Origin of the sequence: Cronobacter sp. EKM101R, from assembly GCF_963888145.1 — a bacterium.
Lineage (GTDB): Bacteria > Pseudomonadota > Gammaproteobacteria > Enterobacterales > Enterobacteriaceae > Cronobacter > Cronobacter turicensis.
On sequence record NZ_CAWPHW010000012.1, the window covers coordinates 1 to 112551 of the forward strand.

Genomic DNA, 112551 nt, shown 5'->3' on the forward strand with positions numbered 1-112551 from the left:
ACCCGCCTCCATCTGGGTGAAAAGCTTCGTTACGCCAAATGAACTTGTTGTACTCAGCTTCGGAAATTAAAGCTTCGTTAGCACGGTAGTGACCCCAGCGGGCGGTGGGGTAAATAACACCCGCAGCATAATAACCGATTTGCTCCGCGCTTCATCCCTCCGGTGGATTATGCGGACAGCCGGAAAGACGGCGCTCAAAATTAACGATATGAGGAAAAAATAATGAATGAAGAACTGCTTGAAGCCGCAAAACCATTAATGCGCTGGCTGGCAGAAAATGAGCATCCGCACAAACAGGTGGTCGTGACAAGTACTCGCGCTGAACTGCTGGAAAGCCAGGCAGTAACGGAGACGGAAGAGTTTCTGAAAGACTGAAGCATTACAGAGCCTGTTCGCGGAGTGGGCTCGATAATGCTGAAGGAATAAACAAAACCGGTATCGGCTTCCCGCCGCGCACCCTGCGCATGGTCGATATCGGTTTTTATCACTGGAGTAATTGCGGACATAACCAATGAGCAAACCGGAAGACAGCGGCCTCGAGCGCGATTACTGTGCCGGGCTGCTTTCCCTCCGGGAAATGGCTGAAAGATACGGCATCAGTGAAGGGGCGATAAGAAAGCGCGCTAAAAAGAACAACTGGGTACGCGGTAAGAAACCGGGTACGCAAAAAGGTGCGCAGGTACGCAAATCAGGTACGCAAAAACAGGAAATGCGTACCGCGCTGGAACCGGAAATTTTGGAATGCGAGAGTCAGCCGGATACGGAAGATAACGTGCCGGGTGAAGATGAGGAAAACATCACGCTTCCTCCTGAATTATCGTGTATTTCTCCGCAGCAGTTAATTTTTGCCGAGCATATTGCGAGAGGAAAAACTCGGGTCGAAGCTTATCGCCTGGCGGGGTATACCTGTGACGGTGCCACCGCGTATGCAGCCGCGAGTCGGTTGTATAGAAATGTTAAGGTTTCCCGAGCGATTCGATATTTTCGGGATAAATACCAGCGCCGTTACACCGCAGAGATTGATGAGATAGTTCATCAACTGGTTTCAATCGCCCGCGCCGATCCCAATGACTTGTCACAGCACCGCAGGGTTAACTGCCGCTACTGCTGGGGCGAGCATCATCTTTATCAGTGGCGAGATATTGCCGAGTTTGACAAGGCATCAGCCGCTGCCGCAAAGGATGGCAGAAAAGAGCCTGAATACGGCGGTCTCGGATTTGTAGACACGGCAGACCCCAACCCGGATTGTCCTAAGTGCTGCGGCGAGGGTATCGGGCAAGTTTTTATTCCTGACACACGGGATCTGGATAACGATGCCCGCTGGTTATATGCCGGGGTGAAAGAAACGAAATTCGGTATTGAGGTGCAATCCTCAAGCCAGGAATCCGCTCGTCGCGAGCTGGCGAGGCTGCTGGCGTCCTTTAATACTTCATCCCGGAAAAATGAACTCGCTGAGAAGTTGATAGAGCTGGAGATCCGCAAACGCACTGCCGAGGCTGAACGGCTTGAACAGGAGAACGCTGAGAAGCGGGCGCCCGGGAAAGCAGGGGAGGCTCCGACGATTGTTATTAACCTGGTAAATTCTCCCGATGCCGAATGAATACACAATAGAGTTTCTTCCGTTCCATGCCGGGCAGAAGAAAATTTATCGGTCAAAGGCAAAGAGGAAAGTTATCCGTGCTGGTCGCCGATTTGGCAAAACTACGATGCTGGAGCAGGCTGGTGGTAACTGGGCGGCGAAGCAAATGCGGGTTGGCTGGTTTGCGCCGTCATACAAAATCCTCCTTCCTTCATTTAAAGCCATCCGTGATCTGTTAAAGCCAATAACAACCAGTTCAAGCAAAACAGACGCGATTATCGAAACCGTAGGTGGTGGTCTGGTTGAGTTCTGGACCCTGGATAACCCCGATGCTGGTCGTTCCCGTAAATATCACAAAGTCATCATTGATGAGGGCAGCCTGGTTAAAAAGGGGATGCGTGATATATGGGAGCAAGCCATAGAGCCTACTCTGCTGGACTTTGATGGCGATGCCGTGATGGCCGGCACACCAAAGGGGGTAGACGACGAGAATTTTTTCTACCTTGCCTGCAACGATAAATCTATGGGGTGGGAGGAACACCACGCGCCTACGGCAGCTAACCCCACCATTAACCCTGCGGCACTGGCGAGGATTATTGATGGCCGCCCGCCGCTGGTGGTTCAGCAGGAATACAACGCAGAATTCGTTGACTGGCGCGGCCAGAACTTCTTCAAGCTGGACTGGCTGCTGGAGAATGGCGAGGCGGTTGATTATCCGTTTGCGTGTGACACGGTTTATGGCGTGGTTGACTGTGCCCAGAAGGGGGATCTGCATAATGATGGTTCGGCCTGCGTCTGGTTTGCGCTGGACACGCTGCCATCGCCGCACCTGGTGATTCTGGATTGGGAAATCATTCAGATCGACGGTTATTTCCTGAAAGATATTGTGCCGCAGTGGGTGGGGCGAGCTAAGCATTTGAGCGAAATATGTCGTGCGCGTATGGGTACTACAGGCCTTTTTATTGAAGACAAGGCCACCGGTATCACGCTGTTACAGCAGGGCGCTAATGAGGGCTGGAACGTTCACCCCATTGACAGTGAGTTAACCGCGCTACCGAAGGAATCCCGCGCCATCAACATCTCTGGTTATGTAGCCTCGGGGAAAGTTCGTATTTCTAAATATGCTTTTGACAAGATCGTCGAATACAAGCAATCGAAGAAAAACCATTTTTTGACGCAGGTTTTGCAATTCATCATTGGTGAAGAAAACCAGGACGACGATTTGTTTGACTGTTTCAACTACGGCGTTGCGCTTGGTCTCGGCAACGGAGAGGGGTTCTGATGCAGGACGAAAACATATGCTTTGGTAGCGATACTGGTGAACTGAGTAAGATTCTTGAAGGTGGAAGCATTGAGCCAGGCGCACAGGCGGGTTATGAGCTCTGTAAGCTGATTTACTTATTTCATCCTCTGGGCGGAAAGATGGTTGATCGGCCGATAAAGCTGGCGATGTCTGAACCTCGGGTTGTACATGTCACGCGGGGGCCGGAAAAGCGTTTGCGTGAAGCGTTTGAGCGTGAATGGGCTGCCATAAAAGCGGATCGGATTATTGCCAATGTCGCGCGTCTGGCGCGAATTTACGGCACCGGCGCTGTAGTAATGCTGATTGATGGCGAGCCGACAAATGAAGCCGCTGAATTCGACACGCTGTATAAAAAATCCATCACGTTTAACGTGCTTGATCCTCTGAATACCGCTGGCTCAATCGTGCTTAACCAGGACCCGAATGCCGAGAATTTCCAGAAGGTGGATAGCGTCACGGCAGCCGGGAAACCATACCATCACAGCCGCTGTTGCGTGCTGATGAACGAGGAGCCTATTTATCTAGCCTATACGCCATCGGCGTTTGGTTTCGGTGGCCGTAGCGTTTATCAGCGTGCGCTGTATCCCCTGAAGTCATTCATTCAGTCGATGCGGGCTGATGACATGGTGACGATTAAAGCGGGGCTGCTGGTGGCTTTCATCAAGCAGGCAAGCTCTATCGTCAATAACATGATGCAGAAAATGTCCGGCATTAAACGATGGATGCTGAAACGTGGTGGAAACGGTGATGTGTTGCAGGTAGGTGAGAGCGATAAAATCGAGTCGCTGGATATGCAGAACCTCGAAAAGCCGCTCGATACGGCCCGCAATCATATTCTGGCAAACATCGCCACAGCCGCGGATATGCCCGCGATTCTGCTTAACAGTGAGACGTTTACACGGGGGTTTGGCGAGGGTACAGAAGACGCCAAAGCCGTTGCACAGTACATCGACGATGTTCGCAAGGATTTACAGCCGCTTTATGACTTCTTTGTGCGTATCGTTCAGTATCGGGCGTGGTCACCAGAATTTTATGATGCCCTTAAAAATGATATTCCCGAGTATCAAAGCATCTCATGGGGGGCGGCGTTCAGTGCCTGGGTGAACAATTTCGATTATGTCTGGCCTTCATCTCTGAAAGAGCCCGAAAGCGAAAAAGTCAAAGTCGATGAAATCCGGTTTAAGGCTATCACTGAGATGCTAAACGTGCTGTTGCCGCAACTGGCCAAAGATACGGAGAACAGAGCGACGCTGATCAAGTGGGGCTGCGAGAATGCCAACATGAACGAACACCTGTTCGCCAACCGCCTGGAACTGGATTACGACTTGCTTGAAAAAAATCCTCCAGATATTACGACGCCGGGAGAGGGAGATATTAATGAATTCCTTCCTGAAAGAGCTGCGTGATGCGATTAAATTTTTTCTGGAGTACGGATACAGCAGTGAAGAAAGCCTCATTATGTGGACTGAGCGTCTGCGTAATGCCACGGAAGAAAAAATTGGTGGTGACGATTTCTATAAATATGTGAGCCGTCGATTAACGGCTGCGTACGATCTGGAAGTCGGTCGTGAGCGGGCGCTAAAGCGGCATCCAGGCATCAGTCGTTTTACACTGAATTATGTTGAACCGAAACTTCGCGCTGAGCTGGACCGACGCATTATGGCGTCTGCTGACCTGATAAAACTGAATCGTACCCGTGCAGTTGAAAAGACTATTCAACGTTTCACTGGCTGGGCAACCAGCATCCCTCCCATCACATCAATCACTCCTGGCTTATCCGATTCATCGCGCTCCGGGGTGGTCGCTACAAGCCAGCAGATTGCTAAATCGGCGCGTCAGATTGATTTTGAGCAGCGGCGGGTGATGGTGGATCAGACTCATAAGCTGATTGCCAACATTGATAACATCATTGCGACTGACGGCGGGGCAATTGCTGCTGTATGGCACAGCCACTGGCGACAGCCTCATTACGATTATCGCGAACCGCATAAGAAACGTGACCAGAAAACGTATGCCATCCGTGGTAACTGGGCGTTAAAAAAAGGGTTCATGAAGTCAGGGGCGGCGGGTTATCTGGATGAAATAACGCAGCCTGGCGAAGAGGTCTTCTGTCGTTGTTATCTGACATATATCTACAACGTTCGCAGCCTTCCCGAGGACATGAAAACTGATAAATGGCGGAAATTTGTCGCAGAAAATAACGCGGTCGGTCGTCGTTCAGAAAATTTTGAGGGCATCAAAAACGGAGGATAAGTGGAAACCTACGCTGCCGGGATCCTGTTCAAATCTGACGGGAAAATATTTCTGGTTAAGCGTGGGGATGATGGTTCATGGGCGGTGCCTGGCGGAAAACTCGAAGCAGGGGAAACCCCGGAAGCCGCAGCAAGGCGGGAAGTGCTGGAAGAGTGTGGCTTTGATTACGGTAAACCGTTAACGCCTTACAGCCTGATTAACGGTTATGTGACCTATATTGCCGATGATGTGGAACAGTTTGAGGCTGTGCTGAATGATGAAAATCAGGCCTGTGGCTGGTTTTCCATGGATGCGCTGCCCGAACCTTTGCATGAGGGAATGACGGCCGCACTTGATGCAGCACCGCTTAACGAAACGGAGGTCGCCGGTCTGATCTCAGGCGGGCAACTCACATCCCCGCAGTTTTTCAGAAATATGTATCTATGGGCGCTGCGTATCACCGGAACCGGTGTTACCTGGCGATCTAAATTCAGGCAATTCGCCTATCGTTCCCCCGAAAATTATCTCACGGATGAATTTCTCACCCGGTGCTCTGGTCTGCCTGTTATCTGGTGGCATCCGGAAAAAAATATGCTGGATAGTGAGGAATATGCCGCGAGAACAATCGGTGCGATAGCCTTCGCCTGGATTCAGGACGATGAGGTTTGGGGCATAGCCCGCATCTACGACGCTGATGCCGCTGAGAACTTGTTAACGCGGCAACTGAGTACATCCCCCACGGTGAAGGGCGGCGATGACATGTTGATCAACGTCGATGGTGAGCCGTTGCTGCTGGAGGGAGCGCCGGAGTTACTGGATCACCTGGCTATTTGTGAGCAGGGGGTTTGGGACAAGCTGGAAGCCCCGACAGGGGTTAAATCAGACACACTTTTGAACGAGGTCCAGAAAATGGATGAAGAAAAAGTATTAGCACTCATTAACCAGGCGCTGGACGCTCGCGAAGCCCGCGCAAAAGAAGAGGCTGAGGCAAAAGAGCTCGCTGATGATGAAGCAAAAGCGCCAGCAGAAAAAGAGAAAGCTGATGCCGAGCTTCGCAGGGAAGAGGAAGAAAAAGCCGAGATGGAGGCAACAGAACTCGTTGATGCTGAAGCGGATGAAAAGGCGAAAGCGGATGCTGAACTGGAAAAAATTCGCGCAGACATGGAGGACATGAAAAGTCGTATTCCCCAGGAAATCAGCGATGAGGAGCGTAATGAAATTGCCGATACGCAATGTAAAGCCGACAGCGTTTTCGCGTCCTTCGGTGAACGAGCGCCACAACCAATGGCCGGGGAGCGAGCACTTCCGTACCGTCGCCGTATTATGACGCGCCTCCAGAAATACTCACCGGATTACAAAGAGGTTGATCTGCACTCCATTTCGGACAGTCAACTTCTGAGTATTGCGGAAAAACAGATATATGCCGATGCGCAGGCATCAGCGGCATCCAGCCTTGAGCCAGGCGCCGGATTACGAGAAGTCATTCGTACTGATGCGACCGGACGCCGTATCAGTACGTTTATTGGCGACCCATCAGCAGCGTGGGCACCTTTCCAGGGTGTCAGTCGCAAAGTCGCTGGCATTAAACAGTAATCAACCGGAGAAGTATAAACATGACGAGTGCATTGTCAGTTAATCCAATGCAGACCACTAATGCGCGTGGTTCTTTTTACGCGAAATCTGATGGTCTTATCCAGGGCGTGGCGCTGGACGATCCGGCCGCACGTTATGCACTGGCATCCGGTACGCTTGCCAGTGACGAAGTTAAACCTCTGTGGGGCGGTCTGGCGATTAATGAACTGGTTCCGGGGGCGTCTTCTGCGCCGCGTGGCTCCATTATTAAGCGTGCCAATACGCTATCCCAACTGGTGGGGTTCTCTGTGTTCAACCAGGCGCATAACGGCCTGACGACGCCGCAGTCACCCGTTCCTATTTTTCTGAGCAACATGAGCGTGTCTTTTTATCGACTTGGCTCAGGTATGCGTATCCCGGTGAAAGCATCCGATGCCGTGATCGCGCTCGCCAGCGCAGGAATTTCCGTCAATCAGCCGTTGGTATGGAATTTCGCGGACGATTGCCTGGATGTGTTCAGCACGGTAGCTACAGAGATTTCAACGACTGCTGTGACCTGGACTGCACCAACGGCTAATGCTGATGGGTTCGCCACCGCGACGATGGCCAGCGCTCATGGGTTGAAAGCAGGCGCTTATGTGGTGATTTCTGGTGTGGCTCCGGCTGCTTATAACGGCATTGTGCAGGTGTTGAGCGTGCCATCGGCCACATCCTTCACGTTCTTCCCGGTTTCGGTGCCGACCGGCGATGCGACCACTCAGGGAACGGTGGGTGTGGCAAATGTGAAAGATGTCGCGCTTCCGGTAAAAATCATCGAAATGCAGATGGGGAACAGTAAAACCGTGTCTTATGACAGTGATACGGGGTTTGCTACCTGGAACGACAGCGGAAACGCTGCGGTAATTCTGCTGTAATCAGGAGAAGCTAAGAGATGCCAGCTATTACACCCGCATATCAAATCGTAAATCCTTCATACATCATGCCGGAAATGATCCTGTCATATCAGCAGGCCTCCGGCGCGTTTTCAGTAATGGCGAGTGGTAATCCTCTGGTTCGCCTGTCTGATGGCGATCAGTACGTTTACATGAAGCGCCTGGATATCCGTACTCAGGTCACGTCGAGCCAGTCTGGTAACGCCAACCAGTTACCGTCAGTGGCGCTTGAAGCGCGAATGGTCAGCACGCCGACATATATGTTTCGAGCTCGCGCCATTTACGATCATCACGACCTGGCAGCGGCAGGTAACTGGGGTATTGCATTGCCTGAAGCACAGCGACTGGGTACACGACAGGCAATTTTCCAGCAACTGCGAAACGCGCTGCTTTACGGCATGAATCCGGCTGGTGGTGAAGGGGTACTAAACACTAACGGCGCAACAACCATTAGCCTGCCGGCAGACAGTCACGGTAACACCACCGTGCTTTCCTACGATCATGGCGAAATGGCGGTGTTCCTGCTCGCGCAGATTCAGGCTATTCGCACCCGCACAATGCAGATGGGGCGAGCATCACGCATGGTGATTCTCGGTCCTCAGCGCACGCTGGGCACCATGGAAATGCAGCAGATTGTTCAGCTCACCAGTTATCAGCGTCCGGGTGGGGGTTCTGCATCAGTTACCGGCACCGTTGATGGCGTTGCAGGTGATGCTGATTGCGCGATTGAGTGGGGTTATGACGATACCCTTATCGGCGCTGGTGCCAACGGTACAGACGCGATCATCATTGCTATGCCGGAAGTTGAACGCCCCGAGGTGAATGCGAAAATCAATACCAACGAATTCGCCAAACTGAGTCCGTCGCTTGAAGCCACTTCGCTGATGCTTTGCGATATGGCCGCGCCGCGAGAAATCCCGACGCCAATTGCGGGCGGGGCGATTGATGTGCTTTCTGAACTGCGATCCACGTCTGGATGGGTGCTTCGCCCGGAAGCGCTGACCATCATTTCGATGAAATACAGCGATTAATTTTTTCTCGCTGCACTCCCTGCGTGCCGGAAGGTATGCGGGGATTTTTTTACCCAGGAGTAAACATGAAACTGTTCATCGCGAATACCACCAAACAGCGTCACGATTTTGCATATCGCCAGCCGGAAACGGGGCGACTTATCTATCACCCGATTAATGCTGGCTCTCAGGTCGTTGTTATGGACGGAAGCCGTGCAGAGATTGATCTCATTATTCAGCAGCACAGTAATTACGGCCTGATTGATTCGGCAAAAATTGACCAGAACCGCGTTTATATCGGCCTGTGTTACAGCATTGATAAGCCTGTCGCGTCGAAAGTCATCGAAAAAGCCATGCGGGATAACGATGAACATCTTAATCGTGCTGCGCATGATCGCCGTCAGGCTTCTGCACTTGCAACCAGCAATGCCCTGGCAGAGCAGGAAAGCGGTTATCTCGGTGATCTGGAAGTCAGTGCCGAACAGCGTCTGAATGCCACGGATGACCGTGACGAAACGCAGTTTATTGATGAAACACTGGCTGTAAAGTCCGGGACCAAAAAGAAAAAGTAAGCGAGGTGCGTCATGCCTGATCTGGCCGGATTCATCCTTTTTATCCGCAATATAGTGAAGGTGGATGCGTATACGCTACCTGATGACGACCCGGCCATAAATCTTGCCTGGACAATGTCGCAGGACTGGGTAAACAGGCAAATTGCCTGTATCAGTCCGGCGCTCTATTCCCAGGCTGTTTATAACCTGGGGGCATCTTTCCTTCTTAATTTTGGCCCAGAAAATGTATTTGGCCCGCTGCGTGAAAAAATGGGCATCAATAACTTCACCGCTGGTGTTATCAGCGCTTCCTCTGATGAAACAACCAGTCAGACTAGGGTGGTCAGTGATGCGCTGAAAAACCTTTCGCTGGCTGATCTGCAACAACTCAAAGACCCCTGGGGTCGCTGGTATCTGGCAATTGCACAGCAATACGGTGATCTGTGGGGGCTGACAACGTGAAACTGCACCTTGGGGTTATTGATATCCCATATGAAAGCGAAAGCACCACCACGGGTGATGTGGCTGAATTTCTGGAGCAGAAATACCGGATTATGCAGACATTCTTTGATCGCCACGGAGAAGAGATTGCCCGGATGATGAGTGATGACATTGCGGCATCACTCGAAAATATGCTGGCGGGAGCACCGCCAGCCTCTGATCCGTTTGCTGAGTCCATGTCTCGGGTACATGACCTGTTTATGGCTTTCCTTGATAACTCTGAAATGAACGGTATGCCAGGCGTACCAACGCGCAGAGCGCTGGAAGGTATTTCGAAACGCTTCAGGGACGGGAAAGGGCCGCGACCGCGGCCTTCATTCGTGGATACAGGAACCTATCAGGCCGCAATGCGATCCTGGGTAAGCGGGGTGTTAAATGCCTTCCATCAATGAGCTGGCTCGGGCCAAAACAGAGCTGAATGCATCATTAACGCAGGGGCTGGATGATATCAGCCGTTCTGCGTCGGTAAAATTCACGAAATATGTTCGTAAGGTGCTTCCGCTGGATGGTTTCGTGTTCTGGGTAAAGGCCTCCATTGTGACAGATGACCCATGCCTGAAGCCTGAACCCGATACAAAACGAGTTAAGGGCTATCTGCATCTGACCACGGAATCTATTCAGGATGAGGAACAGCTTTACGATAAAAACGTAGTGACCTTTACGGCGCAGTCAGATATCGACCCGTTTAATGATATTGGCTCGGAGGTGCTTTATATCGGTGAGTTTTACGGGATTCGTTTTGCTTTTTCCCGGCGATCAGGGTTGAACGAGCCGGCCAATATCTACCATTACACCGGGAACGCGATTTACCCACACATGCTGTCTCAAATTATAGATTCGCCTGATGAGATAGATCTTGATGATGTGGTGGTGTCCAACTCTCTACCGATCTGGCTTTCCCTGAGTCAGTTCATGCCGATGTACCCTGCAAAGCTTTCATTACAGAATCTCTCGCCACCTTATGCCACGGTGAAATGCGGGGATCCTGAACCTGTCTCCGGGGCTTTTTATCTCGATGAAAACCAGAACCAGTATCAGCTGGTGGCAGAGGAAGTGACGATATACGTCACCGGCCTGCGAAATGCGGCCGCAGAGGATTTCCTGCGTTATGTCCAGGAATACACGCTGAGCGATACAGCAGAGATGGGGGTAATGAATGTTCCTGTGATTAAGGATGACCGCGTTACGCAAAATGAACTCAATGTTATGGCGATGCGGAAAATCATCAGGTTCAAGGTGAATTATTACCAGCAGCGGATGAGGAACGTTGCTCGCAAGCTGATCACGTCTGCAATTCCGTCCATTCACGTGGAGAATTAATATAATGGCAATTGTTAATATTAATGTTTCGGTGACTACGCCGCCGAAACCATCCCAGTTATTGAAATCGGGCGCACTGGTATCAACAGGCGCAACCACACTAGCGGCAGGCAGTTATCAGTTACTGACATCAAAAAATGACCTGCAGGACATTCTGGCAGCGGATAAGCAAATCGCATCTGCCTCATGGGCAAGTAATACCGTAACAGTGACGCTGGCAGAAGCGCATGGCTGGAATAACGGCGATCAAATCCCTGTGGTGATTTCTGGTGTAACACCAGAGGCTTATAACGGGGCATATGTTGCCACTATAACGAGCGATACGGCTTTTACCTATGTGTTAAACAGTGATCCGGGTACGGCCACGGTAATGGGTTCTGTTACTGCTGTTTCCTCAATCGAGCTTCAGCAGATGAACACTACCTATTGGGCCCAGGGGAGCAACCGGGCGGTTTACGTGCTGGAGCTTGGTGAGCTGGGGGCTAAGTCTGCCGTCGCGGCACTCAGCGCATTCATTGACAGTGATGTGGCGCTTGGGAATACCTACCAGAAGTTTTTCTCGTATCTGGTCCCGCGCGAATGGGATACCGAGCCGACTTTTAAAACCCTCGCAAGCAACTACACATCGCCGGGGGCGCTGGTTAAATTTTTTGTGACAACCACGATTACGTCCTATCAGGGGTGGGCCTCTGGTGCATACCCGAACGTTTTTGCAGGTGTAGAGGCACCCTCCATTGGCGCGACGGAGTTTTCTATGGCTGCGCCGTTTCAGTCGTCACTCGCTAATGATCCGGGCTCATCAAACATGGTTCCGCCGATGGCGTATCGTTTCATGTATGGCGTCACGGAATACCCGCCAGCGGGTAACGGCACGTTGCTGAAAACGCTCCAGGATAACAACATCAACTATATCGGGACGGCGGCAGAGGGTGGACTGAGCAACAAAATGTTGGTGGCTGGCCACATGCTGGATGGGATGCCATTTAACTACTGGTATTCCGTTGCGTGGTGCGCGATCAACCTTGAGTTGGATCTGGCGAATGAAATCATTAACGGCTCTAACACCAATATCAGCCCACTTTATTACGACCAGCAAGGTATCGGTCGCCTCCAGCGTCGCGCGCTGAAAACCCTTCGTTCGGGGATCAGCTACGGGTTGATACTCGGTCAGGTGGTTGATACGCAACTGCCACAGGAAGCGTTTAATGAAGCCTTTGATAAAGGTACATACGCCGGGAATGCCGTGATTAATGCGGTTCCATTTACCAGCTATACCAGCCTGAATCAGTCTGATTATGCGGATGGTAAATATAACGGTCTGAGTGCAGTTGTAACCCCGCGCCGTGGTTTTGAGTCCATCACCTTTAATCTCAACGTAACTAACTTTGTAGGGGCGTAATCAATGCCAAATCCACTAGTGCCTCAGGGCTTTCTTAACCGCGTGAGGGGCGCGGTAACAGTAACGGATATTCCTGAATTGAATGTCACTGCATCATTTCTGGGCAAGGATGCCATCAGCATGCGGCCAGATACGGCGGCAACGGACATTATCCCGACGTTAACAGGCACGGTAGGAAGCCAGGCGCCATATCAGCAGGTTACTGTCACCGTTCATTTATTGCGAACGCAAGCGCTGGCAGCCAGTTATCAAAACCGTTTCGCCACCGATACCTCGCTGGGCGAAGTTGTGATCACGCCTGATGCGAACACATTCGGGAATTACACCATTCTGAATGCCTATCTGGTGAATTTTAATGAACTGCCGATCACTGGCATGGATGCGGGATATGTCGTGACGATTTCCGGCTATCTGACGACTAATGACAAAATGTGGGATTAATTACCGTGAAAATTGACCGAAAACTTAACTTTGTCAGTACCGTTACACGGGAAGATGGTTCGATGGTTTATATTCACGTTGTGCCATTCCCTTACGAAGTTGTTGAAGAAAACTGCGTGATGCTCGGCAACTTATTTAATAACTTTTTTTCCCTGGTGGGATCGGTCGGTGCGCCGCGTGTTGCGGCCATGATGCTTCGTAAAACCATCAAAGCGCGACAGGACGCTGGCGATATTCAGATGGGTTCCCCCACTATTGTTGATGAGATACAGCGGCTTACGACCGTTATCTGGAATGATAACGGAGTATGGAAAACGACCACGCTCAATGATGCATTCAGGCAGGGCATTCTCACCGAAGATGAATACAGGGAAGTGGAAGGTGAAGTCGTTTTTTTTATGGTGAGCTCTGCCATTCAGAAAGCCAATCTGATTGCTCCGACAGTGGGGCGTGCTCTCGATATGTACAGTGGGCAACTCGTGTCATTGAGTGCTATGGCGTATCGCGATTCTTTACTGACGTCGAAAACGGCTATCAATACCCCGAGCCAGGAAGCCCCGCAGGAACAATCACACATACCCTCCTGACCTGGGCCTCATGTGAAGGGTTCAGCCACCTCTGCCGGGAACTGGATTGTGGTGATTACAAAAGCCCGCTTCATTTCCGGCAGCGGTTTATTCTTGAGGAAATAAGGCGCAGGGGATATTTCAATGGCAGCTAAATCCATTGTTGAAATTGATGTTCAGGACGAAAAGTTTCAGTCGTTTCTTGAGAAATTCAATGAATATCAGAAAGCGCTTGGCGAGCTACCCGAACAGTGGCGAGGTGCCGTTCACGGCCTTGGTGAAACCGTAAAGGAGACTGAGCGGGTTCGTGATGGCACCGAAGCCATTACAGAAGCCTTTCATAACGGTGTTGCTGCCATAGCGTCGGTAAATGACGGGCTGGACAGGTTAAACACTAACCTGGAAAAAGCCACGAAGATCCAGTCTGAATTTAATAAAAAATCCAGTGGTGCACGTGGTTTTCTCAGCAAGGCGAGCAAGGATGCGAAAACGCTGGCCGGGCATATTAAAAGCGCCACCGCGAGCTTACTGTCGTGGGGGACAGTATTAGGAGTTTTTTCCGGGCTGGCGGGTGCTGGAGGCTTGTGGGGGCTTAACCGCTTAGCCGGAAATGCTTCTGCGCAACGGTTTTCTGCGCTTGGTCTGGGGACGACTGCCGGAGGCCTGAATGCCAGTGCCGTTAATTTTCAGAAAGCACTGGGTAACCCCATCAGTACGCTTGGAGCGATTCGGGATGCGCAACTGGATCTCAGTAAGCGCTGGCAATTTCAGGCGATGGGTATTGCTAACCCTGATCAGGATCCGGCTGAATTGCTGCCGCAGATGATACGCAGTGCCAGAGATATCTTTGTGCGCAACGGAAGCACACAGCAGGGCGCTGAGGCTTACGGCCTAACGAATTACTTCACTCTGGATGATTTGAATCGCTTTAAGAATATGAGCGATGCTGAAATCGATGCCATGGCAAAGCAAGCGCAGAAAGACACGCAGCGCTTACAATTGACGGATCAGCAGTTGCGTCAGTGGCAGGATTTCAATATTCAACTGGACCGCAGTAAAGCGAGTATAGGTAATACCTTTATCCGTGGCCTGGCGCCGCTGGCACCAGGGCTGAATAAATTGTCTGATGCTTTTTCCAGCGCTATTGATACGATTCTCAAATCGCCGGAGTTAGGTAAATGGATTGACAGGGTTTCTGAAGGAATACAGCGTTTTGGTAACTATCTCGCTTCGCCTGAATTCAGCAAAGACGTTGAGGCGTTTATGTCGGGCGTGGGAAGGCTGGCTCGCATTATTGGTAAGGTTATTGGCTGGATAGCGGGAAAAACCAGCCTGTCGGTTGATGATGTTAAATCAGGCTCATCAATCCTCAGTAATGAGCCTGTCGTTGATAAATCGTCGGGACAAAGTTACATCCCTGGAAGTGAAAGTGATCCGCGAGTGTGGGGATGGCTGAAATCAGCCAAGCGCGTTTCAGGCGTAACACCATCGGCTTACGATGAATATTTTGAGGAGGCTGCAAGAAAATATAACCTTGATCCGAAACTACTGAAGTCGGTAGCTGGCGCAGAATCCTCATGGAATCCCAACGCGGTTGGCCCTAAAACGCCGCAAGGCCGGGCACAGGGATTGATGCAGGTAATGCCAATGAATTTCCTTCCCGGCGAAAATCCTTTCGATCCCCGTGACAACATTATGGCCGGTGCCAGGGTGATGGCGTGGGCGAAAAGCAAAGCAGGTGATGATGTCGAAGAAATGCTGCGCTGGTACAACGGCGGTAAAAACCGGGGCAGCCGGGAAAACCGCGAATATCCCGGCCGCGTTCGGGAAAAATACATTGCCATGTACGGTGCAGAAATGCCGGGAATCAGCAGAACGCCAATGGCTTTGCCATCAGTACAGCAGAACACCGGAAAAACTGATCAGTTATTGCAGCAGATTCTCGACAATCAGAAGCGGTCGAGTACACAAGGCGTGGTCGTTTATAACAACACGGGAGGCAATGCAGTGGTATCCAGTACGCAGCTTGGGGGATTCGGCTAATGGCATTTACTCGCGAGCTCTACAAACTCGGCTTTGAGATATCGCCCGTTATTCTCTGTGGTGGCGTCGCTCAGAGCATTCCAGGTGGTATGTTACCCGTTGTCGCACTGACTCAGAGCGCCAGCTTTGTTACCGGGTTACTCGGTGGCGCAATGGAGCTTACCGACCTGGATAAATATTTTTGCCACTGGAGGGTCGCTCAGGGGGCAACACTGGTTGAATATGATATCGGTCGCTATCCCTTTGCCAACCAGGCTGTTGCCGCTAATGCGCTGCTTGCGCAGCCGCTGCGCGTACCGATGCTGATGGACGCTCCGGTAAATGATAATACCGGGGCGATGACAAAACTGGTTACGCTCAGCGCCTTACAGGCCGTGACTCAGGCTCATGCAAATTTAGGTGGAACGTATATCGTTGCCACGCCTGCGGTTATCTACAACAACTGCATTCTGAAGTCTGTTCGTGATGTGACTGGTTCGAATGAGCCTCTACCGCAGAGGCAGTGGTTGTGGGATTTTGAGCAACCATTGATTGCTGAAACCGGAGCGCAGCAGGCAATTAATAGCTACCTGAGCAAAATTGATAACGGCGACAAAGCGGTGGACACGTCATGGACGAATACCCTGTCTGCGCTGGGTAATGCGTCGATCGGCAGTAGTGTATCCGGTGCCATCATTGGCCTTATCGGGAAACTGAGCGGGGATTTTGGGCTATGAGCAAAACACTGTATCCCTTTTCCGGCAATGAACAAAAAAGCATGATCTTTACCCCGGTGCTGGATGGTGAAGTGTATAACTGCCAGATTAAGTGGAATATTGCATCACAACGCTGGTATCTGAATGTTATGGATAATTCCGGGAGTAGAATACTGACGGTTCCATTAATAGCATCACCTGTCGGCGTTGATTTCAATATGCTTATTGGTGTTTTTACATCGAAAATGATATGGCGTCAGTCATCAGGACAAATAGAGGTGATAACCTGATGAGATATTATGATATTCAGATTTTCTCCCCCCCTGATGAAATTGGAACCCCCGGAAAGTTATTTAAACAATATACCAGCCTGAAAAATGGTGTCTTTAATCCTGGCAATTTGATGATCGAGTTCGATATACAGCGGTTCGGTGAATCAACGCCAAAAGGTCAAAGCACTATAACTATCTGGGGGATTAGCCAGCAGGAAATGCAGCAGGCCAGACAAAACATGTTTGGTATGTCAATCCGCATGTGGGCAGGCATGTCGAAAGGCTTACCACTGGCAAAACCCGAACAGGCAGGGCTGGTGCTGGAAGGGACCATCTGGCAGGTGTTAGGCAACTGGCAGGGAACAGAACTACGACTGGATCTTATCGTTACTGCTGGCCCCGTTCCTGCAATACAGCCTGCACCTCTTGCTCCTGTTAATTTAACACTGCCCTGGAATAAAGGCGTAAAACTTTCTGTTGCGCTGACGCAGTGTTTTCAGAATATGGGAGGGTATGATTTTTCTATAAGCATCAGCGACAGGTTGGTTAATAATTATGACAGCGGAATGTTTTGTGGAAGTCTTACCGAACTGGCGCAGCGATTAAAAACGTTGAGTAAAAATATCATCAAAGATAAAAATTACTCTGGCGTGGAAATGACGATGGTTAATGGAAAAGTTATTCGTGTGTTTGATAATGATTTTTCCTGTCATTCAGACAAAGATTCACATAAAAGCGCTGCACACAGAAGTCAAAACCCAAAACAGATTGCATTTACGGATTTAATCGGACAACCAACCTGGATACAGTTTGGAACGATCTCTGTTCCCTGTGTCATGCGCAGTGATATCCAGGTGGGTGATTACATTCGTATGCCGCCAAAACTACGCCCAATGATCCAGGCCTCATCTTATTCTCAGTTTCGGGATGATACAGCGTTTAATGGTGATTTTCTGGTTTCCTCTGTGCGTTTGATTGGGAACAGCCGACAACCGGACGCTAACAGTTGGGTAACGGTTATTGAAGCACATCCAGCCTCGGGTATCGGGATATGAGCTTAAACAAAAAGTTGAATTTTGGCGGCAACATGAACAACTTTGCTGACCAAAAAATTTCATGTGCCATGCAGATGGCCGGCAAGGTGCTTCCTGCTTCGGTAGTTGAACGTTCCGGCCATATGATCACGGTGTCATTTTTGTTGAGGGATATTCCCTACACGTTGCCCCAGGTGACAATTCCACTCTTTGGCCCTGAGTATATCCGTTACCCCATGAAGAAGGGGGATAAGGGCATCGTTATCCCGGCTGATGCATACCTTGGTGGGGTAAGTGGTTTGGGCGGAGGGATAGCCGATCTGACTTCTCCGGCAAATTTAAGCGCTCTGGTATTTCTTCCCACAAGCAATACGGAGTGGGAGAACGTTGATTACAACGTGCTAACGCTATATGGCCCTGAAGGGGTCACGTTACGTGATGCCGGCAGCAATACAACCTTTCTTCTTACGCCAGAGAGCATCACCATCGCCACACCAACGCAATTCAGGGTGACGGTCGGAGGAACGGTGCTGACGCTTACAGAGGGTATGTGGTCTCTCACCGGACAGAGTGGAAAAATCCAAGATAATACCGCCAGCACCAGCCCGCAGATAATGCACCAGGGATGGCAGAAACTCGTTCAGTGGCTGAATTCGCATCAGCACTCGAATGGCAATAACGGAAATAACACCGGGGGGCCAACGACACAATTTGACGGGAGCATTACTGAATGAGGACTTATGGTCGAGATAAAGACGGGAAATGGGTTACCGTTACCACTGACGAAAATGGCTTCAATGATTCGGTATACCTCACCACTCTGATACAAAACCTGAAGCTTGCGCCTCAGGAATCTCCTTTTTTTGCAAATCACGGTATACCAGCTAACGGATCGGTAATTCAGCAGATTCTGCCGACTTTCTATGTGAACCAGCTACAGCAGCAGTTCAGCCAATATTTTTCATCACTCCAGATAGCGCTCATTGATGTTGAACCACCGGTTTATAACATTTCTGTGATCACGAACTCAGGCTCAAAAATAGTCACACAGGTATATGTATGAGTGATTTACCCGTTTATTACACAATTTCTGGCCCCGTTCCACAAACGACAGACTCACTCCGGCAGCAGGTCATTGATACCGCAACTGCGCTGACTCCAGGCATTACCACCGATCTGCCTGGATCATTGATAGAAGATATGGTGAGCACCAGCGTCGGGGCGCTGGTTGTGTGTGACCAGGCCAGAGTTGATCTGATTAATTCCTGTAGCCCATATACGGCGAACGTACATCTGCTGACACAACTTGGTGAGATGTATGGTATTCCCAGGGGAACGGGTACAAACACCTCTGTCTATACGGTATTTATCGGGCCGCCCGGTTTCAGTATCCCGAAAGGTTTCATTGTGGGAGACGGGACATATCAGTATACCGTTCAGCGTGATACCGTTATCCCGGAATCAGGACAGACGGAGCCCGTTTATTGTCTTGCCACTACGGAAGGCACATGGGCTGTTCCTGCAGGGAGTGTTACACAGATAAAAACCTCTGTTCCTGCGCAATTTGATGTTACATGCACCAATTTGACAGCGGGGTTACCCGGTGCTCAGGAGCAGAGCCTGGCATCGTACCGGGCCCAGGTGTGGCAGGCGGGGATGTTCGGCGTACAGGGAACGCCGGATTGTGTACAGGCCACGCTTCAAAAAGTAGATGGTGTTCAAAAAAATCTTATTTCGTTTCGGCAAGCATCGCTCGGGAAATGGGTTGTCGTAGTGGGTGGTGGCGATCCTTATGAAGTAGCGTATGCGATTTATAAATCAGTGCCAGATATTTCCATTTTGACAAATGACGTTCAGAACCCATCAAGTGCGCCAGTTGAAAAAAAGACGGTTCCAGTGACGGTATACCCTGACACTTATCAGATACCATTTGTTGTACCATCTTCACAGAATGTTACTGTTATCATCACATGGAATTCGGCATCAACAAGCTATGTTGATCCCAGCGCCATACAAAATGCCTCGCAACAAAATGTTGCTGATTATATCAATGGACTTTCTGTTGGCGAGCCGATTAATATTTTTCAGGTGCAGGATATTTTTATGAACTCGGTTTCAAGCCTGCTTCCTGCATCTCTTATTTCAATGATTCAGGTAGTGGTCGGTATAAATGGTGTAATTGTTACTCCAGAAACTAACTCAACTTTAATTTATGGTGATACATACGCCTATTTCTCAACATCTGCATCTCAAATTCAGGTGAAGCAATATGGCAGCGCTAGTTGATAAAATAATACCATCATATCCCTATACTCAGTATAACGCCGACCCCAATATAACAGCATTCTTTGATGGATTTAATCAGTTGGCACAGGAACAGCTTGATTATCTTAATTCGTTAAATCTTCCTTGCTGGACATCTCCAGCCATAGTGGGGGATTTACTTGACTGGATTGCGTTGGGGATTTATGGCGTTGTGAGGCCTGAACTTCAGATTTCAGAGGAGGCGTTTGCTCGCGGGGTGTATAACACCATTGAGTACAATGCAATTACATATGCAGGTATGAAAAGTTATACTCCAGGCTCAGCTTCATATGTGCCGGATGATTATTTTAAAAGAATATTGACATGGGATTTTTACAAGGGTGATGGTTCTCATTTTTGCATTGACTGGTTAAAACGGCGACTTGCAAGATTTATACATGGCGCAAATGGAATAGATCCACCCTTGGAAAACACATTTGATGTAAGCGTGATTCCAGTAAATGGTATTTTTAATATCACTATTCCTGATTATGGTAATGGTGTGGGGCATTTCCTGAAAGATGCTATTGACCAATCTCTTGTCAAACTTCCATTTATATATACTTATTCTGTAACGGTGGTTGAGCGATGATACTCGGATTTGGAAACAACGTCATATCTTCCCTTGCTGCTGATATTACCGCGCAGCAGACAACCATTCAGGTTATGCCAGGCGCGGGAACCCAGTTTGCAAAGCTGCTAACTTATGATTATGCCAATGCGTCAAATGTCCAGAAAGTTTATTCAAAAATCACATTAACTGACGCCAAAGAAACTGTATTCGAAATTTGCCATTTAACTGCCGTGAGTGGGGATATGCTTACGGTTATCAGGGGGCAGGAGGGAACAACGGCAAGGGGATGGTCCCTGAACGATGTGGTCGCGAACTTCGCTACACGTGGCTCTGAAAATCAGTTTGTGCAGATTGAACAACTCCAGAGCGGCCATTACACCTCATGCGTGGTCGGCGGAACGGCGAATGCGCTGACTGTTGAGCTGCCAGCCACATTTTTTGTTAATGGGGCAACGGACTGGCAATTACGCGCTCCGCTGGTATTATTCCCCGTGGCGAATAATACCGGACCTGCCACGATTCAACTTACGCTTGGTGGCAGGGTTGTGGGTACATTCCCTCTACGCAAAGGTAATAATGGCGAGCTGTCCGCAGGTGATATTATTCAGGGATGTCCATTACTCTGTTTGCTCGACAACTCTAAATCATGTTTTTATGTGTTTAACCCTCGTGATATTTACATGGGGGATAAGTATTTACAGAAAGACATGAATGGCTCTGATATTCCCGATAAGAAAATTTTCATAAAGAATATTGGTTTAGATGAAACGGTTGATAAAGTTACCAGAGCTATCCTTAATCTCGGAATGATCGGTGATGTAAACCTTAACACCCTTACAGGAGCAAAATACGGTCGTTATTATCAGAATTATTCGGCTAAGGCTACGGCGTCAAATAACTATCCGGTTGCAGCGGCCGGAGCGCTGGATGTTATTCAGAATGGCGCGGAAAACGAAGAGGGTTGTACACAGGAATACTTCCCTTACAACTCTAATGTATGTTATCGACGCTACTACATACCAAGCCGCAGGACATGGTCTTCATGGGAATATGACCTGACGAGCGCGGGCGGCGTCATCAAAGGGGCCGTAGAAATTACCGGAGATGCGCGATCAGTGACGATTAAGCCTAAAACGGCTAACGGCGGTTACTATTTCTTTGGTCGTAAGGCAGACAATACCAACCATTTTTATCTCGGGCAGGGATCCGCCAATTCGGACAACGTTACATGGGGTAACTATCTCACCAATTCCTCTATTTCCCTGGTTTCTGGTGGTGTTGCGGTCTCGGGAGCAATAACCCCCTCTGACTATAGAAACTTTGATGCCCGCTATATTCAGAATTTACGTGTCGGGGCTGTCGGCAGCTTTGTAGTTGCTAAAAATACATGGCGTGAAGCGCCTGTCGGGGCATTCATGACGGGGTGGTATACTGAAGGGAGTGAGCCCGGTGGTGACACCGTTCGTTATCGGCCTTTGCAAGTTTATATCAATGGCGCATGGAGAACCATTTCATCATGAAATTCACGAATTTTAAATTATATCATCCAGAAAACATTGATGCCCCTGAGCTGAATATTGCATACCTTGTCAGCGACGAAGGGAACGACTGGTACGAAAGCCAGAGCTTATTTTCAGGGGAAACGTTGAAGATTGCTTTTGACGAAAAAGGAATTATAAGGAGTTGTAGTGAAGATGTTTCGTTGCTATGGCCAGTTGGCCTCTCTGTAACAGAAATTGATAAAAACACGGTGCCTGATGGTTTTGATATAAGTGGCAAATGGATTTTTAATGGCACAAAAATTGCGCCCTACGAACTCAGTGCCGATGAATTAATTGTAGAAGCTAAAAATAAAAAAGAACGCCTTTTGCGTGAGGCCCTGGAAATCATCACTCCGCTTCAGGACGCGGTTGAACTCGATATGGCGACCGAAACCGAAATTGCTGACCTGGCGGCCTGGCGAAGATATCGCGTGTTGCTCAACCGCGTAAATCCTTCTGATGCGCCGGATATTGACTGGCCAGCCAGACCCATCGTTTAACCTCTTTATTTCATGCCTGCCTGTGGCGGGAATTTTGTCCGGGATTAACTCATGTCAGTACTCATTTCAGGAAAGCTCGTTAACGGGGCTGGCGAGGCTATGGCTGGCTGCCATATCATCCTTAAAGCTCGCGTGAACACCTCAGAAGTCATTATGCGTACTACCGCTGATGTTATTGCGGGAGAGAATGGGGAATATGCATTTAATGCACAAATTGGAAGATATTGTGTGTATCTCCGCCGATGCTGGTGCGAGGACGAATATTGCGTCGGTGATATTCTTGTTGATGAGGATTCAAAACCCGGCACGCTGAACGATTTTCTTATCGCGCCGGGTGAGAGCGATTTAAAACCCGATGTTGTAAAGCGGTTTGAAGAACTACTCGCGGCCACGCAGGCCAGTGCCGCAGAGGCGGCAGGAAGTGCCAGCAGCGCCGGGCAGAGTGCGAATGCGGCCACGTCGGCGCGAAACGACGCAGAGCAATCTGCTGCCGCTGCGCAGCAGAGCGCCCGGTCATCAGCCGGTAACGCTACTGAGGCGGCAAACAGCGCCGCCAGCGCCGCAGGTAGCGCAACTGCGGCGGCAGCCTCGGCGACAGCCGCAGCGCAGGCAAAAAGCGATATCGATGCGGAGATGGCAGACGCGCTGAAGGCGGTGACGTCCTCCCGCTCCGACGCGTTACAGGCCGCAGAAGAGGCTCGCCGCTCCTCAGGCTCAGCTTTAGTGGCGGCAGGCAACGCTCAGCAATCTGCGGAGGATGCCCTGCGTTCCGGCAATCAGGCAGCGGCTCAGGCCAGTCGGGCAAAACAGAGCGCTGACAATGCGGCTGTGAGTGAGGCATCGGCGCTGGCCAGCCAGAATGCAGCAGAACAAAGCGCACAGGCCTCACGGGGATACCGTGACAGTGCCCAACAAATTGTTAACGGCCTGAATGACACAAATGCTTCCCTGACAGAAAAGGGACTGGTGCAGTTAAGCAGTGCCACAGACAGCGAAAGCGAATCACTGGCGGCCACCCCCAAAGCTGTCAGGGCTGTGATGGATGCGGTTCAGACAAAAGCCCCACTGGAAAGTCCTGCACTGAGCGGCACGCCCACCACTCCAACTCCACCTGACGGCGCTACAGGGAATGAGATAGCAAACGCTGCGTTTGTACGAACTCTTATTTCGGCACTGGTTGGCTCTTCACCGGAGGCGCTGGACACGCTGAATGAACTGGCGGCAGCGCTGGGTAATGACCCGAACTTTGCAACGACAGTGACGAAGGCGCTCGCGGGTAAGCAGCCGTTAAGTGATGTGCTGTCGTCCTTATCCGGACTGGCATCCTCGCCGGACAAACTGCCCTATTTCAGTGACAGAAACGTGATGGCGCTGGCTAATTTAACTGCGACGGGCCGCGAACTCATCATGCAAAACTCGCGCAGCGACGTACTGTCATACCTCGGTGTAAAAAGTGCGGGCACAAAAGATGTGCAGCAGGATATTTACGACCGTACAGAAGGGCGGGTGGCGCTTCCCGGCGCATTTGGTTATGGACATGCGTTTTCAGCAGCGGAAAAAGTGCTTTTAAGCATGGACCAGGAAGTTTTTATCCAGTGGGTTAAAAATTCTGGCCCTGGTCGCTACGCCGTGGAAGCCCCCGCGTTCTTCATTACCACAGAGGCAGTATCCGGAGAAATTGAAATAATATCTCCTTCTCCTACGGAGTGGATTCTGTATTTCCGGAACGGGGTCTATTTTAAAAAATGTCACATAACAGACAACGGCAATGCGCTCATCCCCCTCTGGGAAGATGTTGCAGACAAGATAAGTGCCCTGTATTCAACAACCGGAAACAGTTACGGTAGCCCGGGAGTCGGCGGCCTGATGCTGGCAGCTTATTGCGGGGAGAGCGATGAGGATACCCAACGGAAACTGTGGCGCGGCCGGATGGTCAGTGGGTCCAGACTGTCTCCTGTCACCCTTACCGGCGGGTACAACAGCGCAGGCCCGTGGGTATCCACTCCTCAGATTACTGTTATGTCACCAGTTAAAAACCCGCAGGTCGGGGCATTCATTGCATTATCAGGCTCAGATTCAAGCACGGTAAGCAAAGCCAGCAGTCTGATAGGTCTGTTTATGCGAGTGGCATGAGGCGCAGAATGAAAATACGTTTGATTAAAAATCCGCGTTATCTGGAGAACGGGAATATCGACTGTGAGGTCTTTTTTGACGGTCTGGCGCAGCCGGTACCCTTTACAGCCGGTGCTGATGATACTGAGGCAACCGGACAGCAAATCTGGAGGGAGTTACAAAGCGGAAAATGGGGAGAGCCAGCACCGTTTAGCGTTACGTCGGAAATGACAGAAGCCGCACGTGATGAAAAACGCCGCGAAATTGAGGCATGGCGCGCAAAACAGGAAGCGCAGCCATTCACGTTTGAATGGGGCGGACGCGTGTGGAACGGCGGGCCGGATTCACTGGCGCGCATCGTACCCGCGGCGATGGCGGCGAAAGAGGGGGCGTCAGGGGAAACACTGGGTTGGGGCGATGCTTCCAACCGCGTGGTGAGTCTGACGATTGTACAATTGCAGGATCTGGCCACAGCAATGGCGCAGGTACAGATGGAGCGTAACGCCGATATTTATCGGCGACAGCGCGACATGAAAGACCATCTTGCAGGGCTGGAGGATTTGAACGCGATAAGAGCATTTAGCGTTGAGTAACAGGCCGCCATGAGCGGTTTTTTTGTGCCTGGAAAACGAAGCCCCAGCTGCTGTAACAGCTGGGGCTTCTTGTTTGCGGCAGATTTAAAATAGTAGGGCGTATGACGCCGAGAGCAGCAAATATTGCAGGGAGCATACTGGCGGTTGCAGCGCTGATTGGGGCTGCGGGTTTCGCGGTGGCGCGATAGTCTATACCTGCAAATGAAAAATTTCCTGGCTATGGCTTCGGTCAGGACTTTTTGACTTTAAAATCCTTCCCCAAAACTACTGATAACTCTATGTAATGTAGAGATAATTATAAGGCCTGTTTATGCTGAATTTTGTATGTTTTATGAGTGTTTTTACCATACATATCAGTGGATTAACACGTTTTAGATTATATACTGTTACGTCATATGGAATGGTTCGAAGCGGCTGACCTTATCGTGAAAGGTATGGAAGGCGCTATCAACAACAAGACCGTGACCTATGACTTCGAACGCCTGATGGAAGGCGCTAAGCTGCTGAAATGCTCAGAGTTTGGCGACGCTATCATCGCGAACATGTAATCTATTTTATGGGTTACATAAGGACGGGAGCCGAAGGGCTCCCGTTTTTTTTGCCTGAAAACGCTCTCTCACCACCTTGCCTGTGAATCGTTTTTCTGGGAAGCGGGCAGCGCATCGCCAGGATGCTTGAGACGGCAGGAACCAAAAACGCGCCGTGAGTAAACAGCGAGGCGCTGATGCCACTGATGGACGAATTCAACCGGCAGGGCCGGGAAGCGCTTTATTTGTAGGGCAGGGCATTCAGTCGTTGTACAAATGAAGCGGGAGATGCTTTTGCCGTGTTACACATCACGGCTGGATAATGTGCCGCTCACGCAGGCATGTTAAAAGCGATCTCTTCAGGATGTAATGCGATTTACGTCCGCTTTGAGCAAGAAGCGGACGTTTTAATCATGGCAAACTGAAGAAAGTTTGACTCAGCATTCGCGCTGGGCCCGGTTTTGGGTAATCCAACGCTCTATTTTCATCCTGCTTTCATCGGTTGCTGGATTGAAGAGCATCATTGTCAGATCCGGCCTCCCTTCGACAGAAAAGGTGCAAAACTCCAGCGCAATTGTCCCGATTTGCGGGTGATGTAGCATTTTTAACCCTTCCCCATGCCCGGCAACATCGTTGTTACGCCACAGGCGGGCGAAGTCAGAGCTTTGAGCGGATAGCTCCTCAACCAGCTGAGCGATTTCCTCTGACGCACCAAGGCGCGCGGCATCCGCCCGAAAGGCATTGACGATGAGCCGGGCCAGGCCCTCCCAGTCGTGCTGCATCTCCAGGGCCTCCGGGTCGGTAAACAGCAGGCGCAGAATATTTCGCCGCGCGGGCGGCAACAGTGCGTAGTCCTTCAGCACAACCGCCGCCGGGTGATTCCAGGCCACTACATCCCAGATGGCGGTTTTGATAATCGCCGGAATCGTCAGGCTTTCCAGCACGCGTTGCAGCCGTGGGGTTATGCTGCCGGACGGACTTACCCGGCTTTCCGGCGGATGGCCAAACGCAAGAATAAACAGATGATCGCGTTCGGGAGATGTAAGCCGCAGCCCGTCAGCAATGCGGTTCAGCACCTCGCGCGAGGGGGCTCCCCCGCGGCCCTGCTCAAGCCAGGTATACCAGGTCGGGCTGATATTGGCGAGCTGAGCCACCTCTTCGCGGCGCAGGCCCGGCGTACGGCGGCGGCCGGGCAAAAAACCAAACGAAGCCGGGTCAAGTCCCAGACGGCGAGCCCTTAAAAAATCACCCAGAGGATTTTCAGAAAGCAGAGTCATAAATTAGCCTGTTAGTGTTTATACACTGATAACGTCACTACTTTAATAGTAAAAGATCCGTGCTTACGCTGTTGCAGTAAATTACTCAGGAGACAGACTATGCGTATTTTTGTAACGGGTGCGACGGGTTTTATCGGCTCACGTGTAGTATCAGCCCTTCTGGCACGCGGCCATCAGGTGACTGGGCTTGTGCGTTCAGAAGAAGCAGCCCGGCAGTTAGCCGATAAGGGCGTTACTGCCCAGCGCGGAACTCTGGAAGATCCCCGGGCGTGGGTTGCAGGCATCGACCTGTGCGATGCCGTGATCCACACCGCCTTCGATCATGATTTCACCCGTTTTGTGGAAAATTGCGAAAAAGATCGCCGAGTGATTGGCACTATTGGCTCTGTGTTGCAGGGCAGCCAGCGCCCGCTGCTTATCACCTCCGGCACCGGGATGGGTGATGACGGCAGCGGCCAGCCCGCTCTGGAGCAGAATTTCAACCCGGCACATCCTAACCCACGTGTAGCCTCTGAGCTGGAGGGTTCTCAGCTACTGGAATCCGGGATTGATGTACGCGTTGTGCGTTTGCCCCAGGTTCACAACACCGAACGCCAGGGGTTAATCAGCTATTACATCTCTCTTGCCAGAGAAAAAGGTGCGGCAGCTTACATTGGCGAAGGTAAAAACGCCTGGTGTGCGGCACACGTGGATGACGTGGCCGGGCTGTATGTAAAAGTGCTTGAGCAAGGCGAACGTGGCGAACGGTATCATGCGGTAGCGGAGGAAAGCATTGCCTCATGGCTGATTGCGCAAACCGTGGCGACAGGCCTGGATATCCCTGCTGTTTCGCTGACATCAGAACAGGCCGCAGAGCATTTCGGCTGGTTCGCCGCTTTCACAATGATGGATATGCGTGCCAGCGGTGCATGGACACGCCAGCAGCTCGACTGGCAGCCCAAAGGACCGGGGCTTATTGATGATCTGAGCAGAATGAGTTTCTCAGGCCAGCCTTAGACCCAGCGCCGGGTAGCGGCTTTCGCCTTACGCGTCCCTGACGATTGCGCATCGCTGCATGGACAGGCAAGTGAGTGAATGATGGCCGGTTAAAACCGACATCTATAGGCAAAGCCTGTTATTACGGCGGCGCCGACACGCCCGTTTCTGGCACAGAACAGATATTATCAACACCATACAAGTGTCTCTGATTTCCGCACAGTCAGGAACAATGTGATATCTGGATGCCGTATGGCGTGACGGCCACCGATACCAGATGGCGGGCGTTATGATGGGTGACTTATTCAGACAGGGCGTGGCGCGGTTTGACGAGAACGCGCCGCGCGTGAACAGCGAGGCGCTGATGTCACTGATGGACAAACTCAACCAGCAGGGGCGGGGAACTCTGTATTTTGCAGGGCAGGGCATCCAACAGGCATGGCAAATGAAGCGTGAGATGCTGTCGCCGTGTTATACGACGCTACTGGCTGATGTACCGACCGTGCGGTCATGGTAAAAGTGATCTGCTAAAGAATTAATACGACCAAACGTCCGCTTTGAGCGAAAAGCGGTCCTTTAATCCATTGTGTATCAGATGCAGGACTAACACTGGCATGTGATAATCAACCGGGGATAGGTGATAGGTCATCGCATCCGCTCAGGTAATGGCGATGTGATTCTACGTTGTGAGAAATGTACAAAGATATTTGGTGTTAAAAAATGACGGAAATGGACGATGACTTTTTAGAATATGATCTGGACTGGTTTTTATCCAGCCAGGAAGGGTACTTGGCGCATTTTGCAACAGCAGGCCTGGGGCCGGTTCCTGAAAGGATCAAAGCATCTGTCGAGGACTATAATTTTATTCTTGATTATATTTACTCACTGGAACCTTTGTCAGAGGTCTATGTGATAGAAGGCAATCTGCCTGCATTTTCTGATGAAAATCAACGATCTTGCTATCTGCGCTCATTTGTTGAGATGTCAAGTAAAGGGTTGTTCAGCTACGACTATGAACAAGGTGGATATAAATTAATTTCGAAACCCAAAACGCCATTGAAATATGAAACATTGCCAAATGAAGTGAAAGGCGTGATTTATATTGCAGATGGAGAAATAGACTTATAGATATGATGTGCTGATGCGACCTGTGCTCAATTTTTTGACACACAATAGCCCTAGAAAGATCCGCTTCTGGCACGTAGCGGAAGGTATCGACATTCTACAGATCTCTCGGCATCCCGCGCTGTCTGGAAAGAGGGCTACCATCAAGGTTAACGTATTTGTTATCCAGCTCGTTTGACTGACGCACTGAGCACAGGGGCGAAGCCGCGCGAAGCTTGTGTCACTCCCCCATGGTTCGCAAAACAAGCTTAACGAGATTTTTCAGACACAGTAGTAGCCGAAATATCCATGTATTTTTTGAATGCAGCGTCACGTTTTACCCCTCTCGGATCTGATAAGAAAGGGAGCCTTAACCGTGGTGTATCGGATACTGTGACAGTCCAGAGATAATCACCCATAAATCTGAAGTTGATACGATTTGCTGTAATAGATAACGCCTCAAAAATTCCTGTGGAGTACTCATTGCCCACAGAAACAATCTCTTTGATACCCTCATAAAGATCAATGAGAGCGATAGTTAGCGATTCTTCGAAGATAACGTCGTCAGTCAGAAAAAGAACATAACGCTGTTCATTGATCTGAACAGATGCTTCAAGTATCTCCCCATGTACAATAATACCTGTGATATTTCCATTGAGTAATAGTACAGAATGAGCCTGTGATAAATCGGTCGCTTCCCGAACTTTCATTAGCGATACTGAATTAACCTGTTGCATAATCAATTCCATAAACGATCCATTTCCCAGGCAGCAAGTGCACCACCAACGAAGGCGCCTGTAAGTACACATGCAGGAGCGCCAGGCCCACACATCAATCCCGCCATCGCTCCACCTGCGGCTGCACCAGCAATACCCGCACTGTTTATGGCCAGTTGCCTTCCTGACTCCGAAATTTTATCGTCTGCGTTATAGATCTCGTAAACAGAAATAGCAATTGAAAGCACGATGAGGCCATTTCCTAAACGCGAAAGTTGCATCGGTTCAAGCAGCATTGCGTTTATACAAGATTCCCTTTCAAGCACGTGGGACGCTTTACTTAGCGTAGTCACATATTAAGCACTTTATATCGTTGCTTTTGTGACGGAACACAGCTGAATTCCTGCCCCGACTTGCCTGGCAGGTTGCGTCCTGTGCAGAGCACGCCAGTGGTGACGCATCGGGTCATTTAATATAAGAAAATCCTGTGCCAGTAAAACACAGGATTTCTGCTTTAAATAAGGGTAGTCGGGGAGGGCGTCCCGGCAAAAATACAGAGATAATCAGGTGCGTCGGGAGTATGGTTAAACGCAGACGGCGTCAATAAAAGAAGGCATTATGTTTGCGCCAGTACAGCGCCGCCGGGCGTAAACGTTCTGTACGGGACAGAGCGAAGAATACTCTCAGAAGGAACTTATTATGAAGCTCGCGGCTATTTCGGATATTCACGGTAACCTACTGGCGCTGGAGGCGGTGCTGGAGGATATTGAAAAACATAATGTCGACGTTATTGTCAACCTTGGCGATATCCTCTCCGGCGGGTTATTCCCCGCAGAAACGGCTGACAGACTTTTACCGCTCAATTTTCCCACTATCAGAGGGAACCATGAACGGCAGCTGCTTGAAACTACGCCTGAGAAAATGGGGTTATCGGACCGCCACGCGTACCGCCATCTCTCGCCAGAACACCTGGAATGGCTGCGCAAAATGCCAGCCGGGCTGACCCTGCATAACGACATTCTGTTGGTCCATGGAACGCCAGGTAATGACAAGGAATATCTCCTTGAAGAAGTGACGGCGTCAGGCGTTCGGGAATCTTCTCATGCAAGGATTTATGAACATATTAAGCATCATAACGCCTCTCTTATTCTCTGTGGCCACACGCATATTCCCCGCAGTGTTGAGATTTCTTCAACGTGCCTGATTGTAAATCCGGGGAGCGTTGGTTTACAGGCGTATGATGACGAGCATCCTTTCTTTCATAAAATGGAAGCGGGTTCACCGCATGCCCGCTATGCGATCCTGGAAAAGCGGGCTAATCAATGGACGGTGAATTTCCGCAAGGTCGTTTACGACTGGGAAAAGGCTGCCCGACACGCGCTGGAAAACGATCGCCCGGACTGGGTGAATGCGTTAAGAATCGGAAAAATGTGAGTATAGAGATTATTCGCATGCCCTGATGGGGGCAGTAAGAGCGGCGCTAAGGTGCTGGACTATTTAGCGGTGGGTGAGACCCGCGAATTGCTGCAATAACAGTCCGCTTTGTGCGCAAAAGGGGCGTGAACGCATAAAGGCGGGACGATAATTATCATCAGGCGGGCAAAATGATAATCATCGTCCATGACGTTTCTCGTTCAGCCTGACGGTTAGCGAACCAAAACGACATTACCATCGATAATGGAAAAATAAGGGTTGTACACGAAGACCACTTCCCCTTCGCTATTTTTAAACATCAGCGGAGAATTCTGGAAGAATCCGGCAGCCAGTCGGAAAAGACGCCCACCGCGATAACGCATCAGGCGATAGTCTTGCCATTCAATGTCCACCGGGGTCAGCTGTGGGTCACTCACATGTTGTGGAAAATCAGTGGAAAGGAAAATCATATCCGGCGTGGTGCCTTCCGCCTGAGCCATCTCTTCATTCGAAATTTTCGCTGTGCGTTTCAGGCCTTTCACATCGCGGCGTTTTATCTGCATCCAGATATCTTCATAAGCCTTACGAATTTTCGGCAGATCGTTCTCCGTTACCGGCGTCGCATTCACCCATGACCACTCAGGCAGACGGTCAAGTGTAATGACACCCTTCATTTTATATAACCCGTAATCATCATCTGATGGGGTGTAACCTTCAAACGTCTTCGTACCGGTCGCATAAATAACCGTATTGGCCGCGCTTATCTCTTTTTTATCATTCACCGTCAGGCTGTAGTCGGCCAGTTTAATGCTGTTGTCAGTGGTGTCACCGGTGATGGTCACCTGGCATGCGGAGTCAGCCCACAGCGTCTGCGGTTGTTTCACATCCTGCGGCCCCATTAATAACTCAATATCGTTATTACCGTTTTCCAGAAAGGCGGTCATATTAAAGCCCGCGGCGATCGTGCCGTCATCGTCCGTGGTATTGTCAAACGCGGGCAGATCATTAGCCCGCAAAAGGCAGGTGCTTTTACTGGATTTGAACGAGAAAAGATATTTCACATGAGGCACGTCTTGCGCCTTAGCGGAAAACGTTGTCAGAAAAATCGCACTGACAATAAGACTACGGAGCAGGTCTCCGCCAGGTTTATTTTTCTTGCTCAGCTCTGCCATGAATAATACATTCCTTTTCAGCCTTGTTGCTTATATCCACGTTGCAACATGGTGGGTTCGTTTACCGGTGCCTTCACGTTGCGCATCAACCCCGTCAACGCGCTTCGGTTTCAGGCAGCGATTCTAACGTAATTCGTCTTAATGAAACATGCTGTTGCGGATGCGACAGACCACCAGATCTCAATGTCAGCAAAGGGCAGCCTTTCGCGGGTGGAGAGTGAAAGCGATGCAGGCGGATACGTAATCACTCACACCATAATGACCGTTTCTTCTAACCAGCCCGGCAGATTTTCACGGTACCATTCTCGATAAATCATCAGACATGCGATCTTCCTTAATCATGGGCCGGTAAATATTTCCTGTTGCGGATGAATATAGCCCCAACAGGATGCGATGCTGCTGATGACATTCATCTTAAGTGACGATGAAGCGGCTGTTAATCCCTGGAGGAATGCGCCGCTCAGCTGAAAGAATAAACCAGCCGGGTACATCCCGTTACCCGGCTGTGGCGGGAGGAACATGCTAACGGCGATGCCGCGGCACTGTATGTTCCAGTCCCCTAAACCCATTTCTCTCTGTCAGTTAACTTTAAAGATGTCCACCGTTTGCTTAAGCAAATGAGACTGCTCTTTTAGCGACAGCGCGGCGGTGGAGGCCTCCTCAACGAGCGCGGCGTTCTGCTGCGTTACCGCATCCATCTGCGTCACCGCAATATTAATCTGTTCAATGCCGCGGCTCTGCTCGCCGGTGGAGAGCGCCAGTTCAGACATTAACACCGACACCTGATTAATAGAGTTGATGATGGCTTTCATGCTTTCACCCGCCCGGGTCACTTTTTCGCTGCCGGACGAAATATGGGTGCCGGACTGCTCAATCAGCTCTTTGATCTCCTTCGCCGCAGCGGAGGAACGCTGCGCCAGATTGCGTACTTCGCTCGCCACCACCGCAAATCCGCGGCCCTGTTCGCCTGCGCGCGCCGCCTCTACAGCCGCATTGAGCGCCAGAATATTGGTCTGGAAGGCAATGCCCTCGATGATCCCGGTAATGGAATCGATACGTCTGGCGCTCGATTCAATCTCCATCATGGATTCCACGGCTTCTGCTACTATCTGATTCCCTTCCTGCGCTGAATCACGCATGGAGCCGGCGAGCTGATCCGCATTGTGGGTATTCTCAGACGTATGCTTCACGGTGGACGTCAGCTGCTCCATGCTGGCCGCAGTTTCGCCCAGTGAGGCGGCCTGTTCTTCGGTGCGGGCGGAGAGATCGATGTTGCCAGCGGCGATTTCGTCGGCCGCGAGGGCGACGCTGTCGCTGGAATCGCGAACCTGAATGATGATTTCGCGCAGCGACTGGCGCATTTGCTCAAGCGCGGTGAGCATCTTGCCGATTTCATCCCCGGAATGAGAAATAATCGGATCCTGTAAATCCCCTTCCGCCATTTTCTGACAGTGCGTATGGGCGATGTCTAACGGCTTGAGAATACGGCGTTGGATCAGAATGAACGTTGCAATGAGGATCAAAACAAAGATAAGGGTAAAGCCGCCCAGCAGGGTCACGCTAAAGGTAAATTGATCCTGTGCGTCCAGATTAAGCTTATGGGCGTAATCTTCACGGAACGCGAGTAATTTCAGTAATTCGTTTTCAAACTGATAATCCAGCGCAGGCACGGTAAAGCTGGCAAGCTGATTAAATCGCTCAACGTCATTATTCATTGCGGCATCCATCATCGGACGTAAACCGTTGTTGAGATAATTCTGCCAGGTTTGCTGATACGGGATTAAAATCTCTTCTTCGCCCGGCGCGCGTGGTGACGCCATGTAGGTGTCGAAGGTCTTCACCGCATGCTGCATAAATTCGTTAGCGCCTTCCAGCGAAGTTTGCGCCTGTGAGTTTTTGCCTAATGAATGATTAATCATGGCTTCCATCAGGCGCACACGGACCGTGCGGCTGTGGTTAATCGGGTCCACCACTGACAGCACGACGCGGATTTCTTTATCCACGCCATCCAGCGCCTGGTTACTGCGCATTAAAGACCACAGATTAGATAATGAACTGGCAAGAAAAATTAATATTAACGCGCCCAGTGTTATAAATGAAAAAAGCCTAACTGTCATAGTCATTTCTTTTACATCCATTTTCATACTCAACGATGCCTCTCCATCATGCGATATAAATAATTCAAGGCGTATATCGGCGGCATGAAATCGGCTTTTAGACGCCAGAAAAGTAAATAAAAGCAAAGAAATGCAGAGTGACGTTTGGGGTTGTTAATAAACCAGGCGGTGTGGCTATGATTATATTAAGAGAGTGGCGATTTTTTTAAGAAAATGTTTTCTGGTTTGCTTATCGTTAAGGGTTTTTTATGGGCTTGTGAAGCGATGTTTGGTCCTCAAGAGGGGAGGAATGTCCGGCCCTGTTTACTGAGGGGGCGTAGTGTTAGTCAGCTAATGAAATATCACGAACACCAGTATTAAAAGCACCAGATAACCGGCGCTTTTAACCGGATATGAAAAGAGAGCTTAGTATTGATTCGCTGGGGTTTGAGCGGATACAAATAAATGGTTGCAGGCGGGGCAGATGAGCGTTTTTTTCTTGTTGACGCGGGCGGAGCTGTGTTCAGATTTTTCGTTGCATTTCGGGCAGGTAACGCGGCTTAAGTAACTGTCTTGCGATTTTCTTTTATGAATAGCCATAAGTATCTTCTTTGATGTGAGGAGAGAGCACCTTACACACATCCACGGCCAATTGCCCGACATTTATTTTTTAATTGGGTATTGGCGTGTTTTTTATACAGGCTAAATCAGGCGGCTAACAGCAAGCCATCCCGATGAAGGGGCGCCGTGTTGCGTATATCACCGCGTTATGACGATTCTGGTAGTTTTACAGCGTCGGGCGGCGCGGTAATCTGAGCGCAGAAAAACAGGAGATCAGGGATGCAAAACCGCTACTTTACGCACTGGCGAAACACCTTACGCTGGGGTTACCGGTTGAGTATAAAACAACTGGTCGTCTTTATCGGGCGCAGCGTCATCGCGTACATTTTCCTGCTGGGGCTATGGCTGGCGGTGTTTCAGGCGATCGCGTTCACGCCGCTCATTGATTACCTCACGGCGGATATCATCACCACCGCCGGGGTGTGGGTAACGCGGGCCGCACAGGCGCTGGTGGGTATTCCCGTTATCCTGCACGCCATAAAATCTGTTATCTGGCTGTTTACTACCGCGCCGCACGGGCACAGCGGCGACACCAGTTATTATACCGACACCTCGCACCACCCCGGCACAAACCACTCATCGTATGACTCGACGGTAACGCATTCGCACGCGTCCCACCATAGCAGCTATTCCGACAGCTGTAGTTCAGACAGCGGCTCGGGCGGCGATTCCGGCAGTTGCAGTAGCGATTAAAAAAAGCCCGGTGCGTAGCCGGGCTTTTTTGGGCGTGATGCGAAGCGTCTTAAGGTTTTTATTACCGTTATGACTCATCACCATAATAGAGTGTGCCTATCTTAATGAGCGGTCGGCCCTGAGATTTTCGGTGCAGGTTAGAATCGCGCAGCGAATACACACAGCCGCAATATTCCTGCTGATAAAACCGCTCACGCTTGCTGATTTCAATCATCCGCGCCGAGCCGCCCTGTTTACGCCAGTTATAATCCCAGTACACCATGCCTTCATAGGGTGCGGCGGCACGCTGCCCGCAGTCGTTAATTTGCTGCATGTTTTTCCAGCGCGAAATACCGAGCGAACTGCTGATCACCTTAAAGCCATTTTCATGCGCATAGAGCGCGGTACGCTCAAAGCGCATATCGAAGCACATGGTGCAGCGCACGCCGCGCTCCGGCTCCCACTCCATCCCTCTGGCGCGCTCGAACCAGTTATCGGTGTCGTAATCGGCGTCGACAAAAGGAATGCCGTGCTGTTCTGCAAAGCGGATATTTTCCTCTTTGCGCAGCAGATATTCCTTCTGGGGATGAATATTGGGATTATAGAAAAAGATGGTGTAGTCGATACCGGAAGCCTGGAGCGCTTCCATCACTTCACCCGAACAGGGGGCGCAGCAGGAGTGCAGTAGCAGTTTTTGTTCCTGATTCGGCAGCGTAAGCGTGGGCCTGACAAACGCGTTCATTATTACCTCGTCCAGTGTTGTCATCAGATAAACCTTAACAATATTTCGCGCAGGACGCACGTCGTCGCGCCGTTTATAGCGCGGGCGTCCGTTACGAAAGCGCCAGCGGTGGCCGGGAGTAATGAAATTACGCAGCGTAAAAAATAGCGTCGCGCTTTAAAGGGCAGTGGAAAATATATTTTTTTAAAACGAATAAACGACACGGTTATCTTTTTAAACGCGCCCGGGAATTTATTTTGAGATGAGGCTGGCAATAAACGCGCGCATGAACTAGCGGTTACCATTTCATTTTACTAAATATATAGTTTTGTAAAAGGCGCAGTATTGCTTGCTTAAAAAATCAGGGCGTGCGTTAATGAACTCCTCGGTTTGATACGCAGAACCCGTGTGCAGTGGTTGGTACGAGTCCTCCACTTCAGTAGTGCTCATCTCCAGACGTTATCCTTCGATATCTCTTCTTTTGAGTTTCCTCTTAAGCACTGAATATTTCTGTCATGCAAACCATTTTTCGCCGCAAGGCTCAAGTATAAAGGTATTACAATATGGCTAACAGAATGAATGGTTCAGTGAAATGGTTTAACGCGGATAAAGGTTTTGGTTTTATCGCACCAACGGACGGCAGCAAAGATGTTTTCGTCCACTTTTCCGCAATCCAGAGCGATAATTTTCGCACGCTGACCGAAGGCCAGCAGGTTGAATTCTCGGTTGAAAACGGCGCTAAAGGCCCGTCAGCCGTGAATGTGGTGGCGCTTTAAAGACAACATGATCGCTGCAGGTTTGCATTTCAAGTGTCCTGCGTGTCATGGCTCGCAGTATCGTACTTCGCGTTTCGACGTGACCGACAAAAATCCGCACGGCGCAAAATGTATATTTTGTAAATCTGCCATGCTGGTTGGGATCGCGGCGGCCGAACGTTACGACAGTTATGCGATGATGCATTCGGAAACGAATACGCACCGCTAAAAAACACCCCCATTCAGTAAAAAAAGCCCGCTTGCGGGCTTTTTCTTTTTCTCTTTCCGGCATAAAAGCAAGACAGCGCAGGGCAGGCGTAAATAAAAACGCGACGCCTCAGCGCCGCGTTACCCTTTTTCTGAACTCAGTGCTTACGGGCCAGCAGTTGTTCCACCACGGCGCGGGCTGCCGTGATTTTTTGCGCCCGCTCCGGGTCGCTGTTGACGCCCGCTTCAAGGCCTGCGAAATGGTGGCGGGCATTATCAACCACCCGTTCTTTCAGCACGGCGGGCACTTCTTCCAGTAATGACTGGAACAGAATTTCATACGCCAGGATGCGCGTCTGGAGTTTTTCAATAATTTCGTCAATCGAGCCCGTCATTTGTACCTCTTCTGGTGAGTGCGTCGGCGCTACGTTTCACTTTAGCCGCTTGACCGGTCGTTGGCGAGGGGGGAGGCGAGAAAAGCGTCCCGCGCTCGCAGGCCAGGCTACACTTTTTCTTTGTCCCATGGAAATGAGGAAAGCTTAATGCCTGACAATCGCCATCCCGACAGACCGCTTGCAGACGATAACGAGCATCACGGCTTGCCCGAAGATGCGCCGAATACGATAAACCCGTGGGAAGAAGACGACCTGCCTGAAAAAGAGGAGCCGCACGGGCGGGAATCGCTGCACGACGCGTGGCGCAAGGCGCCCTGACTTTTACGCACGCTATTAGCCGCCTGCGGGCGGCTTCATTTTTTGCGCTCGCTCTCCTTTTTGTTACCTGCCGAAATTTTGTTGTCGCATCCCCCCTCTACTTTTTCCAAAACCTGCCGATAACGATTTAAACCAAATTCAGGCACAAGGAGTGCCTGAAACCAGGCACCAGCGCGTTATCCCTTCGCCGCATGAGCCATCACACATAAGCGTACCTTTGAGGTAAATATGGATAACTTCCAGAAAGATATCGATGAGAGGGCGAATCTCGCTTTATCGAACAAATTCGAACTGCTTCTCTTCCGGCTGGGATCTGCGAGTGAAGAGGAGAAACCTGAGCTGTATGGTATTAACGTTTTCAAACTGCGCGAAATCGTGCCCATGCCGACCATTACTAAAGCCGCAGGCATGCAGGCGCCGCTGCTCGGCATGGCCAACATCCGCGGACAGATCATTCCTGTCGTCGATCTGCCGGCGGTCGCAGGCTGTAAACCGACGACCGGGCTGAATCTGCTGCTGGTGACGGAATATGCGCGCAGCACCCAGGCGTTTGCCGTGGAATCGGTCGAAAACATTATCCGTCTCGACTGGAGCCAGGTGCATACGGCGGAGTCGGGCGTCAGCTCACGCAACATCACCAGCATCGCGCGCCTCGACAGCGACAACCAGAGCAATGAGCTGGCGCTGGTGCTGGACGTTGAACAGATCCTTTATGACATCATCCCGTCGGTGCGCGACGGTCAGCCGAATACCGTGATGCAGGAGCGCAGCTTCAAACTGAAGCCCGGCGCGGTTGCTATCGTGGCGGAAGATTCCAAAGTGGCGCGCTCGATGCTGGAGCACGGTCTTAAAAGCATGGGCATCCCGGCGCTTATGCATACCACGGGCCTTGAGGCCTGGGAAAAGATCAAGCTGATGGCGAAAGAAGCGCAGGCGGAAGGCCAGTCAATTACCGATAAAATCGCAATGGTGCTGACCGACCTCGAAATGCCTGAGATGGACGGTTTTACGCTGACGCGTAACATTAAAATGGATGCCAACCTGAAGAAAATTCCGGTGGTGATCCACTCGTCGCTCTCCGGCAGCGCCAACGAAGATCACGTGCGTAAAGTCGGTGCGGATGGTTACGTGGCGAAGTTTGAAATCAACGAACTTTCCGCCGCTATCCAGCGCGTGCTCGACAAAGCGGCGAGCTGACGGCCAGGCTCCGGCTATGGCGGGGCCTGCGCTTTTCAGACAGACGGTAAGCGTACCGCGCCTGCGAAGGCTTTCTGGTCAGCTACACTTAATGTGTTAACTCTGATGGATACAGGAGGTCATCATGTTTTTTGGTTTCGGATACTTCGGTGAATCGCAAAAAGAGCAGGCTTTTCGCTTACAGGCTGAAGAGCAGGGGGGCGGTACGCCGGGCCCGGAAGGGGAAGTGACGCGCAAGCGTGACGACAGCGATGACGACGAGAAAGGGCCGTATCGCTCGGAAGACGACGCAAAATAAAAAAACCGCCGACAGGCGGTTTTTTAATGGGCGCAAGGGGTCAGCGAAGCTTATCTTCCGCCTCTTCCAGCACCGCCTGCGCATGGTTGCGAATCAGCGCAAAACGTGAGGCGAGCCCGGCGCGGGCGGCAGGTACTTCATCAGGCGTAACCCGACAATATCCGCGCCCAGGCTGAAGCTCATGCGCCACGGCGGCCTCAAGCTGCGGATGCGCTTCCAGTGCCGCTTCGAGAGGGCGGTAGTCGAGCGGCAGAAAACGCCCGTCATCCCGAAAGCTGCGATACGGGGCTGATAGCCCGCAGGCGGCAATATCCATTACCAGTCCCGGAACCCGCGCGACGATAGCGTCCATCCTGCCAAGTCTCGCCAGCGCGCAGGCGGCCCAGCTGCGGTCGCTGTTGTCCGCGTTCTTGTCATCCAGCAGCCCGCAGAGCGCGGTGATGGCCTCATCCGTGGCGTCGTTAATTTCGGCGATAAGTTTGCAGGCGTTCCAGCGCTCGCCTGGCGCATCGCCGCGCACTACCGCCGCCAGCGGCGCCACGGCAGGGTGCCCGATAGCTTTCAGCAGTTCGTCATACTCTTCATACAGCGTGCCCCGGACGACGCCGAGCGCCAGTGGCACCAGCTCGCGAAGCTGCGCTTCGAGGGGCAGGGCGGTCAGACGGCGGCGCTCTTTTTCGTCGGCGTCATACTGCGGAAAATGACGCAGCAGCTGCGCGCGGGTGAGGCTCAGCGGGACCAGCTCACCGGCGTCGTCTTCGGCGATAATAATAAAATGCTTATCCACCACGCCTTCACGGATGAGTTGCTGACGCGCCTTTTTAGCGGCCTTCGGGAAGCGGCGCATAAAGTGGTCGTAAGTTTTCTCCCACACCGTAAAGGTGCCGTCGCGCGCTGCGAAATCTCCGCACTTCTGCGCCAGACTTTCAGCGAGCTCATCTGGTTCGATGTTGTAAGGCAGATCTGCCGAAGACCAGCGCAGGCTCTCGGTTAGCGATTCTGACGATGAAGTCTCGCCCTGCGCCTGATATTCCGCCACGCGCCGCGCGAGACTTTCCTCAGTCCCCACCGCGATGCAGGGCCAGTACAGGACGGACCCGTCGCCATAAAAAGCATGGAAGGTGGCGCCGTAAAGACGCTCGTGCGGGTGCTGTTGATGCACGGTGCGAACCGCAGCGACCATCATCGTGACGGCAGCCTCTTCAAGGGCCTGCCAGTCGAAAGCCTGTTGTGCCATGCGTTTTCCTTGTGGGCGATGCAAAACCTGACGCAGTCTACCAGGATGACGGCGGGCGGGTAAGCTGCGCAAACCTGGGGGAACGCCATAAAAAAAGCGGCCAGAAGGCCGCCTGAGCATTACTGCGCGTTCAGCGCGCGCCACTGCTCCGCCAGAGAATCCAGCAGCTCGTAGCGTTTGCGGTACTCTGAGCGTTTTTTGCTGGCGACCTCTTCCAGCGGCTTGCGGGCTGCCGTGAGCGGCAACGTGAAGCAGCGTGCGCCACGCCGTTCGCCGCCAATCGATTCCCAGAACTCATCGTAACTGGCAAAAAAATGCCGCCCTTTGCTGAAGCGATAGCGCAGCCCGCGAAAGACATGGCCGTTATTGCTTACTGCGTCGAAATGCGTCATGTCATGCTGCTGAATCATCAGCCAGAGCACTTCCATCAGCAGACGTTTCGGGAAAACGCCGTAACTGGCTTTCGTTGCATCACGAATAGCTTCATGCGGTACGCTTCTGCGCGGGCCCTGCAGGCCGCCAATAGCGATGCCATAGCCGGCGGCGTCGCGCACCACGCTGAACGTCAGGCTGGCGAGCAGGACGTCGTCGCAGTGCAGCCACAGAGTGCTTTCGCCTTCGCGTTCTGCTTTGTGTGCGGATGAAGCGCTTATCACGACGGTTTTATCTTTCGCCGCAAGGGTAAACAGCGGCTGCGGGCTGGTGGCGCAAAGCGCATCGGCAAGACGCGGTGCCGCCTCATCGCGAATAAACGCATAGTTATTAATGATAGCGCTGGCGCGTGCGCCCGCGCTTAACCCCAGACGCAGATAGTGGCGATGAATTTTGCCCGGCAGCGTTTTCTGTACACTCAGCAGTTGCTCAAAGCGCGGGTTGGTGGCAAGCGCATCCATAAAGCGCAGCGTGGCGGGCAGATAGATACAGCTTCGCAACGCGAATTTCAGACGATAGCTTTTTTTCTGCCATAATCCGCCGGGCATCAGCTCGCCGGTGGTAAGGGCTTTAATAAGATCCATGCCGCTGCGCGAGGCGGGCGCAGCGTGAGAAGTGATGACCGACATAAGAAAAACCTTAGATACCGCGAATCACCGAAGTATATCGGGCAAGCGCAACGGCTTTTTAAACGGCAGCTCAATGCAAAGTAATCAGGCAAATCTTAGGAGGGGGAAGGGCTGTGGTGAAAAAAACACCCCGCAGAAACTGAGGAGAGCATCAAGGGCTGTCGTTATACGCCGCACGGACAGGGCAATTGCCCGTACTGCGCTTTCATGGTGCCGCAAGCCGCTCCTGTAGCGGGGTAAGATGAGGCTAAACATTGCAGTTATGTGGGTCATCACAATAACAGCGCCAGCTTAACGAAAAAGCGAAGCGAGAGGATGAAGAAAATATGGAGATTCGCCAGCAAAATGGGCGGTTTTTTGATCCAGAAATCTTTACATCGCGACATAAGAATGTTCTGATCTGCGCGTGAGATCTATTGTTTATTGCGAACGCGGAAAGACCATGCAACAACTCAAGCCAGGCGCTCTCGCCATTATTATCGGCGCCCGTACCGCTGCCGGACGGGAGAATATCGGTAAATCTGTTGAACTCTTCAGCCTCTGCCAGCCGGGCGAGCGGTTTATTAATCCCGTGACCGGTTTTATGACCGAACTGCCAAAAGCCTGCGCCCGCCCGCTGTGGCTGGTTACCGGCGATGTCGTGGCCGCCGACGGCCAGACTGGCTTCGCCTTTGTGCGCGCCGAACACCTGATGCCGCTGGACGGCCAGCTGCTGCCGCTCGAAGAAACGGCGCTTCTTCTCGACTAAGGCTTTTCAGCCAGTTCTCTGAGCCACGCCGCCAGGATCTGCGCATGGTTCTGGCGTCTGTCTTTCGCGCCGTATAACAGCGTGAGCGTGCCTTTGCGGGCCATCGCCGCCAGACGCTCGCCTTCCGCCTGCTGTGCGGCCAGCTCTTCGCGGTAGCGCTCGCTAAAATGCGTGAAATCGATAACCTCGCCATGCAACGCCTTGCGAAGCGGGGTGGAGGGGGCCAGCGCTTTATTCCATTCGTCTAACGGCAGATCCGCTTTTTTTATGCCGCGCGGCCAGAGCCTGTCCACCAGCACCCGGTAGCCGTCCTGCGCGTCCGGTTCGTCATAAACCCGTTTAAGCGTAATCATGTTTGCCTCCTGGCGTATTGTTATGCACGACCAAATTATCCGCCTCGTGAACGTGGGAGGCAAACCGCGAGACGTGATTGCCCGAGACGTCTCGCAAAATTCCTGCGTGACGCACTGCTGATTTTGGGTGTTGTTAGCGGGCGCGCAGATCGGTATGCTGATGCTCCTTATGTTGTGCTTAATTCATTCAGGCATAAGGAAAACCCCATGGAAACCTCTCCGCTTACTTCCACCCTGCGTATTGCGCTGGTCGGCGACTACAACGCCGCGACGGTGGCGCATCAGGCGATCCCGCTTGCGATTGACGACGCCGCCGCCGTGCTGGAACTTACCGCCGATTACGACTGGCTTGCGACCAAAGACATTAAAAGCCCGGAAGATCTGGTGGGCTATGACGCTATCTGGGTCGTGCCTGGCAGCCCGTATGAAAACGAAGACGGCGCGTTTATCGCCATCCGCTACGCCCGTGAAAATGCGATTCCCTTCCTCGGCACCTGCGGCGGCTTTCAGCATGCGGTGATTGAATACGCCCGTAATGTCCTGGGCTGGAGTGATGCGAACCACGGCGAAACCGCCCAGAGCGGCAGGCTGGTGATTACGCCGCTCAGCTGTTCGCTGGTGGAGCAGACCGGTGAGGTTGAACTGCGCCCGCATACGCTTATCGCGCGCGCCTACGGGCGTGATGAAATTGTAGAGGCGTATCACTGTAACTTTGGCGTGGCGCCGGCGTTCGTTGAGGCGCTGAACGCGGACGCGCTGAAAGTTACCGGCTGGGATAACGACGGCGACGTGCGCGCCATTGAGCTGACTACCCATCCGTTCTTTGTGGCGACGCTGTTCCAGCACGAGCGCGGAGCGCTGGAAGGACGTCCGGTGCCGCTGGCGCGGGAATTCCTGCGCGCCGCTCGCCGCTAACTTATGGCGCGCCGATTTCCCGCGCGCGCCCGGCAAACCCGCCCGCGATGGCCATCACGACGGCAAGCGCGGCGCAGACCATTAACGGCAGGCTCCAGCTGTGCAACAGATCGTGGAGTCTGCCGATAGCGGGCGGCCCGCATGCTGCCAGCAGATACCCCACCGACTGCGCCATACCTGAGAGCGCCGCCGCCTGATGCGCGGAGCTGGCGCGCAGGCCGATAAACGTCAGGCCAAGGATCATCGTCGCGCCTGAGCCGAAACCGAAAATCACTACCCACCACGCCGCGAAATGCGGGAAAAACCACAGCCCGACGGGGCTTACGGCGCAGAGCAGCGCCGTCAGAATGGCGATGCCGCGTTGATCGCGAAGTCTTGCGAGCAGCAGCGGCACCGCAATGCCTGGTACGGCGGTGGCAAGCTGCATCAGGCCGTGCAGCGAACCAGCCTGCGCTTCGCTAAACCCGCCGCTTATCAGAATCGACGGCAGCCAGCCGATCACGATGTAATAGATAAGCGAGTTCACGCCCAGAAAGAGTGTGACCTGCCAGGCGAGCGCCGAGCGCCAGATGCCGCGACTGTGCGCCGCCGCATTGCCGCCGATGGCATCGTGCCGGCGCGCGCGCAGCTGCGGCAGCCAGAGGAGCAGGGCTATCACCGGGAAGACAATCAGGGCCAGCAGCGCGCCGCGCCAGCCGCCGCCAAGTGTCGCAACCGGCACCACCAGCGCCGAGCCTGCGGCTGCCGCAAGCCCCATCGTCAGCGAATACGCGCCCGTCAGTTTCGCCACGTTGCCTGGAAAATCGCGCTTGATCATGCCCGGCAACAGCACATTGCCGATGGCGATTCCGCAACCGATAAGCGCGGTGCCGGCAAAGAGCGCCGCCGCGCTGCCGCCAGCGCGCAGAAGAATCCCTGCGCTGATAAGCAGTAGCGCGCCGCCAAGGCTGCGCTCCATCCCGAAACGCCGGGCGCTACCCGCCGCCAGCGGCGACACCAGGGCGAAGGCGAGCAGCGGCAGCGTGGTAAGAAGCCCCGTCGCTGCGGTCGAGAGTGAAAAATCAAGGCGAATGGCGTCCAGCAAGGGGGCCGCGCCGGTAAAGGTCACGCGAAGGGTGGTGGCGATAGTCAGCAGGCCCGCCAGCAGCAGCCAGCCGCCGCGACGCGAAGCAATCTGGTTAGTCATTGATACCTCAGTGGGCGCGCAGGCTGCGTGGCGCTGCGCGAATACAACAGGTGAAAAAGCGTGTAAAACGCACGGCTACTGACGGCCAATCAGCAAAGAAACCAGCCCTGCGGCAATCAGCGGCCCGACCGGCACGCCACGAAAGAGCGCCACGCCAAGCACGGTGCCGACTAGCAGCCCGGCGACAATCGACGGCTGACTGCCCATTAACGCGACGCCCTTACCGCCAAGCCAGGAGACAAAAACGCCCACGGCGATAGCGACCAGCGATTTCCAGTTTAAAAACGCGTGGAACAGCGTCGAAGTGGGCAGGGTGCCGCTGGCGATGGGCGCCATCACGCTGATGGTCAGAATAATAATTCCGACGGTGACGCCCTGTTTTTCCACCCACGGAAACCAGGCGCTGAGCGGGGTCATACGAATCACAATCAACACCAGCACCGACACCGTAACGGCCAGGTTATGACTGACAAATCCAAGCCCGGCCAGCGCCAGCAGGATAAGCAGCGTGATATCAAACATGAAAAGCTCCTTGCCATAAAAGAAGACGCACGGCCTGTCGTCATGATTCTGCAATCAAAAGGCGGTATTAGTGGGAACAGTATCCCCTCTGATAGTGACGCGAGCCCCCCCGGAGAAACGATGAACGATCTTTTGTCGCCCGATGCGCTCTGGATAACGACGTTCTTTTTCGCCACCGCCGCCACGCTGGTTATTGCGGTGCGGTATCTGGAGCGGCGCTGGTAGACGGCGTGCGATGGAAGGCCACCAGAACCGGTTGCGCGAGGCGCAGATAGTCGGCGGTATCCATGATAATCGATTTTTCGAGCAGACCGGCGTTAAAGGCGATTTCGTCATGACGTTCGAATAACAGCGGGTCGGCCACCAGCTTGAGTTCCGGATGGAAACTGAACGGCGGAATGGCGCCAAAGACGCAGCGTGTGAGCGTATCGACTTCCGCCGGGCTGGCGAGCGAGGCTTTCGTGCCGCCGAGATGCTGCGCGAGCAGCGCAAGATCCGCCTGGAGATCGGCCCCGAGCACCGCCAGCACGACCTGCTTAATGCCGTTGCCTTTGACTTTGCACACCAGCGCTTTCGCGCCCTGGCTTAGCAGCGTACCGCGAATTTCCGATACCGCTTCGCATTTACCCACCGCCTCATGCTCCATCACACGAAAGCGCGCCTGGCCGTCGGTCAGTAAATCCACGAGTTGCTGATGAATATCCATACCTTTCATTTTTTCGCCTCGTTTCAGGATAAGGATTGCCACCTTACTGGCGCTTCGCTTATTTTGCAACGCCAGGAAATTTTCACAAAATAAAAGCAAATAAAATAAACAAGCTAGGGCAGTTTCTCACAGAAAATAAATTTCTGTCGTTTGGCTTACTTTGCAAAGCTGTATTAGAGTCATAAGAGTGCCTTATGAAGTCGGCGGCAGTCATAATGCGGGTGATAATACTTTGCTCTGACGCGTCGTAATAAGCGCAACGCCGGAATACGGCGAAACGGTTTCACAATCGGGGCTTTGACGGGAATAGTCCGTACATAGCGACGTTTGCGGAAACACTGCACGGAAGCGCGCTCTGACCGGTAAGCGTAATGATACCTTCGGCAGGCGATAGATTTTACAGTATTGACGTTTTTTCTGGTAACACTAACCCAATCTCGGAGGCTGTTATGGCTGAACATCGTGGTGGTTCCGGCAACTTTGCCGAAGATCGTGAAAAAGCATCAGAAGCGGGTAAAAAAGGCGGACAGCAGAGCGGCGGGAATTTCAAAAATGACCCGGAACGCGCATCTGAAGCAGGTAAAAAAGGCGGCCAGAACAGCCACAGCGGCGGACGTAATAAATAATCCGGCACGTTGATTTTATCTGTGATCGCAGCAGCCTCAGGGCTGCTGTTTTATTTTGCCTGCATAGTCAGTAATAAGCGCAACGCCTGGCTATCGATGGGGCGAGAAAACCACCAGCCCTGGCCGTAACATCCTGGAAAATTATCCTGCAAATATTCGACCTGAAGACGCTGCTCCAGTCCTTCAAATACGATCTGCTGCGGCATCGCTTTAAGCATCTGAATTAAATTGACGAGCAGCGTTTTATTAAGCGATGGCGTGCCTATTGCATCGGTAATACTTTTATCGACTTTAACTTCATCAATAGGCAGCCGCGACAGCCATGAGATGGTCGAATAACCGGTGCCGAAATCATCCAGTGCGATTAAAAACCCGTGTTGCTTAAATAAAGCTATCGCCGCTTCCATGTGCGCCAGCGTTGCATTTTCCCGTTCCGTTATTTCCAGCATGATGCGATTCGCGGGAAGACCGGTCTTTTGGGTAAGCTGTATCAGAAACGCCAGGTAGTGCCGGGAGAAGAGATCGGCCAGACTGATATTAATGCTGAGCGTCAGGTCATACGGCGTCAGTAATTCCGCCATCTCCGTCATGGCCCGCGTCGTGACAAATTCAGTAACCTTGCTCATCATGCCTTCTTTTTCCGCGAGCGGGATAAAAACATCCGGTGAAATCGCCTCGCCATTATTATCATGCCAGCGCAGCAGCGCCTCCATGCCCTTCATCCGCCCAGTCTCAATTTCATAAATGGGCTGATAAACGACACGCATATCGCCGTTTTTTAACGCATTTTCCAGGCGCGCGCGGAGCGAGGCTTTTTTCCGTTGGTAAAGAGCAAGGCTTGCGCAAAGCAGCAGCCCGATCGCAAGACCGAGCGCGATAAGTAATCCGAGGGTATACCAGCGCGCCTGTAACAGGCCATAAGGATGCGTACCGGCCATGACGCAGACATCATATTGCGCATTGCAGTGCTCCCGGGTGATGAAATACCAGGCATAGTGCGACGTGGGGTCGGTTTGAGATAATAATGCCTGCGTCGGCCCAAGCGTAAACCAGCGGCGATCGCGCTGTGAAGTGGTAATAATGGCGCTGTAGTGCGCCGTCTCTGCGTCATTTTCAAAGCGGGTAAAAACAAAAGGGGAAAATATTACCAGCAGATTGTTGCGCCACCAGGCGCTGACTTCGATGGTTTCCGTCAGCGGCAAATTTAATAACCAGCGCGCGCCGTCGCGGCTGACGATATTTTCCGTTGCAGTCAGCGGTTGTGGAACTGCAAGCGTGCCCCAGAGCGCTGAGCACATAATCCCGCGCGCGCCGGTGCGGCCAACATCTTTGATCATCTGGTATTCCCACAATAGCGTGCGCAGGGAATTAAGATCGGCTTCGCTACAGGGGGGATAATGCGCCATTTTCATCTCGCGGGCGGCCAGATTGTTTGCCTGTTGTAAAAGCGTTACGCTGCGCTCCAGCACCGCCTGGCTATAATCGTCTATCCGACGTGTTTCTAATTGCCAGTACACTATTTGCGCAATCGCCAGGACGGCGAATAGACTGGCAATGATTATGCCTGCCACTCCCGAAGTTTTATTCAAGCCCAATGAGACCCTGTTAAACATGATTCACGGTGGTCCTGCGACGGCGCCGCGTCGTTATTTATAGTGCCGCTCACTATAACTGATAGCGAACCGGCTGTAAGTAAAATCTGTAGGGTTATTAATACAGAAGCGTTGTGCTGCTAAATATTATGAAGCAGAAGCGCTAATTAATTAAGCGGGGCTGACATTAAAGTTAAGTAGGGCTTTAATTGCAGGGTAATAAATAAGTAATACGATGGGCCGACACAGGGCCGGCCCGGTTGGTTAGCTCCAGTTTTCGCTGGCCTGCTTATGAAACAGTTCGCGAAATACCGGGTAGATATCATCCTGATCGCGAATATGCTGCATGGCGAAATTCTCATATTTCGCCTGGAGATCTTCATATTCGCGCCACAGCGTCTGATGAGCGCGGCGGGTGATTTCGATATAGCTGTAATAACGCACCACGGGCAGTATTTTCTTAGCCAGAATTTCGTGGCAGAGGGGAGAATCATCGGCCCAGTTATCGCCATCGGAGGCCTGTGCGGCGTAAATATTCCACTGCGCCGGATCGTAGCGGGCTTTTACCACTTCATCCATCAGCTTCAGCGCGCTGGAAACAATGGTCCCGCCGGTCTCCTGCGAATAGAAAAACTCATGTTCATCGACTTCTTTCGCCTGCGTATGGTGGCGGATATAGACCACATCGACGTTTTTATAGGTTCGGCTCAGGAACAGATAGAGCAGAATATAAAAACGTTTGGCCATATCTTTGGTGGCCTGGTCCATCGAGCCGGAGACGTCCATCAGACAGAACATGACCGCCTGGCTTGACGGCTCTGGGCGCTTCTCAAAGTTTTTGTAACGCAGGTCGAAGGTATCGATAAACGGCACGCGTTCGATTTTGGCGCGCAGCTCGGCGATTTCCTTGCGTAGCCGCTCCTCTTCGAGCAGTTGCGCTGGTTCGCTTCTCAGCGCGTCTTCCAGATTCGCCTCCAGCTCGCGCAGCGCGCGGCGTTTACCGGCGGTCATAGCGGTGCGGCGCGCGAGCGAGTTTTGCAGCGAGCGTACCACGCTGATATTGGCGGGTACCCCGTTGGAGGTGTAGCCGGAACGGTGGGTTTTATATTCGTTTAACTGGCGATGCTGATTCTTTTTCAGATTCGGCAGGGCGAGATCTTCGAACAGGAGGTCGAGATATTCGTCTTTGGAGATCTGGAAAACGAATTCATCCTGTCCTTCGCCGTCGGCGCTCGCCTGACCCTGGCCGCTGCCACCGCCCCCGCCGCCACCCTGTGGGCGTTCGATGCGGTCGTTCTGAACGAAATGGTCGTTACCCGGATGCACGCGATGGCGCAGGCCGCCGCGTCCCTGATGGAACATCGGTTCGCTGATATCGTCATTCGGAATGGAAACAGATTCGCCGCTCTGAACATCGGTCACCGAGCGCTTGTTGATCGCCTCGGAAATCGACTGTTTGATTTGTGCTTTATAACGGCGCAAGAAGCGCTGGCGGTTTACCGTGCTCTTGTTTTTGCCGTTAAGACGTCGGTCTATGAACCAGGTCATATGCCCCCCGTACTGCATTGCCAACTTTATGCCGAACCGGTATCGCCGGAGGCGCTGTGCGCTCCGGCGTACGGCTCGCTTCGTTGTAGGCCCGGTCAGCGCAGGCGCCGCCGGGCGATTCGTCAGGACGATTTACGCACGCGCAGATACCATTCGCAAAGCAGACGCACCTGTTTGCGGGTATAGCCTTTTTCCATCATGCGATCGACAAAATCGTCGTGTTTTTTCTGCTCATCGGTTGAGGTTTTGGCGTTAAAGGAGATAACCGGCAGCAGCTCCTCGGTGTTCGAGAACATTTTCTTCTCGATAACCGTGCGCAGCTTCTCATAGCTGGTCCAGTTCGGATTGCGCCCATTATTGTTAGCACGGGCGCGCAGCACGAAGTTGACGATTTCGTTACGGAAATCTTTCGGGTTGCTGATGCCTGCCGGTTTCTCGATTTTCTCAAGCTCCGCGTTGAGCGATTCGCGGTCGAACAGTTGACCGGTATCCGGATCGCGATACTCTTGATCCTGGATCCAGAAATCCGCGTAGGTGACGTAGCGGTCAAAGATGTTCTGGCCATATTCGGAGTAGGACTCCAGATACGCCGTCTGGATCTCTTTGCCGATAAATTCGGCATATTTCGGGATCAGATAGCCTTTGAGGAATTCCAGATAGCGCTCGGCCTGCTCCTGCGGGAACTGTTCTCGCTCAATCTGCTGCTCCAGCACATAGAAGAGATGCACCGGGTTCGCGGCCACTTCGGTATGGTCGAAGTTGAAGACGCGCGAGAGGATTTTGAACGCGAAACGGGTCGAGAGCCCGTTCATGCCTTCATCGACGCCTGCGTAGTCGCGGTACTCCTGGTATGACTTCGCTTTCGGATCGGTATCTTTGAGGCTTTCACCGTCATAGACGCGCATTTTTGAGTACGTGCTGGAGTTTTCCGGCTCTTTCAGGCGCGAAAGAATAGAGAAGCGCGCCAGGGTTTCCAGCGTGCCGGGCGCGCAGGGCGCATGCGACAGCTCACTGTGGTTAAGCAGTTTCTCGTAGATTTTGATCTCTTCCGAAATACGCAGGCAATAAGGCACCTTGACGATATACACACGGTCAAGGAACGCCTCGTTGTTTTTGTTATTACGGAAAGTGACCCATTCCGATTCGTTGGAGTGCGCCAGAATGATGCCGTTAAAGGGCAGGGCGGAGATGCCTTCCGTCCCGTTATAGTTCCCTTCCTGGGTCGCCGTCAGCAGCGGATGCAGCACTTTAATCGGCGCTTTAAACATCTCGACGAATTCCATCACGCCCTGGTTGGCACGGCACAGCGCGCCGGAGTAACCATAGGCGTCGGGATCGTTTTGCGCGTGATGCTCAAGCTTACGGATATCCACTTTACCGACCAGCGCGGAGATATCCTGGTTGTTTTCATCGCCAGGCTCGGTTTTCGCGATAGCGATTTGCTCAAGAATAGACGGCCAGACTTTGACGACGCGGAATTTGGTGATGTCGCCGCCGAACTCATGCAGGCGCTTCGCGGCCCACGGCGACATGATCGTGCCGAGATAGCGGCGCGGGACGTTGTACTCTTTTTCCAGAATTTGCGCGTCTTCCTGCGGATTGAACAGGCACAGCGGATGATCGTTAACCGGGCTGCGCTCGCCGTTGGCGCTTAGCACATAAATAGGCACGCGCTGCATCAGCGATTTCAGACGCTCCGCGAGCGACGATTTCCCGCCGCCTACTGGCCCCAGCAGATAAAGGATCTGTTTCTTCTCTTCCAGACCCTGCGCCGCATGTTTCAGGTACGACACAATCTGCTCAATGGCCTCTTCCATGCCATAAAACTCTTCAAACGCCGGATACCGGGCGACCACCCGGTTCGAAAAGAGACGGGAGAGCCGTGGCTCCTGGGCAGTATCCACCATCACTGGCTCACCGATGGCCATCAATAGCCGTTCCGCCGCATTTGCATATGCACTGCGATCCTGCCGGCAAACGGTAAGAAATTCCTGCAGTGTGAACTCTTCGTCCTTGGCAGCTTCATAGCGCTGGCGATAGTGATCGAATATATTCATGGCATGCCGTCCTTTCGTTTTTTAGCACAGGTTAAAGAGCCGTTCATATGAATAGTGGAGGCTCCCGGAAGACGTATTCTGAGTACAGCAACCCTAATGCCAACTTAAGCATTTTTTTGCGCGTTGCACTGTGCTACTGCGGTCAGGGTAATGCACCTTCTTAATTTTAAGCGTAGATGGCATTTGAAAATCTTGCATGCCGCCTTATTGGGGATTCAGTGATTAATCAAGCACTCATCCCGTTGTTTCTGCTACAGCATTTGCATTCGACATGCGGATTCACCGCGAAGTCATAAAATTGCAAGGCGGCTGTCACGCGAAAATGCGAGGCTGCGCGATCCGGTGATGTAAAGAAGTGCGAAAAAATTTGGGGTGAAGCGTAAGGGGCGGTTACACTTCGCGAGCCGATCATTTGACTAAAGGACTTGATGGATTGTGAGCACATTCAAATTTCTGGCACTGGGTGCCGTAATGGCTTCAGCCGCTACCTTTGCGCATGCAGAAGGAAAACTGTCAGTTGGCGCGGGTGCAGGATGGGTAGTGAATCCTTATAAACAGTACGACCGCGACGTTTATCCTCTGCCGGTTATCAACTATGAAGGTGATAACTTCTGGGTGCGCGGCCTTGGTGCGGGATACTACCTGTGGAATGACAATGCCGATAAGCTTTCCATTATGGCGTATTACTCGCCGCTGCACTTCAAGCCGGGCGACAGCGACAGCCGTGCGCTGCGCCGTCTGGACGAGCGTCGCTCCACGCTGATGGCGGGCCTGTCTTACGTACATAACACGCAGTATGGTTATCTGCGTACCTCGCTCGCCGCCGATACGCTGGATAACAGCAACGGCATCGTGTGGGATCTGGCGTGGCTCTATCGCTACACCAACGGCGGTCTTACCCTGACGCCGGGCATCGGTGTGGAGTGGAGCAGCGAAAACCAGAACGACTACTACTATGGCGTGAGCGGCAAAGAGTCGCGCCGCAGCGGTCTTGATCGCTATGACGCGGACGATGGCTGGGCGCCGTATGCTGAGCTGACCGCCACGTATCGTCTCTCTGACAGCTGGAGCGTTTACGGCAGCGGCCGTTACACCCATCTGAGCGACGAAGCCAAAGACAGCCCGATGGTGGACCGTTCCTGGTCTGCGCTGCTGTCTACCGGCGTGACCTATACGTTCTGATTCGTAATGCCATGTTGCGGGGCGCCTTGTGCGCCCTTTTTTTATGGCGCAAACCGGCAGGAGAGTAAGGAAGAAAAGGGGCGGGCAAAAAACGGCCCCGCGAGAGCGAGGCCGTCTGTCATCAGGCTTGCTTAATCACGCGCAGCGTCTGAGAAAGGCGCGACGGTTTATCTTCACGCGTCTGCTGCGGTTTAGTCACGCAGGCCGTTTCCACGCAGACGAAGGTTTTGTAGCCGTCGTCCGGCATATCGCCCATGCTGACCGAGAGCGCCGGGCCCGGGTTCCAGCCCACCACGTTGCTGTTGTGATGGTGAACCACTTCAAGGGTGCGGTTAAGCGCGCCGTCGTGGATCAGGCTGCACCCTTCCGGGTTCAGGTAAACGCGGTCGGTACGATCCGGGAACGTCTGCACGCCATCTTCCAGCTTGCCTTGATCGCCGCCGCTGACTTTATCGATGTACGACTCGCCAAGCCCGCTCACTTTGACTTCTGCGATGTCGCCGACGTTGAAATAGGAGTGCAGCGCGGAGGTGGTTTCAAATTCACCGTGCGCTTCCAGTTCCATTTCGCAGGTTTTGCCGAGCTTATAGCGGGCGTAGAGCGTAAAATCGTGCGGCCAGTACTGGCGGCTCGCGTCACTGGCGTGCAGTTCAAACGTCAGCACCACGCCGTTGTCATCTTCATTGTGCGCGCTCAGATTCCACGGCAGATTGCGGGCGAAACCGTGCGAAGGGAGCTCTTTTTGCGCCGACGGGCCAAACCACGGCCAGCAAATCGGTACGCCGCCGCGCAGCGCGACGCCTTTCTTAAACGGCGTATTGGCGCTCAGCCATAACACTTCTTCTTCGCCAGCCGGTTTCCAGCACAGCAGATGCGCGCCCTGCAGCGCCACGGCGGCGCGAACCTGCGGATGGTCGATAACGATAACGTCCAGCTCGTCATGCTGACGACGGGAGAGATAAGGCGTTAACTGTTCAGACACCGGCAAGGCAAAAATCGTCTTGATCATTTCTGGCAATCCTCTGTCTTAAAGCCAATAAAAAGGGCGACCGAAGTCGCCCTTAGGATCAGAATCTCATCTCGCTTATTTGGAGATGTGAGCGATCAGGTCCAGTACTTTGTTGGAGTAGCCGGTTTCGTTGTCGTACCAGGAAACCAGTTTCACGAAGTTGTCGTTCAGTGCGATACCTGCTTTAGCATCGAACACGGAAGTGCACACTTCGCCGTTGAAGTCGGTGGAAACCACGTCATCTTCGGTGTAACCCAGAACGCCTTTCATTTCGCCTTCAGCGGCTTTCTTGATGGCGTCTTTGATCTGCTCGTAGGTCGCTGCTTTTTCCAGACGAACGGTCAGGTCAACGACAGACACGTTCGGGGTCGGAACGCGGAACGCCATACCAGTCAGTTTGCCGTTCAGTTCCGGCAGTACTTTACCTACTGCTTTAGCAGCGCCGGTAGAGGACGGGATGATGTTCTGAGCTGCGCCACGGCCGCCGCGCCAGTCTTTGTGAGACGGGCCGTCAACGGTTTTCTGGGTAGCGGTGGTCGCGTGAACGGTAGTCATCAGACCTTCGATGATGCCGAAGTTGTCGTTGATAACTTTCGCCAGCGGTGCCAGGCAGTTGGTGGTGCAGGATGCGTTGGAAACGATGTCCTGGCCTTCATATTTATCAAAGTTAGCGCCACGAACGAACATCGGGGTGTTGTCTTTGGACGGGCCAGTCAGAACAACTTTTTTCGCGCCAGCGGTGATGTGTTTACGTGCGGTTTCGTCGGTCAGGAAGATACCGGTCGCTTCAGCAACCACGTCCACGCCCACTTCGTCCCACTTCAGGTTAGCCGGGTCTTTTTCAGCGGTAACGCGGATTTTTTTACCGTTAACGATCAGATGACCGTCTTTAACTTCAACGGAACCGTCGAAACGACCGTGAGTAGAGTCATACTTCAGCATGTAGGCCATGTACTCAGCGTCTAACAGGTCGTTGATTGCAACGATCTCGATGTCAGAACGTTTCTGAGCAGCACGGAAAACAATGCGACCGATACGGCCAAAACCGTTGATACCTACTTTGATAGTCATATATTCCACCAGCTATTTGTTAGTGAATAAAAGGTTGGCTGTAAAATTACAAAAACCTTACGCAGCGTCAAGCGGAATCGTGTCAATCATTGCGACAAATCAATCCTCTGGACAAGCTTTGCACGACTGACTCACCTCACTCTTCCTTTTGGGCTCAGGTCCATATGGGGACGCTGAGAGGAATTTAAAAGGGCGTCGAAAACAAAAGTGTGATGTGAATCACATTTGCCTGTTCGCTGCATTTTCAGTGCTAAGTTTAGACCAAAAGTGTACGCCTTACTGTTAATGTTTTGTTAGAATATTACAGGTAATGTAACTGCTTAAACCTTGCCGAGATGTCACCTTATGGCCAATCAAAACTCCCATGACGACCTGAAAAATACCCTGACGGAAATGCAGTTCTACGTCACCCAGAATCACGGTACGGAACCGCCGTATACCGGGCGTCTGCTGCATAATAAGCGTGATGGCGTCTACCGCTGCCTGGTGTGCGATGCGGCGCTGTTCAACTCCGCAACCAAGTATGATTCCGGCTGCGGCTGGCCCAGCTTTTACGAGCCGGTAAGCGAAGACTCGATTCGTTATATCAACGATTACTCGCACGGCATGCAGCGCATTGAGATCCGCTGCGGCAGCTGCGATGCGCACCTGGGCCACGTCTTCCCGGACGGCCCGCAGCCGACCGGCGAGCGCTACTGCGTCAATTCGGCCTCGCTCAGCTTTACCGATGACGATAACGGCGAGCAAATCAAAGGCTGAAGAATCGATTCAGCAAATTATTCCACTGGAGCGTGATTTTATGAACCTGGAAGACCTGATCAGCAGCATGACGCCGGAGGTTTACGAGCGTCTTGCGACGGCCGTTGAGCTCGGGAAATGGCCCGACGGCGTGGCGCTCACGCCCGAGCAGAAAGAAAACAGCCTGCAGCTGGTGATGCTCTGGCAGATGCGTCATAACACCAATCCGCAGCACATGACGATCGGCACTGACGGTCAGCTGGTGATGAAAAGCAAGCAGCAGCTCAAGGCGGAGTTCGGCATCAATCAGCAGCCTATCGCCACGCTCAAGCCGGAGTGAGCTGACGTTTGCTGAAGCCATCAAAAAGGCCGCGGATTGCTCAGCGGCCTTTTTTTATGATGCAACCTGGGTCTGCAGAAGCTTACGGCTGCGTTTCGCGCCAGTCATCGAGCGTATAAAGCGTGGCGCCGCTCGCCGCCATCTCCTGAAATGCCAGCATACTGGCCTGCGGCGTCAGGTTAACGCCACGGCAGCCGTCGGTTATCACATTCACCCTATACCCAAGACTTACCGCGTCGAGCACCGTGTATTTCACGCAATAGTCGGTGGCCAGACCCATCACGATTAATTCGTTGACGCCGCGCTCACGCAGCCACGCGTCGAGCGCGGTTTTCTGACGATGCCCGTTATCGAAAAACGCGCTGTAGCTGTCGATAGCCGGGTTTTCGCCTTTATAAAACCGCTGTTCGATGGCGCTCTGGTTCAGCAGCGGATGGAGCGCCGCGCCGTCGCTTTCCTGAATGCAGTGATCGGGCCACCAGGTTTGCGGCAGGCCGTCGAGCGTGCCTTGCGTGAACGGCTCGGTGTGCTGAACAGAAGCAAAGCTGCCATGATTGGCCGGATGCCAGTCCTGGCTTGCCACCACCGGCTCGCCGCGGCTCTGACACCATGCAATCATCGCGTTCGCAATATCCACCGTGCTGTCGCCTTCCGCGACCGCCAGCGCGCCGCCGGCGCAAAAATCATTTTGCAGATCCACCAGCAGCAGGGCGCGTGAGTTCATATCGTGCTCCTTTAGTCGTCCGGGGTCAGTTCGCCGCGCAGGTTACGCATCATCGCCTCGCGGATCGCCTGCGGCTCCAGCCCCTGGCTTAACAGATAATGCAGTTTGGTCAGCGTGGCCTCGACGGTCATGTCAAAGCCGCTGATGACGCCCGCATGGGCCAGCGCGTTACCGGTGGCGTAGCCGCCCATGTTTACTTTACCGGACATACACTGCGTCAGGTTGACCACCACAATCCCGCGCGAGCACGCTTCCTGCAACTCTTTCAGGAATTCCCCATGCTGCGGCGCGTTGCCGACGCCGTAAGAGCGCAGGATCAGCGCCCGCACCGGCTGGCGTAAGAAGTTACGCACCACGTCGGCGGAGATCCCCGGATAAATGGTCACCACGCCGATAGGCTGCGGCGTAATCGTATGCACGCGCAGCTCGCCGTGGCCGTGCGGCGCGGGCGGCGTATTCAGGCGACGAATATGAATGCCCGCTTCCAGCAGCGGCGGCAGGTTAGGGGAGGCGAAAGCGTCAAAGCCGTCGGCATGGGCTTTGGTGGTGCGGTTGCCGCGATAGAGCCGGTTATTGAAGAACAGCGTCACTTCGCTAATCGGATAGTTCGCCGCCACGTAGAGCGAATTCAGCAGGTTGATCTGCCCGTCGGAGCGCAGCTCCGCGAGCGGGATCTGCGAGCCGGTCACGATAACCGGTTTGCTAAGATTCTCGAGCATAAACGACAGCGCCGAGGCCGTGAACGCCATCGTATCGGTGCCGTGCAGGATCACAAACCCGTCATACTCATCGTAATGGGCTTTGATGTCTTCGGCGATATGCTGCCAGTCCTGCGGCGTCATATCGGAGGAGTCCATCAGGGGCGCATATTCATGGATGGTGAAATCCGGCATTTCAGGGCGGTGGAATTCCGGCATTTGCGCGAGCTGCTGCTGGAGATGGCCGGAAACGGGAATATAGCCGTGTTCGGAGCGTTGCATACCGATGGTGCCGCCGGTATAGGCAACGTAGATCGATTTCTTTTGCATAGGTTAGCTTTCGTTGTGCATAAACCCGCGCAGTATAGAGGCGCTGCGCAAAAAAATCAGCCCGGCGCTGGCCGGGCTGTGACAGGATCGACGCAGGCGCGTTAGCGCACGTCGCCGCAGGTCAGGCAGAAGGCGTAACGGTTCTGCGGATCGTTAAAGGCGGCGAGCTTATCGCCTTCCTTTTTGGCCGCCAGCGCCGCGTCGGCCACCGGCGCAGGCAACCAGGCCTGAAGCGCCTGCGGCAGCATCGCGTGCACCGAACCGGTCAGATTCGCCAGCACCATATCCACAAAGCCCGGCTCATCCTGATAGAAATCGAGATGCCAGGTTTTCAGCTTCGCCAGCTCAGCGGCTTTTTTCACGGCGTCGTCGAAATCGCCGAGGCTGTCCACCAGGCCGTTTTGCTTCGCGTCTTCACCCGTCCAGACGTGACCCTGCGCAATCTGGTCTATCTGTTGCGGCGTCTTGTGACGCGACTGCGCTACCAGGCCGATAAAGCGCTGATAACCGTTTTCGATGGTTAACTGCATCAGCTTCTGCACTTCAGGCGGCAGCGCTTTGGTGACCGACACATCCGCAAGCGGCGAGGTCGCGACACCGTCGGTATGCACGCCAATGGAATCGAGGCTGTTTTCCACCGTGTTGATAACGCCAAAGATGCCGATGGAGCCGGTCAGCGTGCTCGGGTTCGCCACGATATAACTGGCCGGCGTGGAGATCCAGTAACCGCCGGACGCCGCCATGCCGCCCATGGAAACCACGATCGGTTTGCCTGCTTCTTTCGCCGCCGCCAGCTCCTGACGAATAGTTTCAGAAGCGGTCACGCTGCCGCCGGGGCTGTTCACCCGCAGCACAATGGCTTTCACTTTCGGATCCAGACGCGCATCGCGGATCTGCGCGGCGGTGGTATCGCCGCCGACGTTGCCCGGCGTCTCTTCGCCATCCATGATGGCCCCGTTAGCGAACACCACGGCGATGCTCTCGCCCTGTTCAGACGGTTTGTTCACCGGGTAGTCGTAAATGCTGACGGCGCGGAAATCTTTATCCTTGTCGCTCCAGCCGAACTGTTTCACCAGCGCTTTATCGATAGTCGCGCTGCTCGCCAGCTCATCCACGAGCTTATTGTCGAGCGCATATTTCGCCGTATCGCCGCCTGCCGCTTCGAGGCCTGCGATCATCGCCTGCGCGCCAGGGAAGATCTGGCTGGCTGGCACCTGGCGGTTGGCCGCGAGCGTGCCGAGGTAGTTCTGCCACAGCTCGCCAATCCAGCGGCTGTCGGCCTCGCGGGCTTCCGGTGACATATCGTCGCGGATAAACGGCTCAACGGCGGACTTATAGGTGCCGACGCGGAACACATGGGTGGTCACTTTGAGTTTATCGAGCAGCGATTTGTAGTAGAGGCCATTAGTCGCGAAACCGTGCAGATCGACGGTGCCCTGCGGCGAGAGCCAAATCTTGTTGGCGAAGCTTGCGAGGTAATACTGGCCCTGGCTGTAGCTTTCACCGATGGCGTACACCGGCTTACCGGCGTCGCGGAATTCGCGCAGCGCCTTGCCGATATACTGCATTGAAGGCTGATCGGCGCCGGCGAAATCTTTCAGATCCAGCACGATACCCGTGATATTGCGGTCGTCTTTCGCCTGGCGAATCGCGTTGACGATATCAAACAGCGAATTTTCCTGTAAACGGTCGGAGCTTGCGCCAAAGAGCTGACGGCCCAGCGCGCCAAGCTTATTATTGACCGACGGTTTATCCACCACCACGCCGCTGATATCAAGCAGCAGCGCGCCGCGCGCAGGTTCAGACGGGCCGCTGTTAAACTGCATCCAGACGCCGACGCACACCAGCACCAGCAGCAGAAACAGCAGATTCATCACCAGCTCTCTGATGATATTGAGCAGGCGCCAGGTCCACTTAAAGAATCCGGCAATAATTCGCCAAAGGGTACGCATTTACTCTCCCTAATCCGTGAATAACGGGGAACCCCGTAACCTCCCGCTACAGGCGGGACGCCGACAAAGTGTAAATACCACGGGCGGGCTTGTCAGCAGGAAACGCGGGCAGGGTGTAACAAAACATACCGCTGTGTTAATTTTATGGGTAAAAATCATCAAAGGAGAGTTGAGATGGATGCATTAGATATGCTGGTCAACCGCCGCAGCGCCTCACGTCTCGCTGAGCCTGCGCCAACGGGCGACGCGCTGGAAAACATTCTGCGGGCGGGTCTGCGCGCGCCGGATCACGGTACGCTACAGCCGTGGCGTTTCTTTGTCATCGAAGGGGAAGGGCGTGAGCGCTTCAGCGCGCTGCTGGAGAAAGCCGCCATTGCCGACGGTCAGGATGAAAAGGCTATCGACAAAGCCCGCAACGCGCCGTTTCGCGCGCCGCTGATTATCACCGTGGCCGCCCACTGCGAAGCGCACCACAAAGTGCCGCACTGGGAGCAGGTGGTCAGCGCCGGTTGCGCGGTCATGGCGATGCAGATGGCAGCGCTCGCCCAGGGCTTTAACGGCATCTGGCGCAGCGGCCCGTTCACTGACAACAACCTGGTGCGCGAGGCGTTTGAGTGCCGCGAGCAGGATCAAATTGTCGGTTTTCTCTACCTCGGCACGCCGCAACTGAAGGCGTCCACCACCATTAATCTGCCGGACACCGCCCCCTTCGTGCGTCATTTCTGAACCCCACGCGCAAAACTGTCTGGATTGTGAGCAAAAGCGGCGCAATTCAGACAGCCATACTTACCACCCCGTCTTTCTGGCGCTACCATAAGCGCGCTTTATTTATCGAATGATAACGATCACCTGATTCTGACCAAACAAGGAGCGGTCCATGAGTGAGCAAGCGATTCGTCTGACCCAGTACAGCCACGGAGCAGGTTGCGGTTGTAAAATTTCCCCGAAAGTGCTGGAAACCATCCTGCACAGCGATCAGGCGAAGTTTATCGACCCCAACCTGCTTGTCGGCAACGAAACGCGCGACGATGCGGCGGTGTACGACCTGGGCAACGGCACGAGCGTTATCAGCACCACGGATTTCTTCATGCCCATCGTGGACAACCCGTTCGACTTTGGCCGCATCGCCGCCACCAACGCCATCAGCGATATCTACGCGATGGGCGGTAAACCTATTATGGCGATCGCCATTCTCGGCTGGCCGGTTAACACGCTTGCGCCGGAAATCGCGCGCGAGGTCGTGGAAGGCGGGCGCTTTGCGTGTCAGCAGGCGGGCATTGCGCTGGCGGGCGGCCACTCCATCGACGCGCCGGAGCCGATTTTCGGTCTCGCCGTCACCGGCGTGGTGCCGACCGAGCGCGTGAAGAAAAACAGCACCGCCGAGGCGGGCTGCAAACTCTTTCTCACCAAACCGCTGGGTATCGGCGTGCTGACCACGGCCGAGAAAAAATCGCTGCTGCGCCCTGAGCATCAGGGTCTTGCGACGGAAGTGATGTGCATCATGAATAAAGCGGGCGCTGAGTTCGCAGAGATCGACGGCGTGCGGGCGATGACAGACGTCACCGGCTTCGGGCTGCTGGGCCATCTCAGCGAAGTGTGCCAGGGCGCGGGCCTGCAGGCGGAGCTCTGGTATGAGGCCGTGCCGAAACTGCCGGGCGTGGAGGAGTACATCGCGCAGGGCGCGGTGCCGGGCGGCACCAGCCGTAACTTTGCGAGCTACGGCCATCTTATGGGCGACATGCCGGACGCCTGGCGCAGCCTGCTGTGCGATCCGCAAACCTCCGGCGGCCTGCTGCTGGCGGTCGATCCGCAATCTGAGGCGCAGGTGCAGGCTGTGGCGGCGGAGCATGGCATCACGCTTAGCGCCATCGGCGAGCTGAAAACCGCGCGCGGCGGCCGCCCGATGGTGGAGATTCGCTAATCGATGCGGTTGTTTATTGCCGAAAAGCCCAGCCTGGGGCGTGCCATCGCCGACGTGTTGCCTAAGCCGCACCGCCGGGGCGACGGGTTTATTGAGTGCGGGAACGGCCAGGTGGTCACCTGGTGCGTCGGGCATCTGCTGGAGCAGGCGCAGCCGGACGCCTATGACAGCCGCTATGGCCGCTGGAATCTCGCCGACTTACCCATCGTGCCGGAAAAGTGGCAGCTTCAGCCGAAACCGTCGGTCGCAAAGCAGCTCAATGTGATTAAAAAGCTGCTGCGCGAGGCGCAGGAGATAGTGCATGCGGGCGACCCGGATCGCGAAGGGCAACTGCTGGTGGACGAAGTGCTCGACTACCTGCAACTGCCCGCGGAAAAGCGCCAGCAGGTGCGCCGCTGCCTGATTAACGATCTCAACCCGCAGGCGGTGGAGCGCGCCATCGACAAGCTGCGCGAGAACCGCGAGTTTGTCCCGCTCAGCACCTCGGCGCTCGCCCGCGCCCGCGCCGACTGGCTTTACGGCATTAACATGACGCGCGCCTATACGCTGCTCGGGCAGAACGCGGGCTACCAGGGCGTGCTCTCGGTGGGCCGCGTCCAGACGCCTGTGCTGGGGCTGGTGGTACGGCGCGACGAAGAGATAGAACACTTCGTCGCCAAAGATTTCTTTGAAGTCAAAGCGCACATCATCACGCCCGCGCAGGAGCGCTTCACCGCGCTCTGGCAGCCGAGCGAGGCCTGCGAACCGTATCAGGATGAAGAGGGGCGGCTTCTGAACCGGGCGCTGGCGGAGCATGTCGTTAAGCGTATCGAAGGGCAGCCTGCGCGTGTCACCAGCTACAACGACAAACGCGAAGGCGAAGCCGCGCCGCTGCCGTTCTCGCTCTCGACGCTGCAAATCGAGGCCTCAAAACGCTTTAACCTGAGCGCGCAGGCGGTGCTGGATATCTGCCAGAAGCTGTACGAAACCCACAAGCTTATCACCTATCCGCGCTCCGACTGCCGCTACCTGCCGGAGGAGCACTTCGCGGGCCGCCATGCGGTGCTGAAAGCGATAGGCGTGCATGCGCCGGATCTGCTGCCGCAGCCCGCGGTCGATCCCGAGCGTCGCAACCGCTGCTGGGACGACAAAAAAGTGGACGCCCACCACGCCATCATCCCGACGGCGCGCAGCGCGCCTGCGTCGCTCTCTGACGGCGAAGCGAAAATTTACGGGCTTATCGCCCGTCAGTACCTGATGCAGTTCTGTCAGGACGCGCAGTTTCGCAAATGCGTCATTGAGCTTGACATCGCGGGCGGCAAATTCATCGCCAAAGCGCGCTTTCTGGCTGAGGCGGGCTGGCGCACGCTGCTCGGCGCGAAAGAGCGCGACGAAGAGAATGACGGCACGCCGCTGCCGGTGGTCGCAAAGGGCGACGAACTGCATTGCGAACGGGGTGAAGTGGTCGAACGTCAGACCCAACCGCCGCGCCATTTCACCGACGCCACGCTACTCTCGGCCATGACCGGCATCGCGCGCTTCGTGCAGGATAAAGATTTGAAAAAAATCCTGCGCGCCACCGACGGGCTTGGTACGGAAGCGACCCGCGCAGGGATTATCGAACTGCTGTTTAAGCGTGGTTTTCTTGAAAAGCAGGGGCGCTATATCCACTCGACACCTGCCGGAAAAGCGTTGATCCACGCACTGCCGGAGCTTGCCGCGCGTCCGGACATGACCGCGCAGTGGGAGTCGACGCTGACGCAAATCAGTGAGAAGCAGTGCCGCTATCAGGATTTCATGCAGCCGCTGGTGCACACGCTCTACACGCTGATTGACCAGGCGCGTAGCGCCCCGGTGCGTCAGTTCCGCGGTCTGGTGGCGCCCCAGCAGGCGCAAAAACGCCGCGCGGGCAAGGGCGGCAAAAAGCCTGCCGCCCGCAAACGCAGCGGCGCGCAACCGGCGACGGAGTAATTCCGTCGCGCTAAACTCCGGGCCGGATGCGCCGATACTGTCTACACGAGCGCGCGACGCGCTATAGTGAAATCAGGATCACATAACGAGAGGGGAAACGGGGTGTCAGTGAAAAAGAGCTTACTGGCGGCGCTGGCGCTGCTGGCGACCCTGCCGGCGGGCGCCGACAGGCTGCGCCCGGATGTGCAGGTCAACGTGCCGGAAGAGGTGTTTAATACCGGCGGCCAGCGCTCGCAGCAACAGTGCATTCAGTGCTGCGTCTATCAGGATCAGAACTACTCCGAAGGGGCGGTTATCAAAGCCGATGGCGTGCTGTTGCAGTGTCAGCGCGACGAGAAAACCCTCAGCACGAACCCGCTGGTGTGGCGTCGCGTGCGGACATAAACGCCTCCAGCAACGGAATATCCGCCGGGGCGAGCGCATAGCCGAACGCCTCGCGCGGTTCACACCAGACGAACGCGCTGTGGCACAGCGCCTGCGGCTCGCCGTCAAAATCGTCCACCCGCCACGCATGTAAGCAAATCACCCGCCCGGAGACCTCGCGCGTGTGGCTTGCCACATACGCGCCGATACGCGCGCGTATCGCCAGTTCTTCACACAACTCACGCGCCAGCGCCGCAGGCTGGCTTTCGCCCGGCTCAACTTTGCCGCCGGGAAATTCCCACAGCCCCGGCTGATCGCCTGCAGGTGAGCGCTGCGCCAGCAGCAGACGACCCTCGCGCACGATGATCGCCGCCACGACATCAATGATTTGCATAGTGAGTTTTCCGAAGGGCTCCTCCCGCAGGAGGAGCCGCATGAATTACAGCGAGAAGGTCGCCCAGACCGGCGCGTGATCGGACGGTTTTTCCATGGCGCGGATATCATAATCGATACCGGTTTCCACCAGGCGCGCCATCAGCGGGTCGCTCGCCAGCAGAAGATCGATGCGCAGGCCGCGATTATCGTCAAAGCCTTTCGAGCGGTAGTCGAACCAGGAGTAGCGGTCAGTGATGTCCGGGTTAGCGTGGCGGAACGTATCTTTAAGCCCCCAGTTCAGCAGGCGGCCCATCCATTCGCGCTCTTCCGGCAGGAACGAACATTTGCCGGTACGCAGCCAGCGCTTGCGGCTCTCTTCGCCGATGCCGATATCCAGATCGCCCGGGCTAATATTCATGTCGCCCATAATAAGCACCGGCTTATCGTTGCTGAGCGCCGTTTCAAGATAGTCCTGCAAATCCTGGTAGAACTTCGCTTTGGCGGGAAATTTCACCGCGTGGTCGCGGCTTTCGCCCTGCGGGAAATAACCGTTGATCACGGTGATATCGCCGATCGCGGACGGGATTTCCGCCATGATGATACGACGCTGCGCTTCTTCATCGTCGCCCGGAAAGCCGCGGCGCACGGAAACCGGCGTGGCTTTGGTCAGCAGCGCCACGCCGTAATGGCCTTTCTGGCCATGATAAAACACGTTGTAGCCCAGTTTCGCCACCTCTTCGAGGGGAAACATATCGTCGTGGACTTTGGTTTCCTGCAGGCCGATCACGTCCGGCTGATGCTGTTCCACCAGCGCGGCAAGCTGATGAGGGCGGGCGCGCAGGCCATTGATGTTAAAAGAGATGAATTTCATAGTCGCGAACACACTGGATGAACAAGAGTGGCGCGATGGTATCAGAAAAACCGTCCGCGCGTCTTCCGCCCCGGCAAGGTTGTGGCGATAGCTGAAAGCGGCGCAAACCCGATTTTGGTGCACCATGACGGCGCAGACGCCCTGAAAAGGGGCGCTTTTTCAAGACAAATCCCGGTCACGATCACAAATCCAGAACAATATTTTATCAATGCATAAAAGTGCGGATTTTTTTATGGCGAAGGCCGCTTTGTCATAAATTTATTCACTTATTATGCAGTAAAAGTGAATAATGGTGAATCGTAACCTATTGATTTAACGCCAACCCCTCTCCGCTATGCATTTTCTCCTCTGGCTGGCACGAAGCGTGCAATCTACAGTAAGAGCGCAAATGCACATTTAATTAACAACTAAACAACCTTTTATTTACCGGACGAGGTCGCTATGTCGCAGTCAATTACCCGCCAGAACTTTGATGAGTGGATGATCCCCGTTTATGCCCCGGCCGCGTTTATTCCGGTGCGGGCCGAGGGGTCCACGCTCTGGGATCAGGAAGGCAAAGAGTATATCGATTTCGCAGGCGGCATCGCGGTAAACGCACTCGGTCACGCGCACCCGAAACTGCGCCAGGCGCTGGAAACCCAGGCGGCGAAAATCTGGCATACCGGCAACGGGTATACCAACGAGCCGGTGCTGCGCCTCGCCAAGCGCCTGATTGACGCCACGTTCGCCGACCGCGTCTTTTTCTGTAACTCCGGCGCGGAAGCCAACGAAGCGGCGCTGAAGCTCGCCCGCAAATATGCCCACGACCACTATGGCGCGCAGAAAAGCGGCATCGTGGCGTTCAAAAACGCCTTCCACGGCCGCACGCTGTTTACCGTCTCGGCAGGTGGTCAGCCTGCGTATTCCCAGGATTTCGCGCCGCTGCCGCCGCAAATCAACCATGCCGTGTTTAACGATCTCAATTCCGCCGCGGCGATGATTAATGACGACACCTGCGCGGTGATTGTCGAGCCGGTGCAGGGCGAGGGCGGCGTGGTGCCTGCCACCAAAGCCTTCCTGCAAGGGTTGCGCGAGCTGTGCGATCGCCACAACGCGCTGCTGATTTTTGATGAAGTGCAGACCGGCGTGGGCCGCACCGGGCACCTCTACGCTTACATGCACTACGGCGTGACGCCGGATGTGCTGTCCACCGCGAAAGCGCTCGGCGGCGGCTTTCCGATTGGCGCGATGCTCACCACCGAGCGCTGCGCCGCGGTGATGGGGGTTGGCACCCACGGCACCACCTACGGCGGCAACCCGCTGGCGAGCGCGGTCGCAGGCGAAGTGCTGGATCTGGTGAATACGCCGGAGATGCTGGATGGCGTCAAAGCGCGTCACGACGCGCTTGTCGAGCAACTCAACGCCATGAACCAGCGCCTCGGGGTGTTTAAAGAGATCCGCGGCCTGGGGCTTTTGATAGGCTGTGTGCTGAGCGATGAATATGCGGGCAAGGCGAAGGCGATGTCGCTCGCCGCCGCGAAAGAAGGCGCGATGGTGCTGATTGCGGGCGCGAATGTGCTGCGCTTTGCGCCTGCGCTCAACATCAGCCATCAGGAGATTGAAACCGGGCTCGCCCGCGTGGCGCGCGCCTGTGAAAACTGGATTAAGGAGGGCGCATCATGATGGTGATTCGCCCTGTCGCGCATCAGGATGTCCCGGCGCTGCTCCGGCTCGCCGCGAAAACCGGCGGTGGGTTGACCTCGCTGCCGGTCGATGAAAAAACGCTCAGCGCCCGCGTCGAGCGATCCCTGCAAACCTGGCGCGGCGAACTGCCGCCAGGCGATCAGGGCTATGTCTTTGTATTGGAAGATACGCAAAGCCGCACGGTCGCCGGGATCTGCGCCATCGAAGTGGCCGTCGGGCTCAGCGAGCCCTGGTATAACTACCGCGTCGGCACGCTGGTGCACGCGTCGAAAGAGCTGAATGTCTACAACGCGCTGCCCACGCTCTTTCTCAGCAACGATCACACCGGCAGCAGTGAACTCTGCACGCTCTTTCTCGACCCTGACTGGCGTAAAAACGGCAACGGCTATCTGCTCTCCAAATCGCGTTTTATGTTTATGGCCGCGTTTCGCGAACGCTTTAATGAAAAAGTGGTGGCGGAGATGCGCGGGGTGATTGACGAGCACGGCTACTCGCCGTTCTGGGAAAGCCTCGGCCAGCGTTTCTTCTCTATGGAGTTTAGCCGCGCCGACTACCTGTGCGGCACCGGGCAGAAAGCGTTTATCGCCGAACTGATGCCGAAGCACCCCATCTACACCCAGTTTCTTTCCGAAGAGGCGCAGTCCGTCATCGGCCAGGTGCATAAAGACACGGCGCCCGCGCGCGCCGTGCTGGAGGCCGAAGGCTTTCGTTATCGCAATTATGTCGACATTTTCGACGGCGGGCCGACGCTGGAGTGCGATATCGACCGGGTGCGGGCTATCCGTAAAAGCCGCCTCGTGGAGGTCGCGGAAGGCCAGCCAGTCACCGACGACGAACTGCCCGCCTGTATGGTCGCCAACGAAAACTACGATAATTTCCGCGTGATGCTGATCCGCGCCAGACCGGACGCCGACAGGCTGATCTTGGATGCCGCCACGCTGGATGCCCTGCAATGTCGCCACGGCGATCGCGTACGCCTGGTGCGCCTGTGCCCTGAGGAGAAAAAAGTATGAGTTTATGGATCAACGGTGAGTGGACAACGGGGCAGGGCGAGGCGCTGGAAAAACGCGATCCGGTCGGCGGCGGCCTGCTCTGGCAGGGCCATGCGGCCGACGAGGCGCAGGTTATAAATGCCTGCGCCGCCGCCCGCGCGGCGTTCCCGGCCTGGGCGAAACGGCCTTTCGCCGATCGTCAGGCCATCGCCGAGAAATTCGCGGCGTTGCTGGAGGCGAATAAAACCGAACTGACGCGGATCATCGCGCTGGAAACCAGCAAACCGCGCTGGGAAGCGGCCACCGAAGTGACCGCGATGATCAATAAAGTGGGCATCTCGCTCAAAGCGTACCAGACCCGCACCGGCGAACAACACTCGCCGATGCCGGACGGCGCGGCCACGCTGCGCCACCGTCCGCACGGCGTGCTGGCGGTCTTCGGGCCGTATAACTTCCCGGGCCACCTGCCGAACGGCCATATCGTCCCGGCGTTACTGGCGGGCAACACCTTAGTGTTTAAACCGAGCGAGCTGACGCCGCACACCGGCGAGGCCGTGGTGAAACTCTGGGAGCAGGCGGGGCTGCCTGCGGGCGTGCTGAATCTGGTGCAGGGCGCGCGCGCGACCGGCCAGGCGCTCTCCGCCCAATCGGAACTCGATGGGCTGCTGTTTACCGGCAGCGCCAGCACCGGTTATCAGTTGCACCGTCAGCTCGCCGGTCAGCCAGAGAAGATCCTGGCGCTGGAGATGGGCGGCAATAACCCGCTGATTGTTGAAGATCCGGACGATATTGACGGCGCGGTGCACCTGGCGATTCAGTCGGCGTTTATCACCGCCGGACAGCGCTGCACCTGCGCGCGCCGCCTGCTGGTTAAACGGGGTGCTGCGGGCGACGCCTTCCTGGCGCGCCTGGTGGAGATCGCCGGACGTCTGCGCCCTGACCGCTGGGACGCCGAGCCGCAGCCGTTTATGGGCGGGCTTATCAGCGCGCAGGCGGCGGAGCGGGTGCTGGAAGCCTGGCAGGGGCATCTGGCGCGGGGCGGCAAGCCGCTGTTAACGCCAGCCCTGGCGCAGGCGGGCAGTTCGCTGCTCACGCCGGGCATTGTTGAGCTGACCGGCGTGGACGGCGTGCCGGATGAAGAAGTCTTCGGGCCGCTGCTGGGCGTCTGGCGTTATGACGATTTCGACGAGGCCATTACGCTTGCCAACGCCACCCGCTACGGGCTCTCCTGCGGGCTGATTTCGCCGGTGCGCGAAAAATTCGATCGGCTGCTGCTGGAAGCGCGCGCCGGTATTGTGAACTGGAACAAACCGCTGACCGGCGCGGCCAGCACTGCGCCGTTCGGCGGCGTCGGGGCGTCCGGCAACCATCGCCCGAGCGCCTGGTATGCGGCGGATTACTGCGCCTGGCCGATGGCCTCGCTGGAAAGCCCGACCTTCGCGCTGCCGCAGACGTTAAACCCTGGCCTCGATTTCAGTGGCAAGGAGCAGGCATGAAAGCACGTGAAGTCAACTTTGACGGGCTGGTGGGGCTGACTCACCATTACGCCGGGCTCTCTTTCGGCAACGAAGCGTCAACGAAGCACCGCTTTCAGGTGTCGAACCCGAAGCTTGCCGCGAAACAGGGGCTCGCGAAGATGAAAGCGCTGGCGGACGCCGGTTTCCCGCAGGCGGTGATCCCGCCGCAGGAGCGGCCGAATCTCGCGGCGCTGCGCCAGATTGGGTTTACCGGCAGCGATCACCAGGTGCTGGAGAAAGCCTGGCGCGCCGCGCCGCATCTGCTCTCCGCCGCCAGCTCCGCATCGTCGATGTGGGTGGCGAACGCCGCGACGGTCTGTCCTTCCGCCGACGCGCTGGACGGCAAAGTGCACCTGACGGTGGCGAACCTCAACAATAAATTCCACCGCGCCAGTGAAGCGCCCGGCACCGAACGGCTGCTACGGGCGATTTTCCGCGATGAATCCCGTTTTGCCGTCCATCCGGCGCTGCCGCAGGTGGCGATGTTCGGCGACGAAGGCGCGGCTAACCATAACCGGCTCGGCGGCGACTATGGCGAGCCGGGCCTGCAGCTTTTCATCTACGGGCGCGAAGAGAGCGGGGCGCTGGTGCCCGCCCGTTATCCGGCGCGCCAGACGCTGGAAGCCTCGCAGGCCGTGGCGCGGCTCAATCAGGTGGATCCGCAGCGCGTCATCTTCGCGCAGCAAAACCCGGCGGTGATCGATCAGGGCGTGTTTCATAACGATGTGATTGCCGTATCCAACCGGCAGGTGCTGTTCTGCCACGAACACGCGTTTTTACACCAGCATGCGCTCTTCGATGCGCTGGCTGAAAAAGTGCCGGGCTTTACGCCGCTGGTGGTGCCCGCAGGCGAGGTCTCGGTGCAGGACGCGGTGGAGACATACCTTTTCAACAGCCAGCTGCTGAGCCGCGACGACGGTTCCATGGTGCTGGTGCTGCCGGAAGAGTCGCGCCGCCACGAAGGCGTCTGGCGTTACCTGAATACGCTCGTGGCGGCGGATAACCCGATTAGCGAGCTGAAAATTTTTGATTTGCGCGAAAGTATGGCTAACGGCGGCGGCCCGGCTTGCCTGCGGCTGCGCGTGGTGCTGACCGACGACGAGCGCCAGGCGGTGAACCCGGCGGTGATGATGAATGACACGCTCTTTACGCGGCTTAACGCGTGGGTCGACAAACATTACCGCGACCGGTTGACGCAGGAAGACCTGGTCGACCCGCAGTTGTTGCGCGAGGGGCGCGAGGCGCTGGATGAACTGACGCGTCTGTTTTCGCTCGGCAATGTCTATCCGTTCCAGCAGTAAGGAGACGCCATGGACGATTTTATTGCACAGACGCTGCGCGGCGAGACGCCCGCGCTGACCACGCAACAACGCGGCGGCGTGACTATCGAGTGGCTGGATGAAGGCATTTTGCAGCTGACGCCTGCCAGAGATGTGCGCGGCGCGCTGGTGGTCAGCGCGGGCATCCACGGCAATGAAACCGCGCCGGTGGAGATGCTGGAGCAGTTACTGGCGCCGCTGCTGTGCGGTGAGCGGCCGCTCGCCTGGCGGCTGCTGGTGGTGCTGGGCAGTCCAGCGGCGTTGCGGGCCGGGCGACGGTTTATCGATTACGATCTCAACCGTCTGTTTGGCGGGCGCTGGCAGACCGCCACGCCGGGCGTCGAACCCGCACGCGCCGCGCGTCTCGAACAGGTGCTGGAGACCTTTTACGCGGCGGGCGATGAAACGGTGCGCTGGCATCTGGATCTGCATACCGCCATTCGCGGGTCACGCTTCCCGCGTTTTGGCGTACTGCCCGCGCGCACCACGGCGTGGCCAGAGGATTTTCTCGGCTGGCTTGGCGAAGCCGGGCTCCAGGCGCTGGTCTTTCACCGCGCGCCGGGCGGCACCTTTACCCACTTCTCGTGCGAGCGCTTTGGGGCGCTGAGCTGTACGCTGGAACTCGGCAAGGCGCTGCCGTTCGGCCACAACGATCTCAGCCAGTTTGCGCCAACGCAGCGGGCGCTGGCGGCGCTGCTTGACGGATCGACTGCGCCTGCCGGTACGGATGCGCCGCGACGCTTTGAAGTGGCGCAGCAAATCACCCGGCGCAGCGAGCGCTTTGTGTTGCATATGTCGGGCGATACCGAAAATTTCACCGCCTTTAGCGCGGGCACGCTGCTGGCGGAAGATGGCGATGAGCGTTATTACGCGCAGAACGATGAGCGGGTGTTGTTTCCGAATCCGTCCGTCGCGCTGGGTTTACGCGCCGGATTAATGCTCCGGGAAATAAAATAACGGGCGGCCCCAGGCGGGCCGTGAAAATAATGCGGATAATTCTGAAGGGGCGCTTTATTTTGCAGCGCCGCGCCTTTATACTGCGCTCACACTCTCTTCACAATCAAGCGGTTGTGATATTTTAAAATCTTTCTCCTCTCTTTTTCCTTATTTTCTCCATAATCGCACAATTATTGTTTTTTATGCTTTCACTGTTTTACTCAGACTCTGACTGATTGACGAATCTGCCCGTAGAATTAATCTCGTCAAGGCGACAATCTGTTGCTGAATTAACTGAAAGTAAGGACAACATTATGCGTAAATTAACGGCTATCTTCGTTGCTTCTACCCTGGCGCTTGGCGCAGCTAACCTGGCACAAGCGGCGGAGACCCCGGCGCCTGACGCGAACGGCACGCCAATGATGCACCATAAAGGTCCGCGCGGCCCGCATCACGATATGATGTTCCAGGGGCTGAACCTGACCGATGCGCAGAAGCAGCAAATTCGCGACATCCGTAAAGCCCAGCGCGAAAAATTTGAGCGTCCGTCTCTGGAAGAGCGCCGCGCGATGCACGATCTGATTGCCAGCGACAGCTTCGATAAAGACAAAGCGCAGGCCCAGATCGACAAAATGGAAGCGCAGCATAAAGCCCGTATGCTGGCGCACATCGAAACCCAGAACAAAATCTATAACGTACTGACCCCGGAGCAGAAAAAGCAGTTTAATGCCAATTTTGAGAAGCGTCTGACAGAACGTCCGGCTCCGGAAGGTAAAATGCCAGCAGATTCAGAATAATTCTGACCCTGCTTAAGACCGCCGGTTTTGGCCAGTGCCCTTTGATGGCGCTGGCCAGGGCCGGCGGTTTTTCTTTTCTCGCCCCTCTTGCCACGTAATTTCTGTTGGTTATCATTCTCGTTGCCGCATCGCGGCTGCTTTTGCCTGCGTATCGTTAACACGTCGCGACCGCCATCCACTGACGTGCCGATCGCAAGGCAATAACATGTATAACGATAATTTTTCGCCGCAGCACGTCTGCGGCGATTTGCGCACGATGCGTTTTTCAGGAGTGGGGATGGAATTTTTCGACGTCAAAAAAATGCCGGTGAACCTGTGGCGTAACGGCGCAGGCGAAACCCGTGAGATCTGTTGTTTTCCGCCAAGCCGGGATTTTAACTGGCGCGCCAGCATTGCTTCTTTCGCCAGCAATGGCGACTTTAACGTTGTACCGCAGGTAGATCGCGTGATGACGCTACTCGATGGCGGCGAAGTCACGCTACTGAGCGGCGGCGCGTTTCGCCACACCTTAAAGCGTCATCAGCCGTTTACGTTCGCGGGCGAGCACCCGGTGCGCGCGGAGCTGACCGACGGGCGTATGTCGCTGGATTTCAACCTGATGACCCGCCGCGACCGGTGCCGCGCGCAGGTACGCGTCGCCGATCGCACGTTTACGACCGGTCATGCGCGGGGCGGCATTGTCTATGTCTTAAGCGGCGCCTGGCAGCTTAACGATAAACTGCTGACGGCAGAGCAAGGCGCCTGGTGGCAGGAGGGGAGTCATACCCTTCGGCTACTGAAAGCCGAAGGGCAGGTGCTGTTCAGCGAGATAACTTATCTCTGAGGCGCCTGCGCGCCGATGTCGATGATTTCATGCTCGCCGCTGATAAGCGGCTTGCACAGAATGCGATAGCCGTCGTTATCAAAGCCCTGCGGCGCACGGGAGATCGTCGCCGCGTCGCTCAGTGACGACACGGAACCCAGCCAGTACCAGTTATGGATGATATGGTACTGGGTCATCTCGCCGAAGCTTTCCCGCAACCCGACCGGGCCGTCCCACGGCCAGCAGATAACCCGCATCCGCTCCAGCGCGTCCATCAGGCGCGCGTTGTGCGCCTCAAGCGGCTCTTTGCCGCAGCAGGCCCCGGCGCAGCGTTTCAGCGCCGAACGGAAACAGGCGCGCCCAGGGCGCACCGACTCCAGCCCCAGCAGGCCGTAGCAGAGCTGCTGTTCGTCGGCGATGGATTGCAGCGTGCCGAGCGCTGCGCGGCGGCTCGAAAAAAGCCCATACAGGCCCGGCTGGTGCGAGAAATCGACATCGCGCGCGTAAACCACTTCTGGCTTTTCGCCTTTGAACTGGAGTGAACAGAGCTGGCGGTTACGGCGCAGGCGCTTGTTGAACAGCGGCTGCTGCTCTTTGATCATTTGCGCTTCTAACAGCAGCGCGCCGATTTCGCCCGCGGTGCGGATAAACGTGATGCGCCGCGACTGGCGCAGCATGGAGGCTTCATCCGGGGTACGCAGGTGCGACAGCACCCGGCTGCGAATATTGACGCTCTTGCCGATATAAAGCGGCATGGTTTCGCTTTCGCCATGAAAAACATAGACGCCGGGGTGCTTCGGCAGATCTTCAAGCCACGGACGCAGATGTTCGGGATATTCGTAAATTGCCGCTTTTTCAAACTCCAGCCGCGGCGCGCCAGTACGCCTTACCACATCACTCTCCTGAATACTGTTTACTTATCCAGTCTATCAGGGAATGTGTGGTTGAAAAAGCGTCATTTTCAGTTCAGGTTGCGGGTGGCGAGCCAGCAGAGCAGCGAACCTGCCACGACCATCGCCACGCCCTGCCAGAAAGGCAGGCCTGGCGTCAGGCCCAGCCACAGGCTCGCCAGCAGCGCCGAGAGCACCGGCGTGAAGTAAGAGGCGGTGGCGAGCAGCGTCATATTGCCGTGCTGAATACTGTAGTTCCAGGCGGCATAAGCGGTGGCGGTGGAAAGCCCCATAAAGAGCAGCTGCGCGACGGCGGGAACGGAAATTTGGATCGATGGCTGCGGCGCAAGGCAGTATTGCAGCCACAGGACGGCGGCCGTGGCGCAGAAAAAGAGCGCCACGCCGTTCTGGCCGTTGCTCCAGCGGCGCGTCAGGTTGCAGTACAGCGCCCAGACGACGGCGGCGCAGAACGCGAGCGCATAAGCAACCGGGTTATCCTGCATGTTGAGCCAGAGCTGCGCGGGCGACCAGTCGCCGTCGCCCTTCAGCACCTGGAACACGCCTGCGACCGCGAGCAGCAGGCCCGGCCACAGCCAGAGGCGGCAGCGCTGGCCGTTGATAAGCACCGCCAGCAGCACCGTCAGGCTCGGCCAGAGGTAGTTAATCATCCCAAGCTCCAGCGACTGCGCGCGGGTGTGCGCAAGCCCAATCGCCAGCGCGAGGCATATTTCATAGCCAACGAACAGTAATCCGCCGGTCAGGAGATAGCGGCGCGGTAAGCGGCCAGGGTGAATAAGGCCCGGCGACACCATCAGACACAGCGAACTGACGGTATAAATCAGCGCTGCGCCGCCCACCGGGCCGAACGCCTCGCTGATACTGCGAAACAGACCGACAGAGGTACTCCAGAGCAGAATGGCCAGCAGGCCCGGCAGCGTGGCGCGCTGCGTTGAAACAGACATACGTCATCCGTGAGAAAAGGCTATAGCGCGAAACGTAACAACGAACGGGGCGATACTCCCCGGTCAGGCCGGGGAGCGTGCCGCAACGCGATTATTGTTTCCAGAAGTCGTCGAAAACGGTGATCGGCGGGCGACGTTTGTGCTCGGTTTTCACGTACCAGCCATCAATAATCTGGCTGATTTTCTCATCGAGCGGTTTGCCTTCCAGATAATCATCGATGTTGTCATACGTGACGCCCAGCGCCACTTCGTCCGGCAGGGACGGGCGATCATCTTCGAGATCGGCGGTCGGCACTTTAAGATAGAGGTGCTCCGGGCAGCCGAGGGTTTTCAGCAGCAGTTTGCCCTGACGTTTGTTGAGGCGGAACAGCGGGTTAATGTCGGTGCCGCCATCGCCATACTTGGTGTAAAAACCGGTGACGGCTTCGGCCGCATGGTCGGTGCCCACCACCACGCCTTTGGTCATCCCGGCGATGCTGTACTGCGCTTTCATACGCTCGCGCGCTTTTTCATTGCCGCGGACAAAATCGCTCAGCTCAATGCCCGCTTCGCGCAGCGCTTTTTCGCTCGCCAGTACCGCTTCTTTAATGTTCACCGTCAGGACTTTATCCGGCTGAATAAACGCCAGCGCGTCCTGACAATCTTTTTCGTCAAACTGTACGCCGAACGGCAGGCGCACCGCGATAAACTGGTAGCTCTGATCGCCGGTTTCATCGCGCAGTTCGCTGATGGCAAGCTGGCTCAGTTTGCCCGCGAGCGTGGAATCCTGGCCGCCGCTGATGCCGAGCACCAGGGTTTTCAGAAACGGATAGGTCTTGAGATAGGCTTTGAGGAAATCAACGCTGCGGCGGATCTCTTCATTGGCGTCGATATGCGGTTTCACACCAAGTGCCTGAATAATTTCTTGTTGTAATGCCATTTACCCCTCCAGTCTTGTGCGCCTGCAACGTGCAGGCATTGAAACAGTGATCTGTTAAAGCTAACCCGTTGTGGGCAAAACGACAAGGTGTCACCCTTCTGTGCGGCGCCAGACCCTTTTGCGACATCAGGTCTGGCTGAGGGAATACTCTTAATTTGGCGCTCTTTCAGGTAACAAGTTGAAAAATGTTATTTTATATTCCAGGCTTATCTGCACACGCTGAAAAAAAAGAGGATGACACAATGAACAAGAAGTTTGCAGGATTTCTGAGTGCAGCGGCTGTTATGACCATGCTGGCAGGGTGTACCGCGTACGATCGTACCGCCGATCAGTTTACCCAGCCGGTGGTGAAAGATGTGAAAAAAGGCATGAGCCGTCAGCAGGTCATGCAGATCGCGGGTAAACCGTCTTCTGAAGTGACCATGATCCACGCTCGTGGTACCTGCCAGACCTATATCCTGGGCAGCCGTAACGGCAAAACCGAAACCTATTTCGTCGCGCTGGATGAAACGGGCCACGTGCTGAACTCCGGCTACCAGACCTGTGCCGAGTACGATACCGACCCGCAGGCGCCGAAAAAATAATAGCGCTGTTGTCAGAAAAACCGGCTCCGGCCGGTTTTTTTACGTCTGCGTGTTGCGAGATGCGCGCCGGCAAATAAAAAACGCCGCGGTAAGCGGCGTTTTGGTGTGGCGCAGGCGGCGGTTATGCCGGGATGGACGCCACTTTCGGCGTACGCGCCCAGACGCGGTGGCAGGCGAGCTGGTGGATGAAATCATCCATAAAGCTGCCTGAGGCGTCGTCGGCTTCGACAATCCCTTCTTCACCCGTGTCTGGCACCGCCAGTCGGCTTTTAAGCCCGCGCGCGTCGCCCATCAGGCCGATCGCTTTCAGGTGTTTATACGCCTCCAGCAGGTAATAGACCGCATCGCCGTTATCGGCAAGCGCGCTCGCGGCGCCGCCCGGCACCAGCACGGCGTCAACCGTCACCGACGGCGATCCGGCGAACGTGCCCGCCACTTCCAGTTGCGAGCCATCATCCGCCGTCACGCTGCCCATGCGGCTGTACAGCAATTTGGCATGTACACCGTGCGATTTCAGCGCCTGCAGCATGGCGAGAAGATCGGCGGATTTCACATGGTCGTTAAGCAGTACGGCGACCACACGGCCTTTTACGGAGCCGCCAGGTACGGCATACAGGCTCAGCGACGGATCTTTCTTCAGCCCGTTGACGTCCTTCGGCGGGGCCACGTGCATCTGCTCGTCAGTCAGCGTAATACCAAGATTAGTGGCCACCGGATGCGCCAGCGAAATATCGATATGGCAGAGGTGATCCACCACGCGCTCGCGGATATAACTGCGCACCACTTTACTGAGCTCGAAGCTGAACGCATCGATGATATGACGTTGCTCCACCGGCGTCTGGCTCTGCCAGAACAGGCGCGGCTGGGAGTAATATTCGCCAAACGACGGGCTGCGCTCGCGGATCTTGTGGCCTTCAACGCGCACCTGATGGCTTTCAAACCCACCGGCTTTCGGCGCAGGCGGCGTTTCGCGCGGCCAGTTGTCATTAATCGAGTTCGGCTCGTAGTTGGCCGGATTGGTGTCGATATCCATGCGGTGCATGCCGTCGCGCTGGAAATTATGGTACGGGCAGGTCGGGCGGTTAATCGGGATCTCGTGGAAGTTCGGCCCGCCGAGACGGCTTATCTGGGTGTCGGTGTAGGAGAAGAGACGCCCCTGGAGCAGCGGGTCATTACTGAAATCCAGCCCCGGCACAATATGACCCGGATGGAACGCCGCCTGTTCGTTTTCGGCGAAGAAGTTATCCGGATTGCGGTTCAGCACCATTTTGCCGACGAGTTGTACTGGCACCAGTTCTTCCGGGATGAGCTTCGTCGCATCAAGCAGATCGAAATCGAATTTAAATTCGTCTTCTTCGGGGATCAGCTGCACGCCGAGCTCATATTCCGGGTAATCGCCCGCTTCGATGGCCTCCCAGAGATCGCGGCGGTGGAAATCCGGATCGCGCCCGGTCAGCTTCTGCGATTCATCCCAGATAAGCGACGCTTTGCCCGCCACCGGTTTCCAGTGAAAGCGCACAAAGGTGCCTTTGCCTTCGGCGTTGATAAAGCGGAAGGTATGGATACCAAAGCCTTCCATGGTGCGGTAGCTGCGCGGAATGCCGCGGTCGGACATCGCCCACATGACGTTGTGCAGCGTTTCCGGCTGAAGCGACACGTAATCCCAGAAGGTATCGTGCGCGCTCTGGCCCTGCGGAATAGCCCAGTGCGGCTCCGGCTTAACGGCATGGACGAAATCCGGGAATTTATGGGCGTCCTGAATGAAAAACACCGGCGTATTGTTGCCGACCAGATCAAAAATCCCTTCTTCGGTATAAAACTTGGTGGCGAAGCCGCGAATATCGCGCACCGTGTCCGCCGACCCGGCGCTGCCCTGCACGGTCGAGAAACGCACAAAAACCGGCGTGATTTTCTGCGGGTCGCTTAAGAACGCGGCTTTGGTGATATCGCTCAGGCTTTTGTACGGCTGAAAGTAACCGTGGGCGGCAGAGCCGCGCGCGTGCACGATGCGCTCAGGAATGCGTTCATGATCAAAGTGGGTGATTTTTTCCCGCAGGATAAAATCTTCCAGCAGCGTCGGGCCGCGGGTGCCAGCGCGGAGCGAGTTCTGATCGTCAGCGATGCGCACGCCCTGGTTGGTCGTCAGCGCCTCGTTCTCACCACCTTTACGGAAGGTGTCCAGCGCGCCGAGTTTATCGTTCGTCACCTGCGGCGCCTTCAGGCTGCCGGGCGCGGTCGGTTGCTCGCCCGGCGGGGTTGGCGCCGGGGAAGGACGGTGGGAGCCATCGGCAGGCGCCAGCGATCCCATGCCCGGCTGGGATGAGCGCGCGTCGTGGAACGGGGCTTCATGGTTAGAGCGTTTCTCATCATTCGACATTGAACTCGTCTCCTTTCCTTTTTCTAAAGCAGTCGGATGGCTGCATGAAATGTAAGGTAACTATAGAACAGCACTGAAGTTCTTGTGGAAAAGGCGACGGCGTAAAAAGCGGCAAATGAACGGCACAGCGCACGCATGATGCGACGCAAGGCCGTCCGATCCGCTATCATAGTGGTTTATCTTTTGTTTACAGCCAGTGAATCCGACGCTTATGAAACCACTTCGTCATCAGAATCGTCCCGTTATCAGCTATGTTCCACGTGTGGAGCCGGCCCCGCCGGATCATGCGGATCGCATGGAGGGGTTTGACGATGTCTGGGTGCTGAAGGGCAAATATGTGGCGTTTGTGATGTCCGGGGATCGTTTTCGCCGCTCGCCCGTCTTCAGCAGCCCGGAAGCCGCCCAGCGCTGGGCCAACCAGCTTAAGCAGGATGAGATATAGGGCAGGGTTTATCACCCGTTCAGGCAGCGGCTGTCGTGCCGCTCGCCGACTGTCATCCACGAAGCCCGCTGATGCGGGTTTTTATTTGCCTTAGAGACGCACTTGTGCACTGTGCGGCAGTGCGTTAAAATGGTCGGGAAAGGAAACAGGGAGGTATCAATGGAATGCAGAAGCATATCGGCAGTTTTCGTGACGCCTGGCTGGCGGCGTTTTTCATCTATTCGACGCCGCATCGCAACATCCCGGCGGAGATGCATACCACACTGGCGCGCAAGCTCGACATCATCAACGCAGCAACGTCTTACCGCGATCTCCGCTCACCGCCAGGCAACCGCTTTGAAGCGCTGAACGGCAAATTGCACGGGTATTCATCCATTCGGGTCAACCATCACTACCGCCTGATTTTCAGATGGGTGGAAGGCAAAGCGGAAGATCTTTATTTAGATCCGCATGATTACTGATTGCGGCGTGCCGCGACGTTAAGGAAATGAACATGAAACAGGCAACCAGAAAGCCCACGACGCCCGGCGAGATCCTCGTGTACGAATACCTGGAGCCGCTCGGCCTTAAAATCAACGAGGTGGCGGAGATGCTTTGCGTTCATCGTAATAGCGTGAGCGCGCTGGTGAACAATAACCGCAAACTCACCACAGATATGGCGTTTCGTCTGGCCAAAGCGTTTGGAACCTCGGTTGATTTCTGGCTTAACCTGCAGGCGGCTGTCGATCTGTGGGAGGTGGAGAATGATATGCGCATTCAGGAAGCGTTCAGCCGCATCGTACCCGCCGCGGAGTTTATCGCCCGGCGCGACGCGCAAAAGAAAGAGGTCGCCTGAAATAACAAAGCCCGCCGGATGGTGGGCTTTGTCGTCTGTGCGGCCGACGGAACGCCGCAAAAAGAAAACCCCGGCGCGCAGGCCGGGGTTTTTAGGTATAACTTTTATGCGATTAACGGTGCGCCAGTTCGGCCTCGTCATCGCTGTTCATGATAGTTTTATCCGTCTGCTTCAGCCACTGGCTGGTCAGCGTACCGGCGGTCATGGAGCCGCTGACGTTCAGCGCGGTACGGCCCATATCGATCAGCGGTTCGACGGAAATCAGCAGCGCCACCAGCGTGACCGGCAGGCCCATCGCTGGCAGGACGATAAGCGCGGCGAAGGTCGCGCCGCCGCCCACGCCCGCCACACCGGCGGAGCTTAAGGTCACGATGCCGACGAGGGTGGCTATCCACACCGGGTCGAGCGGGTTAATGCCGACAGTCGGCGCGACCATGACCGCGAGCATTGTCGGGTAGAGACCCGCGCAGCCGTTCTGGCCGATCGTCGCCCCAAAGGAGGCCGCGAAAGAGGCGATAGACTCCGGCACGCCCAGACGACGCGTCTGCGCTTCCACATTCAGCGGAATGCTGGCGGCGCTGGAGCGGCTGGTGAAAGCGAATGTCAGTACCGGCCACACTTTGCGGAAGTAACGCAGCGGGCTGACGCCGTTCACGGCCAGCAGCACGCCATGCACCACGAACATAATGCCGAGGCCCAGATACGAGGCGACCACAAAGCTGCCGAGCTTAATGATGTCCTGCAGGTTAGAGCCGGCGACCACTTTGGTCATCAGCGCCAGTACGCCGTACGGCGTCAGCTGCATCACCAGACGCACCAGCTTCATCACCCAGCTTTGCAGGATATCGATAGCGGCCAGTACGCGCTCACCCTTCGGCGCGTCGTCTTTCAGCAGTTTCAGCGCCGCCACGCCCAGGAACGCCGCGAAAATCACCACGCTGATGATAGAGGTTGGGCTCGCGCCGGTCAGATCGGCGAACGGGTTCTTCGGTATGAAGGAGAGCAGCAGCTGCGGTACGGTCAGATCGGCGACTTTACCGGCGTAGTTAGTCTGAATAGCGTTAAGACGCGCGGTTTCCGCGCTGCCCTGCACCAGACCTTCCGCCGTCAGGCCGAAGAGGTTGGTCACCAGCACGCCAACCAGCGCCGCGATAAGCGTGGTGAACAGCAGGGTGCCGATGGTCAGCACGCTGATTTTACCCAGCGACGAGGCGTTATGCAGACGCGCCACGGCGCTCAGGATCATCGCGAACACCAGCGGCATGACGATCATCTGCAGCAGTTGCACATAGCCGTTACCGACAATGTTGAACCACTGGATGGAGGTTTTCAGCGTCTCGCTGTCAGAGCCATAAATGGTATGCAGCGCGAGGCCGAAGACCACGCCCATGGCGAGACCGAGTAATACTTTTTTTGCCAGGCTCCACTGGGTATGGCGCGTGCGCGCCAGCAACAGCAGCAGAACCACGAACGCGACAACGTTCGCTATCAGTGGAAGATTCATCCCCGTTCTCCTGATTTTTTTATAACCGGCATGGCCGAAATGGCATGCCTTTATGCCGCAAAGGGTATCAGAATCAAAAGAGGGTGCCTTATATCCAAATGGAATGGTTTATATCAAAACGCAATTTCAGTGTATTTACTGCTCCATCTGGTGATGAATGAAGCGATTAAAGGTGTTTTGCAGGGAATTAATGGCAGCGGACGACCATTTCATCGCGCTGCTGTCGGTCATGCTTTGCGGCATCCATACCGCCCAGACAAACAGCGCCATGCACAATACGCGCTCAAGCTGGTTGCCTTTTTGCGGATAGAGGAGCGGCAGACGGAAGCGCCAGCGACAGGGCCACAGCAGCGGCACGCCAGCGGGGGTTATCATATCGGCGAGAATATGGCTGAGATAGCCGAGCACCAGCCCTTGCAGCGCATCGGCAGGTAATATCCAGGTTTCAGGCACTTTTAACAGAAAGAGGGTCAGGCCGCCGAAGACCGCGAGCAGACTGTGCGTAAAGCCCCGGTGACCAAACATGCGCGCCACGGGTTTTGAGATCCACTTTAGCCGTTGGCCGAGGAAAGACTTCGGATGATCGATATCCGGCAGCAGGCAGGTGAGAATGGCGGAGGGAACAATATGCCACCAGTCGCCCTGCGCCAGCACAGGGGTCAGCTCGGCATTTTTAGCAAATACCGCGCAGGCAATCGAAAAAAGGAGGTGGCCTTCCGCCGTCATGATAAAACCCTGAAACTGTCAATCTATCCAGTATAGGGTTTTTATACAGTAGAGAAAAGTGGTGACGGTGTAACACTTTGTCACCGCAGCCCCCGTGACGCCTCGCTTTGCGGTTATCGGGCGAGCCAGCCGCCATCCACCGCCAGGGTGTAGCCGTTAACGTAATCCGACGCCGCCGAAGCGAGAAAAATGACGGGCCCCTGTAAATCTTCCGGCGTTCCCCAGCGGCCCGCCGGAATACGCGCAAGGATTTCCTCATTGCGGTCAGCGTCTTCGCGTAGCGCCTGCGTGTTATTGGTCGCCATATAGCCCGGCGCGATGCCGTTGACGTTAATGCCGTACGGCGCCCATTCGTTGGCCAGCAGGCGGGTCAGGCCCAGCACGCCGCTTTTCGAAGCGGTGTAAGAGGGGACGCGAATCCCGCCCTGAAAAGAGAGCATCGAGGCGACGTTAATGATTTTCCCGCCGCTGCCCTGGGCGATGAACTGTCTGGCGACGGCCTGAGAAAGGAAAAACAGGGCCTTGAGGTTGAGATCCATCACCTCGTCCCAGTCTTTTTCGCTGAAATCGATGGCGTCGTCGCGCCGAATGATCCCGGCGTTATTCACCAGAATATCGAGGCGGCCCAGCACATCGACGGCCTCTGTGACGAGCGGCTGTACCGGCGCCGTAGCCAAATCGGCTTCGATGGCGACAAAACGGCGGCCCAGCGCGTGAACTTTGGCGGCGGTTTCCCGCGCCGGGCGGCGGCTGACGCCAGCGATATCGCACCCGGCAGCGGCGAGTCCGAGCGCCATGCCCTGTCCCAGCCCGGTATTGCACCCGGTCACCATCGCCACTTTTCCGGCAAGCGAAAATGTATCCAGCATGTTCCGTTCCTCTTTGGCTCATCATTGCGGCGCAGGGAAATTCCCTTTCGCATTCAGAGCAATGATAGGAGTCGCCAGAAGAAAAGACAAAGCCAAATGAAACTGTGTTTTAAAAATATGACGGCGGGCATTTTTTTGCGGAAAAGAAAAGCAAAAACCGCTGCCGGACGGGCAGCGGTAGAAAGGGAACTCAGCCTTTCAGATGCCAGGGCTCCAGCTCGGTCAGCGAGTTCAGCCGGACGTTGGCGAGCGCCCAGCGCGCATCGCTGCGGTTCTCTTCGGCCGGGACCACAATAGAGCGCATACGCGCCGCTTTGGTGGCGACCATGCCGTTCACGGAGTCTTCCAGCGTCACGCAGCAGAGCGGATCGACCCCAAGTTTCGCCGCCGCATCCAGATAGACCTGCGGGTGCGGCTTGCTGTAAGGCAGGTGTTCGGCAGAGGCAAGCACGTCAAACTGGTCGCGCAGATCAAACAACGCCAGCACACGCTCCAGCATCCGCAGCGGCGAGGCGGAAGCGAGGCCGACTTTCAGCCCCTGCGCTTTACAGAGCGCAATCGCGTCTGCCACGCCTGGCAGCAACGGGCGTTGTTCTTCCACCAGCGTCATGGCGCGGGTAATAATGCGCTGCGTCACTTCATCCACCGACGGGCCGTTCCACGGCTGCTGCGCGAACCACAGCGCCACGACCAGATCGATGCGCAGCCCCAGCGTGTCAGGAAGTTCGTGGCGGCGGGAGGTATCGACCCCGAGCGTTGCGATTACTTCAAGCTCTGCCTGGTCCCAGAGCGGTTCAGAGTCAATCAGTAAACCATCCATATCAAAAATAGCGGCGAGGATCTGTCGCGGCGAAGACATCGTCTGTCACTCCTTCTTTTTACGCGGGAAAGGTTAATCAATAGCCGGAAAAGCGCGTTATGGCTACCGCTTTCCGTGCATGTGCCGGAAAGTTCAGGCGAAAAGACGCGCCACAAGGTAAACTTAGGCGAATCTGTCGCGTCGCTATCAAGGGGAAAGCATGACGTATCAACAAGCTGGACGCATTGGTGTCTTAAAACGCATCGCCGGATGGGTGATTTTTATTCCTGCCACGCTCTCCACGATTATCTCGGTGCTGAAATTCATGTATCAGCACAGCGAAAAGCAGCCGGGCATTAACGCCGTGATGATGGATTTCGCCCACGTGATGATTGAGATGGTGCGCTTTAACACGCCGTTCCTGAATCTCTTCTGGTACAACTCGCCGCAACCCGATTTCACGCGTCACGCCAATATCAGCTTCTGGATTATCTATATTCTGATTTTTGTCGGTCTGGCGTTACAGGCCTCCGGCGCGCGGATGTGCCGCCAGGCGCGTTTTCTGCGCGAGCATGTCGAGGATAGCCTGATCCTTGAGCGCGCCAAAGGCGAAGAGGGACTGACCCGCGACGCACTGGAGTCGCGCATCGTGGTGCCGCGCCATACCATTTTCCTGCAAATCTTCCCGCTGTACGTCCTGCCGGTGATTGTGCTGGTGCTGGGCTACGTGTTCTTCTCCCTGCTCGGGTTTCTGTAAACGCGAAACGCGCGCGCTGCGGCGCGCCTTTATCAGATGCCCAGAACGCGGGTTAACGCCTGCTGCGCGGCCACCAGGTGCTGGCCGCCGAAAAGCGTCGCGCGGTTTAAGAGCGTATAGAGCTGATAGAGCGGCTGGCGTTCAAGAAAGCCCGCGGGCAGCGGCAGTACCGACTGATAGCCGTCGTAAATCTGCGTCGGCTGTTCCGGATGCAGCGGCAGCATCGCCAGATCGCATTCGCGGTCGCCCCAGTAGCAGGCCGGGTCGAAAATATACGGCCCGTTCGGCCCCAGCGCGCAGTTGCCGGACCACAAATCGCCGTGCAGCAACGAGGGCGCGGGCTGGTGCGAGACCAGTTGCTGATGTACGGCGTCGACTATCCGGTCGATATCGCCAAACTCCATGCCTTTTTCCGCAGCCAGCTCCAGCTGCCAGCCGATGCGCTGCTCGGCAAAAAAGCTTGCCCAGCGCCGCTGCCAGGCGTTGGGCTGCGGCGTCGTGGAGAGATGGTTGTCGTAATCAAGACCGTACTGCGGCTGCTCGCTCCACTGGTGCAGGCGCGCCAGCTGTTGGCCCAGCAGAAAGGCGTTATGCGCGTCGAGCGGTTTCGGCGGCAGGTACTCCAGCAGAAGGAAGCTGTATTCGCGGTCGCTGCCGACGGCGATAACGTCCGGCACCGTGACCGTTTTACTGCGCGCCAGCAGGTTGAGCTGATCGGCTTCGGCGGTGAAGCAGGGCAGCAGCGTGGAATCATCGCATTTCACGAAGATGTCGCGCCCGGCCCAGTCGATTCGCCATGCGGCGTGAATTTCACCGCCTGGCAGTTCGGTTCGCTGGCTGATTTCACCGGCGCCCAGCTGTTCGTTTAACAAACGCGTAATGGCATGCCACATGATTACTCTCCCAGGTTTCCCGTAAAGAATGTCAGCTTAACGCGCCCGCGCGGGTGAAAATCTGCGCGGACGCACAACCTGCCGTGCGCGGGTAGCGCTAAACGGCGTCGTTATCGCGCAGCCAGGCGTCAAACGTGGTGACGTTGACCTGCGGCTTCTGGTCAAGCGCCGCTTCGCCAAGCCCTTCGGCCAGTTCAGCGACTTCTTGCTCGCTGAGTGCGCTGACCAGCCCGAAGGTATTGGTGCCCAGCTCGTGAATTTTGCCGTCGTCGTCGGCAAGCGTGAGCTGGAAACCGCCGCGGGTCAGATGATTATTAAGCTCGTTAATATCGGTCAGGTTTTTCTCATGAAACGTAACGGTGACGACATAGCGGGTCACTTCACTCATGGCGAACCTCATTGTCAGCAATAAAATGCCAGCCCGGAGGGGCTGGCCGGAAAGTTAGCGTGTCAGCCAGTGATAGATGCGATCGGTGTTTTCCAGCGAGCAGAGCCGCGTGCCCTGGTTGATAGTAGCGGCGCTACCGGCGGCCACGCCGTAACGCACCATATCGAGCAGCGGGGCGTCCTGCGCCAGACGCAGCGTCATAGCGCCAACCATACTGTCGCCCGCGCCGACGGTGCTCTGGCTTTTCATCGGCGGCGGCACGACCTGCACGCAGTCCTGACCATCAACGCCGAGCGCGCCCTGCGGGCCCAGCGAGACGACAACGCGGCGGGCTTTGCCTGACTGCACCAGTTCTTGCGCCGCCTGGCGCACGTCATCCGGCGCGGTCAGATCGCGTTTCACCAGCGCCGCCAGCTCTTTCTGGTTGGGTTTGACCAGTTCGATATCGCCAATCTCCAGCGCGGCGGCGAGCGCGTCGCCGGAGCTGTCGACAATCAGCCGAATCCCCTGCTGACGGGCGGCTTTAATAAGTTGCTGGAGTTTTTCAATGCTGACGCCGGGCGGCAGGCTGCCGCTGATTACCAGGATAGCGCCCGATTCAATCGCCAGCACTTTCTCTTCAAGCTGGCGGAATTCGTCGTCGGTTATGGTGGCGCCGGGCATCACGAAGCGGTACTGCTCGCCGCTCGACTCGACATGCACATGGAGATTCTGACGCGTCCAGTCCTGGGCGGAAACCGTCTCCACGGCGACGTGTTCATCATTAAGCAGCGAAACCAGATGCTCGCCGGTCGCGCCGCCTGCGGGGAAGAGGGCGGTCGCGGCGCCGCCCAGATGGACAATCGCGCGCGCGACATTAATGCCGCCGCCGCCGGGTTCGAACACCGGCGAGCTGCAGCGTAGTTTCCCTTCCGGGTAGATTTGCGGCGTCATTGTGGCGCTGTCGAGCGAGGGCGCCAGTGTAAGCGTATAAATCCGTACCATATCGCCTCCGTTTTTTAAACTGCCCTAAGCGTAGCACCCGACAGCCAGACGGTGGGTGAATAATGTGCGGATTTTACCTTGTACCCTATATAAATCGGATGCCTGTTCTATATATAAAAAAGTTTATTTTTAAGAGTCCGCTTATTCTTAAATGTCGAAAGGAATTCATTGCTAAGCCAGAAGGCTCTTTTTATAATTCGTTACCTTTCTGTGGGCGGATTTTATTGATCCAGAGAAAAAGTTACGGGACCGTAATGGTCCTTTTTTTTGTTGTATGGACCTGAAAATCAACATGAAGCTTTTTAAGACAGTACCCCTGGCAATGCTGCTGGCGGGTGGCGCGCTGCTGAGCCAGCACGCGATGGCTGATAATACCGTTTTTACTGTCATGGACGATCCTTCCACCGCGAAAAAACCGTTTGAAGGTAATTTAAACGCGGGTTACCTGGCACAAACCGGCAACACCAAAAGTTCTTCCTTAACGGCTGACAGCAACCTGACCTGGTATGGCAACACCACCGCCTGGTCGCTGTGGGGCAACGCCAGCAACACCTCTTCTAATGACGAGCGCTCTTCTGAGAAATATGCCCTTGGCGGACGTAGCCGTGTGAACGTGACCGATTATGACTATCTGTTTGGCCAGGCAAGCTGGCTGACGGACCGTTATAACGGCTACCGCGAGCGCGACATCCTGACAATGGGTTATGGTCGTCAGTTCCTGAACGGGCCGGTACACAGCCTGCGTTTTGAATTCGGTCCGGGTGTGCGTTACGACGAGTACACCAACGGCGACACCAAAACCCAGGCCCTGGGTTATGCTTCCGGCATCTACGCCTGGCAGCTGACGGATAACACCAAATTCACCCAGGGCGTTTCCGTGTTCGGCGCTGACGATACCACCGTTAACTCCGAAACCGCGCTGGACGTGGCTATCAACGAGCATTTCGGCCTGAAAGTCGCGTATAACGTGACCTGGAACTCCAGCCCGCCATCGAGCGCGCCGGATCATACCGACACCCGCACCTCGGTGACGCTGGGTTACCGTATGTAAACCATGCTTACCACGCATGATAAAGGCTGGCGCTGCCAGCCTTTTTAGTTTTTATTGCGAGGTTTACCGTGGGGTTTTTTAGCATTGCGTGTGCTTTGCTGTTGGTCCTTATTTCCTGAACGTCTTTCTTTTCAAGTGCCTGCACCACTCTTCAGTTTCTTTGATGTCGCACGCCAAATAATTTGACTGTTCGAAAGTGTGATCTGGATCTACTATTTGCACACTAGTGGTGAATAAAACGTCACCGAATTTTTATGCTGCAAAGAAGAGATAATAAAGATGAACACAATCAACACTGCCGCCGCTGCCCTCGCCCTGAGCGTGCTTTCCTTCAGCGCCTTTGCTGCCCCGACGACCCAGCCCTCGCAGAATAACGCCCCTTATGCCGGATGGCGCGCAAGCGACATTGAAGCAGGTACAAACATTCAGCCCGGCGCGGTCACGACGGGTCAGTCCATGAATGATGCTTTCAATACGCAGACGCTGGTCGCAGGCGACTGGTCCTGATGGATTATTGTTGCAAAGACCCTTTGTAAAAGCCGGATCGCCCGATCCGGCTTTTTTATTTCTTTCGCGCTTCATTATGTTACTTCCTGTTTCTTCTCTTTTGCCCGCTGCTGTGTGCTACTCATTTCATTCTTGTCAGAATAATTCGCTGGCACGGTAATTTACCTGTTTGCTGTCTGTCCTTAAGCCCAAATAAAAATATCCCTGTCAGAACCAGGCATTTTCGACTGGCATCGCTTAGCTCGCTAATAAAATATGCCGAATGAGTAACCTAAAACGCGATAAAATAAACTGTGAAGTTGATCGCAAATTTGTTCGCTGTTAGGGTAAAGAAGGGTCAGGCATCTGAAAACGCAGGTAAGCACATTCGGATGTGTCATTACTAACAGCGGGAAGAGATCCTGCTACGCTCTTAAAGGAAGTCCTGAAAAGATAAGGCTTCTTTATCGCTAAGGAAGCGGACTAAGGGGCGGCATTGACCGTCAACCAAGTCAAAGAGCGAATTCAATGAGGATGGATATGAAGCTTAAAAGAAAAAAAGTAGAGCCGATCTCTCTGAGTGACGTCACGATTATTGATGATGCGAAACTTCGCAAAGCGATTACCGCAGCCTCTCTCGGTAACGCGATGGAGTGGTTTGATTTTGGCGTGTATGGCTTTGTGGCTTACGCGCTCGGCAAAGTGTTTTTCCCGGATGCAGATCCCAGCGTGCAGATGATCGCCGCGCTGGGGACGTTCTCGGTTCCCTTTCTTATCCGTCCGCTCGGCGGGCTGTTCTTCGGTATGCTCGGCGATAAATATGGTCGCCAGAAGATCCTCGCGATAACCATTGTGATTATGTCCGTCAGTACATTCTGTATCGGGCTTATTCCGTCGTATGCGTCGATTGGTATCTGGGCACCTGTCCTGCTGTTGCTGTGTAAAATGGCGCAGGGGTTCTCTGTCGGGGGCGAATATACCGGCGCGTCGATATTCGTCGCGGAATACTCCCCTGACCGTAAGCGCGGCTTTATGGGCAGTTGGCTGGATTTCGGCTCGATTGCGGGCTTCGTACTGGGCGCGGGCGTGGTGGTGCTTATCTCCGCCATCCTTGGCGAAGATAATTTCCTGAGCTGGGGCTGGCGTCTGCCGTTCTTCCTGGCGCTGCCGCTTGGCCTGATTGGTCTTTATCTGCGCCACGCGCTGGAAGAGACGCCGGCGTTCCAGCAGCATGTCGATAAACTGGAGCAGGGCGATCGTGAAGGTCTGCAACATGGCCCGAAAGTCTCCTTTAAAGAGATTGCGACTAAACACTGGCGCAGCCTGCTGGCGTGTATCGGTCTGGTGATTTCCACCAACGTGACCTACTACATGCTGCTCACTTATATGCCGAGCTATCTGTCGCATAATCTGCACTATTCCGAAGAGCACGGCGTGCTGATTATTATCGCGATTATGATCGGCATGCTGTTTGTGCAACCGGTGATGGGCCTGCTGAGCGACCGTTTCGGGCGCCGTCCGTTCGTCATCTTCGGCAGCGTCGCGTTGATGGTGCTGGCGATCCCGGCCTTTGTACTGATTAACAGCAACGTAATTGGCCTGATTTTCTCCGGCCTGCTGATGCTGGCGGTGATCCTGAACTGCTTCACCGGGGTAATGGCCTCCTCGCTGCCTGCGATGTTCCCGACGCATCTTCGTTACAGTGCTCTGGCAAGCGCCTTTAATATCTCGGTACTGATTGCCGGTCTGACGCCGACGCTGGCGGCCTGGCTGGTGGAAAGCACCGAAAACCTGATGATGCCAGCCTATTACCTGATGGTCGTGGCGGTTGTTGGTCTGATTACCGGCCTGACAATGAAAGAAACCGCGAATCGTCCGCTAAAAGGCGCGACGCCTGCGGCATCGGATATCCAGGAAGCGCGCGAAATTCTGCGTGAGCACCATGACAATATCGAACAGAAAATTGAAGATATTGATAAAGAGATAGCCGATTTACAGGAAAAACGAACCCGTCTGGTTGACCAGCATCCTCGCATTAATGAGTAAATCTAAAGCCCCTTCGGGGGCTTTTCTTTTTCCTGCCATGGGTTAGCCCCGATATCCCGCTTATGCTCCTCGCCTTATTATGCTGAGCAAAATCTTAATAGCTTGATTCTCAAAGTCAGATTGTGAATGATCGCCGTACACACACCGGCAATGAATAACAATGAAAAAGACAATTGTAGTTTGCTGCTTTTATCTCTGCAGCACAGGCCCTGCCAGCGCCGTAGTTCAGGGCCGCGAATATAATACCTGGTATGAAAAAGACGCCGTTTTATATGATGTGACGCAGACCGCCGAGGGCAGCCCTGTGATGCTGAGCATTTCTCAGGCGGGCTATCGATCCGCCAATATGGTGATCTCCTCTATGACCACTGGTAAATGCCCCGTGCAGGCCAGAACGCTTGAAATCAATAACGATATCGTGCCCGCGGAATATGTCTGTGCCCAACAAGGTTCGGAGAGGATTGAGCATTATCTGGTTCGGGATGCCGATAAGGTCAATGCGCTGGTAGAACGGCTGCGTTCAGACTTTACGGTAATGAGCCAGAAAGAGGTCAAAGTGTGGGCAGCGAATATCAAAACGCCAAAATACGGTATGACGCCACGCCTGTGAAACGGGCAGGGAACGCAAAGGGTGATCGCGGGTATGCGGAGATCCTCATTTTTACAGTTCGTAAAATTAATGATACAGCATAAAATTATCCATGGTTTGCGTAAGGGTGACATAAAACACTGCATATGAATAATATGACAGCGATTGTCACGGTTATTGAAATTGAGTTCAGTTTTTACCGTGGAGAGTACACCCGATGGAGAAAGTCAATAATGAACAAAATTTCAACGCTCACGTTAAGCCTGCTCGCTGCCAGCTGTTTGTCTGGCAGCGCTTTCGCGGCCAGCAAGGCTTCTGAAAATATCGCGCCTTTTCCGGAGGCCGAAAAGGGCATGGTCCGCCAGGTGATTGCATTACCTGAACGCCAGGATGAATCGGCTTATAAAATTGAGCTGATAATCGGCCAGATGCTTGACGTGGACTGTAATAAGCATCAACTGGGCGGAAAATTCGAGCGTAAAACGCTGGAAGGCTGGGGATACGACTATTACACCTTCGAGCCTGCGAAGAACGCAGACGGCTCTGTAATGTATACGTCTACTATGATGGCCTGCCCGGATAATAAGAAAGAGAAAAAATTCGTTACCGCGAACCCAGGCGACGCGGCAATGCTGAACTACAACAGCAAACTGCCGGTAGTGGTGTATGCGCCGGAAAATATCGACGTGAAATATCGTCTCTGGAAAGCGGAAGACACCCTCGTCAACGCGAAAAAGAAATAAGCCCTCATCGGTTATTTCTGATGTGCAAGGCAGGCAAGGAGTCGCCTGCCTTACGCAAGCTCTGATTTACTCTGGTACTCCTGGACAGGAAAACAGCGTTTACGCGACATTTTTACCTCATCGCGCATAATGCACTTATTCGTTTTGACCTTTTTTGCGTTATGAGCCAGATTTACGCGACCCGTAAACCGTGTTGTGCAGGGATGAAAATGAAAATTGATTTTTCAACGCTTAATGAAAATCATGTGACTGGGTGCGCCACTCTGTACCAGACGGTCTATAAAGAAGCACCCTGGTTTGAAACGAGCGAGCTAGAGCCGGTCATAAATTTCATCAAAGAACATCTGAAGAATAATTTTTTCAGGGGCTATATCGCCTGGCACGACGATAAGATGGTGGCCGTTAGTATCGGTTTTAAGAAACCGTGGCCGGGTGGGGTTGAGTACTATATCGATGAGTTCTTTGTCGATCCTGCGTATCAGGGGAGGGGAGTGGGTTCAGCGCTGATGAATTTCATCGCTGAACAAGCTTTAAAAGAGGGACTGAATGCGATAATCCTTAACACCCATAAAGATTATCCTTCTGATTTTTTCTACAGAAAAAATGGATTCGATGAGCATCCGGGATTAATTATTCTTTCCCGAACGCTCCGGTGATATCAGCGCTTCAACGCGTATTTCCTGAACGAATCCAGGCGCAAATATCCTGCATTACATTCCGGGCAGTCTGGCTGATGCCGCCAAGCTGAAAGAAACCGTGAATAACGCCCAGATAGCGTTGCGCCGTACAGCTCACGCCTTGCTGCGTCATACGGGCAAACAGCGCTTCGCCTTCATCGCGCAGCGGGTCATATTCCGCTGTGATGATATGTACCGGCGGCAACCCCGCAAAGTCATCGCGAAATAAGGGGCTGGCTTCTGGATGCGTGACGTCAGTATCCGCAAGATAGGCTTCAAAACCGCTCAAAAACGCGTCGCTCGTCAGCACATAATCGCTGCCGTTCACGGTATAACTTTCAGATGATGCCGTGGCATCCAGCATCGGGTAAATAAGCACCAGTTGCCTGGGTAACCCTGCGCCGCTGTTTTTTAATCGCAGGGCGGTTATCAGCGCCAGATGCCCGCCTGCGCTGTCGCCCATAAACGTGATGTGGCTGCGGTCAACGCCCAGCGTTTCTGCGTCTCGCCAGATAAGATGCGCGGCATGTTCGGCATCATCATGTGCGGCAGGGTAAGTATGTTCTGGCGCTAAACGGTATTGCACCGCAATCACACGGCAGCCGCTCAGAAACGCAAGCTGGCGAAGCTGATTCTCATGCGTTGAAAAGCCGCCGCTTACAAAACAGCCGCCGTGGTAATAGATAATCGCAGGCAGCGATTTTTCGGCGTTAAGGGGCGAGAAAATGCGCAACGGGATAGTGTCAATTATCACATCGTTAATATTCACGCGTGTTTCAGGGACGCCTGCGAGAACGGTGCTTGCGATATAACCCGCGCGACGCTCTTCCATGGTTTGATTGCGCGGTGAAGGGCGGCCTGCGGCGATAAACTCATCAACAAGACCTGCGATGTCGGGTTCCAGAGCCATGGCGTAATGTTCCTGTTTAAACGATGCCGGCAAATGAGTCCCAGAGTTTAAAACGTTGCTATTGTTAAGAAAAGTTCACCCACCAGAACCAAGCGGTGTCTGACTGCCCGGCGTAACACGTGAAGGGCGGCGTTTCTGTTGAAACGGGAAATAAGGACGAGACGTTTGCTGAAACAGGCGCCGTTCTTCTGGCGTTAAATGACGAACAGGTACAACCGCAAGGCCAAAGATGTTAAAGTAGTCATATACAAACGTGAAAACGCAGAACGATTTTCAGTTGTATGCCAAAGCGCGTACCAATTTGGCAATAGTTGGTCAGATGGTGTGGCGCTTACTAAAACCCGTCAAACTTAATTATCATATGTGATCTTGCGTGTGGGTCACCACTGTGAATAAGGATTTATAATGCCTGTTATTACGCTTCCTGATGGCAGTCAACGCCATTACGACCATGCAGTCAGCCCCATGGATGTTGCCCTGGATATCGGTCCGGGTCTCGCGAAAGCCTGTATCGCAGGCCGTGTGAACGGTGAGCTGGTAGATGCCAACGACCCTATCGAACAGGACGCTCAGCTCGCGATTATCACCGCGAAAGATGAAGACGGTCTGGAAATCATCCGTCACTCCTGCGCGCACCTGCTGGGTCATGCGATTAAACAGCTGTGGCCGCATACCAAAATGGCGATTGGCCCGGTTATCGACAACGGCTTCTATTACGATGTCGATCTCGACCATACCCTGACTCAGGAAGATATCGACGCCCTCGAAAAGCGTATGCACGAGCTGGCGGAGACCAATTACGACGTCATCAAGAAAAAAGTGAGCTGGCAGGAAGCCCGCGAAACGTTTGTGAATCGCGGTGAGAGCTACAAAGTCGCTATTCTTGATGAAAATATCGCCCGTGACGATAAGCCAGGCCTGTATCATCACGAAGAATATGTGGATATGTGCCGCGGCCCGCACGTGCCGAACATGCGCTTCTGCCATCACTTTAAGCTGATGAAAACCGCAGGCGCTTACTGGCGCGGCGACAGCAGCAATAAAATGCTGCAGCGTATCTACGGTACTGCCTGGGCGGATAAGAAAGCCCTGAATGCGTACCTGCAGCGTCTGGAAGAAGCCGCGAAACGCGATCACCGTAAAATCGGCAAGCAGCTCGACCTGTATCATATGCAGGAAGAAGCGCCGGGTATGGTGTTCTGGCATAATGACGGCTGGACGATTTTCCGCGAGCTGGAAACGTTTGTTCGCTCCAAGCTGAAAGAGTACCAGTATCAGGAAGTTAAAGGTCCGTTTATGATGGACCGCGTGCTGTGGGAAAAAACCGGCCACTGGGATAACTATAAAGACGCGATGTTTACGACTTCTTCCGAGAACCGTGAATACTGCATCAAGCCGATGAACTGCCCGGGGCACGTGCAAATCTTTAATCAGGGTCTAAAATCATACCGCGACCTGCCATTGCGTATGGCGGAGTTCGGTAGCTGTCACCGTAACGAGCCTTCGGGCGCGCTGCACGGCCTGATGCGCGTACGCGGATTCACTCAGGATGACGCTCATGTCTTCTGTACGGAAGAGCAGGTGCGCGACGAAGTGAACAGCTGTATTCGCATGGTTTATGACATGTACAGCACCTTCGGCTTTGAAAAAATCGTGGTTAAGCTCTCCACGCGTCCGGAAAAACGCATCGGTACGGACGAAATGTGGGACCGCGCAGAAGCCGACCTGGCCGTGGCGCTGGAAGAGAACAATATCCCGTTTGAGTATCAGCCGGGTGAGGGCGCGTTTTACGGCCCGAAAATTGAGTTTACGCTCTATGACTGCCTCGATCGCGCATGGCAGTGTGGTACCGTTCAGCTCGACTTCTCGCTCCCGGCGCGTCTGAGCGCGTCTTATGTGGGCGAAAACAACGAGCGTCAGGTGCCGGTGATGATTCACCGCGCGATTCTGGGCTCAATGGAACGTTTTATCGGTATCCTGACCGAAGAGTTCGCCGGGTTCTTCCCGACATGGCTTGCTCCGGTACAGGTCGTGGTGATGAATATCACCGATTCGCAGTCTGAATATGTTAACGAATTGACCCGTAAACTACAAAATGCTGGCATTCGTGTAAAAGCAGACTTGAGAAACGAGAAGATTGGCTTTAAAATCCGCGAGCATACATTACGTCGTGTCCCATACATGTTGGTTTGTGGCGATAAAGAGGTCGAAGCAGGCAAAGTGGCCGTTCGTACCCGCCGTGGTAAAGACCTCGGTAGCCTGGACGTCAACGACGTAATCGAAAAGCTGCAGCAAGAGATTCGCAGCCGCAGTCTTCAACAACTGGAGGAATAAGGTATTAAAGGCGGAAAACGAGTTCAAACGGCACGTCCGAATCGTATCAATGGCGAGATTCGCGCCCAGGAAGTTCGCTTAACAGGTCTGGAAGGCGAGCAACTGGGGATTGTGAGTCTGAGAGAAGCTATCGAAAAGGCTGAAGAAGCTGGAGTAGATTTAGTTGAAATCAGCCCTAACGCCGAGCCGCCAGTTTGTCGCATCATGGACTACGGCAAGTTCCTTTATGAAAAGAGTAAGTCTTCTAAGGAACAGAAGAAGAAGCAAAAAGTTATCCAGGTTAAGGAAATTAAATTCCGTCCTGGTACAGATGAAGGCGACTATCAGGTAAAACTCCGCAGCCTGATTCGCTTTCTTGAAGAAGGCGATAAGGCCAAGATCACGCTCCGCTTCCGCGGTCGTGAGATGGCCCACCAGCAAATCGGTATGGAAGTGCTTAACCGCGTGAAAGAAGATTTGCAAGAACTGGCAGTAGTCGAATCCTTCCCTACGAAGATCGAAGGCCGCCAGATGATTATGGTGCTCGCTCCTAAGAAGAAACAGTAAGGCCTTCAAGTAGCATTGTCTGTGGAGCCTTTGGGCTTCACAGATTTTGTTCGCCTACGTTTCGTTTAATTAACAATGCGAAGTGGATGTAATTAAAATGCCAAAAATTAAGACCGTACGCGGTGCTGCTAAGCGCTTCAAAAAAACCGGTAAAGGTGGTTTTAAGCATAAGCACGCTAACCTGCGTCATATTCTGACCAAAAAAGCGACTAAGCGTAAACGTCACCTGCGCCCGAAAGCCATGGTTTCCAAAGGCGATCTGGGTCTGGTAATCGCGTGCCTTCCGTACGCATAAGCCGTTTAACTTTTAACTTTTTTACAGAATAGAAACAGGAGAGCAATATGGCTCGCGTAAAACGTGGTGTGATGGCACGTGCACGTCATAAGAAAATTTTGAAACAAGCTAAAGGCTACTACGGTGCGCGTTCTCGCGTATACCGCGTTGCCTTCCAGGCTGTTATCAAAGCAGGTCAGTACGCTTATCGTGACCGTCGTCAGAAAAAGCGTCAGTTCCGTCAGCTGTGGATTGCACGTATCAACGCAGCAGCACGTCAGAACGGTATTTCTTACAGCAAATTCATCAACGGCCTGAAAAAAGCCTCTGTTGAAATCGACCGTAAGATTCTGGCTGACATCGCCGTATTCGACAAAGTGGCATTCTCTGCCCTGGTTGAAAAAGCGAAAGCAGCTCTGGCGTAAGCCAGTTAAAAGAGGGAGCTTGTCTCCCTCTTTTAATTTCTGCCATATCAATCTGTTGACATTTTTACTGGCGGGCCTTTCAATAGGGTAATCCGTCATTAAGCCAGTCAAGGTAACGCAAGCATGAACGCTGCCATTTTCCGCTTCTTTTTTTACTTTAGCGCCTGAATCAGAGGGGCTTTGCGCGTAAGAAAAGAAACGGAAAATCAACGCCAGAAGCCTCCATCAGGAGGCTTTTTTTATATCTGCCATTTATGGGTCTGTTTCAAGTGGCAGGCGACACAACGCGCAGTCGGCTTACGCTGGCGCCAGGCGTGTCACCTGAAACAGAAGAATAACAAGACAGAGTTCAACAAACCGGCGCAAGCGCCGAATAACGAGGAAAACCATGCCACATCTCGCAGATCTGGTTGCCAGTGCAAAGGCGGCCATAACCAGCGCCCAGGATGTTGCCGCGTTAGATAACGTACGCGTCGAATATTTAGGGAAAAAAGGGCATCTGACCCTTCAGATGACCACCCTGCGTGAGCTGCCGTCTGAAGAGCGCCCAGCGGCGGGCGCTGTTATCAACGAAGCTAAAGAGCAGGTTCAGCAAGCCCTGAACGCGCGTAAAACTGAACTGGAAAGCGCTGCGCTGAACGCACGTCTGGCGGAAGAAACGATTGACGTTTCGCTCCCGGGCCGTCGCATTGAGAATGGCGGCCTGCATCCGGTCACCCGTACCATCGACCGTATCGAAACCTTCTTCGGCAAGCTTGGCTTTACCGTGGCGACGGGCCCGGAAATTGAAGATGACTACCACAACTTCGACGCGCTGAATATTCCGGGTCACCACCCGGCGCGTGCGGACCACGACACCTTCTGGTTCGACGCCACGCGTCTGCTGCGCACCCAGACTTCCGGCGTCCAGATCCGCACCATGAAAAATCAGCAGCCGCCGATCCGCATCATCGCGCCGGGCCGCGTGTATCGTAACGACTACGATCAGACTCACACCCCGATGTTCCATCAGATGGAAGGGCTGATCGTCGATACCAATATCAGCTTTACCAACCTGAAAGGCACGTTGCACGACTTCCTGCGTAACTTCTTTGAAGAAGATCTGCAGATTCGTTTCCGTCCGTCCTACTTCCCGTTTACCGAGCCGTCCGCAGAAGTGGACGTCATGGGCAAAAACGGCAAGTGGCTGGAAGTGCTGGGCTGCGGCATGGTGCATCCGAACGTGCTGCGTAATGTCGGCATCGATCCGGAAGTTTACTCCGGCTTCGCGTTCGGCATGGGCATGGAGCGTCTCACCATGCTGCGCTACGGCGTGACCGATCTGCGCGCTTTCTTCGAAAACGATCTGCGTTTCCTCAAACAGTTTAAATAAGGGCAGGACAGAACAATGAAATTTAGCGAACTGTGGTTACGCGAGTGGGTTAATCCGGCCCTCGACAGCGAGGCGCTGGCGAATCAAATCACCATGGCGGGCCTGGAAGTGGACGGCGTGGAGCCGGTCGCGGGCGCGTTTCACGGCGTGGTCGTCGGTGAAGTGGTTGAGTGCGGCCAGCATCCGAATGCCGACAAACTGCGCGTTACGAAAGTGAACGTCGGCGGCGATCGTCTGCTGGATATCGTCTGCGGTGCGCCGAACTGCCGCCAGGGCCTGAAAGTGGCCGTGGCGACCGTGGGCGCGGTACTGCCGGGCGATTTTAAAATCAAAGCGGCGAAATTGCGCGGCGAGCCGTCCGAAGGGATGCTCTGCTCGTTCTCCGAACTCGGCATTTCCGACGATCACAGCGGCATTATCGAACTGCCGGCAGACGCGCCGATTGGCACCGACATCCGCGAATATCTGAAGCTTGACGATAACACTATCGAAATCAGCGTAACGCCGAACCGCGCCGATTGTCTTGGCATTATCGGTGTGGCGCGCGATGTCGCGGTGCTCAACGCCGAGCCGCTGAATGCGCCGGACATCGCGCCGGTCGCGGCAACCATCAACGATACGCTGCCGATTCAGGTTGATGCCGCAGACGCCTGCCCGCGTTATCTGGGCCGCGTCGTGAAAGGGATCGATGTAACCGCGCCGACGCCGCTGTGGATGCGGGAAAAACTGCGCCGTTGCGGCATCCGCTCTATCGATGCCGTGGTTGACGTGACTAACTACGTGCTGCTTGAACTGGGCCAGCCGATGCACGCGTTCGATCTCGACCGTATCGACGGCGGCATCGTGGTGCGTATGGCGAAAGAGGGCGAAACGCTGACGCTGCTGGATGGCAACGAGGCGACCCTGAATGCGGATACCCTGGTCATTGCCGATCACAACAAGGCGCTGGCGATGGGCGGTATTTTCGGCGGCGAGCACTCCGGTGTAAACGGCGAAACCCGTAATGTCCTGCTGGAATGCGCGTTCTTCGCGCCGCTCGCCATCACCGGCCGCGCGCGCCGTCATGGTCTGCATACCGACGCGTCTCACCGTTATGAGCGCGGCGTTGACCCGCAACTGCAGTACAAAGCGATGGAGCGCGCCACGCGCCTGCTGCTCGATATCTGCGGCGGCGAAGCGGGCCCGGTTATCGATGTCACCCGCGAAACTCACCTGCCGACGCGCGAGACCATCACGCTGCGTCGCAGCAAACTCGATCGTCTGATTGGTCACCACATCGCGGATGCGCAGGTTACTGATATCCTGACGCGTCTCGGTTGCGACGTCACGGCAGGGCAGGACGAATGGCAGGCCATTGCGCCGTCATGGCGTTTTGACATCGCGATTGAAGAAGATCTGGTGGAAGAAGTGGCCCGCGTTTACGGCTACGACAATATTCCGAACGAGCCGGTGCAGGCCTCGCTGGTTATGGGCACCCACCGCGAAGCCGAACTGTCGCTTAAGCGCGTGAAAACACTGCTGAACGATCACGGCTTCCAGGAAGTGATCACTTACAGCTTCGTCGATCCGAAAGTGCAGCAGCTGCTGCATCCGGGTGAAGAAGCGCTGATCCTGCCAAGCCCTATCTCCAGCGAAATGTCGGCGATGCGTCTGTCGCTCCTGACGGGCTTGCTTACTACGGTCGTGTACAACCAGAATCGCCAGCAGAGCCGTGTTCGCATCTTTGAAGCGGGCCTGCGCTTTGTGCCTGATACGCAGGCAGACCTCGGGATTCGCCAGGATCTTATGCTGGCTGGCGCGTTGTGCGGCAACCGTTATGAAGAGCACTGGGATCTGGCGAAAGGCGGCGTTGACTTCTACGATTTGAAAGGGACGCTGGAGTCGGTTCTGGAACTTACCGGTAAATTATCTGAAATTGAGTTCCGCGCTGAAGCTAATCCGGCCTTGCATCCTGGCCAAAGTGCTGCCATTTATTTAAAAGGCGAACGCATTGGTTTTATTGGCGTTGTGCATCCGGAGCTTGAGCGTAAGCTTGACCTCAATGGCCGCACGCTGGTGTTTGAGCTGCTCTGGAGCAAGGTTTCTGAGCGTGCTTTACCGCAGGCGCAGGAGGTTTCCCGCTTCCCGGCGAACCGCCGCGACATCGCCGTTGTGGTGTCTGAAAACGTACCGGCAGCAGATATTTTGGCCGAGTGTAAGAAAGTTGGCGCAAATCAGGTAGTTGGCGTAAACTTATTTGACGTGTACCGCGGTAAGGGTGTTGCGGAGGGTTATAAGAGCCTTGCCATCAGCCTGATCCTTCAGGATACCGGCCGTACACTCGAAGAAGACGAGATTGCCGCTACTGTTGCGAAATGTGTAACGGCACTAAAAGAGCGATTCCAGGCATCATTGAGGGATTGAACCTATGGCGCTTACAAAAGCTGAAATGTCAGAATATCTGTTTGATAAGCTTGGGCTTAGCAAGCGGGATGCCAAAGAACTGGTAGAGCTGTTTTTCGAAGAGATCCGTCGCGCTCTGGAAAATGGCGAGCAGGTAAAACTCTCCGGTTTCGGTAATTTTGACCTGCGTGATAAGAACCAACGTCCCGGACGCAACCCGAAAACCGGTGAAGATATTCCCATTACGGCTCGCCGTGTGGTTACCTTCCGCCCGGGGCAGAAGTTGAAAAGTCGCGTAGAGAACGCTTCGCCGAAAGAAAGTTAATCTGACCTGACCAAAAAGGCCGCATCCTGCGGCCTTTTTTCTTTGCCCTGCGTAAAGCGAGCCGTAAAATCAAAGGCATGAAATCTCAACTGGCCTCACTTTCCCTCTGCATTCATACCCAACGCCGCCGCGAGCGACGCGTGTTGACGGGCCTTGCGCTGGCGCTGCTGCTGGCAGTAATGGTGAGCCTCTGCGCGGGCGACGTCTGGCTCTGGCCGACGGCGTGGTCAGGCGACGCAGGAAAACTCTTCGTCTGGCAAATCCGGCTCCCGCGAACGCTCGCCGTCGTGCTGGTGGGCGCTGCGCTGGCGTTGTGCGGCGCCATGATGCAGGCGCTGTTTGAAAACCCGCTCGCCGAACCCGGCCTGCTTGGCGTCTCTAACGGCGCGGGTGTGGGACTGGTGGCCGCGGTCATGCTGGGCGGCGGTGCGCTGCCGGGCTGGGCGCTTGGGTTGTGCGCTATCGCGGGGGCGCTTATCGCCACCCTTATCCTGCTGCATTTCGCGAGGCGTCATCTTTCCACCAGCCGTTTGCTGCTGGCGGGCGTCGCGCTCGGCATTGTCTGTAGCGCGCTGATGACCTGGGCCGTCTACTTTTCCACCAGTCTCGATCTGCGCCAGCTCATGTACTGGATGATGGGCGGTTTCAGCGGCGTCGACTGGCAGCAGGGCTGGCTGATGCTGGCGCTGCTTCCGCCGCTAGCCTGGGGCGGGATGCAGGCAAGGGCGCTCAATATGCTGGCGCTTGGCGAGGTCTCTGCGCGCCAGCTCGGTCTGCCGGTCTGGCTATGGCGCAACGTGCTGGTTATCGCGACGGGCTGGCTCGCGGGCGTCAGCGTGGCGCTGGCCGGCGCGATTGGTTTTGTCGGCCTTGTCGTGCCGCATATGCTGCGTCTGTGCGGCATTGCCGACAACCGCGCGTTGCTGCCCGCCGCGATGCTCGCAGGCGGCGGCGTGCTGCTGGTGGCCGACATTATCGCCCGCCTGACGCTTGCGGCCGCCGAGCTGCCGATTGGCGTGGTCACCGCCACCCTGGGCGCGCCGGTATTTATCTGGCTATTATTAAAGGCTGGACGCTAGTTCCATCACACCATTTTTAAGGGGAAGCTATGCAACACGACATTCTGAATACCGAAGTGACCACCATTGACGGTGAAACCATTTCGCTTGAGCAGTACAAAGGCAAAGTTCTGCTGATCGTCAACGTCGCCTCTAAATGCGGGCTGACCCCGCAGTATGAGCAGCTGGAAAATATTCATAAAGCCTGGGAGCCGTCAGGGTTCCGCGTGCTGGGCTTCCCCTGCAACCAGTTCCTGGGCCAGGAGCCGGGTAGCGACGACGAGATCAAAACCTTCTGCAGCACCACCTACGGCGTGACCTTCCCGATGTTCAGCAAAATCGACGTCAACGGCGACAACCGCCATCCGCTGTACCAGAAGCTGATCGCCGCCGCGCCGAAAGCCGTCGCGCCGGAGCAGAGCGGTTTCTATGAGCGTATGGCGAGCAAAGGCCGCGCGCCGCTCTACCCGGACGATATCCTGTGGAATTTCGAAAAATTCCTGGTTGGCCGCGACGGGCATGTGATCCAGCGTTTCTCGCCGGATATGACGCCGGAAGATCCGATTGTGATGGAAGCCATTAAGCTGGCGCTGGCGAAGTAATGACGCCTTTGATGCAACTGCGTGACGTCGCGGTGGGCACCCGCCTTGGGCCGCTTTGCGCGACGCTTGAGGCGGGCGATATCGTCCATCTGGTCGGCCCCAACGGGGCGGGCAAAAGCACGCTGTTGCATCGTATGGCGGGGTTGACTGAAGGCGCAGGCGAGATCCTCTTTAACGGCACGCCGCTGGCGTCAATGAAAACGGCAACGCTGTCGCGTCAGCGCGCCTATCTGGCCCAGCAGCAGACGCCGCCGTTCGCCATGCCGGTGTGGCACTACCTGACGCTGCACGGCGGGGCGCAGTGCGCAGCCGCGCTGGAGGAGGTGGCGCACAGCCTGATGCTCGACGACAAGCTAATGCGTCCGGTTAACGCGCTTTCCGGCGGCGAGTGGCAGCGCGTGCGCCTTGCCGCCGTTATCCTGCAAGTCCATCCGCGCAATCATGCCCACGGCAGGCTGCTGATTCTGGACGAACCGATGAACAGTCTGGACGTCGCGCAGCAGGCCGCGCTCGACCGGCTGTTGTTGACGCTGCCGCAGGCGGGTATTGCGGTGGTGATGAGCAGTCACGATCTCAACCATACGCTGCGCCACGCCCACCGCGTCTGGCTGCTGCGCGATGGCAAAATGCTCGCGCAGGGCGCGCGCGACGAGGTGATGACGCCATCACGGCTCGGCGAGGCTTACGGCCTGCCGTTTCGCCGTCTTCAGGTGGACGGCCACAGCGTGCTTATCAATGCGCTCTGAGCGCGACCATCTTGCCAGCAGACGCGCTGGCGGCTACATTAGCGAAAAATCATAAGGCCAGAGGATTTGCCTGAAAAATGCGGCTATGGATCTTTCTTGTTGCGACGCTGCTGCTGGCGGGATGTAGCTCCCACCGCGCGCCGCCGCCGAACGCACGCCTTTCCGACTCCATCACCGTGATCGCCGAACTCAACGACCAGCTTAACCACTGGTACGGCACGCCTTACCGCTACGGCGGCATGAGCCGCGGCGGGGTAGATTGCTCCGGCTTCGTGATGATGACCTTCCGCGATCGCTTCTCGCTGAGGCTGCCGCGCGAAACCCGCCAGCAGGCGGAGATCGGCACCGAAATCGATAAAGACGATCTGCTGCCGGGCGATTTGGTCTTTTTTAAAACCGGCTCCGGGCAAAACGGTCTCCATGTCGGTATCTACGACACTGATAACCAGTTTATCCACGCCTCCACCAGCCGCGGCGTGATGCGCTCTTCTTTAGATAACGTCTACTGGCGCAAGAAGTTCTGGCAGGCGCGCCGTATCTAGTTTTCGCCCGCTGCGTCCGCGGCGGGTTTCTCTTTCCTTTCTTCGTTTTGCCGTTTTTTTAATCATAATGAGAGCGCTCTCACAATGAATGCGTGCCGTCTGGGCTACAGTAAACCCGCATTGAGAGCGCTCTCATTTCAACGTCACGCAACGGGGGATTTCGCATGTCTCACGCAACACGGGGTGCATCATGAGTCTCTATTCCGGATTAATGGCGCTGGTCGAACGCCATATCGCACCGCTCGCCGGACGCATCGGCACCCAGCGGCATATCATCGCTATTCGCGATGGTTTCATCTGCGCCATGCCGTTTCTCATTATCGGCAGCATCATGCTTATCATCGCCAATCCGCCGTTTGATCAGGCGACGACTTCCACGTTCGGCAGGCTCTGGCTCGGCTTTGCCAAAGCGCACTGGAACACCATCACCATGCCATTTTTTATGACGATGGGGTTGATGAGCCTTTTTGTCTCCATCGGAACGGCGTATAGCCTGGCGAAATCGTACCAGCTGGACGGGTTGACGGCCGGGCTGTTGTCTATGACCGCTTTTTTACTTGCCGCCGCGCCGCAGGTGGATAACAAACTGTCGCTCGATTTTCTCGGCGGGCAGGGCGTGTTTACCGCGCTGTTATGCGCTATCTGGTCGGTTGAGCTGACGCGGCTTCTTAAACAATATGGCATCACGCTGCGCCTGCCGGAACAGGTGCCGCCCGCTATCGCGCGCTCGTTTGATCTGCTGTTGCCGATGACCGGCATTCTGCTGACCGTCTATCCACTGAGTCTTGTGATGCAAAGCGAATTCCAGATGCTTATTCCGGCGGCGGTCATGCAGCTTTTCCAGCCGGTGATCGCCGCTGGCGACAGCCTGCCTGCGATTTTGCTCTGTGTGCTACTGGCGAATCTGCTGTGGTTTGCCGGTATCCACGGCGACAACCTGGTACAGGGGTTACTGAACCCGCTGTTCATGGCGAATATCGCGGCCAACGCGGCGCTGATCGCCCAGGGCGCGCCAGCCACGCAGATCCTCACGGCCCCGTTCTGGGCATTCTATGTGTGCATTGGCGGCTCCGGCTCGACGCTGGTGCTGGCTCTCTTGTACCTGCGCAGCCGCTCGGCGCATCTGAAAACTATCGGGCGGCTGAGCCTGGCGCCCGCGCTCTTTAACATTAACGAGCCGCTGCTGTTCGGGTCGCCCGTAGTGATGAACCCGACGCTGTTTGTGCCGCTGCTGCTGGTGCCGCTGGTCAACGCCGTGCTGGCCTGGGCGGCGCTGGAGATGGATCTGGTGCAGAAAATGGTGGCGATGGCCCCCTGGACCGCGCCCGCGCCGCTTGGCGCCATGATCTCAGCCGCCTGGGATATGCGCGCCGCGCTGCTGGTGGTGGTTTTGCTGGCGGTTGACGGACTGCTCTGGTACCCCTTTTTTAAAGTGTATGAAAAACAACTAATGGGCCAGGAGCAGGCGCGTGAAGGCGACGCCGTTACCGCTCCGGCGCAGACCAACGGGAGAACCTCATGACTGAACAGGCTATCAAAATCGCCATCATCGGCGGCGGCAGCAGCTATACGCCGGAGCTGGTGGAAGGACTTATCGCCCGCAAAGAAGGCATCGCGCTGCATGAACTCGCGCTGGTGGATGTCGAACCGGGGCGCGAGAAAGTAGAGATAATCGCAGGACTGACGCGCCGGATGCTCGACAAAAACGGCCTGACGCACGTGCGCGTAACGGTGCATTTCACGCCCGATGAGGCGATTCGCGGCGCGCGGTTCGTGCTCACGCAGCTGCGCGTGGGCCAGCTGCCAGCCCGCGCCGCCGACGAACGGCTCGGGCTGAAATATGGGCTGATAGGCCAGGAGACCACCGGCGTCGGCGGGTTTGCCAAAGCGCTGCGCACCATTCCGGTGTTGCTCGATATCGCCCGCAAGGTGGAGGCGCTGGCGCCGGACGCCTGGATAATTAACTTCACCAACCCGGCGGCGATTGTCACCGAGGCGGTGCAGCGCCACAGCCGGGCGAAAATCATCGGGCTGTGTAATGTGCCCGTGACCATGCACCATATGATTGCCGCCATGCTCGGCGCGCCGTCGCAGGAGGTCGCGCTGCGGTTTGCAGGGCTCAACCATATGGTGTGGGTGCACCAGGTGACGGTGCGCGGCGAAGACCGCACGCAGGAGGTGCTTGATAAGCTGTGCGACGGGGCGACGCTTACGATGAACAACATTCAGGGGGCCTCGTGGCCTGCGCCGCTGCTGCGCGCGCTCGGTGCCATCCCATGCCCGTACCACCGCTATTTCTACTTAAGCCGCCAGATGCTGGAAGAAGAAGTGGAGGCGGCCCGCGGGCGCGGCACCCGCGCCGAACAGGTGATGGCCGTTGAGCGGGAACTCTTCGGGCTCTATAAAGATCCGCACCTGGCGCAGAAGCCTGAGCAGCTCAGTTTTCGCGGCGGCGCGTTCTATTCGCAGGTGGCGCTGGAGCTTATCGACGCCATTCATAACAATCGTGGCGCGACGCTTGTGGTCAATACCGCCAACCGCGGAGCTATTCACGGGCTGCCGGATGACGCCGTGGTGGAAACCAACTGCGTGGTGGACGCGCAGGGCGCGCATCCGCTGGTGTTCGGCGCGCTGCCACCCGCGATGCACGCTTTAACGGTGCAGGTGAAAACGTATGAGCGGCTCACCATTCAGGCGGCGGTGGAGGGCAATCGTGATAGCGGCCTGCTGGCGCTGCTGACCAATCCGCTGGTGGGCGACGCGGTGCTTGCCGAATCGCTGCTGGATGAGGTGCTGACGCTTAACCGCGACTACCTGCCGCAATTCCGGGGATAAGCTCACCCGGCGCGAAAATTTCGGGTACTATCAGGGGGTCTCGCAGATGAAAGGGATCGCCTGATGGTTACTCTGGAAGATGTCGCCGCCCATGCGGGCGTGTCCCGCGCCACGGTTTCCCGTGTGGTGAATGGCGACAGTAAAGTCAAATCACAAACCCGCGCGCGTGTCGAAGCGGCGATTCAGACGCTCGGGTACTCGCCTAATCCGGCGGCGCGCGCGCTGGCCTCCAGTCAGAGCCATACCCTTGGACTCGTCACCACCTCTTATCGCGGCGGCTTTTTCGGCGCGCTGATGGATACCGTGCAGAGTGAGGCGCAGCGCCACGGCAAACAACTGCTGGTGACGCAGGGGCGTGACAGCGCGCAAAACGAGCGTGACGCCATCAGCCAGCTCTACAATTTGCGCTGCGATGGCCTGCTGTTGCATATCCGTATGCTGGAAGACGACGCGCTGCGCGAAATGGCGGCGGCGGGACGGCGCTTTATCGTGCTGGACCGCGACGTGCCGGGGCTGGAATCACGCTGCGTCACGTTTGATCATCGCGGCGCCAGTACGCTTGCCACCCGTTATTTTCTGACGCGCGGCCACACGGCGATTGCCTGTCTTCACGGCCCGCTGTCGCGCGCCTCCAGCCGTTTGCGGCTACAGGGCTTTCTCGACGCCATGCAGGCGGCAGCGCTTACCCCGGTGGCCTGTCTGGAGGCGGATTACTCGCTCCAGGGCGGCTACCTGCAAATGCAGGCGCTGCTGGCGCGCGCGCTTCCCACCGCCATTTACTGCTGCAATGAAGAGATGGCCGTGGGCGCGATGCTCGCGATTAATGAAAAAGGCTTACGGATCCCGCACGATATTTCTTGTATCTGTTATGACAGCGGCGAGCGCGCCGACTTTGTTCGCCCACGTCTTACCAGCGTTCACTTTCCCATTACGGAAATGGCGCGTTTCGGTGCGAGAAAATTACTGGAAGAAGAAACTGAACAGCAAATATTCACGCCAAAAATGGTGGAGCGTGATTCTGTAAAGGATCTGACTAACGCTGGTGTCAAATGAAATACCAGGATAAGCTCTTTCTGTAAGGAGTAATCTGAAATTGATGCCGAAACGGCAGGATAAATAGTTTAACAGAATCAACCTGGTTGCACGTAGTAGTGACTTAATCCAGTATAGCGGGTTCCTATTAATAACGCGCAGGGCAGACAATATGATTGTTTCGCTCGATACACGGTATCAGTCTTATCTGCTGTTCGCCCCGATCGCCCATACCTCCGGGGGGCTGATGGGCATGGAAGTTATTGCCCATTTTACGAGCCTGAATGCACAGGTTCGCTTTCCGACGGAATTCATTATCCCGCGAATTAATCCTGAAGAAAGATTAATGCTTTTTTACGAAAAAATAAGTTTGATTGAAAAGTGGCGCGAGGCATTTATAAAAAATTCTCTTTTTGCCGTCGTAAACATTGATCATAAGATAGCCAGTGCCATTTTATCCAGCCCGACATTACGGGCACGTCTCGCGCAATTACCGTTTCTTGAGTTAGGTATTAATGAGAATTTTCCTGAACTTAATAAAGGTAAAGAAAATAAAACAATGTTCTCGCTGTCGCGTTATTTTCCATTAATGCTATGTAACTTTGGCGCCGGGGCCGCCACAGGGCGAGCGATTTTCGACGGCCTGTTTCGTCGCGTGGCGCTGGATAAAACGTTCGTGCAAAAACGGCGCGCGGGCGGGATGTTTGAACCTTTTATGTATGCGATTGCGAATCAGGTCGGGCCCTGCTGCCAGACGCTGATCCTGCCTGCTGTCGATAACGACGAGGCACTGGAAGAGGCGCGCCGCCTCGGCTTCAATGGCGCGCAGGGCACCTTGTGGCCCGCGATGGATGGCGAAACCCTCGTTCTGACGCTCGCCATGGCGCAATAACCTTAAACCTGCACCGTGTTTAACGCCTCCATAACGCACTACACTTAGCGCAGGAGGAGCCATGAGCCAACATCCCCGTTTTACCGCCACCTGGCGCGATGAACTGCCAGGTTTTTATACCGAATTAACGCCCACGCCGCTGAACAACAGCCGTCTGTTCTTTCATAACGCGCCGCTGGCGCAGGCGCTGGAGCTTCCGCAAACGCTGTTTGACTATCAGGGCCCGGCGGGCGTCTGGGGCGGCGAAACGCTGCTGCCGGGCATGGCGCCGCTGGCGCAGGTCTACAGCGGCCATCAGTTTGGCGTCTGGGCCGGTCAGCTCGGCGACGGGCGCGGTATTCTGCTCGGCGAGCAGCAACTCAGCGACGGCCGCAAGCTGGACTGGCATCTGAAAGGCGCGGGCCTCACGCCCTATTCGCGCATGGGCGATGGCCGCGCGGTGCTGCGCTCCACGGTGCGCGAATTTCTCGCCTCGGAAGCGATGCACGGGCTGGGCATTCCCACCACCCGCGCGCTCAGTATCGTCACCAGCGATACCCCGGTGCGACGCGAAACCACCGAGCGCGGCGCGATGCTGATGCGCATCGCCGAAAGCCACGTGCGTTTCGGCCATTTCGAACACTTTTACTACCGTCGTGAGTCGGAAAGCGTGCGTGAGCTGGCGCAGTACGTTATCGAGCATCACTTCGCGCACCTGGCGCAGGAGGAAGATCGCTTCGCGCTCTGGTTCGGCGAGGTGGTGACGCGCACCGCGCATCTGATGGCGAGCTGGCAGTGCGTGGGTTTCGCGCACGGCGTGATGAACACCGATAACATGTCGATTCTCGGGCTGACGATGGACTACGGCCCTTACGGTTTTCTTGACGACTATCAACCTGGCTTTATCTGCAACCATACGGACTACCAGGGGCGTTACGCGTTCGACAACCAGCCGGGCGTCGGCCTGTGGAACCTGCAACGTCTGGCGCAGGCGCTCTCGCCGATGATTCCGGCCGAGCGGCTTAATGCGCTGCTGGATGATTACCAGCCCGTGTTGCTGCGCGAGTGGGGCCGCCAGATGCGCGCTAAGCTCGGTTTTACCGTCGAAAAAGAGGGTGACAACGACTATCTGCGCGAGCTGCTTACGCTGATGGCGCGCGAAGGGAGCGACTACACGCGCACTTTCCGGATGTTGAGCGAGACGGAGCAGCGCTCGTCTGCCTCGCCGCTGCGCGATGAGTTTATCGACCGCGCCACCTTTGACGCCTGGTTTGCACGCTACCGCGCGCGGCTGGAAGAAGAGGGCGTTGAGGATGACGCGCGCCAGCGGCTGATGAAATCCGTCAACCCGGCGCTGGTGCTGCGCAACTGGCTGGCCCAGCGCGCCATTGAGGCGGCGGAGCGTGATGACGCCAGCGAGCTGTCGCGGCTGCTGGAGGCGCTGCGCCATCCTTTCGATGATCGGGATGATGACTACACCCATCGCCCGCCGGACTGGGGTAAACATCTGGAAGTGAGCTGTTCGAGCTAAGTGCTTAACAGCAGCATATAAAAAAGGGAAACCGCGGGTTTCCCTTTTTGTTACGCGTTATTCAGAAGCGAGAGCTCAGAGACGGCTTTCCACCGCCTGGGCGAGGCGTTCCAGCAGCGTTTCGCTGTCATCCCAGCCGAGGCACGGATCGGTAATCGACTGGCCGTAGGTCAGCGGCGTGCCGGGCGTAATTTTCTGGGTGCCTTCCACGATAAAGCTTTCCACCATCACGCCCGCGAGCGCCGTTGATCCCGCGCGGATCTGCTCGCAAATATCATCGCAAACGTCAAGCTGACGCCGGTGCTGCTTCTGGCAATTGCCGTGGCTGAAATCCACCACCAGCCGCTCCGGCAGATTAAATTCCCGCAGCGCCTCGCAGGCCTCGCTAATGGCTGCGGCATGATAGTTCGGCGTTTTACCGCCGCGCATGATGATATGGCCGTAAGGATTGCCGCTGGTCTGGTAAATCGTCATCCGGCCATGTTTGTCGGGCGAGAGGAACATATGGCTGGTGCGCGCCGCGCGAATGGCGTCCACCGCGATGCGGGTATTGCCGTCGGTACCGTTTTTAAAGCCCACCGGGCACGACAGCGCAGAGGCCATTTCGCGGTGGATCTGGCTCTCGGTGGTGCGTGCGCCGATAGCGCCCCAGCTGATGAGATCGGAAATATACTGCCCGACCACCATATCGAGAAACTCGGTGGCGGTCGGCACGCCCAGCGCGTTAACCTCCAGCAGCAGGCGGCGCGCCTGTTCGATACCGTGATTGACGCGGTAGCTGCCGTTGAGATCCGGGTCGGAAATCAGTCCTTTCCAGCCCACCACGGTGCGCGGCTTCTCAAAGTAGGTGCGCATCACGATCTCAAGGCGGGAGTCGTATTTCTCCCGCAGCCGCGCCAGACGGCGGGCGTAATCCACCGCCGCTTCCGGGTCGTGAATCGAGCAAGGGCCGATAATCACCAGCAGACGTGGGTCATCGCCGTTAAGGATTTTTTCAATACGGCGGCGGGCGTCAAGCACATGGTCTGCGACCGCCGGCGTCATGGGGTAGCGTTCTGCGAGTTCCGCCGGAGTAATCAGGCTGTCGATGCGCGCAGTACGGAGTTCATCGGTTTTAATCATGGGTGTCTCAAAATCTGTTGCTTCATCGGCATCAGCGCCGGAAGTGATGGGCATCACGATAAACCAATCCGCCCTGAATACAAGGCTATTAAAAGATTCACCGGGTCACGTGACGCTACCCTAACACAGACTTTTGCACCTTTGTACTAGTTTATCAGTACATGCGGCGATTGAGCCCCATGATGTCGAGAATTTTGGTGGCAATCTCTTCTACCGAATAGTTCGTACTGTTGATATAGCGGATCTGATGCTTCCGGTAGAGCGCTTCTACTTCGGCCACTTCCATCCGGCACTGGCGCATCGAGGCGTAACGGCTGTTCTCGCGCCGCTCTTCGCGGATCGCCGCCAGCCGCTCCGGGTTAATCGTCAGGCCAAACAGCTTATGCTGCAACGGGCGCAGCGCCGCCGGCAGATTCAGGTTATCCATATCGTCGGCGATAAAGGGGTAGTTGGCGGCCCGAATG

The 112551-nt window shown here is 55.1% G+C and carries 119 protein-coding genes, 3 pseudogenes and 1 other annotated feature (1 of these 123 only partly in view); of the genes and pseudogenes, 84 read left to right on the forward strand and 38 right to left on the reverse strand.

The features are described from left to right. The first annotated feature begins 222 nt into the window (after window positions 1-222). The 28 genes and pseudogenes from AACV31_RS08565 to AACV31_RS08700 form a co-directional block, all read left to right on the forward strand. Complete coding sequence (locus tag AACV31_RS08565) at window positions 223-375, forward strand: hypothetical protein (RefSeq protein ID WP_165153618.1); 153 nt, start codon at window positions 223-225, stop codon at window positions 373-375. A gap of 136 nt (window positions 376-511) precedes the next feature. Next, window positions 512-1600, forward strand: a complete 1089-nt coding sequence (locus AACV31_RS08570; protein ID WP_165153620.1) for a terminase small subunit — start codon at window positions 512-514, stop codon at window positions 1598-1600. Continuing rightward, complete coding sequence (locus AACV31_RS08575; protein ID WP_165153622.1) at window positions 1590-2861, forward strand: hypothetical protein; 1272 nt, start codon at window positions 1590-1592, stop codon at window positions 2859-2861. The genes AACV31_RS08570 and AACV31_RS08575 overlap by 11 nt, the downstream gene beginning before the upstream one ends. Next, window positions 2861-4288, forward strand: a complete 1428-nt coding sequence (locus AACV31_RS08580) for an anti-CBASS protein Acb1 family protein (RefSeq protein WP_165153624.1) — start codon at window positions 2861-2863, stop codon at window positions 4286-4288. The genes AACV31_RS08575 and AACV31_RS08580 overlap by 1 nt, the downstream gene beginning before the upstream one ends. Next, complete coding sequence (locus AACV31_RS08585) at window positions 4260-5135, forward strand: hypothetical protein (protein ID WP_165153626.1); 876 nt, start codon at window positions 4260-4262, stop codon at window positions 5133-5135. The genes AACV31_RS08580 and AACV31_RS08585 overlap by 29 nt, the downstream gene beginning before the upstream one ends. Continuing rightward, window positions 5136-6707, forward strand: a complete 1572-nt coding sequence (locus AACV31_RS08590; RefSeq protein WP_165153628.1) for an NUDIX hydrolase — start codon at window positions 5136-5138, stop codon at window positions 6705-6707. A 20-nt stretch (window positions 6708-6727) separates the two neighbouring features. After that, the gene (locus AACV31_RS08595) at window positions 6728-7600 is read left to right on the forward strand and encodes a hypothetical protein (RefSeq protein WP_165153630.1); all 873 of its coding nucleotides are present in this window, start codon (window positions 6728-6730) and stop codon (window positions 7598-7600) included. Between the two features lie 17 nt (window positions 7601-7617). Continuing rightward, on the forward strand, window positions 7618-8649 hold the full coding sequence (locus tag AACV31_RS08600; RefSeq protein ID WP_165153632.1) for a major capsid family protein: 1032 nt from the start codon (window positions 7618-7620) through the stop codon (window positions 8647-8649). Between the two features lie 65 nt (window positions 8650-8714). Next, window positions 8715-9200: a hypothetical protein gene (locus AACV31_RS08605; protein ID WP_165153634.1), complete on the forward strand. Its 486-nt coding sequence runs from the start codon at window positions 8715-8717 to the stop codon at window positions 9198-9200. A 12-nt stretch (window positions 9201-9212) separates the two neighbouring features. Continuing rightward, entirely contained in the window at window positions 9213-9641 is a 429-nt protein-coding gene (locus tag AACV31_RS08610; protein ID WP_165153636.1) for a hypothetical protein, read from the forward strand. Further along, a complete protein-coding gene (locus AACV31_RS08615; RefSeq protein WP_165153638.1) occupies window positions 9638-10072 on the forward strand; it encodes a hypothetical protein in 435 nt (144 codons plus the stop codon). Before AACV31_RS08610 ends, AACV31_RS08615 begins: the two co-directional genes overlap by 4 nt. Beyond that, window positions 10056-11000 carry a hypothetical protein gene (locus AACV31_RS08620; protein ID WP_165153640.1) on the forward strand — a complete coding sequence of 315 codons (945 nt, stop codon included), beginning with the start codon at window positions 10056-10058 and terminating at the stop codon, window positions 10998-11000. The genes AACV31_RS08615 and AACV31_RS08620 overlap by 17 nt, the downstream gene beginning before the upstream one ends. A gap of 4 nt (window positions 11001-11004) precedes the next feature. After that, entirely contained in the window at window positions 11005-12399 is a 1395-nt protein-coding gene (locus AACV31_RS08625; protein WP_165153642.1) for a hypothetical protein, read from the forward strand. A 3-nt stretch (window positions 12400-12402) separates the two neighbouring features. Beyond that, window positions 12403-12840: a hypothetical protein gene (locus tag AACV31_RS08630; RefSeq protein WP_165153644.1), complete on the forward strand. Its 438-nt coding sequence runs from the start codon at window positions 12403-12405 to the stop codon at window positions 12838-12840. Next, window positions 12840-13427: a hypothetical protein gene (locus AACV31_RS08635; RefSeq protein WP_255491239.1), complete on the forward strand. Its 588-nt coding sequence runs from the start codon at window positions 12840-12842 to the stop codon at window positions 13425-13427. The genes AACV31_RS08630 and AACV31_RS08635 overlap by 1 nt, the downstream gene beginning before the upstream one ends. A 123-nt stretch (window positions 13428-13550) precedes the next feature. Further along, window positions 13551-15449 carry a lytic transglycosylase domain-containing protein gene (locus AACV31_RS08640; RefSeq protein ID WP_165153646.1) on the forward strand — a complete coding sequence of 633 codons (1899 nt, stop codon included), beginning with the start codon at window positions 13551-13553 and terminating at the stop codon, window positions 15447-15449. Then, window positions 15449-16165, forward strand: a complete 717-nt coding sequence (locus tag AACV31_RS08645; RefSeq protein WP_165153647.1) for a hypothetical protein — start codon at window positions 15449-15451, stop codon at window positions 16163-16165. Before AACV31_RS08640 ends, AACV31_RS08645 begins: the two co-directional genes overlap by 1 nt. Further along, complete coding sequence (locus AACV31_RS08650) at window positions 16162-16434, forward strand: phage baseplate plug family protein (protein WP_165153648.1); 273 nt, start codon at window positions 16162-16164, stop codon at window positions 16432-16434. The genes AACV31_RS08645 and AACV31_RS08650 overlap by 4 nt, the downstream gene beginning before the upstream one ends. Beyond that, window positions 16434-17471, forward strand: a complete 1038-nt coding sequence (locus AACV31_RS08655) for a hypothetical protein (protein WP_165153649.1) — start codon at window positions 16434-16436, stop codon at window positions 17469-17471. Before AACV31_RS08650 ends, AACV31_RS08655 begins: the two co-directional genes overlap by 1 nt. Then, a complete protein-coding gene (locus AACV31_RS08660; RefSeq protein ID WP_165153650.1) occupies window positions 17468-18184 on the forward strand; it encodes a hypothetical protein in 717 nt (238 codons plus the stop codon). The genes AACV31_RS08655 and AACV31_RS08660 overlap by 4 nt, the downstream gene beginning before the upstream one ends. Next, the gene (locus AACV31_RS08665) at window positions 18181-18513 is read left to right on the forward strand and encodes a hypothetical protein (protein WP_165153651.1); all 333 of its coding nucleotides are present in this window, start codon (window positions 18181-18183) and stop codon (window positions 18511-18513) included. The genes AACV31_RS08660 and AACV31_RS08665 overlap by 4 nt, the downstream gene beginning before the upstream one ends. Next, on the forward strand, window positions 18510-19736 hold the full coding sequence (locus AACV31_RS08670) for a baseplate J/gp47 family protein (protein ID WP_165153652.1): 1227 nt from the start codon (window positions 18510-18512) through the stop codon (window positions 19734-19736). The genes AACV31_RS08665 and AACV31_RS08670 overlap by 4 nt, the downstream gene beginning before the upstream one ends. After that, window positions 19720-20346, forward strand: coding sequence for a hypothetical protein (locus AACV31_RS08675; RefSeq protein WP_165153653.1), 627 nt, complete (start codon window positions 19720-19722; stop codon window positions 20344-20346). The genes AACV31_RS08670 and AACV31_RS08675 overlap by 17 nt, the downstream gene beginning before the upstream one ends. Next, window positions 20343-21848, forward strand: coding sequence for a phage tail protein (locus AACV31_RS08680; RefSeq protein WP_165153654.1), 1506 nt, complete (start codon window positions 20343-20345; stop codon window positions 21846-21848). Before AACV31_RS08675 ends, AACV31_RS08680 begins: the two co-directional genes overlap by 4 nt. Further along, window positions 21845-22369: a tail fiber assembly protein gene (locus AACV31_RS08685; RefSeq protein WP_165153656.1), complete on the forward strand. Its 525-nt coding sequence runs from the start codon at window positions 21845-21847 to the stop codon at window positions 22367-22369. Before AACV31_RS08680 ends, AACV31_RS08685 begins: the two co-directional genes overlap by 4 nt. A 51-nt stretch (window positions 22370-22420) precedes the next feature. Next, entirely contained in the window at window positions 22421-24502 is a 2082-nt protein-coding gene (locus AACV31_RS08690; protein WP_165153658.1) for a prophage tail fiber N-terminal domain-containing protein, read from the forward strand. An 8-nt stretch (window positions 24503-24510) separates the two neighbouring features. Further along, window positions 24511-25074: a DUF4376 domain-containing protein gene (locus AACV31_RS08695; RefSeq protein WP_165153660.1), complete on the forward strand. Its 564-nt coding sequence runs from the start codon at window positions 24511-24513 to the stop codon at window positions 25072-25074. Between the two features lie 380 nt (window positions 25075-25454). Then, window positions 25455-25622, forward strand: a pseudogene (locus AACV31_RS08700) (NADP-dependent isocitrate dehydrogenase); the annotation flags it as partial. Between the two features lie 416 nt (window positions 25623-26038). On the opposite strand, the gene AACV31_RS08705 reads toward AACV31_RS08700, so the two are convergent. Further along, window positions 26039-26878: a helix-turn-helix transcriptional regulator gene (locus tag AACV31_RS08705; RefSeq protein WP_165153662.1), complete on the reverse strand. Its 840-nt coding sequence runs from the start codon at window positions 26876-26878 to the stop codon at window positions 26039-26041. Window positions 26879-26977: 99 nt separating this feature from the next. On the opposite strand from AACV31_RS08705, the gene AACV31_RS08710 reads away from it, so the two are divergent. The 3 genes and pseudogenes from AACV31_RS08710 to AACV31_RS08720 all read left to right on the forward strand — a co-directional run bounded on the left by AACV31_RS08710 (window position 26978) and on the right by AACV31_RS08720 (window position 28981). Next, window positions 26978-27874 (forward strand): SDR family oxidoreductase, encoded by an 897-nt coding sequence (locus AACV31_RS08710; protein ID WP_165153664.1) that lies wholly within the window; start codon window positions 26978-26980, stop codon window positions 27872-27874. A 220-nt stretch (window positions 27875-28094) separates the two neighbouring features. After that, window positions 28095-28370, forward strand: a pseudogene (locus AACV31_RS08715) (DUF4113 domain-containing protein); the annotation flags it as partial. 203 nt (window positions 28371-28573) lie between these two features. Next, window positions 28574-28981 (forward strand): hypothetical protein, encoded by a 408-nt coding sequence (locus tag AACV31_RS08720; protein ID WP_237653229.1) that lies wholly within the window; start codon window positions 28574-28576, stop codon window positions 28979-28981. 245 nt (window positions 28982-29226) lie between these two features. Here AACV31_RS08720 and AACV31_RS08725 read toward each other — a convergent pair whose 3' ends face one another. Further along, window positions 29227-29694 carry a hypothetical protein gene (locus AACV31_RS08725; RefSeq protein WP_165153666.1) on the reverse strand — a complete coding sequence of 156 codons (468 nt, stop codon included), beginning with the start codon at window positions 29692-29694 and terminating at the stop codon, window positions 29227-29229. A gap of 2 nt (window positions 29695-29696) precedes the next feature. Next, the gene (locus tag AACV31_RS08730; RefSeq protein WP_185155273.1) at window positions 29697-29969 is read right to left on the reverse strand and encodes a hypothetical protein; all 273 of its coding nucleotides are present in this window, start codon (window positions 29967-29969) and stop codon (window positions 29697-29699) included. 403 nt (window positions 29970-30372) lie between these two features. On the opposite strand from AACV31_RS08730, the gene AACV31_RS08735 reads away from it, so the two are divergent. Further along, complete coding sequence (locus AACV31_RS08735; RefSeq protein WP_105537418.1) at window positions 30373-31107, forward strand: metallophosphoesterase family protein; 735 nt, start codon at window positions 30373-30375, stop codon at window positions 31105-31107. A gap of 212 nt (window positions 31108-31319) precedes the next feature. Here the strand turns inward: AACV31_RS08735 and AACV31_RS08740 are convergent, their stop codons facing one another. The 3 genes from AACV31_RS08740 to AACV31_RS08750 form a co-directional block, all read right to left on the reverse strand. Then, the gene (locus tag AACV31_RS08740) at window positions 31320-32258 is read right to left on the reverse strand and encodes an IdsF (RefSeq protein ID WP_255491225.1); all 939 of its coding nucleotides are present in this window, start codon (window positions 32256-32258) and stop codon (window positions 31320-31322) included. Window positions 32259-32836: 578 nt separating this feature from the next. After that, window positions 32837-34375 carry a methyl-accepting chemotaxis protein gene (locus AACV31_RS08745; protein WP_105537419.1) on the reverse strand — a complete coding sequence of 513 codons (1539 nt, stop codon included), beginning with the start codon at window positions 34373-34375 and terminating at the stop codon, window positions 32837-32839. Between the two features lie 405 nt (window positions 34376-34780). Further along, complete coding sequence (locus AACV31_RS08750; RefSeq protein ID WP_007696555.1) at window positions 34781-34954, reverse strand: YnfU family zinc-binding protein; 174 nt, start codon at window positions 34952-34954, stop codon at window positions 34781-34783. Between the two features lie 240 nt (window positions 34955-35194). Between AACV31_RS08750 and AACV31_RS08755 the strand changes: the two genes are divergently transcribed. After that, a complete protein-coding gene (locus AACV31_RS08755) occupies window positions 35195-35668 on the forward strand; it encodes a hypothetical protein (RefSeq protein ID WP_165153668.1) in 474 nt (157 codons plus the stop codon). Between the two features lie 67 nt (window positions 35669-35735). Here AACV31_RS08755 and AACV31_RS08760 read toward each other — a convergent pair whose 3' ends face one another. Then, window positions 35736-36389, reverse strand: a complete 654-nt coding sequence (locus tag AACV31_RS08760) for an epoxyqueuosine reductase QueH (RefSeq protein ID WP_185155280.1) — start codon at window positions 36387-36389, stop codon at window positions 35736-35738. A gap of 542 nt (window positions 36390-36931) precedes the next feature. Between AACV31_RS08760 and cspE the strand changes: the two genes are divergently transcribed. Next, window positions 36932-37144: a transcription antiterminator/RNA stability regulator CspE gene (cspE, locus tag AACV31_RS08765; RefSeq protein WP_007760255.1), complete on the forward strand. Its 213-nt coding sequence runs from the start codon at window positions 36932-36934 to the stop codon at window positions 37142-37144. After that, on the forward strand, window positions 37128-37352 hold the full coding sequence (gene ymcF / locus AACV31_RS08770) for a cold shock small protein YmcF (protein WP_015740951.1): 225 nt from the start codon (window positions 37128-37130) through the stop codon (window positions 37350-37352). Before cspE ends, ymcF begins: the two co-directional genes overlap by 17 nt. A 136-nt stretch (window positions 37353-37488) precedes the next feature. Here the strand turns inward: ymcF and AACV31_RS08775 are convergent, their stop codons facing one another. Beyond that, entirely contained in the window at window positions 37489-37725 is a 237-nt protein-coding gene (locus AACV31_RS08775; RefSeq protein WP_004385763.1) for a hypothetical protein, read from the reverse strand. Window positions 37726-37872: 147 nt separating this feature from the next. On the opposite strand from AACV31_RS08775, the gene AACV31_RS08780 reads away from it, so the two are divergent. The 3 genes from AACV31_RS08780 to AACV31_RS08790 all read left to right on the forward strand — a co-directional run bounded on the left by AACV31_RS08780 (window position 37873) and on the right by AACV31_RS08790 (window position 39538). Beyond that, window positions 37873-38043 (forward strand): hypothetical protein, encoded by a 171-nt coding sequence (locus AACV31_RS08780; RefSeq protein WP_007760256.1) that lies wholly within the window; start codon window positions 37873-37875, stop codon window positions 38041-38043. A gap of 228 nt (window positions 38044-38271) precedes the next feature. Further along, entirely contained in the window at window positions 38272-39240 is a 969-nt protein-coding gene (locus AACV31_RS08785) for a chemotaxis protein (protein WP_007760259.1), read from the forward strand. 124 nt (window positions 39241-39364) lie between these two features. After that, a complete protein-coding gene (locus AACV31_RS08790; protein WP_007670864.1) occupies window positions 39365-39538 on the forward strand; it encodes a hypothetical protein in 174 nt (57 codons plus the stop codon). A gap of 40 nt (window positions 39539-39578) precedes the next feature. Here AACV31_RS08790 and AACV31_RS08795 read toward each other — a convergent pair whose 3' ends face one another. Beyond that, window positions 39579-40775: a DUF4303 domain-containing protein gene (locus AACV31_RS08795; RefSeq protein ID WP_165153670.1), complete on the reverse strand. Its 1197-nt coding sequence runs from the start codon at window positions 40773-40775 to the stop codon at window positions 39579-39581. A gap of 119 nt (window positions 40776-40894) precedes the next feature. Further along, window positions 40895-41836 carry a VirK/YbjX family protein gene (locus AACV31_RS08800; protein WP_165153672.1) on the reverse strand — a complete coding sequence of 314 codons (942 nt, stop codon included), beginning with the start codon at window positions 41834-41836 and terminating at the stop codon, window positions 40895-40897. 442 nt (window positions 41837-42278) lie between these two features. Here AACV31_RS08800 and AACV31_RS08805 point away from each other — a divergent pair, with 442 nt between their 5' ends. Further along, window positions 42279-42584, forward strand: a complete 306-nt coding sequence (locus tag AACV31_RS08805; protein WP_165153674.1) for a hypothetical protein — start codon at window positions 42279-42281, stop codon at window positions 42582-42584. On the opposite strand, the gene AACV31_RS08810 is transcribed toward AACV31_RS08805, so the two are convergent. Continuing rightward, window positions 42581-42937 carry a DUF488 domain-containing protein gene (locus AACV31_RS08810; RefSeq protein ID WP_105537423.1) on the reverse strand — a complete coding sequence of 119 codons (357 nt, stop codon included), beginning with the start codon at window positions 42935-42937 and terminating at the stop codon, window positions 42581-42583. The two genes, AACV31_RS08805 and AACV31_RS08810, sit on opposite strands and share 4 nt — an antisense overlap. 207 nt (window positions 42938-43144) lie before the next feature. Between AACV31_RS08810 and AACV31_RS08815 the strand changes: the two genes are divergently transcribed. Continuing rightward, entirely contained in the window at window positions 43145-43852 is a 708-nt protein-coding gene (locus AACV31_RS08815; RefSeq protein WP_105596597.1) for a CTP synthase C-terminal region-related (seleno)protein, read from the forward strand. Between the two features lies 1 nt (window position 43853). On the opposite strand, the gene AACV31_RS08820 is transcribed toward AACV31_RS08815, so the two are convergent. The 3 genes from AACV31_RS08820 to AACV31_RS08830 form a co-directional block, all read right to left on the reverse strand. Beyond that, the gene (locus tag AACV31_RS08820) at window positions 43854-45038 is read right to left on the reverse strand and encodes a CynX/NimT family MFS transporter (RefSeq protein WP_161588971.1); all 1185 of its coding nucleotides are present in this window, start codon (window positions 45036-45038) and stop codon (window positions 43854-43856) included. A gap of 75 nt (window positions 45039-45113) precedes the next feature. After that, entirely contained in the window at window positions 45114-45560 is a 447-nt protein-coding gene (locus tag AACV31_RS08825) for a DUF441 domain-containing protein (protein WP_007760274.1), read from the reverse strand. 190 nt (window positions 45561-45750) lie between these two features. Beyond that, window positions 45751-46275: a YbaK/prolyl-tRNA synthetase associated domain-containing protein gene (locus AACV31_RS08830; protein WP_032806418.1), complete on the reverse strand. Its 525-nt coding sequence runs from the start codon at window positions 46273-46275 to the stop codon at window positions 45751-45753. Window positions 46276-46715: 440 nt separating this feature from the next. On the opposite strand from AACV31_RS08830, the gene AACV31_RS08835 reads away from it, so the two are divergent. Next, complete coding sequence (locus AACV31_RS08835; protein ID WP_007760278.1) at window positions 46716-46892, forward strand: general stress protein; 177 nt, start codon at window positions 46716-46718, stop codon at window positions 46890-46892. A gap of 50 nt (window positions 46893-46942) precedes the next feature. Here AACV31_RS08835 and AACV31_RS08840 read toward each other — a convergent pair whose 3' ends face one another. The 3 genes from AACV31_RS08840 to yeaG form a co-directional block, all read right to left on the reverse strand. Next, entirely contained in the window at window positions 46943-48505 is a 1563-nt protein-coding gene (locus AACV31_RS08840; protein WP_165153676.1) for an EAL domain-containing protein, read from the reverse strand. A gap of 243 nt (window positions 48506-48748) precedes the next feature. After that, window positions 48749-50032, reverse strand: coding sequence for a YeaH/YhbH family protein (locus AACV31_RS08845; RefSeq protein ID WP_007760281.1), 1284 nt, complete (start codon window positions 50030-50032; stop codon window positions 48749-48751). 122 nt (window positions 50033-50154) lie between these two features. Next, window positions 50155-52089, reverse strand: a complete 1935-nt coding sequence (yeaG, locus tag AACV31_RS08850) for a protein kinase YeaG (protein WP_007760282.1) — start codon at window positions 52087-52089, stop codon at window positions 50155-50157. A 471-nt stretch (window positions 52090-52560) separates the two neighbouring features. On the opposite strand from yeaG, the gene AACV31_RS08855 reads away from it, so the two are divergent. After that, window positions 52561-53271 carry a MipA/OmpV family protein gene (locus AACV31_RS08855; RefSeq protein ID WP_202623501.1) on the forward strand — a complete coding sequence of 237 codons (711 nt, stop codon included), beginning with the start codon at window positions 52561-52563 and terminating at the stop codon, window positions 53269-53271. A 121-nt stretch (window positions 53272-53392) separates the two neighbouring features. Here AACV31_RS08855 and AACV31_RS08860 read toward each other — a convergent pair whose 3' ends face one another. Together AACV31_RS08860 and gapA are read right to left on the reverse strand one after the other, a co-directional pair. Continuing rightward, window positions 53393-54280: a D-hexose-6-phosphate mutarotase gene (locus AACV31_RS08860; protein WP_007760284.1), complete on the reverse strand. Its 888-nt coding sequence runs from the start codon at window positions 54278-54280 to the stop codon at window positions 53393-53395. A 75-nt stretch (window positions 54281-54355) separates the two neighbouring features. Beyond that, window positions 54356-55351 carry a glyceraldehyde-3-phosphate dehydrogenase gene (gene gapA / locus AACV31_RS08865; RefSeq protein ID WP_007760285.1) on the reverse strand — a complete coding sequence of 332 codons (996 nt, stop codon included), beginning with the start codon at window positions 55349-55351 and terminating at the stop codon, window positions 54356-54358. A 345-nt stretch (window positions 55352-55696) separates the two neighbouring features. On the opposite strand from gapA, the gene msrB reads away from it, so the two are divergent. Both msrB and AACV31_RS08875 read left to right on the forward strand, forming a co-directional pair. Then, on the forward strand, window positions 55697-56110 hold the full coding sequence (gene msrB, locus AACV31_RS08870) for a peptide-methionine (R)-S-oxide reductase MsrB (protein WP_007760286.1): 414 nt from the start codon (window positions 55697-55699) through the stop codon (window positions 56108-56110). Window positions 56111-56150: 40 nt separating this feature from the next. Next, entirely contained in the window at window positions 56151-56429 is a 279-nt protein-coding gene (locus tag AACV31_RS08875; RefSeq protein WP_004386623.1) for a YeaC family protein, read from the forward strand. Window positions 56430-56511: 82 nt separating this feature from the next. Here the strand turns inward: AACV31_RS08875 and pncA are convergent, their stop codons facing one another. The 3 genes from pncA to sppA form a co-directional block, all read right to left on the reverse strand. Then, window positions 56512-57153, reverse strand: a complete 642-nt coding sequence (gene pncA / locus AACV31_RS08880; RefSeq protein WP_165153678.1) for a bifunctional nicotinamidase/pyrazinamidase — start codon at window positions 57151-57153, stop codon at window positions 56512-56514. Window positions 57154-57164: 11 nt separating this feature from the next. Continuing rightward, on the reverse strand, window positions 57165-58181 hold the full coding sequence (gene ansA, locus AACV31_RS08885) for an asparaginase (protein ID WP_075199052.1): 1017 nt from the start codon (window positions 58179-58181) through the stop codon (window positions 57165-57167). A gap of 101 nt (window positions 58182-58282) precedes the next feature. After that, on the reverse strand, window positions 58283-60133 hold the full coding sequence (sppA, locus tag AACV31_RS08890; protein WP_015740968.1) for a signal peptide peptidase SppA: 1851 nt from the start codon (window positions 60131-60133) through the stop codon (window positions 58283-58285). Between the two features lie 174 nt (window positions 60134-60307). On the opposite strand from sppA, the gene AACV31_RS08895 reads away from it, so the two are divergent. The 4 genes from AACV31_RS08895 to AACV31_RS08910 all read left to right on the forward strand — a co-directional run bounded on the left by AACV31_RS08895 (window position 60308) and on the right by AACV31_RS08910 (window position 64388). Then, window positions 60308-60859, forward strand: a complete 552-nt coding sequence (locus AACV31_RS08895; RefSeq protein ID WP_165153680.1) for an NAD(P)H nitroreductase — start codon at window positions 60308-60310, stop codon at window positions 60857-60859. Between the two features lie 151 nt (window positions 60860-61010). After that, entirely contained in the window at window positions 61011-62054 is a 1044-nt protein-coding gene (selD, locus tag AACV31_RS08900; protein WP_165153681.1) for a selenide, water dikinase SelD, read from the forward strand. Window positions 62055-62057: 3 nt separating this feature from the next. Then, window positions 62058-64004, forward strand: coding sequence for a DNA topoisomerase III (locus tag AACV31_RS08905; protein ID WP_108695593.1), 1947 nt, complete (start codon window positions 62058-62060; stop codon window positions 64002-64004). A 102-nt stretch (window positions 64005-64106) separates the two neighbouring features. Continuing rightward, entirely contained in the window at window positions 64107-64388 is a 282-nt protein-coding gene (locus AACV31_RS08910; RefSeq protein WP_007760311.1) for a DUF1496 domain-containing protein, read from the forward strand. Here the strand turns inward: AACV31_RS08910 and AACV31_RS08915 are convergent. Together AACV31_RS08915 and xthA are read right to left on the reverse strand one after the other, a co-directional pair. Then, window positions 64348-64761, reverse strand: coding sequence for a pyrimidine (deoxy)nucleoside triphosphate diphosphatase (locus tag AACV31_RS08915; protein WP_075199048.1), 414 nt, complete (start codon window positions 64759-64761; stop codon window positions 64348-64350). The genes AACV31_RS08910 and AACV31_RS08915 overlap by 41 nt on opposite strands. A 45-nt stretch (window positions 64762-64806) precedes the next feature. Beyond that, on the reverse strand, window positions 64807-65613 hold the full coding sequence (gene xthA / locus AACV31_RS08920) for an exodeoxyribonuclease III (RefSeq protein ID WP_007760319.1): 807 nt from the start codon (window positions 65611-65613) through the stop codon (window positions 64807-64809). Between the two features lie 27 nt (window positions 65614-65640). On the opposite strand from xthA, the gene AACV31_RS08925 reads away from it, so the two are divergent. The 8 genes from AACV31_RS08925 to ves all read left to right on the forward strand — a co-directional run bounded on the left by AACV31_RS08925 (window position 65641) and on the right by ves (window position 73680). Continuing rightward, the gene (locus tag AACV31_RS08925) at window positions 65641-65829 is read left to right on the forward strand and encodes a hypothetical protein (RefSeq protein WP_165153616.1); all 189 of its coding nucleotides are present in this window, start codon (window positions 65641-65643) and stop codon (window positions 65827-65829) included. 225 nt (window positions 65830-66054) lie between these two features. After that, window positions 66055-67275, forward strand: a complete 1221-nt coding sequence (gene astC / locus AACV31_RS08930) for a succinylornithine/acetylornithine transaminase (protein WP_165153682.1) — start codon at window positions 66055-66057, stop codon at window positions 67273-67275. Next, window positions 67272-68309, forward strand: a complete 1038-nt coding sequence (gene astA, locus AACV31_RS08935; protein ID WP_015740975.1) for an arginine N-succinyltransferase — start codon at window positions 67272-67274, stop codon at window positions 68307-68309. The genes astC and astA overlap by 4 nt, the downstream gene beginning before the upstream one ends. Further along, on the forward strand, window positions 68306-69784 hold the full coding sequence (gene astD, locus AACV31_RS08940) for a succinylglutamate-semialdehyde dehydrogenase (protein ID WP_105596600.1): 1479 nt from the start codon (window positions 68306-68308) through the stop codon (window positions 69782-69784). Before astA ends, astD begins: the two co-directional genes overlap by 4 nt. Further along, window positions 69781-71106 (forward strand): N-succinylarginine dihydrolase, encoded by a 1326-nt coding sequence (gene astB, locus AACV31_RS08945; RefSeq protein WP_075199045.1) that lies wholly within the window; start codon window positions 69781-69783, stop codon window positions 71104-71106. The genes astD and astB overlap by 4 nt, the downstream gene beginning before the upstream one ends. Before the next feature lie 9 nt (window positions 71107-71115). Further along, window positions 71116-72081, forward strand: coding sequence for a succinylglutamate desuccinylase (gene astE, locus AACV31_RS08950; protein WP_165153683.1), 966 nt, complete (start codon window positions 71116-71118; stop codon window positions 72079-72081). 293 nt (window positions 72082-72374) lie between these two features. After that, window positions 72375-72857 carry an ATP-independent periplasmic protein-refolding chaperone Spy gene (spy, locus tag AACV31_RS08955; protein ID WP_007760355.1) on the forward strand — a complete coding sequence of 161 codons (483 nt, stop codon included), beginning with the start codon at window positions 72375-72377 and terminating at the stop codon, window positions 72855-72857. Between the two features lie 277 nt (window positions 72858-73134). Then, a complete protein-coding gene (ves, locus tag AACV31_RS08960; protein WP_041924149.1) occupies window positions 73135-73680 on the forward strand; it encodes an environmental stress-induced protein Ves in 546 nt (181 codons plus the stop codon). On the opposite strand, the gene cho is transcribed toward ves, so the two are convergent. From cho to nadE, 3 genes are all read right to left on the reverse strand, one after another. After that, complete coding sequence (cho, locus tag AACV31_RS08965) at window positions 73671-74552, reverse strand: excinuclease Cho (RefSeq protein ID WP_007760357.1); 882 nt, start codon at window positions 74550-74552, stop codon at window positions 73671-73673. The two genes, ves and cho, sit on opposite strands and share 10 nt — an antisense overlap. 68 nt (window positions 74553-74620) lie before the next feature. Then, a complete protein-coding gene (gene yddG / locus AACV31_RS08970) occupies window positions 74621-75511 on the reverse strand; it encodes an aromatic amino acid DMT transporter YddG (protein WP_165153684.1) in 891 nt (296 codons plus the stop codon). A gap of 91 nt (window positions 75512-75602) precedes the next feature. Continuing rightward, window positions 75603-76430 carry an ammonia-dependent NAD(+) synthetase gene (gene nadE / locus AACV31_RS08975; protein WP_007760359.1) on the reverse strand — a complete coding sequence of 276 codons (828 nt, stop codon included), beginning with the start codon at window positions 76428-76430 and terminating at the stop codon, window positions 75603-75605. A 242-nt stretch (window positions 76431-76672) separates the two neighbouring features. Here nadE and osmE point away from each other — a divergent pair, with 242 nt between their 5' ends. Then, the gene (gene osmE / locus AACV31_RS08980) at window positions 76673-77014 is read left to right on the forward strand and encodes an osmotically-inducible lipoprotein OsmE (RefSeq protein ID WP_015740984.1); all 342 of its coding nucleotides are present in this window, start codon (window positions 76673-76675) and stop codon (window positions 77012-77014) included. Between the two features lie 121 nt (window positions 77015-77135). Here osmE and katE read toward each other — a convergent pair whose 3' ends face one another. Further along, complete coding sequence (katE, locus tag AACV31_RS08985) at window positions 77136-79391, reverse strand: catalase HPII (RefSeq protein ID WP_165153685.1); 2256 nt, start codon at window positions 79389-79391, stop codon at window positions 77136-77138. Window positions 79392-79587: 196 nt separating this feature from the next. On the opposite strand from katE, the gene cedA reads away from it, so the two are divergent. The 3 genes from cedA to AACV31_RS09000 all read left to right on the forward strand — a co-directional run bounded on the left by cedA (window position 79588) and on the right by AACV31_RS09000 (window position 80668). After that, the gene (cedA, locus tag AACV31_RS08990) at window positions 79588-79833 is read left to right on the forward strand and encodes a cell division activator CedA (RefSeq protein ID WP_255491226.1); all 246 of its coding nucleotides are present in this window, start codon (window positions 79588-79590) and stop codon (window positions 79831-79833) included. A gap of 164 nt (window positions 79834-79997) precedes the next feature. After that, complete coding sequence (locus AACV31_RS08995) at window positions 79998-80294, forward strand: type II toxin-antitoxin system RelE/ParE family toxin (RefSeq protein ID WP_161588960.1); 297 nt, start codon at window positions 79998-80000, stop codon at window positions 80292-80294. A gap of 32 nt (window positions 80295-80326) precedes the next feature. After that, window positions 80327-80668, forward strand: coding sequence for a HigA family addiction module antitoxin (locus AACV31_RS09000; RefSeq protein ID WP_007760385.1), 342 nt, complete (start codon window positions 80327-80329; stop codon window positions 80666-80668). A 112-nt stretch (window positions 80669-80780) separates the two neighbouring features. Here AACV31_RS09000 and AACV31_RS09005 read toward each other — a convergent pair whose 3' ends face one another. From AACV31_RS09005 to hxpB, 4 genes are all read right to left on the reverse strand, one after another. Further along, complete coding sequence (locus AACV31_RS09005) at window positions 80781-82172, reverse strand: L-cystine transporter (RefSeq protein WP_007760387.1); 1392 nt, start codon at window positions 82170-82172, stop codon at window positions 80781-80783. A gap of 135 nt (window positions 82173-82307) precedes the next feature. Continuing rightward, entirely contained in the window at window positions 82308-82898 is a 591-nt protein-coding gene (locus tag AACV31_RS09010; RefSeq protein ID WP_007696709.1) for a metal-dependent hydrolase, read from the reverse strand. A gap of 113 nt (window positions 82899-83011) precedes the next feature. Beyond that, window positions 83012-83767: a 2-dehydro-3-deoxy-D-gluconate 5-dehydrogenase KduD gene (gene kduD, locus AACV31_RS09015; RefSeq protein ID WP_165153686.1), complete on the reverse strand. Its 756-nt coding sequence runs from the start codon at window positions 83765-83767 to the stop codon at window positions 83012-83014. Window positions 83768-83957: 190 nt separating this feature from the next. Next, window positions 83958-84626: a hexitol phosphatase HxpB gene (gene hxpB, locus AACV31_RS09020; RefSeq protein ID WP_007760389.1), complete on the reverse strand. Its 669-nt coding sequence runs from the start codon at window positions 84624-84626 to the stop codon at window positions 83958-83960. A 160-nt stretch (window positions 84627-84786) separates the two neighbouring features. On the opposite strand from hxpB, the gene AACV31_RS09025 reads away from it, so the two are divergent. Continuing rightward, on the forward strand, window positions 84787-85323 hold the full coding sequence (locus AACV31_RS09025) for a YniB family protein (protein WP_075199038.1): 537 nt from the start codon (window positions 84787-84789) through the stop codon (window positions 85321-85323). Window positions 85324-85355: 32 nt separating this feature from the next. Here the strand turns inward: AACV31_RS09025 and AACV31_RS09030 are convergent, their stop codons facing one another. The 3 genes from AACV31_RS09030 to pfkB form a co-directional block, all read right to left on the reverse strand. Then, window positions 85356-86216: a fructosamine kinase family protein gene (locus tag AACV31_RS09030; protein ID WP_007760392.1), complete on the reverse strand. Its 861-nt coding sequence runs from the start codon at window positions 86214-86216 to the stop codon at window positions 85356-85358. A gap of 97 nt (window positions 86217-86313) precedes the next feature. Next, a complete protein-coding gene (ghoS, locus tag AACV31_RS09035) occupies window positions 86314-86604 on the reverse strand; it encodes a type V toxin-antitoxin system endoribonuclease antitoxin GhoS (protein ID WP_007760404.1) in 291 nt (96 codons plus the stop codon). A 54-nt stretch (window positions 86605-86658) separates the two neighbouring features. Then, window positions 86659-87588 (reverse strand): 6-phosphofructokinase II, encoded by a 930-nt coding sequence (pfkB, locus tag AACV31_RS09040; RefSeq protein WP_165153687.1) that lies wholly within the window; start codon window positions 87586-87588, stop codon window positions 86659-86661. Window positions 87589-87880: 292 nt separating this feature from the next. On the opposite strand from pfkB, the gene AACV31_RS09045 reads away from it, so the two are divergent. The 6 genes from AACV31_RS09045 (at window position 87881) to AACV31_RS09070 (ending at window position 93159) form a co-directional block, all read left to right on the forward strand. Next, window positions 87881-88639: a DUF481 domain-containing protein gene (locus tag AACV31_RS09045; protein WP_032807331.1), complete on the forward strand. Its 759-nt coding sequence runs from the start codon at window positions 87881-87883 to the stop codon at window positions 88637-88639. A 279-nt stretch (window positions 88640-88918) separates the two neighbouring features. Then, window positions 88919-89146: a hypothetical protein gene (locus AACV31_RS09050; protein ID WP_007760410.1), complete on the forward strand. Its 228-nt coding sequence runs from the start codon at window positions 88919-88921 to the stop codon at window positions 89144-89146. 519 nt (window positions 89147-89665) lie between these two features. Further along, window positions 89666-91171: a glycine betaine/L-proline transporter ProP gene (gene proP, locus AACV31_RS09055; protein ID WP_007760414.1), complete on the forward strand. Its 1506-nt coding sequence runs from the start codon at window positions 89666-89668 to the stop codon at window positions 91169-91171. Window positions 91172-91331: 160 nt separating this feature from the next. Further along, window positions 91332-91781: a hypothetical protein gene (locus tag AACV31_RS09060; RefSeq protein WP_165153688.1), complete on the forward strand. Its 450-nt coding sequence runs from the start codon at window positions 91332-91334 to the stop codon at window positions 91779-91781. Between the two features lie 212 nt (window positions 91782-91993). Beyond that, entirely contained in the window at window positions 91994-92503 is a 510-nt protein-coding gene (gene eco, locus AACV31_RS09065; protein WP_165153690.1) for a serine protease inhibitor ecotin, read from the forward strand. Window positions 92504-92712: 209 nt separating this feature from the next. Next, window positions 92713-93159, forward strand: a complete 447-nt coding sequence (locus tag AACV31_RS09070) for a GNAT family N-acetyltransferase (RefSeq protein WP_105538887.1) — start codon at window positions 92713-92715, stop codon at window positions 93157-93159. A 10-nt stretch (window positions 93160-93169) separates the two neighbouring features. Here AACV31_RS09070 and AACV31_RS09075 read toward each other — a convergent pair whose 3' ends face one another. After that, window positions 93170-94090, reverse strand: coding sequence for an alpha/beta hydrolase (locus AACV31_RS09075; protein ID WP_165153692.1), 921 nt, complete (start codon window positions 94088-94090; stop codon window positions 93170-93172). Window positions 94091-94495: 405 nt separating this feature from the next. On the opposite strand from AACV31_RS09075, the gene thrS reads away from it, so the two are divergent. The 17 genes and pseudogenes from thrS to selO all read left to right on the forward strand — a co-directional run bounded on the left by thrS (window position 94496) and on the right by selO (window position 110965). Continuing rightward, window positions 94496-96424 (forward strand): threonine--tRNA ligase, encoded by a 1929-nt coding sequence (gene thrS / locus AACV31_RS09080; RefSeq protein ID WP_007760428.1) that lies wholly within the window; start codon window positions 94496-94498, stop codon window positions 96422-96424. Between the two features lie 3 nt (window positions 96425-96427). Further along, the gene (gene infC / locus AACV31_RS09085; RefSeq protein WP_015741001.1) at window positions 96428-96970 is read left to right on the forward strand and encodes a translation initiation factor IF-3; all 543 of its coding nucleotides are present in this window, start codon (window positions 96428-96430) and stop codon (window positions 96968-96970) included. A gap of 97 nt (window positions 96971-97067) precedes the next feature. Further along, a complete protein-coding gene (rpmI, locus tag AACV31_RS09090) occupies window positions 97068-97265 on the forward strand; it encodes a 50S ribosomal protein L35 (protein ID WP_001124225.1) in 198 nt (65 codons plus the stop codon). 47 nt (window positions 97266-97312) lie between these two features. After that, a complete protein-coding gene (gene rplT, locus AACV31_RS09095; protein ID WP_007760430.1) occupies window positions 97313-97669 on the forward strand; it encodes a 50S ribosomal protein L20 in 357 nt (118 codons plus the stop codon). 118 nt (window positions 97670-97787) lie between these two features. Continuing rightward, window positions 97788-97912: a sequence feature (Phe leader region), on the forward strand. After that, entirely contained in the window at window positions 97793-97837 is a 45-nt protein-coding gene (gene pheM / locus AACV31_RS09100; RefSeq protein ID WP_106120997.1) for a pheST operon leader peptide PheM, read from the forward strand. Its footprint overlaps the feature before it by 45 nt. A 145-nt stretch (window positions 97913-98057) precedes the next feature. After that, window positions 98058-99041 carry a phenylalanine--tRNA ligase subunit alpha gene (gene pheS, locus AACV31_RS09105; RefSeq protein WP_165153694.1) on the forward strand — a complete coding sequence of 328 codons (984 nt, stop codon included), beginning with the start codon at window positions 98058-98060 and terminating at the stop codon, window positions 99039-99041. 15 nt (window positions 99042-99056) lie between these two features. Then, complete coding sequence (gene pheT, locus AACV31_RS09110; RefSeq protein ID WP_165153696.1) at window positions 99057-101444, forward strand: phenylalanine--tRNA ligase subunit beta; 2388 nt, start codon at window positions 99057-99059, stop codon at window positions 101442-101444. Between the two features lie 4 nt (window positions 101445-101448). Continuing rightward, window positions 101449-101748: an integration host factor subunit alpha gene (ihfA, locus tag AACV31_RS09115; RefSeq protein ID WP_007676383.1), complete on the forward strand. Its 300-nt coding sequence runs from the start codon at window positions 101449-101451 to the stop codon at window positions 101746-101748. A 77-nt stretch (window positions 101749-101825) separates the two neighbouring features. Then, on the forward strand, window positions 101826-102827 hold the full coding sequence (gene btuC, locus AACV31_RS09120) for a vitamin B12 ABC transporter permease BtuC (protein WP_165153698.1): 1002 nt from the start codon (window positions 101826-101828) through the stop codon (window positions 102825-102827). Window positions 102828-102856: 29 nt separating this feature from the next. Further along, window positions 102857-103408: a glutathione peroxidase gene (locus tag AACV31_RS09125; RefSeq protein WP_075199031.1), complete on the forward strand. Its 552-nt coding sequence runs from the start codon at window positions 102857-102859 to the stop codon at window positions 103406-103408. Beyond that, a complete protein-coding gene (gene btuD, locus AACV31_RS09130; RefSeq protein WP_165153700.1) occupies window positions 103408-104154 on the forward strand; it encodes a vitamin B12 ABC transporter ATP-binding protein BtuD in 747 nt (248 codons plus the stop codon). The genes AACV31_RS09125 and btuD overlap by 1 nt, the downstream gene beginning before the upstream one ends. A 77-nt stretch (window positions 104155-104231) precedes the next feature. Beyond that, a complete protein-coding gene (locus AACV31_RS09135; protein ID WP_007760440.1) occupies window positions 104232-104696 on the forward strand; it encodes an NlpC/P60 family protein in 465 nt (154 codons plus the stop codon). Between the two features lie 190 nt (window positions 104697-104886). Then, window positions 104887-106218, forward strand: coding sequence for a PTS sugar transporter subunit IIC (locus tag AACV31_RS09140; protein WP_165153702.1), 1332 nt, complete (start codon window positions 104887-104889; stop codon window positions 106216-106218). Continuing rightward, window positions 106215-107531: a 6-phospho-beta-glucosidase gene (locus tag AACV31_RS09145; RefSeq protein WP_165153704.1), complete on the forward strand. Its 1317-nt coding sequence runs from the start codon at window positions 106215-106217 to the stop codon at window positions 107529-107531. Before AACV31_RS09140 ends, AACV31_RS09145 begins: the two co-directional genes overlap by 4 nt. 54 nt (window positions 107532-107585) lie before the next feature. Next, window positions 107586-108584: pseudogene (locus AACV31_RS09150) on the forward strand (LacI family DNA-binding transcriptional regulator); the annotation flags it as partial. A gap of 151 nt (window positions 108585-108735) precedes the next feature. Continuing rightward, a complete protein-coding gene (locus AACV31_RS09155) occupies window positions 108736-109455 on the forward strand; it encodes a cyclic di-GMP regulator CdgR (protein WP_165153706.1) in 720 nt (239 codons plus the stop codon). A gap of 61 nt (window positions 109456-109516) precedes the next feature. Then, entirely contained in the window at window positions 109517-110965 is a 1449-nt protein-coding gene (selO, locus tag AACV31_RS09160) for a protein adenylyltransferase SelO (RefSeq protein ID WP_165153708.1), read from the forward strand. 75 nt (window positions 110966-111040) lie between these two features. On the opposite strand, the gene AACV31_RS09165 is transcribed toward selO, so the two are convergent. Then, on the reverse strand, window positions 111041-112087 hold the full coding sequence (locus tag AACV31_RS09165; protein ID WP_165154326.1) for a 3-deoxy-7-phosphoheptulonate synthase: 1047 nt from the start codon (window positions 112085-112087) through the stop codon (window positions 111041-111043). Window positions 112088-112241: 154 nt separating this feature from the next. After that, a protein-coding gene (gene ppsR / locus AACV31_RS09170) for a posphoenolpyruvate synthetase regulatory kinase/phosphorylase PpsR (RefSeq protein WP_007760455.1) crosses the window boundary here: on the reverse strand, window positions 112242-112551 show its end. The gene runs 524 nt beyond the window's last position; 310 of the gene's 834 nt are visible here — the last part of the coding sequence; its start codon lies off the right edge, out of view; its stop codon occupies window positions 112242-112244.

Excerpts from the sequence above, each read along its gene's own strand:
- AACV31_RS08755 (WP_165153668.1), top strand. The coding sequence starts at position 35,195 with ATGCAAAACCGCTACTTTACGCACTGGCGAAACACCTTACGCTGGGGT.
- AACV31_RS08810 (WP_105537423.1), bottom strand. The coding sequence starts at position 42,937 with ATGATTACGCTTAAACGGGTTTATGACGAACCGGACGCGCAGGACGGC.
- AACV31_RS08795 (WP_165153670.1), bottom strand. The coding sequence starts at position 40,775 with ATGGCACAACAGGCTTTCGACTGGCAGGCCCTTGAAGAGGCTGCCGTC.
- btuC (WP_165153698.1), top strand. The coding sequence starts at position 101,826 with ATGAAATCTCAACTGGCCTCACTTTCCCTCTGCATTCATACCCAACGC.
- AACV31_RS08905 (WP_108695593.1), top strand. The coding sequence starts at position 62,058 with ATGCGGTTGTTTATTGCCGAAAAGCCCAGCCTGGGGCGTGCCATCGCC.
- AACV31_RS08825 (WP_007760274.1), bottom strand. The coding sequence starts at position 45,560 with ATGTTTGATATCACGCTGCTTATCCTGCTGGCGCTGGCCGGGCTTGGA.
- AACV31_RS08655 (WP_165153649.1), top strand. The coding sequence starts at position 16,434 with ATGAGATATTATGATATTCAGATTTTCTCCCCCCCTGATGAAATTGGA.
- AACV31_RS08815 (WP_105596597.1), top strand. The coding sequence starts at position 43,145 with ATGGAAACCTCTCCGCTTACTTCCACCCTGCGTATTGCGCTGGTCGGC.
- gapA (WP_007760285.1), bottom strand. The coding sequence starts at position 55,351 with ATGACTATCAAAGTAGGTATCAACGGTTTTGGCCGTATCGGTCGCATT.
- AACV31_RS09155 (WP_165153706.1), top strand. The coding sequence starts at position 108,736 with ATGATTGTTTCGCTCGATACACGGTATCAGTCTTATCTGCTGTTCGCC.
- AACV31_RS08620 (WP_165153640.1), top strand. The coding sequence starts at position 10,056 with ATGCCTTCCATCAATGAGCTGGCTCGGGCCAAAACAGAGCTGAATGCA.
- AACV31_RS08800 (WP_165153672.1), bottom strand. The coding sequence starts at position 41,836 with ATGTCGGTCATCACTTCTCACGCTGCGCCCGCCTCGCGCAGCGGCATG.
- ves (WP_041924149.1), top strand. The coding sequence starts at position 73,135 with ATGGAATTTTTCGACGTCAAAAAAATGCCGGTGAACCTGTGGCGTAAC.
- AACV31_RS08740 (WP_255491225.1), bottom strand. The coding sequence starts at position 32,258 with ATGGCAGAGCTGAGCAAGAAAAATAAACCTGGCGGAGACCTGCTCCGT.
- selD (WP_165153681.1), top strand. The coding sequence starts at position 61,011 with ATGAGTGAGCAAGCGATTCGTCTGACCCAGTACAGCCACGGAGCAGGT.
- AACV31_RS08570 (WP_165153620.1), top strand. The coding sequence starts at position 512 with ATGAGCAAACCGGAAGACAGCGGCCTCGAGCGCGATTACTGTGCCGGG.
- pheT (WP_165153696.1), top strand. The coding sequence starts at position 99,057 with ATGAAATTTAGCGAACTGTGGTTACGCGAGTGGGTTAATCCGGCCCTC.
- AACV31_RS09140 (WP_165153702.1), top strand. The coding sequence starts at position 104,887 with ATGAGTCTCTATTCCGGATTAATGGCGCTGGTCGAACGCCATATCGCA.
- sppA (WP_015740968.1), bottom strand. The coding sequence starts at position 60,133 with ATGCGTACCCTTTGGCGAATTATTGCCGGATTCTTTAAGTGGACCTGG.
- AACV31_RS09075 (WP_165153692.1), bottom strand. The coding sequence starts at position 94,090 with ATGGCTCTGGAACCCGACATCGCAGGTCTTGTTGATGAGTTTATCGCC.
- AACV31_RS08600 (WP_165153632.1), top strand. The coding sequence starts at position 7,618 with ATGCCAGCTATTACACCCGCATATCAAATCGTAAATCCTTCATACATC.
- AACV31_RS08695 (WP_165153660.1), top strand. The coding sequence starts at position 24,511 with ATGAAAATACGTTTGATTAAAAATCCGCGTTATCTGGAGAACGGGAAT.
- AACV31_RS08680 (WP_165153654.1), top strand. The coding sequence starts at position 20,343 with ATGATACTCGGATTTGGAAACAACGTCATATCTTCCCTTGCTGCTGAT.
- AACV31_RS08735 (WP_105537418.1), top strand. The coding sequence starts at position 30,373 with ATGAAGCTCGCGGCTATTTCGGATATTCACGGTAACCTACTGGCGCTG.
- nadE (WP_007760359.1), bottom strand. The coding sequence starts at position 76,430 with ATGGCATTACAACAAGAAATTATTCAGGCACTTGGTGTGAAACCGCAT.
- osmE (WP_015740984.1), top strand. The coding sequence starts at position 76,673 with ATGAACAAGAAGTTTGCAGGATTTCTGAGTGCAGCGGCTGTTATGACC.
- astB (WP_075199045.1), top strand. The coding sequence starts at position 69,781 with ATGAAAGCACGTGAAGTCAACTTTGACGGGCTGGTGGGGCTGACTCAC.
- AACV31_RS08785 (WP_007760259.1), top strand. The coding sequence starts at position 38,272 with ATGGATAACTTCCAGAAAGATATCGATGAGAGGGCGAATCTCGCTTTA.
- AACV31_RS09050 (WP_007760410.1), top strand. The coding sequence starts at position 88,919 with ATGAACACAATCAACACTGCCGCCGCTGCCCTCGCCCTGAGCGTGCTT.
- AACV31_RS08750 (WP_007696555.1), bottom strand. The coding sequence starts at position 34,954 with ATGGCTATTCATAAAAGAAAATCGCAAGACAGTTACTTAAGCCGCGTT.
- AACV31_RS09025 (WP_075199038.1), top strand. The coding sequence starts at position 84,787 with ATGACGTATCAACAAGCTGGACGCATTGGTGTCTTAAAACGCATCGCC.
- AACV31_RS08720 (WP_237653229.1), top strand. The coding sequence starts at position 28,574 with ATGACGGAAATGGACGATGACTTTTTAGAATATGATCTGGACTGGTTT.
- AACV31_RS08915 (WP_075199048.1), bottom strand. The coding sequence starts at position 64,761 with ATGCAAATCATTGATGTCGTGGCGGCGATCATCGTGCGCGAGGGTCGT.
- AACV31_RS08780 (WP_007760256.1), top strand. The coding sequence starts at position 37,873 with ATGCCTGACAATCGCCATCCCGACAGACCGCTTGCAGACGATAACGAG.
- AACV31_RS08845 (WP_007760281.1), bottom strand. The coding sequence starts at position 50,032 with ATGACCTGGTTCATAGACCGACGTCTTAACGGCAAAAACAAGAGCACG.
- AACV31_RS08830 (WP_032806418.1), bottom strand. The coding sequence starts at position 46,275 with ATGAAAGGTATGGATATTCATCAGCAACTCGTGGATTTACTGACCGAC.
- AACV31_RS09135 (WP_007760440.1), top strand. The coding sequence starts at position 104,232 with ATGCGGCTATGGATCTTTCTTGTTGCGACGCTGCTGCTGGCGGGATGT.
- ghoS (WP_007760404.1), bottom strand. The coding sequence starts at position 86,604 with ATGAGTGAAGTGACCCGCTATGTCGTCACCGTTACGTTTCATGAGAAA.
- AACV31_RS08760 (WP_185155280.1), bottom strand. The coding sequence starts at position 36,389 with ATGAACGCGTTTGTCAGGCCCACGCTTACGCTGCCGAATCAGGAACAA.
- AACV31_RS08895 (WP_165153680.1), top strand. The coding sequence starts at position 60,308 with ATGGATGCATTAGATATGCTGGTCAACCGCCGCAGCGCCTCACGTCTC.
- AACV31_RS08605 (WP_165153634.1), top strand. The coding sequence starts at position 8,715 with ATGAAACTGTTCATCGCGAATACCACCAAACAGCGTCACGATTTTGCA.
- AACV31_RS08580 (WP_165153624.1), top strand. The coding sequence starts at position 2,861 with ATGCAGGACGAAAACATATGCTTTGGTAGCGATACTGGTGAACTGAGT.
- yeaG (WP_007760282.1), bottom strand. The coding sequence starts at position 52,089 with ATGAATATATTCGATCACTATCGCCAGCGCTATGAAGCTGCCAAGGAC.
- astA (WP_015740975.1), top strand. The coding sequence starts at position 67,272 with ATGATGGTGATTCGCCCTGTCGCGCATCAGGATGTCCCGGCGCTGCTC.
- AACV31_RS08565 (WP_165153618.1), top strand. The coding sequence starts at position 223 with ATGAATGAAGAACTGCTTGAAGCCGCAAAACCATTAATGCGCTGGCTG.
- AACV31_RS08595 (WP_165153630.1), top strand. The coding sequence starts at position 6,728 with ATGACGAGTGCATTGTCAGTTAATCCAATGCAGACCACTAATGCGCGT.
- pfkB (WP_165153687.1), bottom strand. The coding sequence starts at position 87,588 with ATGGTACGGATTTATACGCTTACACTGGCGCCCTCGCTCGACAGCGCC.
- eco (WP_165153690.1), top strand. The coding sequence starts at position 91,994 with ATGAACAAAATTTCAACGCTCACGTTAAGCCTGCTCGCTGCCAGCTGT.
- AACV31_RS08690 (WP_165153658.1), top strand. The coding sequence starts at position 22,421 with ATGTCAGTACTCATTTCAGGAAAGCTCGTTAACGGGGCTGGCGAGGCT.
- proP (WP_007760414.1), top strand. The coding sequence starts at position 89,666 with ATGAAGCTTAAAAGAAAAAAAGTAGAGCCGATCTCTCTGAGTGACGTC.
- AACV31_RS08610 (WP_165153636.1), top strand. The coding sequence starts at position 9,213 with ATGCCTGATCTGGCCGGATTCATCCTTTTTATCCGCAATATAGTGAAG.
- AACV31_RS09030 (WP_007760392.1), bottom strand. The coding sequence starts at position 86,216 with ATGTGGCATGCCATTACGCGTTTGTTAAACGAACAGCTGGGCGCCGGT.
- AACV31_RS09070 (WP_105538887.1), top strand. The coding sequence starts at position 92,713 with ATGAAAATTGATTTTTCAACGCTTAATGAAAATCATGTGACTGGGTGC.
- astC (WP_165153682.1), top strand. The coding sequence starts at position 66,055 with ATGTCGCAGTCAATTACCCGCCAGAACTTTGATGAGTGGATGATCCCC.
- AACV31_RS08805 (WP_165153674.1), top strand. The coding sequence starts at position 42,279 with ATGCAACAACTCAAGCCAGGCGCTCTCGCCATTATTATCGGCGCCCGT.
- AACV31_RS08860 (WP_007760284.1), bottom strand. The coding sequence starts at position 54,280 with ATGATCAAGACGATTTTTGCCTTGCCGGTGTCTGAACAGTTAACGCCT.
- rplT (WP_007760430.1), top strand. The coding sequence starts at position 97,313 with ATGGCTCGCGTAAAACGTGGTGTGATGGCACGTGCACGTCATAAGAAA.
- btuD (WP_165153700.1), top strand. The coding sequence starts at position 103,408 with ATGACGCCTTTGATGCAACTGCGTGACGTCGCGGTGGGCACCCGCCTT.
- AACV31_RS08775 (WP_004385763.1), bottom strand. The coding sequence starts at position 37,725 with ATGACGGGCTCGATTGACGAAATTATTGAAAAACTCCAGACGCGCATC.
- thrS (WP_007760428.1), top strand. The coding sequence starts at position 94,496 with ATGCCTGTTATTACGCTTCCTGATGGCAGTCAACGCCATTACGACCAT.
- AACV31_RS09145 (WP_165153704.1), top strand. The coding sequence starts at position 106,215 with ATGACTGAACAGGCTATCAAAATCGCCATCATCGGCGGCGGCAGCAGC.
- astD (WP_105596600.1), top strand. The coding sequence starts at position 68,306 with ATGAGTTTATGGATCAACGGTGAGTGGACAACGGGGCAGGGCGAGGCG.
- AACV31_RS08640 (WP_165153646.1), top strand. The coding sequence starts at position 13,551 with ATGGCAGCTAAATCCATTGTTGAAATTGATGTTCAGGACGAAAAGTTT.
- katE (WP_165153685.1), bottom strand. The coding sequence starts at position 79,391 with ATGTCGAATGATGAGAAACGCTCTAACCATGAAGCCCCGTTCCACGAC.
- AACV31_RS08725 (WP_165153666.1), bottom strand. The coding sequence starts at position 29,694 with ATGCAACAGGTTAATTCAGTATCGCTAATGAAAGTTCGGGAAGCGACC.
- AACV31_RS08645 (WP_165153647.1), top strand. The coding sequence starts at position 15,449 with ATGGCATTTACTCGCGAGCTCTACAAACTCGGCTTTGAGATATCGCCC.
- AACV31_RS08660 (WP_165153650.1), top strand. The coding sequence starts at position 17,468 with ATGAGCTTAAACAAAAAGTTGAATTTTGGCGGCAACATGAACAACTTT.
- AACV31_RS08730 (WP_185155273.1), bottom strand. The coding sequence starts at position 29,969 with ATGCTGCTTGAACCGATGCAACTTTCGCGTTTAGGAAATGGCCTCATC.
- AACV31_RS08995 (WP_161588960.1), top strand. The coding sequence starts at position 79,998 with ATGCAGAAGCATATCGGCAGTTTTCGTGACGCCTGGCTGGCGGCGTTT.
- ymcF (WP_015740951.1), top strand. The coding sequence starts at position 37,128 with ATGTGGTGGCGCTTTAAAGACAACATGATCGCTGCAGGTTTGCATTTC.
- AACV31_RS09165 (WP_165154326.1), bottom strand. The coding sequence starts at position 112,087 with ATGATTAAAACCGATGAACTCCGTACTGCGCGCATCGACAGCCTGATT.
- hxpB (WP_007760389.1), bottom strand. The coding sequence starts at position 84,626 with ATGTCTTCGCCGCGACAGATCCTCGCCGCTATTTTTGATATGGATGGT.
- AACV31_RS08625 (WP_165153642.1), top strand. The coding sequence starts at position 11,005 with ATGGCAATTGTTAATATTAATGTTTCGGTGACTACGCCGCCGAAACCA.
- AACV31_RS08790 (WP_007670864.1), top strand. The coding sequence starts at position 39,365 with ATGTTTTTTGGTTTCGGATACTTCGGTGAATCGCAAAAAGAGCAGGCT.
- AACV31_RS09060 (WP_165153688.1), top strand. The coding sequence starts at position 91,332 with ATGAAAAAGACAATTGTAGTTTGCTGCTTTTATCTCTGCAGCACAGGC.
- AACV31_RS08670 (WP_165153652.1), top strand. The coding sequence starts at position 18,510 with ATGAGTGATTTACCCGTTTATTACACAATTTCTGGCCCCGTTCCACAA.
- AACV31_RS08745 (WP_105537419.1), bottom strand. The coding sequence starts at position 34,375 with ATGACAGTTAGGCTTTTTTCATTTATAACACTGGGCGCGTTAATATTA.
- AACV31_RS08835 (WP_007760278.1), top strand. The coding sequence starts at position 46,716 with ATGGCTGAACATCGTGGTGGTTCCGGCAACTTTGCCGAAGATCGTGAA.
- AACV31_RS09000 (WP_007760385.1), top strand. The coding sequence starts at position 80,327 with ATGAAACAGGCAACCAGAAAGCCCACGACGCCCGGCGAGATCCTCGTG.
- AACV31_RS09045 (WP_032807331.1), top strand. The coding sequence starts at position 87,881 with ATGAAGCTTTTTAAGACAGTACCCCTGGCAATGCTGCTGGCGGGTGGC.
- AACV31_RS08630 (WP_165153644.1), top strand. The coding sequence starts at position 12,403 with ATGCCAAATCCACTAGTGCCTCAGGGCTTTCTTAACCGCGTGAGGGGC.
- AACV31_RS08585 (WP_165153626.1), top strand. The coding sequence starts at position 4,260 with ATGAATTCCTTCCTGAAAGAGCTGCGTGATGCGATTAAATTTTTTCTG.
- AACV31_RS09010 (WP_007696709.1), bottom strand. The coding sequence starts at position 82,898 with ATGACGGCGGAAGGCCACCTCCTTTTTTCGATTGCCTGCGCGGTATTT.
- AACV31_RS08685 (WP_165153656.1), top strand. The coding sequence starts at position 21,845 with ATGAAATTCACGAATTTTAAATTATATCATCCAGAAAACATTGATGCC.
- AACV31_RS08875 (WP_004386623.1), top strand. The coding sequence starts at position 56,151 with ATGAACCTGGAAGACCTGATCAGCAGCATGACGCCGGAGGTTTACGAG.
- spy (WP_007760355.1), top strand. The coding sequence starts at position 72,375 with ATGCGTAAATTAACGGCTATCTTCGTTGCTTCTACCCTGGCGCTTGGC.
- xthA (WP_007760319.1), bottom strand. The coding sequence starts at position 65,613 with ATGAAATTCATCTCTTTTAACATCAATGGCCTGCGCGCCCGCCCTCAT.
- pheS (WP_165153694.1), top strand. The coding sequence starts at position 98,058 with ATGCCACATCTCGCAGATCTGGTTGCCAGTGCAAAGGCGGCCATAACC.
- AACV31_RS08705 (WP_165153662.1), bottom strand. The coding sequence starts at position 26,878 with ATGACTCTGCTTTCTGAAAATCCTCTGGGTGATTTTTTAAGGGCTCGC.
- AACV31_RS08820 (WP_161588971.1), bottom strand. The coding sequence starts at position 45,038 with ATGACTAACCAGATTGCTTCGCGTCGCGGCGGCTGGCTGCTGCTGGCG.
- cspE (WP_007760255.1), top strand. The coding sequence starts at position 36,932 with ATGGCTAACAGAATGAATGGTTCAGTGAAATGGTTTAACGCGGATAAA.
- AACV31_RS08665 (WP_165153651.1), top strand. The coding sequence starts at position 18,181 with ATGAGGACTTATGGTCGAGATAAAGACGGGAAATGGGTTACCGTTACC.
- AACV31_RS08575 (WP_165153622.1), top strand. The coding sequence starts at position 1,590 with ATGCCGAATGAATACACAATAGAGTTTCTTCCGTTCCATGCCGGGCAG.
- rpmI (WP_001124225.1), top strand. The coding sequence starts at position 97,068 with ATGCCAAAAATTAAGACCGTACGCGGTGCTGCTAAGCGCTTCAAAAAA.
- msrB (WP_007760286.1), top strand. The coding sequence starts at position 55,697 with ATGGCCAATCAAAACTCCCATGACGACCTGAAAAATACCCTGACGGAA.
- kduD (WP_165153686.1), bottom strand. The coding sequence starts at position 83,767 with ATGCTGGATACATTTTCGCTTGCCGGAAAAGTGGCGATGGTGACCGGG.
- AACV31_RS08710 (WP_165153664.1), top strand. The coding sequence starts at position 26,978 with ATGCGTATTTTTGTAACGGGTGCGACGGGTTTTATCGGCTCACGTGTA.
- AACV31_RS08855 (WP_202623501.1), top strand. The coding sequence starts at position 52,561 with ATGGCTTCAGCCGCTACCTTTGCGCATGCAGAAGGAAAACTGTCAGTT.
- selO (WP_165153708.1), top strand. The coding sequence starts at position 109,517 with ATGAGCCAACATCCCCGTTTTACCGCCACCTGGCGCGATGAACTGCCA.
- yddG (WP_165153684.1), bottom strand. The coding sequence starts at position 75,511 with ATGTCTGTTTCAACGCAGCGCGCCACGCTGCCGGGCCTGCTGGCCATT.
- pncA (WP_165153678.1), bottom strand. The coding sequence starts at position 57,153 with ATGAACTCACGCGCCCTGCTGCTGGTGGATCTGCAAAATGATTTTTGC.
- astE (WP_165153683.1), top strand. The coding sequence starts at position 71,116 with ATGGACGATTTTATTGCACAGACGCTGCGCGGCGAGACGCCCGCGCTG.
- AACV31_RS08675 (WP_165153653.1), top strand. The coding sequence starts at position 19,720 with ATGGCAGCGCTAGTTGATAAAATAATACCATCATATCCCTATACTCAG.
- AACV31_RS09125 (WP_075199031.1), top strand. The coding sequence starts at position 102,857 with ATGCAACACGACATTCTGAATACCGAAGTGACCACCATTGACGGTGAA.
- ihfA (WP_007676383.1), top strand. The coding sequence starts at position 101,449 with ATGGCGCTTACAAAAGCTGAAATGTCAGAATATCTGTTTGATAAGCTT.
- AACV31_RS08840 (WP_165153676.1), bottom strand. The coding sequence starts at position 48,505 with ATGTTTAACAGGGTCTCATTGGGCTTGAATAAAACTTCGGGAGTGGCA.
- ansA (WP_075199052.1), bottom strand. The coding sequence starts at position 58,181 with ATGCAAAAGAAATCGATCTACGTTGCCTATACCGGCGGCACCATCGGT.
- AACV31_RS09005 (WP_007760387.1), bottom strand. The coding sequence starts at position 82,172 with ATGAATCTTCCACTGATAGCGAACGTTGTCGCGTTCGTGGTTCTGCTG.
- AACV31_RS08650 (WP_165153648.1), top strand. The coding sequence starts at position 16,162 with ATGAGCAAAACACTGTATCCCTTTTCCGGCAATGAACAAAAAAGCATG.